At 66.1% G+C, this 114,738-nt stretch carries 103 protein-coding genes (2 of these 103 only partly in view); 61 read left to right on the top strand and 42 right to left on the bottom strand.

The genetic code is table 11. The features are described from left to right. The 3 genes in view from FHG09_RS08420 to FHG09_RS08410 are tightly spaced (each overlapping or abutting the next) and all read left to right on the top strand, a layout consistent with a single transcriptional unit that may run on beyond the window. On the top strand, positions 1-216 hold the final stretch of the coding sequence (locus FHG09_RS08420) for a CitMHS family transporter (RefSeq protein WP_152347178.1). Its footprint begins 1,245 nt before the window's first position; the window shows 216 of its 1,461 coding nt (coding positions 1,246-1,461); its start codon lies off the left edge, out of view; its stop codon occupies positions 214-216. Then, positions 141-1,637 carry an acyclic terpene utilization AtuA family protein gene (locus FHG09_RS08415; RefSeq protein ID WP_319803252.1) on the top strand — a complete coding sequence of 499 codons (1,497 nt, stop codon included), beginning with the start codon at positions 141-143 and terminating at the stop codon, positions 1,635-1,637. The genes FHG09_RS08420 and FHG09_RS08415 overlap by 76 nt, the downstream gene beginning before the upstream one ends. Beyond that, entirely contained in the window at positions 1,621-1,947 is a 327-nt protein-coding gene (locus tag FHG09_RS08410; RefSeq protein WP_152347177.1) for a hypothetical protein, read from the top strand. Before FHG09_RS08415 ends, FHG09_RS08410 begins: the two co-directional genes overlap by 17 nt. A gap of 58 nt (positions 1,948-2,005) precedes the next feature. On the opposite strand, the gene FHG09_RS08405 is transcribed toward FHG09_RS08410, so the two are convergent. Continuing rightward, positions 2,006-2,971, bottom strand: coding sequence for a protein kinase (locus FHG09_RS08405; RefSeq protein WP_152347176.1), 966 nt, complete (start codon positions 2,969-2,971; stop codon positions 2,006-2,008). A gap of 564 nt (positions 2,972-3,535) precedes the next feature. On the opposite strand from FHG09_RS08405, the gene rpmB reads away from it, so the two are divergent. From rpmB to FHG09_RS08370, 7 genes are all read left to right on the top strand, one after another. Continuing rightward, positions 3,536-3,772 (top strand): 50S ribosomal protein L28, encoded by a 237-nt coding sequence (gene rpmB / locus FHG09_RS08400; protein WP_039211930.1) that lies wholly within the window; start codon positions 3,536-3,538, stop codon positions 3,770-3,772. Further along, complete coding sequence (rpmG, locus tag FHG09_RS08395; RefSeq protein WP_092010042.1) at positions 3,772-3,939, top strand: 50S ribosomal protein L33; 168 nt, start codon at positions 3,772-3,774, stop codon at positions 3,937-3,939. The genes rpmB and rpmG overlap by 1 nt, the downstream gene beginning before the upstream one ends. A gap of 6 nt (positions 3,940-3,945) precedes the next feature. Continuing rightward, entirely contained in the window at positions 3,946-4,251 is a 306-nt protein-coding gene (rpsN, locus tag FHG09_RS08390; RefSeq protein ID WP_025779151.1) for a 30S ribosomal protein S14, read from the top strand. A 69-nt stretch (positions 4,252-4,320) separates the two neighbouring features. Beyond that, positions 4,321-4,608 (top strand): HU family DNA-binding protein, encoded by a 288-nt coding sequence (locus FHG09_RS08385; RefSeq protein WP_025779153.1) that lies wholly within the window; start codon positions 4,321-4,323, stop codon positions 4,606-4,608. A 217-nt stretch (positions 4,609-4,825) separates the two neighbouring features. Next, positions 4,826-6,883, top strand: coding sequence for a cytochrome c oxidase assembly protein (locus tag FHG09_RS08380; RefSeq protein ID WP_152347175.1), 2,058 nt, complete (start codon positions 4,826-4,828; stop codon positions 6,881-6,883). A gap of 361 nt (positions 6,884-7,244) precedes the next feature. Beyond that, the gene (locus FHG09_RS08375) at positions 7,245-8,603 is read left to right on the top strand and encodes an MFS transporter (protein ID WP_152347174.1); all 1,359 of its coding nucleotides are present in this window, start codon (positions 7,245-7,247) and stop codon (positions 8,601-8,603) included. A gap of 231 nt (positions 8,604-8,834) precedes the next feature. Further along, positions 8,835-9,581: a 3-hydroxybutyrate dehydrogenase gene (locus FHG09_RS08370; RefSeq protein WP_152347173.1), complete on the top strand. Its 747-nt coding sequence runs from the start codon at positions 8,835-8,837 to the stop codon at positions 9,579-9,581. Positions 9,582-9,670: 89 nt separating this feature from the next. Here the strand turns inward: FHG09_RS08370 and FHG09_RS08365 are convergent, their stop codons facing one another. Continuing rightward, positions 9,671-10,546 carry a LysR family transcriptional regulator gene (locus FHG09_RS08365; protein ID WP_152347172.1) on the bottom strand — a complete coding sequence of 292 codons (876 nt, stop codon included), beginning with the start codon at positions 10,544-10,546 and terminating at the stop codon, positions 9,671-9,673. 80 nt (positions 10,547-10,626) lie between these two features. On the opposite strand from FHG09_RS08365, the gene mmsB reads away from it, so the two are divergent. From mmsB to FHG09_RS08350, 3 genes are all read left to right on the top strand, one after another. Further along, positions 10,627-11,592, top strand: coding sequence for a 3-hydroxyisobutyrate dehydrogenase (mmsB, locus tag FHG09_RS08360; protein ID WP_413773147.1), 966 nt, complete (start codon positions 10,627-10,629; stop codon positions 11,590-11,592). A gap of 57 nt (positions 11,593-11,649) precedes the next feature. Next, on the top strand, positions 11,650-12,393 hold the full coding sequence (locus tag FHG09_RS08355; protein ID WP_152347170.1) for a YggS family pyridoxal phosphate-dependent enzyme: 744 nt from the start codon (positions 11,650-11,652) through the stop codon (positions 12,391-12,393). Positions 12,394-12,486: 93 nt separating this feature from the next. Beyond that, positions 12,487-14,454: an NHL domain-containing thioredoxin family protein gene (locus FHG09_RS08350; RefSeq protein ID WP_152347169.1), complete on the top strand. Its 1,968-nt coding sequence runs from the start codon at positions 12,487-12,489 to the stop codon at positions 14,452-14,454. A gap of 80 nt (positions 14,455-14,534) precedes the next feature. Here FHG09_RS08350 and FHG09_RS08345 read toward each other — a convergent pair whose 3' ends face one another. The 3 genes from FHG09_RS08345 to FHG09_RS08335 form a co-directional block, all read right to left on the bottom strand. Next, entirely contained in the window at positions 14,535-15,494 is a 960-nt protein-coding gene (locus FHG09_RS08345; protein WP_152347168.1) for a hypothetical protein, read from the bottom strand. A 62-nt stretch (positions 15,495-15,556) separates the two neighbouring features. Beyond that, positions 15,557-16,717, bottom strand: coding sequence for an ABC transporter (locus FHG09_RS08340; protein WP_152347167.1), 1,161 nt, complete (start codon positions 16,715-16,717; stop codon positions 15,557-15,559). A 7-nt stretch (positions 16,718-16,724) separates the two neighbouring features. After that, positions 16,725-18,212 (bottom strand): LPXTG cell wall anchor domain-containing protein, encoded by a 1,488-nt coding sequence (locus FHG09_RS08335; protein WP_152347166.1) that lies wholly within the window; start codon positions 18,210-18,212, stop codon positions 16,725-16,727. Positions 18,213-18,569: 357 nt separating this feature from the next. On the opposite strand from FHG09_RS08335, the gene dcd reads away from it, so the two are divergent. From dcd to FHG09_RS08270, 13 genes are all read left to right on the top strand, one after another. After that, on the top strand, positions 18,570-19,148 hold the full coding sequence (gene dcd / locus FHG09_RS08330) for a dCTP deaminase (RefSeq protein WP_152347165.1): 579 nt from the start codon (positions 18,570-18,572) through the stop codon (positions 19,146-19,148). Beyond that, the gene (locus FHG09_RS08325; RefSeq protein ID WP_227492635.1) at positions 19,145-20,428 is read left to right on the top strand and encodes a hypothetical protein; all 1,284 of its coding nucleotides are present in this window, start codon (positions 19,145-19,147) and stop codon (positions 20,426-20,428) included. Before dcd ends, FHG09_RS08325 begins: the two co-directional genes overlap by 4 nt. Before the next feature lie 136 nt (positions 20,429-20,564). Continuing rightward, complete coding sequence (locus tag FHG09_RS08320) at positions 20,565-23,612, top strand: Na+/H+ antiporter subunit A (RefSeq protein ID WP_152347271.1); 3,048 nt, start codon at positions 20,565-20,567, stop codon at positions 23,610-23,612. Then, entirely contained in the window at positions 23,609-24,244 is a 636-nt protein-coding gene (locus tag FHG09_RS08315; RefSeq protein WP_152347164.1) for a Na(+)/H(+) antiporter subunit C, read from the top strand. Before FHG09_RS08320 ends, FHG09_RS08315 begins: the two co-directional genes overlap by 4 nt. After that, entirely contained in the window at positions 24,241-25,824 is a 1,584-nt protein-coding gene (locus FHG09_RS08310) for a Na+/H+ antiporter subunit D (protein WP_152347163.1), read from the top strand. Before FHG09_RS08315 ends, FHG09_RS08310 begins: the two co-directional genes overlap by 4 nt. Beyond that, positions 25,821-26,447: a Na+/H+ antiporter subunit E gene (locus tag FHG09_RS08305; protein ID WP_152347162.1), complete on the top strand. Its 627-nt coding sequence runs from the start codon at positions 25,821-25,823 to the stop codon at positions 26,445-26,447. Before FHG09_RS08310 ends, FHG09_RS08305 begins: the two co-directional genes overlap by 4 nt. Further along, positions 26,444-27,040, top strand: a complete 597-nt coding sequence (locus tag FHG09_RS08300) for a monovalent cation/H+ antiporter complex subunit F (RefSeq protein ID WP_152347161.1) — start codon at positions 26,444-26,446, stop codon at positions 27,038-27,040. Before FHG09_RS08305 ends, FHG09_RS08300 begins: the two co-directional genes overlap by 4 nt. Beyond that, positions 27,030-27,425 carry a monovalent cation/H(+) antiporter subunit G gene (mnhG, locus tag FHG09_RS08295; protein WP_101546653.1) on the top strand — a complete coding sequence of 132 codons (396 nt, stop codon included), beginning with the start codon at positions 27,030-27,032 and terminating at the stop codon, positions 27,423-27,425. The genes FHG09_RS08300 and mnhG overlap by 11 nt, the downstream gene beginning before the upstream one ends. Beyond that, the gene (locus FHG09_RS08290; protein ID WP_152347160.1) at positions 27,415-28,167 is read left to right on the top strand and encodes a response regulator transcription factor; all 753 of its coding nucleotides are present in this window, start codon (positions 27,415-27,417) and stop codon (positions 28,165-28,167) included. The genes mnhG and FHG09_RS08290 overlap by 11 nt, the downstream gene beginning before the upstream one ends. Continuing rightward, complete coding sequence (locus tag FHG09_RS08285; protein WP_152347159.1) at positions 28,164-29,741, top strand: sensor histidine kinase; 1,578 nt, start codon at positions 28,164-28,166, stop codon at positions 29,739-29,741. The genes FHG09_RS08290 and FHG09_RS08285 overlap by 4 nt, the downstream gene beginning before the upstream one ends. A gap of 86 nt (positions 29,742-29,827) precedes the next feature. Next, positions 29,828-30,508, top strand: a complete 681-nt coding sequence (locus FHG09_RS08280; protein WP_152347158.1) for a hypothetical protein — start codon at positions 29,828-29,830, stop codon at positions 30,506-30,508. 187 nt (positions 30,509-30,695) lie between these two features. Next, entirely contained in the window at positions 30,696-32,711 is a 2,016-nt protein-coding gene (locus FHG09_RS08275) for a S9 family peptidase (RefSeq protein WP_152347157.1), read from the top strand. Positions 32,712-32,806: 95 nt separating this feature from the next. After that, positions 32,807-34,033, top strand: a complete 1,227-nt coding sequence (locus FHG09_RS08270) for an N-acetylglucosamine-6-phosphate deacetylase (protein ID WP_152347156.1) — start codon at positions 32,807-32,809, stop codon at positions 34,031-34,033. Between the two features lie 173 nt (positions 34,034-34,206). Here the strand turns inward: FHG09_RS08270 and FHG09_RS08265 are convergent, their stop codons facing one another. Further along, positions 34,207-35,919 (bottom strand): HNH endonuclease signature motif containing protein, encoded by a 1,713-nt coding sequence (locus FHG09_RS08265; RefSeq protein ID WP_152347155.1) that lies wholly within the window; start codon positions 35,917-35,919, stop codon positions 34,207-34,209. A 308-nt stretch (positions 35,920-36,227) separates the two neighbouring features. Between FHG09_RS08265 and FHG09_RS08260 the strand changes: the two genes are divergently transcribed. The 4 genes from FHG09_RS08260 (at position 36,228) to FHG09_RS08245 (ending at position 39,853) form a co-directional block, all read left to right on the top strand. Beyond that, positions 36,228-36,821, top strand: coding sequence for a hypothetical protein (locus FHG09_RS08260; protein WP_152347154.1), 594 nt, complete (start codon positions 36,228-36,230; stop codon positions 36,819-36,821). A gap of 67 nt (positions 36,822-36,888) precedes the next feature. Beyond that, complete coding sequence (locus FHG09_RS08255; protein ID WP_152347153.1) at positions 36,889-37,569, top strand: hypothetical protein; 681 nt, start codon at positions 36,889-36,891, stop codon at positions 37,567-37,569. A gap of 294 nt (positions 37,570-37,863) precedes the next feature. After that, positions 37,864-38,553 carry a copper chaperone PCu(A)C gene (locus tag FHG09_RS08250; protein ID WP_152347152.1) on the top strand — a complete coding sequence of 230 codons (690 nt, stop codon included), beginning with the start codon at positions 37,864-37,866 and terminating at the stop codon, positions 38,551-38,553. Further along, positions 38,489-39,853, top strand: a complete 1,365-nt coding sequence (locus FHG09_RS08245; RefSeq protein WP_152347270.1) for a Dyp-type peroxidase — start codon at positions 38,489-38,491, stop codon at positions 39,851-39,853. Before FHG09_RS08250 ends, FHG09_RS08245 begins: the two co-directional genes overlap by 65 nt. Before the next feature lie 111 nt (positions 39,854-39,964). Here the strand turns inward: FHG09_RS08245 and FHG09_RS08240 are convergent, their stop codons facing one another. The 6 genes from FHG09_RS08240 to FHG09_RS08215 form a co-directional block, all read right to left on the bottom strand. Then, a complete protein-coding gene (locus FHG09_RS08240; RefSeq protein ID WP_152347151.1) occupies positions 39,965-40,867 on the bottom strand; it encodes a glycine betaine ABC transporter substrate-binding protein in 903 nt (300 codons plus the stop codon). 314 nt (positions 40,868-41,181) lie between these two features. Then, positions 41,182-41,739 carry a methylated-DNA--[protein]-cysteine S-methyltransferase gene (locus FHG09_RS08235; RefSeq protein WP_152347150.1) on the bottom strand — a complete coding sequence of 186 codons (558 nt, stop codon included), beginning with the start codon at positions 41,737-41,739 and terminating at the stop codon, positions 41,182-41,184. A 188-nt stretch (positions 41,740-41,927) separates the two neighbouring features. After that, complete coding sequence (locus FHG09_RS08230) at positions 41,928-42,833, bottom strand: glycine betaine ABC transporter substrate-binding protein (protein ID WP_152347149.1); 906 nt, start codon at positions 42,831-42,833, stop codon at positions 41,928-41,930. A 53-nt stretch (positions 42,834-42,886) separates the two neighbouring features. Next, on the bottom strand, positions 42,887-43,789 hold the full coding sequence (locus FHG09_RS08225; protein ID WP_152347148.1) for an ABC transporter permease: 903 nt from the start codon (positions 43,787-43,789) through the stop codon (positions 42,887-42,889). Further along, complete coding sequence (locus FHG09_RS08220; RefSeq protein WP_152347147.1) at positions 43,789-45,099, bottom strand: quaternary amine ABC transporter ATP-binding protein; 1,311 nt, start codon at positions 45,097-45,099, stop codon at positions 43,789-43,791. Before FHG09_RS08220 ends, FHG09_RS08225 begins: the two co-directional genes overlap by 1 nt. 331 nt (positions 45,100-45,430) lie before the next feature. Beyond that, positions 45,431-46,249 carry an alpha/beta fold hydrolase gene (locus FHG09_RS08215; protein ID WP_152347269.1) on the bottom strand — a complete coding sequence of 273 codons (819 nt, stop codon included), beginning with the start codon at positions 46,247-46,249 and terminating at the stop codon, positions 45,431-45,433. Positions 46,250-46,306: 57 nt separating this feature from the next. Here FHG09_RS08215 and aroD point away from each other — a divergent pair, with 57 nt between their 5' ends. Further along, positions 46,307-47,098, top strand: coding sequence for a type I 3-dehydroquinate dehydratase (gene aroD, locus FHG09_RS08210; RefSeq protein ID WP_152347146.1), 792 nt, complete (start codon positions 46,307-46,309; stop codon positions 47,096-47,098). A 246-nt stretch (positions 47,099-47,344) separates the two neighbouring features. Here aroD and FHG09_RS08205 read toward each other — a convergent pair whose 3' ends face one another. Then, positions 47,345-47,644, bottom strand: a complete 300-nt coding sequence (locus tag FHG09_RS08205; protein ID WP_101546637.1) for a DUF4235 domain-containing protein — start codon at positions 47,642-47,644, stop codon at positions 47,345-47,347. Positions 47,645-47,890: 246 nt separating this feature from the next. Here FHG09_RS08205 and FHG09_RS08200 point away from each other — a divergent pair, with 246 nt between their 5' ends. Further along, entirely contained in the window at positions 47,891-48,091 is a 201-nt protein-coding gene (locus FHG09_RS08200; RefSeq protein WP_152347145.1) for a hypothetical protein, read from the top strand. Positions 48,092-48,163: 72 nt separating this feature from the next. Here the strand turns inward: FHG09_RS08200 and FHG09_RS08195 are convergent, their stop codons facing one another. After that, positions 48,164-49,051, bottom strand: a complete 888-nt coding sequence (locus tag FHG09_RS08195; protein WP_152347144.1) for an aminotransferase class IV — start codon at positions 49,049-49,051, stop codon at positions 48,164-48,166. After that, positions 49,048-50,151, bottom strand: a complete 1,104-nt coding sequence (locus FHG09_RS08190) for a VIT1/CCC1 transporter family protein (protein ID WP_152347143.1) — start codon at positions 50,149-50,151, stop codon at positions 49,048-49,050. Before FHG09_RS08190 ends, FHG09_RS08195 begins: the two co-directional genes overlap by 4 nt. A 435-nt stretch (positions 50,152-50,586) precedes the next feature. Between FHG09_RS08190 and FHG09_RS08185 the strand changes: the two genes are divergently transcribed. From FHG09_RS08185 to FHG09_RS08160, 6 genes are all read left to right on the top strand, one after another. Next, on the top strand, positions 50,587-52,677 hold the full coding sequence (locus FHG09_RS08185) for a M28 family peptidase (RefSeq protein ID WP_152347142.1): 2,091 nt from the start codon (positions 50,587-50,589) through the stop codon (positions 52,675-52,677). Positions 52,678-52,907: 230 nt separating this feature from the next. Then, positions 52,908-53,642 (top strand): SDR family NAD(P)-dependent oxidoreductase, encoded by a 735-nt coding sequence (locus FHG09_RS08180; RefSeq protein ID WP_152347141.1) that lies wholly within the window; start codon positions 52,908-52,910, stop codon positions 53,640-53,642. A 63-nt stretch (positions 53,643-53,705) separates the two neighbouring features. Continuing rightward, the gene (locus FHG09_RS08175; RefSeq protein WP_152347140.1) at positions 53,706-54,863 is read left to right on the top strand and encodes an alcohol dehydrogenase family protein; all 1,158 of its coding nucleotides are present in this window, start codon (positions 53,706-53,708) and stop codon (positions 54,861-54,863) included. A 4-nt stretch (positions 54,864-54,867) separates the two neighbouring features. Beyond that, entirely contained in the window at positions 54,868-55,329 is a 462-nt protein-coding gene (locus FHG09_RS08170; RefSeq protein ID WP_152347139.1) for a DUF3817 domain-containing protein, read from the top strand. Positions 55,330-55,457: 128 nt separating this feature from the next. Next, complete coding sequence (locus tag FHG09_RS08165) at positions 55,458-57,233, top strand: flotillin family protein (RefSeq protein WP_152347138.1); 1,776 nt, start codon at positions 55,458-55,460, stop codon at positions 57,231-57,233. A gap of 171 nt (positions 57,234-57,404) precedes the next feature. After that, complete coding sequence (locus FHG09_RS08160) at positions 57,405-58,313, top strand: cation diffusion facilitator family transporter (RefSeq protein ID WP_152347137.1); 909 nt, start codon at positions 57,405-57,407, stop codon at positions 58,311-58,313. 6 nt (positions 58,314-58,319) lie between these two features. On the opposite strand, the gene menC is transcribed toward FHG09_RS08160, so the two are convergent. Further along, the gene (gene menC / locus FHG09_RS08155; protein ID WP_152347136.1) at positions 58,320-59,444 is read right to left on the bottom strand and encodes an o-succinylbenzoate synthase; all 1,125 of its coding nucleotides are present in this window, start codon (positions 59,442-59,444) and stop codon (positions 58,320-58,322) included. A gap of 129 nt (positions 59,445-59,573) precedes the next feature. Between menC and FHG09_RS08150 the strand changes: the two genes are divergently transcribed. Beyond that, positions 59,574-60,584 (top strand): FkbM family methyltransferase, encoded by a 1,011-nt coding sequence (locus FHG09_RS08150; RefSeq protein ID WP_152347135.1) that lies wholly within the window; start codon positions 59,574-59,576, stop codon positions 60,582-60,584. 181 nt (positions 60,585-60,765) lie between these two features. On the opposite strand, the gene FHG09_RS08145 is transcribed toward FHG09_RS08150, so the two are convergent. Continuing rightward, complete coding sequence (locus FHG09_RS08145; protein ID WP_152347134.1) at positions 60,766-61,938, bottom strand: M20 family metallopeptidase; 1,173 nt, start codon at positions 61,936-61,938, stop codon at positions 60,766-60,768. Between the two features lie 103 nt (positions 61,939-62,041). Here FHG09_RS08145 and FHG09_RS08140 point away from each other — a divergent pair, with 103 nt between their 5' ends. Beyond that, positions 62,042-63,523, top strand: coding sequence for a glutamate-cysteine ligase family protein (locus tag FHG09_RS08140; protein WP_152347133.1), 1,482 nt, complete (start codon positions 62,042-62,044; stop codon positions 63,521-63,523). 29 nt (positions 63,524-63,552) lie between these two features. Here the strand turns inward: FHG09_RS08140 and FHG09_RS08135 are convergent, their stop codons facing one another. Next, positions 63,553-63,858 (bottom strand): cupin, encoded by a 306-nt coding sequence (locus tag FHG09_RS08135; protein ID WP_152347132.1) that lies wholly within the window; start codon positions 63,856-63,858, stop codon positions 63,553-63,555. Between the two features lie 219 nt (positions 63,859-64,077). Between FHG09_RS08135 and FHG09_RS08130 the strand changes: the two genes are divergently transcribed. From FHG09_RS08130 to FHG09_RS08120, 3 genes are read left to right on the top strand one after another with little or no spacing between them, the layout of a single operon-like run. Further along, positions 64,078-64,650 (top strand): peroxidase-related enzyme, encoded by a 573-nt coding sequence (locus FHG09_RS08130; protein WP_227492633.1) that lies wholly within the window; start codon positions 64,078-64,080, stop codon positions 64,648-64,650. 4 nt (positions 64,651-64,654) lie between these two features. Beyond that, the gene (locus tag FHG09_RS08125; RefSeq protein ID WP_152347130.1) at positions 64,655-65,878 is read left to right on the top strand and encodes a pyridoxal phosphate-dependent aminotransferase; all 1,224 of its coding nucleotides are present in this window, start codon (positions 64,655-64,657) and stop codon (positions 65,876-65,878) included. Next, the gene (locus tag FHG09_RS08120; RefSeq protein ID WP_152347129.1) at positions 65,875-66,810 is read left to right on the top strand and encodes a DMT family transporter; all 936 of its coding nucleotides are present in this window, start codon (positions 65,875-65,877) and stop codon (positions 66,808-66,810) included. Before FHG09_RS08125 ends, FHG09_RS08120 begins: the two co-directional genes overlap by 4 nt. 95 nt (positions 66,811-66,905) lie before the next feature. On the opposite strand, the gene FHG09_RS08115 is transcribed toward FHG09_RS08120, so the two are convergent. Next, positions 66,906-67,265, bottom strand: coding sequence for an ArsR/SmtB family transcription factor (locus tag FHG09_RS08115; RefSeq protein ID WP_025777104.1), 360 nt, complete (start codon positions 67,263-67,265; stop codon positions 66,906-66,908). Positions 67,266-67,369: 104 nt separating this feature from the next. Next, positions 67,370-67,957: a peptidoglycan-binding protein gene (locus FHG09_RS08110; RefSeq protein WP_227492632.1), complete on the bottom strand. Its 588-nt coding sequence runs from the start codon at positions 67,955-67,957 to the stop codon at positions 67,370-67,372. 110 nt (positions 67,958-68,067) lie between these two features. On the opposite strand from FHG09_RS08110, the gene FHG09_RS08105 reads away from it, so the two are divergent. The 5 genes from FHG09_RS08105 (at position 68,068) to FHG09_RS08085 (ending at position 72,577) form a co-directional block, all read left to right on the top strand. Further along, positions 68,068-68,325, top strand: a complete 258-nt coding sequence (locus FHG09_RS08105; RefSeq protein ID WP_152347128.1) for a hypothetical protein — start codon at positions 68,068-68,070, stop codon at positions 68,323-68,325. 126 nt (positions 68,326-68,451) lie between these two features. Next, positions 68,452-69,201: a HEAT repeat domain-containing protein gene (locus FHG09_RS08100; protein ID WP_227492631.1), complete on the top strand. Its 750-nt coding sequence runs from the start codon at positions 68,452-68,454 to the stop codon at positions 69,199-69,201. 187 nt (positions 69,202-69,388) lie between these two features. Continuing rightward, positions 69,389-70,483: a MerR family transcriptional regulator gene (locus FHG09_RS08095; protein WP_227492630.1), complete on the top strand. Its 1,095-nt coding sequence runs from the start codon at positions 69,389-69,391 to the stop codon at positions 70,481-70,483. An 84-nt stretch (positions 70,484-70,567) separates the two neighbouring features. Next, on the top strand, positions 70,568-72,001 hold the full coding sequence (locus FHG09_RS08090) for an LssY C-terminal domain-containing protein (protein ID WP_227492629.1): 1,434 nt from the start codon (positions 70,568-70,570) through the stop codon (positions 71,999-72,001). A 90-nt stretch (positions 72,002-72,091) separates the two neighbouring features. Continuing rightward, positions 72,092-72,577 (top strand): SRPBCC family protein, encoded by a 486-nt coding sequence (locus FHG09_RS08085; protein WP_152347126.1) that lies wholly within the window; start codon positions 72,092-72,094, stop codon positions 72,575-72,577. Positions 72,578-72,619: 42 nt separating this feature from the next. On the opposite strand, the gene FHG09_RS19800 is transcribed toward FHG09_RS08085, so the two are convergent. Beyond that, on the bottom strand, positions 72,620-73,189 hold the full coding sequence (locus tag FHG09_RS19800; RefSeq protein WP_193627318.1) for a MarR family winged helix-turn-helix transcriptional regulator: 570 nt from the start codon (positions 73,187-73,189) through the stop codon (positions 72,620-72,622). An 85-nt stretch (positions 73,190-73,274) separates the two neighbouring features. On the opposite strand from FHG09_RS19800, the gene FHG09_RS08075 reads away from it, so the two are divergent. After that, the gene (locus FHG09_RS08075; protein WP_152347125.1) at positions 73,275-74,204 is read left to right on the top strand and encodes a hypothetical protein; all 930 of its coding nucleotides are present in this window, start codon (positions 73,275-73,277) and stop codon (positions 74,202-74,204) included. Between the two features lie 243 nt (positions 74,205-74,447). Here the strand turns inward: FHG09_RS08075 and FHG09_RS08070 are convergent, their stop codons facing one another. Then, entirely contained in the window at positions 74,448-76,379 is a 1,932-nt protein-coding gene (locus tag FHG09_RS08070; protein WP_152347124.1) for an acetate--CoA ligase, read from the bottom strand. Between the two features lie 124 nt (positions 76,380-76,503). Here FHG09_RS08070 and FHG09_RS08065 point away from each other — a divergent pair, with 124 nt between their 5' ends. Further along, positions 76,504-77,811: a hypothetical protein gene (locus FHG09_RS08065; protein WP_152347123.1), complete on the top strand. Its 1,308-nt coding sequence runs from the start codon at positions 76,504-76,506 to the stop codon at positions 77,809-77,811. A gap of 31 nt (positions 77,812-77,842) precedes the next feature. Here the strand turns inward: FHG09_RS08065 and FHG09_RS08060 are convergent, their stop codons facing one another. The 4 genes from FHG09_RS08060 to FHG09_RS08045 all read right to left on the bottom strand — a co-directional run bounded on the left by FHG09_RS08060 (position 77,843) and on the right by FHG09_RS08045 (position 83,785). After that, positions 77,843-78,808 carry an NAD-dependent epimerase/dehydratase family protein gene (locus tag FHG09_RS08060; RefSeq protein WP_152347122.1) on the bottom strand — a complete coding sequence of 322 codons (966 nt, stop codon included), beginning with the start codon at positions 78,806-78,808 and terminating at the stop codon, positions 77,843-77,845. A gap of 9 nt (positions 78,809-78,817) precedes the next feature. Beyond that, on the bottom strand, positions 78,818-81,604 hold the full coding sequence (locus FHG09_RS08055; protein WP_152347121.1) for an alpha/beta fold hydrolase: 2,787 nt from the start codon (positions 81,602-81,604) through the stop codon (positions 78,818-78,820). 8 nt (positions 81,605-81,612) lie between these two features. Further along, complete coding sequence (locus FHG09_RS08050; protein WP_152347120.1) at positions 81,613-82,641, bottom strand: 3-oxoacyl-ACP synthase III; 1,029 nt, start codon at positions 82,639-82,641, stop codon at positions 81,613-81,615. A 124-nt stretch (positions 82,642-82,765) separates the two neighbouring features. Further along, the gene (locus FHG09_RS08045; protein ID WP_152347119.1) at positions 82,766-83,785 is read right to left on the bottom strand and encodes a hypothetical protein; all 1,020 of its coding nucleotides are present in this window, start codon (positions 83,783-83,785) and stop codon (positions 82,766-82,768) included. Positions 83,786-84,171: 386 nt separating this feature from the next. Between FHG09_RS08045 and FHG09_RS08040 the strand changes: the two genes are divergently transcribed. Next, on the top strand, positions 84,172-84,975 hold the full coding sequence (locus FHG09_RS08040) for a 3-oxoacyl-ACP reductase (RefSeq protein WP_152347118.1): 804 nt from the start codon (positions 84,172-84,174) through the stop codon (positions 84,973-84,975). Between the two features lie 50 nt (positions 84,976-85,025). Here the strand turns inward: FHG09_RS08040 and FHG09_RS08035 are convergent, their stop codons facing one another. The 3 genes from FHG09_RS08035 to FHG09_RS08025 all read right to left on the bottom strand — a co-directional run bounded on the left by FHG09_RS08035 (position 85,026) and on the right by FHG09_RS08025 (position 87,816). Beyond that, complete coding sequence (locus FHG09_RS08035; protein WP_152347117.1) at positions 85,026-85,595, bottom strand: dienelactone hydrolase family protein; 570 nt, start codon at positions 85,593-85,595, stop codon at positions 85,026-85,028. A 57-nt stretch (positions 85,596-85,652) separates the two neighbouring features. Continuing rightward, a complete protein-coding gene (locus tag FHG09_RS08030) occupies positions 85,653-87,236 on the bottom strand; it encodes an FMN-binding glutamate synthase family protein (protein WP_152347116.1) in 1,584 nt (527 codons plus the stop codon). 100 nt (positions 87,237-87,336) lie between these two features. Next, a complete protein-coding gene (locus FHG09_RS08025; protein WP_152347115.1) occupies positions 87,337-87,816 on the bottom strand; it encodes a TM2 domain-containing protein in 480 nt (159 codons plus the stop codon). A gap of 213 nt (positions 87,817-88,029) precedes the next feature. On the opposite strand from FHG09_RS08025, the gene FHG09_RS08020 reads away from it, so the two are divergent. Together FHG09_RS08020 and FHG09_RS08015 are read left to right on the top strand one after the other, a co-directional pair. Then, positions 88,030-89,385, top strand: coding sequence for an MFS transporter (locus FHG09_RS08020; RefSeq protein ID WP_152347114.1), 1,356 nt, complete (start codon positions 88,030-88,032; stop codon positions 89,383-89,385). Positions 89,386-89,492: 107 nt separating this feature from the next. Beyond that, entirely contained in the window at positions 89,493-90,392 is a 900-nt protein-coding gene (locus tag FHG09_RS08015; protein ID WP_152347113.1) for an enoyl-CoA hydratase-related protein, read from the top strand. Between the two features lie 91 nt (positions 90,393-90,483). Here FHG09_RS08015 and FHG09_RS08010 read toward each other — a convergent pair whose 3' ends face one another. Next, positions 90,484-91,185 carry an NUDIX hydrolase gene (locus tag FHG09_RS08010; RefSeq protein WP_152347112.1) on the bottom strand — a complete coding sequence of 234 codons (702 nt, stop codon included), beginning with the start codon at positions 91,183-91,185 and terminating at the stop codon, positions 90,484-90,486. 225 nt (positions 91,186-91,410) lie between these two features. Here FHG09_RS08010 and cls point away from each other — a divergent pair, with 225 nt between their 5' ends. Next, complete coding sequence (gene cls / locus FHG09_RS08005) at positions 91,411-92,907, top strand: cardiolipin synthase (protein WP_152347111.1); 1,497 nt, start codon at positions 91,411-91,413, stop codon at positions 92,905-92,907. A 39-nt stretch (positions 92,908-92,946) separates the two neighbouring features. On the opposite strand, the gene FHG09_RS08000 is transcribed toward cls, so the two are convergent. After that, positions 92,947-93,342, bottom strand: a complete 396-nt coding sequence (locus FHG09_RS08000; protein ID WP_152347110.1) for a YtxH domain-containing protein — start codon at positions 93,340-93,342, stop codon at positions 92,947-92,949. 152 nt (positions 93,343-93,494) lie between these two features. Next, positions 93,495-94,538: an agmatine/peptidylarginine deiminase gene (locus tag FHG09_RS07995; protein WP_152347109.1), complete on the bottom strand. Its 1,044-nt coding sequence runs from the start codon at positions 94,536-94,538 to the stop codon at positions 93,495-93,497. Positions 94,539-94,785: 247 nt separating this feature from the next. Between FHG09_RS07995 and FHG09_RS07990 the strand changes: the two genes are divergently transcribed. The 3 genes from FHG09_RS07990 to FHG09_RS07980 all read left to right on the top strand — a co-directional run bounded on the left by FHG09_RS07990 (position 94,786) and on the right by FHG09_RS07980 (position 98,326). Further along, entirely contained in the window at positions 94,786-96,018 is a 1,233-nt protein-coding gene (locus FHG09_RS07990) for a CaiB/BaiF CoA transferase family protein (RefSeq protein ID WP_227492628.1), read from the top strand. 144 nt (positions 96,019-96,162) lie between these two features. Continuing rightward, positions 96,163-96,951 (top strand): DUF5819 family protein, encoded by a 789-nt coding sequence (locus tag FHG09_RS07985; RefSeq protein WP_152347108.1) that lies wholly within the window; start codon positions 96,163-96,165, stop codon positions 96,949-96,951. Further along, positions 96,941-98,326 (top strand): HTTM domain-containing protein, encoded by a 1,386-nt coding sequence (locus FHG09_RS07980; RefSeq protein ID WP_227492627.1) that lies wholly within the window; start codon positions 96,941-96,943, stop codon positions 98,324-98,326. The genes FHG09_RS07985 and FHG09_RS07980 overlap by 11 nt, the downstream gene beginning before the upstream one ends. A 407-nt stretch (positions 98,327-98,733) precedes the next feature. On the opposite strand, the gene clpB is transcribed toward FHG09_RS07980, so the two are convergent. Together clpB and FHG09_RS07970 are read right to left on the bottom strand one after the other, a co-directional pair. Next, on the bottom strand, positions 98,734-101,340 hold the full coding sequence (gene clpB, locus FHG09_RS07975) for an ATP-dependent chaperone ClpB (RefSeq protein WP_152347107.1): 2,607 nt from the start codon (positions 101,338-101,340) through the stop codon (positions 98,734-98,736). 211 nt (positions 101,341-101,551) lie between these two features. Beyond that, a complete protein-coding gene (locus FHG09_RS07970) occupies positions 101,552-103,129 on the bottom strand; it encodes a Na+/H+ antiporter (RefSeq protein ID WP_152347106.1) in 1,578 nt (525 codons plus the stop codon). Between the two features lie 108 nt (positions 103,130-103,237). Here FHG09_RS07970 and FHG09_RS07965 point away from each other — a divergent pair, with 108 nt between their 5' ends. After that, positions 103,238-104,017: an enoyl-CoA hydratase gene (locus tag FHG09_RS07965; RefSeq protein ID WP_152347105.1), complete on the top strand. Its 780-nt coding sequence runs from the start codon at positions 103,238-103,240 to the stop codon at positions 104,015-104,017. A 33-nt stretch (positions 104,018-104,050) separates the two neighbouring features. After that, complete coding sequence (locus tag FHG09_RS07960) at positions 104,051-104,983, top strand: NAD-dependent epimerase/dehydratase family protein (RefSeq protein ID WP_152347104.1); 933 nt, start codon at positions 104,051-104,053, stop codon at positions 104,981-104,983. Positions 104,984-105,067: 84 nt separating this feature from the next. On the opposite strand, the gene FHG09_RS07955 is transcribed toward FHG09_RS07960, so the two are convergent. From FHG09_RS07955 to FHG09_RS07925, 7 genes are all read right to left on the bottom strand, one after another. Further along, positions 105,068-105,907, bottom strand: a complete 840-nt coding sequence (locus tag FHG09_RS07955; protein ID WP_152347103.1) for an SDR family NAD(P)-dependent oxidoreductase — start codon at positions 105,905-105,907, stop codon at positions 105,068-105,070. After that, positions 105,904-107,670 (bottom strand): FAD-binding dehydrogenase, encoded by a 1,767-nt coding sequence (locus FHG09_RS07950; protein WP_152347102.1) that lies wholly within the window; start codon positions 107,668-107,670, stop codon positions 105,904-105,906. The genes FHG09_RS07955 and FHG09_RS07950 overlap by 4 nt, the downstream gene beginning before the upstream one ends. A 69-nt stretch (positions 107,671-107,739) precedes the next feature. Next, the gene (pheA, locus tag FHG09_RS07945) at positions 107,740-108,678 is read right to left on the bottom strand and encodes a prephenate dehydratase (protein WP_152347101.1); all 939 of its coding nucleotides are present in this window, start codon (positions 108,676-108,678) and stop codon (positions 107,740-107,742) included. Beyond that, positions 108,675-109,493, bottom strand: coding sequence for a glycosyltransferase family 2 protein (locus FHG09_RS07940; RefSeq protein WP_152347100.1), 819 nt, complete (start codon positions 109,491-109,493; stop codon positions 108,675-108,677). Before FHG09_RS07940 ends, pheA begins: the two co-directional genes overlap by 4 nt. Before the next feature lie 81 nt (positions 109,494-109,574). Further along, on the bottom strand, positions 109,575-110,453 hold the full coding sequence (locus FHG09_RS07935; protein ID WP_152347099.1) for a DUF5926 family protein: 879 nt from the start codon (positions 110,451-110,453) through the stop codon (positions 109,575-109,577). A gap of 118 nt (positions 110,454-110,571) precedes the next feature. After that, a complete protein-coding gene (locus FHG09_RS07930; protein WP_152347098.1) occupies positions 110,572-111,486 on the bottom strand; it encodes a GTP pyrophosphokinase family protein in 915 nt (304 codons plus the stop codon). A 110-nt stretch (positions 111,487-111,596) separates the two neighbouring features. After that, the gene (locus FHG09_RS07925) at positions 111,597-112,391 is read right to left on the bottom strand and encodes an exodeoxyribonuclease III (RefSeq protein ID WP_152347097.1); all 795 of its coding nucleotides are present in this window, start codon (positions 112,389-112,391) and stop codon (positions 111,597-111,599) included. 154 nt (positions 112,392-112,545) lie between these two features. Between FHG09_RS07925 and FHG09_RS07920 the strand changes: the two genes are divergently transcribed. Together FHG09_RS07920 and FHG09_RS07915 are read left to right on the top strand one after the other, a co-directional pair. Continuing rightward, positions 112,546-113,370, top strand: a complete 825-nt coding sequence (locus FHG09_RS07920) for a thioesterase family protein (RefSeq protein ID WP_152347096.1) — start codon at positions 112,546-112,548, stop codon at positions 113,368-113,370. Then, positions 113,367-114,143, top strand: a complete 777-nt coding sequence (locus tag FHG09_RS07915) for an SDR family NAD(P)-dependent oxidoreductase (protein ID WP_152347095.1) — start codon at positions 113,367-113,369, stop codon at positions 114,141-114,143. The genes FHG09_RS07920 and FHG09_RS07915 overlap by 4 nt, the downstream gene beginning before the upstream one ends. A gap of 417 nt (positions 114,144-114,560) precedes the next feature. Here FHG09_RS07915 and FHG09_RS07910 read toward each other — a convergent pair whose 3' ends face one another. Beyond that, positions 114,561-114,738, bottom strand: the 3' portion of a protein-coding gene (locus FHG09_RS07910; protein ID WP_152347094.1) for an alkaline shock response membrane anchor protein AmaP. The gene runs 419 nt beyond the window's last position; 178 of the gene's 597 nt are visible here — the last part of the coding sequence; its start codon lies beyond the right edge, outside the window; the stop codon is at positions 114,561-114,563.

Raw genomic sequence — 114,738 nt, 5'->3', positions numbered from 1 at the left:
GACCCGGTGGTCCTCGGCCAGGCGTCGATCATCGGACAGGAGACGCTGGGCTTCCCCATCAGCCCATTGACCGGCTCTTTCTATCTGCTTGTCGGCTTGGCCGGAGTCCCCATCGGCAAGCACATCATCCGAGCCACCGGATGGCTGTGGCTGGTCAGCATCGTCGTCACCATCGTCGCCATCGCACTAGGAGTGATTCCACTGTGGGTATCGTGAAAGCACAGGACTTGGGCTCAACTGCCAGAGAGGCTGACCCGCCGGAACCCGGGATGGTGCGCATCGGGTCGGGGGCCGGGTTTGCCGGCGACCGTCTCGACCCGGCGCTCGAACTCGCGCAGCTCGGGCATCTTGACTTCCTCGTATTCGAGCTCCTCGGCGAGCGAACGGTCGCGAACGCTCAGAAAGCTCGGCTGAATGACCCTTCCGTCGGCTTTGATCCGACCCTGCTCGAGCGGATCCGACTCACCGCACCGCATTGCGCGGCCAATGGAACTCGCATCATCACCAACGGTGGAGCAGCCAATCCGATTGCGGCAGGGCGTGCCGTCGCTGGGGTTCTCGATGACCTGGGCATCGACATGCCGGTGGGAGTCGTCACTGGCGACGATGTGCTCGAGCAGGTGCATGCGACGAATCCCCTCACTTGGGAGGAATCGCTGCCGGTCGACAATGCGAGGGGCCGCCTCGTGTCTGCCAACGCTTACCTCGGCGCGACCGGAATCAGACGTGCTCTCGACGAAGGTGCACGCATCGTCATCACCGGCAGGGTCGCCGACCCCTCACTGTATGTCGGGGCGCTGAGCCACAGCTTCTCCTGGCCGGACGACGACACCGAACTTATCGGTCAGGCCACTGTCATCGGTCACCTCCTCGAATGCGGAGGACAGGTCACTGGCGGATATTTCGCAGACCCGACGACGAAGCCCGTGGCAGGGTTGGACCGTCTCGGCTTCCCCTACGCGGATGTCGCCGGCAACGGCGACGCCATCATCGGGAAGCTTTCGGGCACCGGCGGAGCCGTCACCGTCGGGACCTGTACGGAGCAGCTGCTCTACGAGGTGGCCGATCCCGGTGCCTACATCACCCCCGACGTGGTCGCAGATTTCACTGGAACAGTGCTCCGCGAGGTCGGGACCGATCGGATCGCCGTGAGCGGCGGAAAGGGGGCCGTCGCTCCTGCCGACCTCAAAGTGACACTGGGCTACCTCGGAGGATGGGAAGCAGAGGGACAGATCACCTATGCGGGCCCGCGGGCCTTGGGACGAGCACAGCTGGCGGCAGACATCGTCGTACGCCGGTTGGAGCGCATTCACGGATTCAGGGAATCCGAGCTCTCGGTCGAGTTCATCGGCGCCGGAGCCAGCTTCAGGGGCCTCAGCGATGTGGCGGACCCACCCGAAGTGCGGCTGCGAGTGGCAGGTGGTGCGCAGAGTCGCAGTCGCGCCTCCGCGATCGGCACGGAGGTCGAAGCGCTCTACACCAACGGGCCGGCCGGAGGGGGAGGCGCAAGGACGTCCGTTCGAGAGAGCCTGAGCATCAAATCGTGCTCGCTGCCGCGCACACTCACGGAGGTTTCGGTCATCCATGCCGACGAACTGATCGACCAGGAGGAGGTACCTGATGTCCGCGAAGTCTGAGCAGGCAGTCACCGTTGACGATCTGGCCACGGTCAGGACCGGGGATAAGGGGGACACGCTCATCCTCGGCGTCGTCGCCCGTGAAGGTGTCGAATTCTCCGAGCTGAGTCGGGCCATCACCGAGGAGGCAGTGGCGAATCATTTCGGCTTGCCGGTCTCACGAGTCAGTCGTTCACTGTTGTCGCGGCTCAATGCCATGAGCTTCGAACTCAAGGGGATGCTGGGCAGCGGAGTCACAGGAGTCAGCCACCTCGACGGGCACGGAAAGACGCTGAGCTATCACCTGCTGACAATGCAGCTGACGCATTAAGCAGAATGTTCGTTCGCGGGCCGATCCACGTCCTCAGCGGGCGGCCCGACTGTTCGTTCTATTCGTCGAGATAGGCGCTGTTGTCCTTGGGGCTGCCGTCCTTGACGAGCCGCTTGGCCAGGCAGTGGTTGCGGTCAAGGCCCCAAGAGCGGCACTGGTCGAGAGCCGGTTCCGGATCGCTGTAGCCGGTGTCGACAACCGTGACCCAGTAGCCGTCGTCCTTATATGAGGCCCAATCGCCGCTGTGGATGAGGATCGCGCCCGGATACTTGACCTTATTGGCCTCGTACTCGTTGAGAATGTCCTGCGCCGACCACGTCTTGCCGTCAGCCTTGAGGCCGACATTCTTCGCGCTCACCTGGCTCACCCACTGTCCCTCGAGGTCAGCGGCCGTTTTAGTGCCTTCCTCCGTATAGGCGCCGAGCTGCTGTTCCGGGCTCTTCGACGGTTGGACCAGATCTTCGGAAGGGGTGGGCGACGGACTCGCCGACTCACTGGACCCGACATCGACAGGAACGGTTCCCGACGACGGAGCGAGCCATCGGATGCCGAAGAATCCCACCAGCGCGAGAATCATGATGATGGCGATGATCACGACGGCGATCTTCAGTCCATTGCCCGAGGACGACTCGCTGTGAACGGTGGGAGGAAACTGCGGGGGAGGCGGGGTGTGCGGTCGGTTCCCTGCCGAACCACCGGCACCAGCGCCGCCGACACCACCACCGCCGGCAGATTCCCGAGTCTGCTGAGAATCCGCATACTGATGTGAACCGGCAGAGTGTGCGTCACCGAAAAGTGAGTGACCCGCAGGGGCGAAGACGTTAACGCTGCGAGCTTTCGAGATCGACTGTTCCCCCGTGTGCCGTTCGAGGTACTCGTAATAGGTCGAGTTGTCGAAATCGGCAGACGTACGGTCCGCCTCATTCCCGTACGACTGGGCCTGACCAGCGGATTCACCAGAACCCTTGTGCCAGTCGTCACTAGTCGCCGGACGAATGCGCGGCCTCTGTGGAACGTCGCTCATCAGTCCTCCTGAATGCCAGATGTGGTGGCACTCATCTACTTACCTTGGCACGAGTCGAGCAGGCGTTCAACAGGAACGCCGACAGGACGCGTTGCCGACGAAAGCCTACTGCGGAATTCCCCGAGTTGCCTTGACCCCAGCTGTGAAAGTTCCTCCGAACGTCCATGGGGGTGACAACGGGCCCACCAGACGGCCGATGTCAGTGACGAAGACCCCACCGCGGAAGCCGGGATGAATTTGCCCTCCGGCCCGCCGTCTCAGTAAGATTGATTCTTGTTGTGTCGTAGCAGTCAGGTCGCCGACCGATCTGCTGGGACACGCATGGTGCTCACCCACCGCTGCACTCCAGCTTCGGCCATCTCTCACAGGCTACGGCTTCAGCGCTGGTGAGACATCTCGCCCGAACGGGCAGACCTGTTTCGGCGTACACAATTTTCACGGTGACAGTCGAGAAAATTTGTTGATGTCTTCCGACATCGGCGCAAGCGAGCGGGGAGAACACTCACGTGTGATCCCGCAGGAGCTTGTTTCGAGAGTCGGTAACTTGTGAACTGGAGGAGAGACATGGCAGCAACCTGCCAGGTAACCGGGGCAGTCCCCGGTTTCGGACACAACGTGTCCCACTCGAAGCGCCGCACGAAGCGCCGCTTCAACCCGAACATTCAGAAAAAGCGCTACTACGTTCCGTCGTTGCGCCGCAGCGTCACGCTGACCCTGTCCGCTAAGGGCATCAAGGTCATCGACGCTCGCGGAATCGACGCTGTGGTCAACGAACTCATCGCCAAGGGAGTGAAGCTCTGATGGCTAAGGCACAGGATGTTCGTCCCATCATCAAGCTCAAGTCGACGGCCGGCACCGGGTACACCTACGTGACCCGCAAGAACCGCCGCAACACCCCGGACCGCATCGTGCTGAAGAAGTACGATCCCGTAGTCCGCAAGCACGTCGATTTCCGAGAGGAGCGCTGAGCGCACATGGCTAAGAAGTCAAAGATCGCAAAAGACAAGCAGCGTCGCGTCATCGTTGAACGCTATGCAGAGCGCCGCGCGACTCTCAAGCGTCAGCTGACCCACCCTGATTCCACCGATGAGCAGCGCGAAGAGGCACGCCTCGCACTGCAGAAGCTCCCCCGGGACGCTTCGCCGGTTCGCGTTCGCAACCGCGACCAGGTTGACGGCCGTCCGCGCGGCTACCTCCGGAAGTTCGGACTCTCGCGAGTTCGTTTCCGCGAAATGGCACACAACGGCGAGTTGCCCGGCGTTACCAAGTCGAGCTGGTAATCTCGAGGAAGTTCGTCATCGGAAAAACGGACCGATGACCTACCGACTTGTCCTAAGGAGGACACTTTTATGGCTAAGAACCGCAGTGAGCTCGTTGCAGAAGTTGCCGAGAAGTCCGGCCTGACCCAGAAGCAGGTCTCGGACGTGCTCGATGGTGTCTTCGATGTCTTCTCCGACGTCGTGGCCAAGGGCGAAAAGCTCACCATCCCCGGCTGGCTCTCCGTTGAGCGCACCGAGCGTGCCGCTCGCAAGGGTCGCAACCCGCAGACCGGTGAAGAGATCCAGATCAAGGCCGGCTACTCCGTGAAGCTGTCCGCTGGTTCGAAGCTGAAGGGTGCCGCTGGCAGCCCGAACTGATCTACGCAGCAGCGTCGAATGGCCCGGATCGACTGATCCGGGCCATTTGCTGTCCCAGAACGTCTTCGAACAGGTGGAATCATCGTCCCGGACGACATCACCCACCCTCGCCGAGGCGGCTCCCCGAGATCTCGGCCACGAAGGGACCTGCCGGCTGGCAGTGTGCCGTCGCCGAACGATATCCTTGGGTCATGTCAGAAGGGGCGGTCCGCGCGCAGTGAATTCTTCAGGTTTCGAACCGATCACACGGTTCGTCCAACGTGCCACTGTCCCCATCGTCGTCTTCCTCGGGCTGATCGTCGGATTGGCCGCACTCTTCTTCACCGGAGCAGCCAACCCCACTCTGCTCAACGACCCCGGCTCCGTCGTCCGATTCGGTCTGCCTGCCGCGAAGTTCGTCTTCAACATTGCGATGTCGCTGACCGTCGGCGCCCTCATGTTCGCCGTCCTCATCCTCCCGCGCACCGCCGGTGGTCGCTCTCGCCGACACAAGAAGACGGATGAGGACGTTCAGCTCGACCCGCTGTGGACGAGGTCCGTCCAGATCGCCGAATACTCCTCGGTGGTGTGGACGCTGTCTGCGGTCGCCGTGCTCGTCTTCTCCTTCATCGATACGGTCGGCGCCCAGGCTTACCTCGACTTCTCGAACCAGCTCGGAGTGTTCGTCACTCAGATCGCCTACGGACAGCTGTGGGTGCTCATCGTCGTCCTCATCGCCGTCGCCTCGACCCTGTGCTTCGGCACCCGCTCCCACGTGGGCATCGCCGCCGCCGGAGTGCTCAGCGTCGCCGTGATCTTCCCATTGGCCTCGATGGGTCACTCCGCCGATGCCTCCGGGCACACCCAGGCCGTCAACAGCCTCGGTCTGCACATCCTCGGAGCGGTCCTCTGGCTCGGTGGACTCTTCGCCGTCGCCCTGCTGGGCACACGCCTGGCCGCCTCGAAGAACCTCAAACCGATCATCGAACGCTATTCGACGATCGCACTCATCTCCTTCGGGCTCATCGTCTTCTCCGGAATCGTCAATGCGCTCCTGCGCGTGCAGGGCTTCGATGACCTCATGACGCCCTACGGGGAGGTCATCCTCGCGAAGGCGTTCGCGACGGTCCTGCTCGGGCTTATCGGTTTCTGGCACCGTCAGTTCGTCATTTCGCGATTGGGCACAGCCGCCTCGGCGACGGTTGAGTTCTGGCGTCTCATCACCGTCGAATTCATCCTCTTCGGGGTGACGATGGGGATGGCCGTGGCCTTGGCCCGGTCGCAGCCGCCGGTGCCGCAGGAGCCTGTGGGCGATCCCACGCCGGCTGAGATCCTCACCGGCGACCCGCTGCCGCCGAAGCCGAACCTGGACCGTTACTTCAGCGAATGGTCGATCGATCCGCTGTGGATCGCGATCGCGGTGGGCACCTCGATCGCCTACGTCGTGGCGTTCGTCAACCTCCGCCGCCGAGGCGACAGATGGCCGGTGCTGCGCCTCATCAGCTGGCTGGTGGGCATGGTATTCCTCGTCTACGTCACCTCGGGCGGCCCCCGCGTCTACGGTGAGGTGCAGTTCTCCGCGCACATGATCGAGCACATGCTTCTGGTCATGGTCGTGCCCCTGCCGCTGGTGCTCGGCGCACCGATCACCATGCTCATGCGCGGAACGAAGGCCCGCCGGGACGGGTCTGCCGGCCTGCGCGAATGGGTCCTCTGGCTCGTCCACACGCCGTATCTGCGCTTCTTCGCGCACCCGATCGTGGCGAGCGTGAACTTCGCGGGCTCGCTGGTGGTCTTCTACTACTCGGGAATCATGTTCTACGCGCTCGATACGCATCTCGGGCACGAACTGATGATCGCGCACTTCCTCGGCGCAGGGTACCTGTTCGCCCAGGCCCTCATCGGCATCGACCCGGGGGTCAAGCGCCCCGTCTTCCCGATGCGGCTCGTGATGCTGCTGGTGACGATGGCCTTCCATGCGTTCTTCGGCATCTCGATCATGAGCTCGAACGTCCTGATCGCCGGTGACTGGTTCGGCAACATCGGCGCCGGGTGGGGCTACACGGCGATCGAAGACCAGCAGCTCGGCGGTGCCATCGCGTGGGGCATCGGCGAATTCCCGACCCTGTTCATCGCCATCATGGTCTGCGTGCAGTGGGCGAAGTCCTCGGACCGGGAAGCCAAACGCATCGACCGCAGCGAGGACCGCACCGACGACGCCGAGCTGCGCGCCTACAACGCGATGCTCGCGTCGATGGCCGAACACGACGCGAAGGCTCCTCCGCGCCGTCGGTGAGACTCGGACTGCATGGGTCATTCCTCGCAGACGAGGAATGAGCTGTCGCGCATTTCCGCTCGCGTCACAACGACGCTTGCGAACTGAAAGCAGTCACAACTGACCGTTGCACATCGGCTGTGCACGAATGTGCACCGGAAATTCTCGGATTATGGCCAGGTCGCTACCAAAAACTCCGTAACGTGGCGCACACTGATGCTTGGATGAGAAATATCCGAGCGCCCGAAATGCTGCGCTGAGGCAGGTGTTCGCCAGCCGCATCGATGCGGCCCGCGTTCTCCGAGCCGTCAGCCGGTCGGCGCCAGTGCAAGTCGATTCGCGCATTCAACGGCGACGCGAATTGTGGAAACGAAGGAGCCCCATGAGTTCTCAGAACGATGCTGAGAGGAAGTCGATCCGCGCTCAGCTGCGCAAGGTCGTCGCTGCCTCGATGGCCGGAACGGTCGTCGAATGGTACGAGTTCTTCCTCTACGGTTCGGCCGCCACCCTGGTGTTCAACCACATTCTGTTCCCGCCTTCCGACAATCCGCTGACACCGATCCTGGCCGGATTCGCCACCTACGCGGTCGGCTTCATCGCCCGTCCCGTCGGCGGTATCGTCTTCGGTCACTTCGGTGACAAATACGGACGCAAGAAGCTGCTGCAGCTCTCGATCATCCTCGTCGGCGTCGCCACGTTCCTCATGGGCTGCCTGCCGACATTCGACCAGATCGGCTACCTCGCTCCGATCCTCCTCGTCCTGCTGCGCGTCGTCCAGGGCTTCGCCGTCGGCGGCGAATGGGGCGGAGCTGTCCTCCTCGTCGCCGAACATGCTCCGAACAAGGAACGTGGTTTCTGGGCGTCGTTCCCACAGTCCGGCGTCCCCCTGGGCAACCTGCTCGCCACCGCGGTTCTGTTCATCCTCACCGCGACGCTGACCGAAGAGCACTTCCTGTCGTGGGGCTGGCGTGTGTCGTTCTGGCTCTCGGCCGTCATCGTTCTCATCGGCTACTACATCCGCACCCGCGTGTCTGACGCACCGATCTTCGACGAGGTGCAGGCCGAAGAGATCGAAGAGGGCGTCGATTACGGCGTCAAGGCTGTGTTCAAGCGCTACCCGCGTGAGGTCTTCGCCGCGATGGGTCTGCGCTTCGTCGAGAACATCCACTACTACCTGGTGGTCACGTTCTCGATCACCTACCTCGCCACGCAGGTGAAGATCGAAGCGTCCGAGATCCTCGGCCTCCTCCTCGGTGCGCATGCGATCCACGCGGTCCTCGTTCCGATCGTCGGTGCCGCGACCGACCGCATCGGACGCAAGATGCCCTACGCTGTGGGTATCGTACTCACCGCATCTTGGGGCTTCTTCGCCTTCCCGATGTATGACACCGGCAATGCGGTCATGATCTTCCTGGCCCTCCTCATCGGTCTGGTCTTCCACGCACTCATGTACGCGGGCCAGCCGGCGATCATGTCCGAGATGTTCCCGACACGCATGCGCAACTCCGGTGTCTCGACCGGTTACCAGGTCACGGCCATCGTTGCTGGGTCGTTCGCGCCGATCATCGCCACCGCGCTGCTCGACGCATTCGGATCCTCGATTCCCATTGCGCTCTATCTCCTGGCCGCAGCGATCATCTCGTTCATCGCTCTCATGTTCACTCGTGAGACCAAGGGCATCGATCTGCGCTCGCTCGATCATGCAGACAAGGTGCGCCGCGGAGTCGCCACGGCCAGCTGAAGTCAGCCGGTCAATGTCTGTTGGGGGCGGTGTCGGTGAGGACCGGCATCGCCCCCATCGCTTGGCACCGAGCGCCCGCATCGCCTGGCACCGAGCGCGTCCGTCGGGCTGCGGCGCACGCTCGACGTCCACCTCGGCGCACGGTCGACGCCCACCTCGGCGCCACGCTCGGCACCTGCAAGGTGGAAGATGGATACGCACCACAGACCCGAACCACGAAAGGGGCATCTCATGGGAGATCTCACCAGCAAACGCGCCCTCGTCACCGGCGGAGCATCCGGTCTCGGCAAGGCGATCGCTCAGTCCTTCGCTCAGGCCGGTGCCTCCGTCGTCGTCGCCGACGTCGACGCTGACTCAGCACAGGCCGTTGCCGACGAAATCGGCGGCGAAGCGTGGGCGGTCAACTTAGCGGACACCTCGGCGCTGGACAACACCCGCCTCGACGTCGACATCCTCGTCAACAACGCCGGCATCCAGCGCATCCACCCGATCACGGAATTCCCGCTCGAGGACTGGCGGCTGATCAACACGCTCATGCTCGAGGCACCGTTCGTGCTCACGAAGGCGGTGCTGCCGAAGATGTACGAACGCGGCTGGGGACGCATCATCAACCTATCTTCCGTCCACGGTCTGCGCGCCTCGACGAACAAGTCCGCATACGTCGCGGCCAAGCACGGTCTCATGGGACTGACGAAGACGACCGCGCTCGAGGCCGGCCCGCGCGGAGTGACGTGCAATGCGATCAACCCCGGCTATGTGCTCACGCCCCTGGTCAAGGGGCAGATCGCCGACCAAGCGAAGACCCACGGCATCAGCGAGGACGAGGTGCTCGAACAGGTCTTCCTCGGTCATTCCGCGGTGCCCAAGCTTGCCGAACCCGAGGACGTCGCGGCAATCGCGCTCTTCCTCGCCGGGAAGCATGCCGCAGTCATCAACGGCAGCGCCCACAGCATCGACGGCGGCTGGGTCGCCGCCTGACCCGCCCCGGCGCACTTAGCCCTCCCAGAACTACCCGACGGCGGCCCAGCAACCTTGCGCCAGGTTGCTGGGCCGCCGTCGGGTAGCAATCAGAGGGATTCCAGGACTTTGCGGACTCCGGCGTTGCGCAGGGACTCATGACGGACCGAGGCCCAATAGGACACCCGCTTGGAGAACTGCTCCGGCAGCACCTGCACCAGACGGGAATTGCCGTGGGCCAGGAAGTCCGGCAGGATCCCGATCCCGGCTCCGTGCGAGGTCGCGAGCACATGCGCGTGCACCGAGGTGGACCTGAAGAACCCCGTCCCGCGCGGAAGGGCATCGGCCGCCTCGTCGAGGTCATCGACCCGCAGCGAATTTTCGATGTAGTAGACCATCCGGTGGTCGGCCAGATCATCCAGCGTCTGCGGCATCGGGTGCGAGGTGATGTAGTCCTGCGAAGCATAGAGCTGCAGCCGATAGTCGCGGATGTGCTTGGCGATCGAGCGCGGGGCATCGGGACGCCCGACGACGATCTCGATATCGACACCCGACCGGTACTGCCGGGCCCGCTGAGTGGCGGTGATCAGCTCGACCTGCAGGCCCGGATGCTGCGCCTGCAATTCGGTGAGCGCCGGAACGGCGAATTCGAGGGCGAAGGCCTGCGGGCACGCCAGTCGGATCGTCCCGGACAAGGCCGAGTTCGAATGCGCATCGATGCGGCCCAGCGCGGCTTCGATGTCCTCGGCGATCGGCAGCAGCTGACGTCCGGCGGCGCTGAGCTCCCACCCGTCGGGGGAGGCCACGAGCACCCGGTCGCCGTACGCCTTCTCGAGAGCGGCGATGCGCCGTGACACGGTCGTATGGTTGAGGCCGAGGCTGTGCGCCGCGGCCGTGAACTTCCCCAGGCGGGCGACGGCGAGCAGAGTCAGCAGATCCTCGGGGGCAATCTGCGGACCGGAGCTGCCGGGTGCATAAGAGGCCATAGTGTTCCCATTCTATCTGCGTGCGCGCACATAACCGGTGCGGAATAGGTGAGGCGTCCCGCCGGACTTCCACACGCCGACTGGCGTACTGTGAGAGGGAACACTGCAGAGAAGCTGAGCATGATGCGAGGAGGCATATTATGTCGACGATTGGATGGGTTGGCCTGGGGAATATGGGCCGCCCGATGACTGCGAACCTGGTCAAGGCCGGTCACACCGTCAACGGATTCGATCTTGTGGAGATCGCGGTCAAGGAAGCGGCCGAACACGGTGTCAATCCTGTGTCGTCCATCGCCGAGGCGGTTGCCGGTGCGGATATCGTCTTTACGATGCTGCCCAAAGGTGAGCATGCGCGCGCGGTCTATCTCGAAGCCGATGGCGTGCTGGCTCACGCGGATAAGACGACCCTTCTCGTCGATTCGTCGACGATCGACTTCGATTCCGCTCGTGTGCTGCACGCCGAGGCGGCAAAGGCCGGGTTCCGCTTCGTCGACGGTCCGGTGTCCGGTGGCATCAGCGGCGCCGAAGCCGGCACGCTGACCTTTATGCTCGGCGGCAGCGATGCCGACGTCGCCGAGGCGAAGACATTCATTGAGCCGATGGCCGGCAACATCTTCCATGCCGGCGGTGAAGCTGCAGGTCAGGCAGCCAAGATCGTCAACAACATGATGCTTTCGATCAGCCTTCAGGGTGTCGTCGAGGGCGCGGTCCTCGCTGAACGGCTTGGCCTCGAGGCGAAGACCATCTATGACATTGCGAAGGTCTCTTCCGGTGACTCCTGGCCGCTGCGCACCTGGTATCCGGTGCCCGGTGTGACCGAGACCTCGGCCTCGAACAATGCGTTCAAGCCCGGATTCGCCACCGCGCTCATGCACAAGGATGTCGGACTTGCCCTCGCCGGCGCCGAAACGGCAGGGCTTGACCTGCCGGCCGCGAAGCTCGTTCACGAGCAGCTGCAGAAGCTCGTCGATGCCGGCCTCGAAGGGCTTGACACCTCCGCGCTGATCAAGAACATCGACCCGAAGGCCGCCGGCCTGCCCGAGTAGCTCGCGGGGCTGCGGCAGGGACCTGAAACTTCCGCGGGGACGTGGAAGACTGGAGCCATGAGCACCACAGACCCTGCCGCACACTCAATCAGTCCCGCTGAGAACGCAGCCATCACCGGCAACCTCGACGAGGTGGCCGACCGTTCCCGTGCCGCCGCCGAGTCGAGCGGTCGCCACGGTGACGATGTGAGGGTGCTGCTGGCGACGAAGACGCAGCCGGCAGAGAAGATCCGCGTCGCCCTGGAGCACGGGTTCACCCTCATCGGCGAGAACAAGGTGCAGGAGATCGTCGGCAAGGCCGAGGCGCTCGCCGACCTCAACCCCGAGACGCATCTCATCGGACCCCTGCAGCGCAACAAGGTCAACCACACACTGCGTCATGCGCACTGCATCCAGTCCGTGGACACCCTCACGCTGGCCGAGAAGATCAACAACCGCCTCGACGTCGTCGACGAGACCGTCGACTACTTCATCCAGGTCAACACCTCCCGCGAGGACTCGAAGTTCGGTGTCGCCCCCGAAGACGCCGAGGAGCTCATCACCGCGACACGGGAACTCGGCAGGATGCGCCTGCGCGGGCTCATGACCATCGGCCTGCCCGGCAGCAGCCCCGAAGAGATCCGGCCCAGCTATGCCGAGCTGCGCGAACTCAGCGAGAAGCTGCGGGATTCCGGGGTCATGCCCGCCGAGGCGGTCGAGCTGTCGATGGGCATGAGCAACGATTTCGAACTCGCGATCGCCGAAGGGGCGACGATGGTCCGGGTCGGCTCGAGCGTCTTCGGTGCCCGCGACTACTCCTGACCGGTCGTCTTACCTGGTGTCGGACGCGAAGAGAACTGACGCTTGATGACACCGGGGAGGCCGCCTCGGTGGGGGATCTGCGATCATAGAACCATGAACAGCAGTCCAGAATTCTCCGCGTCAGCCACCTCCTCGGCACGGGACGTCAAGGTCCGTGCGCCCGAACTCGTCGGTCGCCGGTGGATGAACTCCGGCGGCAAGGATCTCACACTGGCCGACCTGCGCGGAAAGGTCGTCCTCCTCGACTTCTGGACATTCTGCTGCATCAACTGCCTCCACGTCCTCGACGAGCTGCGCCCGCTGGAGGAGAAGTACTCCAAGGAACTCGTCATCATCGGGGTCCACTCGCCGAAGTTCGAGTTCGAACGCACCGTCGAAGCCGTCGATCAGGCCGTGGAGCGCTACCAGGTCGAGCACCTCGTCCTCGACGATCCCGACCTCGTCACCTGGCAGGCCTACACTGCCCGCGCCTGGCCGACGCTGGCCGTCATCGACCCCGAGGGCTACCTCGTGGCGACCATGTCCGGTGAGGGCCACGCGGCCGGACTCACCGAGATCATCGAGGGCCTCATCGAAGAGCACTCGGCCAAGGGCACCCTCCACTCCGGCGACGGGCCCTACGTCCCGCCACCGGCCCCGGAGACGGACCTCTTCTATCCCGGAAAGGCCACGCGCCTGCCCTCGGGACATCTCATCGTCGCCGATTCCGGACACCACAGCCTCGTCGAATACGACGACGATTCGGCCACGATCATCCGCCGCATCGGCACAGGCGTTCGCGGATCCCACGACGGGGATTTCGCCTCGGCGAGCTTCAGCGAACCCGGCGGCATCACCGTGCTGCCCGCCGACCTGGCCGCCGAAGTCGGCTACCAGCTCATCGTCGCCGACACCGTCAACCACACCCTGCGCGGGATCGACCTCGTGAACGAGACGGTCACGACGATCGCCGGCACCGGGGAGCAGCACATGGTCGGCGCCATTGACAATGTCCGCGGCAAGCCCGGTGAGCTGGGACGATACGACGGACCCGCGCGTGGTGTGAAGCTGTCCTCGCCGTGGGATGTCCTCTTCGTCCCCTCCACCGCCGAGGTGGTCGTGGCGATGGCAGGCAACCACACCATCTGGTCATTCGATCCGAGGGACGGCACGATCCGCATTCTGTCTGGCACGATGAATGAAGGACTGGTTGACGGCGACGGGGAGTCTGCGTGGTTCGCTCAGTCCTCGGGCCTCGACCTCGGCTCCGAGGGTGAGGTGTTCGTCGCCGATTCCGAGACTTCGGCGATCCGCCGCCTCGACCCCGCCACCGGTGAGGTCTCCTCGCTGGTGGGCGTCGGACTCTTCGATTTCGGCTTCCGTGATGGACCGGCCGCCGAGGCGCGCCTGCAGCACCCGCTGGGTGTGCGCAGCCTGCCCGACGGATCGATCGCGATCGCCGACACCTACAACGGTGCGATCCGCCGTTTCGACCCGAGGACCGAGGAAGTCACGACCCTGGCACGCGGTCTGCGCGAACCCTCGGACATCCTCGTCGTCGACAGCGGCAGCGGTCCCGGTGACGTCGGTGCGGAAAACGGGGACTCCTCGGGCGAGGCCGAACTCCTCGTCGTCGAGTCCGCGGCGCATGCGCTCACCAGGGTGAAGCTGCCCAAGGATGCCCAGAAGGTCGACGAAGGCGCGCTGACGACGAAGCGCCCGTCGACCGAGATCGCCTCCGGTCCGGTGTCGCTGACCGTGAGCTTCACTGTTCCGGCTGGTCAGAAGCTCGACGACCGGTGGGGCGACCCGACGTTCCTGCAGGTGTCCGCGACCCCGCCGGAACTCATCGTCTCCGGAGAGGGCGGAGCCGAGGGACTCAGCCGCGATATCGTCATCAACCCCGAGTTCGCCGAGGGAGTGCTGCACGTCACCGCGCGGGCCGCAGCCTGCGACGGTGAGCCCGGGGGAGAGATCCCCCTGCACGCCGCCTGCCACCTCTACCAGCAGGACTGGGGAATCCCCGTCGAACTCGTGGACTCGGCGCCGAACGACCTCACCCTCGACCTCCGCGGCGCCTGAGCCCTCGGCCGCCAGAGCGCGGGCGGCTGCGGCACCTCCGCGTGGTCTGGGTCCAGGCTGACCAGTGTGCCCGCGCCCCCTCAGACGATGGTGACGTCGCCGAGGCGGCGCGGTTCGAAGCTCACCTGCGAGGACTTGACGACCACCGATCCACCCAGGACGAACGAGAGCTTCTCGTCGAAGTCGTGTTCGGCGGCGGTGACGATGTCCCTGTAGCGTCCCTTGACCCGCACCTCGACCGTCGACGGAGTGAGCTCGAGATCGTTGCCGGACGAGGTCAGCCCGATCTGCGGGCTGCGCTCGAGTGACCAGGAGACGTCGCCGATGATCTCGTTGTCCGTGTCGTAGCCGAAGACACAGCCGGCAGGCATGAGCGTCTTCGACTTCATACAGTCCTGCAGGTGGTCGGTGACCTGCTCCTCCACAGTCTGCTCGAGCTTAGGCGTGGGCTCGGGCGAGAGCTTCACGGTCGGGGAATCGCCGGGGGCGGCCACCTCGGCGCGTTGGGATTTGGACTTCAGGTACGTCGCATCGAACCCGACGAGGTAGCTTGCTGGAAACAGCACGGGCACACTTCCCGTGCTGACCCCGTAGCCGTTGACCGTCGCCGTCGACGAACCGGAGACGTCCAGGGTGAGGGTCGGCCACTCCTGCTGTTCGATGGCCCACCGGTTGAAGAGACCCGCGCTGGCAGGCAGCCGGACCATGTCGAGATCGACGGTCTGCTCCTGTGAGGAGAGGTTGAAGCTGAGGCGGACCTTCGCATGGTCGCCGTCGACGGAGACGGTCTCGGCCTCGGGTTCGCGCGGCAGATCGGGTGCCGCCGAGAGCACCTCGTCGCTGAGCGCCAAGGTCGACGTCGGAGTCGGCGTGGACAGGTAGGAGAAGGCTCGATGCGCATCGCCGTCTCCGATCGCCGAGATATAGGCCTCGGCGGCTCGGGCGGGAGTGTAGACGGTGAGGTTGAGGAGGGGGACCGCTGCAACCGTGAGGACGATGACCGTCAGCGCTGAGATCAGAAGTCTGCGCGACGTTCGCATGGCGCTCCTGATTCGGTTGGGGACTGAGGGGACTGGGCAGTTCTCAGTCTATCTGCCGCGCGTCACTCAGCCGGGTAGGCGTGCAGGGCAGAGGTGTCGACCTCGACGAAGACATGAGTGCCCACCTTGACGTTGGCACGCAGTTCGGTGATCGTCGCGCCGAGTCCCGGGTGCAGGACACCGAAGCCGATGGTCGGCTTCGCGCCCGCGTCGGATTCGGCGACTGTCGCTGCATCCTCAGCTGTTTCGGCCGCTGCCTCCGATTTCGTCGAGACCTCCGGGGCCGTCTTCCTGTTCGGCACTCCGGCGAGATCGGCGAGGTCGACGTCGAGGGCGAGGCCCATCTCCGTGTCGACCGGTGAGAGCTTCGCCTGCAGGCAGGAACCGCGATCGCGCAGTCCGGTGACGATGGCTTCGAACACCGTCGCCGAGGTGAACGCCGGGTCGTGTTCGTCCAGTGACAGGAGGGCGGCACGCCACCCGAGAGTCACGAACACCTTCCCGTCGAGTTCGGTGCGGGCGCGTACGGCCGAATGACCGATGGACAGCCATCCCTTCCGCGCCAACCCGGAGTAGACGTTGACCCCGCTGAGCTCGGCCGGCAGCGAACCGCGCGGTTCGGTGACGATCTGCTCCAGCGAGCCGAGGGCGACGAGCTGGTCCTTTTCGATATCGGCCACCCCCGCCTCGGCGATGGTGTGGTCGGTCAGCGAATTCGAGCTGAACACGACTCCGCGGTCTTCGTGGGCGACGAGTTCGGCGAAGCGGCTGCGCAGCCCGGTGCGCAGATGGCCGGGGACCGAACCGAAGGGGTCGATGAGGGTCAGCCACTTCGCGCCGCTCGCCCAAGCCGCGGCCAGGGCGAGGCGGGCACGATCGGTCGCATCGAGGTCCTCGAGGCGGCGGCGCAGGAGTTCGGGCCGCAGCCCGAACATTGTCAGTGCAGCTGGTGGATCCGCTGCCGATGCCGCCTCCCCAGATCCGGCATCGGCTTCGCGAAGATAGCTCTTCATCCAGCTGCGCACACGCGAACGACCCGACCGGCGTCCGGTCGGGAAGCGTGGTGGTGGTGCGACGTGAGGCAGGGCCGCCGCGGACAGCACCACCGAAGTGGTGCTGTCCGGGCTGCCCATGAGTCCGAGCATTGTCCCTGCTCGCAGACGTCCTAGGTCGATCTCGCGTCCGTCGAGCTGCAGCCCCGCGAGGGACAATTCATCGTTCACCGTGAGTTTAGAACTCCGCGGGATCGTCGGAGGCGTTCATCCGGCGACGGGTGATGATGACGGCGGCTGCACCGACTGCGAGCAGCCCGACACCGAGTGCCAGTCCGGTCATCTCGGCACCGGTGCGCGGCAGATCGCTGCCCGATTCGCCCTGGCCGCTGCCGTTTCCGTTTCCGCCTTCGTCGACGGCGGTGCCGTTGGTCAGCACGGTGAAGCTTCCGCCCTGGGGCTCATCGAAGCTCTCGGCCTGGGCACGCACGTTGTACGTGCCGAGCACGGCCTTGACCTTCGCCTGGACACCGAACGTGACCTTGCCGTCGGAATCGGCTTCCTTGGTCATTGTGTAGCGATCGACCTTGCCCTGGGCATGCTCGACCGTGATGGAGACCTTCTCGCCGGGCTGGGCCCCACTGACGCCGATCTTGATGCCGTCGTTCAGGAAGTCCTCGGAGCTGACCTCGGTCGGGTCGATGAACATGGAGGCCTGTGCTTCAGCGGCAGGTTTCTTGTCCTCGGTGCCGGGGCTGGCCGAACCGGTGGACTCAGCTGCGTCGTCCGCGGCCTTCTCGTCGCCTTCGTCGCCGTCTTCTGCAGGCTGGCTCTTGCCCGCCTGATCAGCGTCGTCGGAGTCGTTGGCGTCGTCTGCACCTTCGGTCTCGTCGACCTTCGGCTCTTCGTCCTTCGGAGCTTCGCTTTCGGTCTCCGTGGGCTTGGGAGCTTCGGTGGTGGGAGCCTCATCCGGGGCCTTGGCCGGTCCCGGCTTCACATCGTCGGCAGGAGCCTCATCGGTCTCCGACGGGCTCGGCTTCGGAGCCTTGGTGGTCGGCTCCTCGGTCTTCGTCTCGGTCGGCTCCGGGGCCTTGGTGGTCGGATCTTCAGTCTTCGTCTCCGAAGGCTCGGGGGCCTTGGTGGTGGGATCCTCGGTCTTCGTCTCCGAAGGCTTCGGGCTCTCCGACTCGTCAGGAGTCTCATCCGGGGTCTTGATCGGACCGGTGGCCGAGTCGCAGTCGTCGCCTCCGTTGCCGGAGTCGTCGACGTCGGAGGCCTTGGAGACGACTTCGAAGGAGACCTTGGAGGACTTCTTCTCGGACTTGAGATCGGTGAGGTAGAGGGAGTATTCACCGACAGGCACCTGAGCGCCGTCGGTGACGGTGAAGAAGTAGGTGCCGGAGACCTTTCCGTCCTCGTCGACAGTGAGCTTCTTATCCGGCGAGTATTCGGTGCCATCGGTGCCGACGACGGTCACCGTGGCTTTCTCGTCCTCGGTGAATCCGGTGCCGGAGAAGCCGATTCCCTTCTTGTCGTTCGCGATGTCGGCGCGGGTCACCTGCGCCTGCGCAAGGGTCGCCTGCGGGTCCGACTCGTCGGGAACCGAGGAATCCGATTCGGAGCTGCTCGATGACTGCTGATCACCCTGGGCGCACAGCGGTTGCTGAGGGACCGAAGCGGTGGACTCTGTCGCTGCGAACGCCGGGGCGCCAGCAAGACCTGTCAATGCAACGGCTACTGCGGGGGCAAGCACAAGACGCGAGGTCTTCACAGTAATGCCTTTCGATTGTTGTCTACCCACGAAAGACGATGGACTCCCGGCATTCCTTGGCTTAAGAAGGGGAAGGCACCATCGTGCGCGGGTCCGTACAGCTCATTACCCTAAAGCATTCACCCACCGCTATGGGGAGACACACGGGTAAAAACCAGGAGAATTCGGGAAAATCGTTATCGGTTTGTGACATAGTTTCGGCGTGTCGGTGGAAGTCGTTCGCTGATTCTCCCCGTGCGGCCCATGAGGTCTCGGGCGTGTGGGACATGAGATCTCGAGCGTGTGAGGCCCGGAACGACTACCATCGGAAGCGTGACTCTCCTTTCCGACCGCGACATCCGCGCCGAGCTCGACTCCGGGCGCATCGCCCTCGACCCCTACGACCCGTCGCTGATCCAGCCGGCCAGTGTCGACGTGTGTCTCGACCGCTATTTCCGGCTCTTCGACAACCACAAATACGCGGTCATCGATCCGAGTCTCGAACAGCCCGAGCTCACCCGCTTCGTCGAAGCCGCTCCGGGGGAGCCCTTCGTCCTCCACCCGGGCGAATTCGTCCTCGCCTCCACCCATGAGCTCGTGACTCTGCCCGTCGATGTCGCCGCTCGCCTCGAGGGCAAGTCCTCGCTCGGGCGTCTCGGCCTTCTCACCCACTCGACGGCCGGATTCATCGACCCCGGCTTCAGCGGCCACGTCACCCTGGAGCTGTCGAACGTCGCCACCCTGCCGATCACGCTGTGGCCGGGAATGAAGATCGGTCAGCTCTGCTTCTTCCGACTCAGCTCCGCGGCAGAGAACCCCTACGGTTCCCAGGCCACGGGCAACCGCTACCAGGGTCAACGCGGTCCGACCGCGTCCCGTTCGCATCTCAACTTCTACCGGAGGGGCATGTGATCACCCGCCGCGAACTGCGGCTGCAACGCGAAGCCGCCGAACGCGCCGCCCGTCAACAGGCCGACGCCGCGCGCTATCAGGTCCCGGATGACCAGGTGCCGGACGACGAGGCTCCGGACGACCGGGCTCCAGGCGCTCAGGCTCCGGGCGTGCCGAATGCGGCCGGAGACCCGGTCGCCAACACCGCCGACACTTCCGTATCGCCGGAGGTCGGCGCCCCCGGCGCGAGCGCCCCTGCCCGTGCTCCCGAAGCTTCCGCGGCGAGTCGGCGGCGGAGCGGGATGCCGTCGACGGGACGGCCCGGCTACGGCGGTGACGCCTCCGCGCCCGAGGACACGGCCACCTCGGCGGATCTGCGCGGTTTCCATCTCATCCTGCTCGATGACGCCGTCGAGGTCTCCGACGTCCTCGCGCTCATCCACAACAAACTGCCCGATCTCCACCCGGTGCTCGACGAGCACGGACAGATGCGACTGAGCCGGCACTCCCGGCTGAGCTCGGGGGCCGCCCTCGACCCCGCCGACGCCGCCGCGCTCGAAGTCCCCGACTGGGCTCGGCATGCGATCGTCATCGACTGCCCCCGCGACCGGCAGCCGACCCCGCCGCCGGACTGGTTCGCCGATGCCGACGGACTCCACGAGGCCTTTCCCGACGGAATGCCGGACCGGGAGGAGGAGCGGATGCTCAGCCTCGTGCTCTCCATCGCCTCCCGCCTCCACACGGGCGTGCGCCTGGCCGACGAGCCCGGACTGCCGACGCGAGTGATCATCCCCGACCCCGAGGCGAAGGTCGACCTCTACATCTACTCCTCGTACTGGATGGAACCGCCGGTGGCTCTCGACTTCGTGCACCGCCACGCCCCGCACGCCTTCCAGCAGGCCCTGCCCACCCCCGACGAGGATGTGCTGGCCCAGGCGAGCATCGACGATCCCCTCTTCGACCCCTCCGCCCCGGTCGTCCTCGACGGCTATGCCCTGCTCGTCCCGCTCGGTGAGATCGATGAATCCGCCGGCAGCCTCGAGATCCGTGTGATGGAGGCCGAGTGGGTGCCGCCGATCATCGCCGCCCACACCGATGCCCCGCAGATCGAATACCACGTGCACTGGATGGACACCGAGTCGAAGCGCTATCAGCCGAATCAGGGACGCCGATTCCGGCGGATGCGAGGCCAGGTGGCTCAGCTGACCGATGCGATCGGAGCCGAGCTGCTCGTCGGCTCCGCAGGCATCGGACTCGACGAGAACGGCTTCCTCGTGACCAGCCGACAGCTGCGCACGTGATCGGTGCCATGCCGGGGCAGAACCTGTCTCAGCTCACACCCGCTGATTGGGGGAACGACACCTGTCCATGCGAAAATGACCTGACGAACCTTTCTCACAAACAGGCATATGACGGAGGTGGCCGCCGGTGATAGTCATGACAGGCGCCTTCTTCGGGGCATCTGTCATCGCCTACCCTCTGGTCCGCCTGCTCGGCCGCAACGCCTTCGTCTTCCTCGCGCTCGTCCCCTTCGCGGGACTCCTGTGGAGCCTGTCGACGATCTCCGATCTCTTCGGCCCCGCGGCCCAGCCGCTCGTCGAGAACCTCGACTGGCTGCCCGAACTCGGACTCGGCGGAGTCTTCCGCCTCGACGTGCTCTCTTGGGTCATGACACTGCTGGTCACCGGGGTCGGAGCCCTCGTCTTCATCTACTGCGCACGCTACTTCCCGCCCGACGAGCCCGGCTTGGCCCGCTTCGCCGGGATCTTCATGGCCTTCGCCGGAATGATGTACGGACTCGTCGTCGCCGACGAGCTGCTCATGCTCTACCTGTTCTGGGAAGGCACCACCGTCTTCTCCTATCTGCTCATCGGGCACAGCCAGTCACGCCGCCGCTCGCGGCAGGCGGCCCTGCAGGCGCTCATCGTCACCACCGCCGGCGGCCTCGCCATGCTCGTGGGCATGATCCTGCTCATCACCGCCACCGGCACCGGGCAGATCTCGACCCTGGTCGACCGCGCCCAATCGGGAATGGACACCGGCGGAGTCATCGTCTCCGCGGTCATCCTCATCCTCGTCGGCGCGATCTCGAAGTCCGCGCTCATGCCGTTCCACTTCTGGCTGCCCGGCGCCATGGCCGCCCCCACCCCGGTGAGCGCCTATCTGCACGCCGCCGCCATGGTCAAGGCCGGAATCTACCTCGTCCTGCGCCTGGCGCCCGGCTACAACAACATTCCCGGCTGGTCCGAGGTGCTGCTCACCCTGGGTCTGCTGACGATGTTCATCGGCGGTTGGCAGGCGCTGAAGCAGACCGACCTCAAACTGCTCTTGGCCTTCGGCACGGTCTCCCAACTGGGATTCCTCACCACCATGGCTTCGTTCGGCACTCCGGACATCACAAAAGCGGCCCTGGGTCTGCTCATCGCTCACGCCCTGTTCAAGTCCTGCCTGTTCCTGTGCGTCGGCATCATCGACCATCGTGCAGGCACCCGTGACCTGACGAAGCTCTCCGGCGGTTGGAAGGCCTTCCCCGTCGTCGCCGTGTGCGCGACGATCGCGGCCGCCTCGATGGCGGGGCTGCCTCCGCTGCTCGGCTTCGCCGCGAAGGAAGCCGCGTACTCGACCCTCCTGTCCTCACCGGACAAGGCCTCGGTCATCGCCTTCATCGGCATCATGATCGGCTCGATCCTCACCGTCGCCTATTCGGCCCGCTTCGTCTGGGGCGCGTTCTCCTCGAAGCCGGGAGTCGACGACATCGCCCGCCGCGACGAGAAGCTCACCCTCGTCGTCTCTCCGCTCATCCTCACCGCGCTGACTCTGGCGCTCGGTCCGGGAGTCGGACTGCTCGACGGCTACTTCTCCGCCTGGACGACCGGCCTTCCGGCTGTCGCCGAGGGCGACGGGCACTACCACCTCGCGCTGTGGCACGGATTCGAACCGGCGCTCGCGTTCACCGCCGTGACCGTCGCCGCGGGCCTCGCCCTGTTCATCTTCCGCCGTCCCTTCGCGAGGGTCCAGCAGACTCTGCCGTCGGGACTGGACTTCCACGAGCTCTACCGGATGCTCATCGGCTGGATGGAAGCCCTGGCACTGTGGGTCACCGCCCGCACCCAGCGCGGTTCGCTGCCGTTCTACCAAGGCGTGGTCTACCTCGTCCTCGTCGCCGGACTGGGTCTGGCGATCATCGCCAACGACACGTGGAACATCACCTTCCGGCTCTGGGACACTCCACTGGACTTCATCGTCGCCGCGGTGCTCATCATCGTCGCGATCGGTGCCACCAGAGCGAAGAAGCGCTTCACCGCCGTGGTCGTCACCGGCATCTCCGGCTATGCCATGGTCGCCTACTTCGCCTTCGTCGGCGCTCCCGACCTGGCCCTGACCCAGGTGCTCGTCGAAACCATCACAATCGTCGTCTTCGTCCTCGTCCTCCGCCGCCTGCCGGCGCGCATCGGTGAGTCCACCGGCCGCCTCACCCCCGCCTGGCGGGCGATCATCGGCGGCGCCGTGGGCATCACCGTGATGCTCGTGGTCCTCATCGCCGCCGGAGTGCGCATGAGCGACCCGGTCTCCACCGACTTCGGGCAGCTCGCCTACGAACTCGGCCACGGCAGGAACATCGTCAACGTCACCCTCGTCGACATCCGCGCCTGGGACACGATGGGCGAGATCTCGGTGCTCGTGGCCGCGGGAACCGGCATCGCCGGCCTCATCTTCGTGCGCGGTCGTGAGGGCCACCTGCACCGGTTCGAACGGAAGAAGGACGGCACCGAGACGGCCGGCCGAATCCGCTTCCAACCCGTCTCCGAAGACGTCGTCGACCTCCACCACGCCGGCCGTGGCGAAGGCCTGTCGCAGAAGCGCGTGTCCTGGCTCATCGCCGGACGCACCCTGGCCCCACGCAACCGTTCGATCATCCTCGAGGTCACCGCGCGTCTGATCTTCCACGCCGTCCTCGTCTTCTCCGTCTATCTCCTCTTCGCCGGTCACAACGAGCCCGGCGGAGGATTCGCCGGCGGCCTCGTCGCCGGTCTCGCCCTCGTCGTGCGCTACCTCGCCGGAGGCAAGTACGAACTCGCCGAGGCGGCTCCGTTCACTCCCTCGGGAATGCTGGGCACCGGCATGATCACCGCGATCCTGACCGTCATCGGCGGTTGGGTCTGGGGAGGCACGGTCTTCGAATCCGTCTACCTCGAAGGCGATCTGCCGCTGTTGGGGCACCTGTCCTTCGGCACCTCGACGTTCTTCGACATCGGCGTCTACCTCATCGTCGTCGGCCTCATGCTCGACATCCTCCGCTCCCTCGGAGCCGAGGTCGACCTGCATCAGGAGCGCGACGAGACGATGCTGACCAGCCGCATCCACGACAATGTGAACTTCTCCGAGAACATGGGCGCCACCGCCGAGCACCGTGCCGTGTCCGAGATCATGGACCGGGTCAATGAACTCGACGTCGACAACGGTGCGGAAGGAGGCCGCCTGTGAGCGTATCCTTCGTCATGGTCCTGGCCATGGGCGTCCTCTTCGCCGCCGGCATCTACCTCATGCTCGAACGCTCGCTGACCCGAGTTCTGCTCGGCTTCATCCTGCTCGGCAACGGAGTGAACCTGCTCATCATCCTCACCGCCGGCCGCGGTTCCCCGCCCCTGACCGACGGAGAGAACCTGTCGACCGAGGGCATGTCCGATCCGCTGCCGCATGCTCTCATCCTCACGGCCATCGTCATCACCTTCTCCGTGACGGCGTTCCTGTTGGCGATGATCTACCGATCCTGGAGGCTCATGCGCGCCGATTCGCTGCAGGATGACGACACCGACCTCCAGGTGGCGATCACGAAGATCATCGACTCCGAGGCGGAGGCGAGCACCGACTACGACGACACCGAGTTCGGTGACGAGGCGGAGTCCCCGATCACCGGTGCCATCGACCTCGACGACGACGGGACCCCCACAGAGCGGGAGGATCTCGCCGAAGACATCGAGGATGCGTCGAGTCCGGCTGAAGCCGATGCCCTCGCCGAGGCGGCCGCGGACTCCCAGACGGAGGCCCACAGTGCCGGAGAGGCCGAGGCCGCCGACGATGCCCGGGACGCGAAGCAGCGGGGAGACGACGCATGATCGATCTTCTGCCCGTGCTCGTTCCCCTTCCCGTGCTGCTGCCGCTCATCGGTGCCGGAATCGCGCTGATCCTGTCCAAGCACACGCGGGCGCAGAACCTCGTGTCGATCGCGATCCTGCTCGCGGTCATGGTCATCGCCACGATGATCCTCTTCGGCGTCGATGCGCACGGCCCGCAGGTCGTGGCGATCGGCGGCTGGCAGCCCCCGGCGGGCATCGTGCTCGTCGCCGACCGGCTGTCGTCGCTCATGCTCATCGTGTCCTCGCTGGTCACCCTCTGCGTGCTCGTCTACGCGCTGAGTCAGGATGCCAACGACGACTCGAACGAAACTCCGATCTCCGTGTTCAATCCCAGCTATCTGGTGCTGTGCGCGGGCATTGCGAACTCGTTCCTCGCCGGGGACCTGTTCAACCTCTACGTCGGCTTCGAGATGTTCCTCGTCGCCTCCTATGTTCTGCTCACGCTCGGCGCCACGGCGGAGCGGATCCGGGCGGGAGTCACCTATGTGATCATCTCGCTGGTGTCCTCGGTGATCTTCCTCGCCGCCATCGGCGTCATCTACGCCGCGTGCGGGACCGTGAACATGGCGCAGCTCTCCGAGAGGATCTCGGATCTGCCCGCCGATGTGCAGATGATCCTCCACGTCCTGCTGCTGCTGGGCTTCGGCATCAAGGCCGCGATCTTCCCGCTGTCCTTCTGGCTGCCGGACTCCTATCCGACGGCCCCGGCGCCGGTGACCGCGGTCTTCGCAGGACTGCTGACGAAGGTCGGCATCTACGCGATCATCCGCACCGAAACGCTGCTGTTCACCGAATCCTCACTGCGGGTGCCGCTGCTCATCGCGGCGGGTCTGACGATGCTCGTGGGCATCTTCGGTGCCATCGCACAGTCGGAGATCAAGAGGATCGTGTCCTTCACCCTGGTCTCCCACATCGGCTACATGCTCTTCGGCGTGGCCTTGGGCACGAGCATCGGTCTGTCCGCGGCGATCTACTATACGGTCCACCACATCATCGTCCAGACCGCACTCTTCCTGGCCATCGGGCTCGTCGAAATGCGCGGCGGGTCCACCTCGACGAGGTCGCTGGGCGGTCTTATGGTGCTCTCGCCGGTGCTGACGATCATCTTCTTCATCCCGGCTCTCAACCTCTCCGGAATACCGCCGTTCTCGGGGTTCATCGGCAAGGTCGCGCTCTTCCTCGCCGGTTTCGACGATCACGCGTGGCTGCCCACGGTCCTCATCGTCGCCGGCACCGTGACGAGTCTGCTCACCCTCTATGTCATCGGTCGTACCTTCAATCTCGCGTTCTGGCGTGATCCCGCCGATGCGGAAGAGGCGAACGAGGATCTCGTCGAAGAGTTCACGGAGCGGAAGAAGACCCTGCTGGCGGGGAAGAAGTGGAAGTCTCAGATCGGCGTTCCCCCTGCCATGGTGGTGGCCACCTCGGTGGTGGTGATCGCCTCCATCGTTCTCACGGTCGCCGCCGAACCCCTGTGGGACATGTCGAACCGGGCGGCGGAGAACCTCTCGACCCCGGTCGACTACGTCAACAACGTGCTCGGAGGTGATGAGTCATGAGCCCCGACCGAGCGCAGGGACAGAACCGCGCCCCGGCACCCAACCGCGCGCGGATGAGCCGGGGCCGCGGAATCATCCAGCAGCTCGTGCTGCTGATCTCGCTGGTCCTGCTGTGGCTGATGCTGTGGGATTCGATCACGGTGGTCACCGTGGTCTCCGGAGTCGTGCTGGCCTTCATCGTCACACGCGTGTTCTACCTCCCGCCCATCGTGCTCTCCGGACGGTTCAACGTCTGGCATGCGACGGTGTTCGGACTGTGGTTCCTCTACTCGGTCCTCCACGCCTCCATCGAGGTCGCCTGGTACGCGTTCCGCCGCCGCGCGGTCGGAGCCGGGTCCGTCATCGCCTGCGATCTGCGCACGAGCTCGGACCTCGTGCTCACCCTCATCGCCGATACCGCCAGCCTCATCCCCGGGTCGATCATCATCGACAGCGACCGCGCCATGGGCATCCTCTACCTGCACTTCCTCGACTGCGATTCCGAGGAGAAGCTGCGCCGGGCCAAAGCCCAGGTCTACCACATCGAAGAGCTGCTCATCCGCACCCTCGGTTCGCACCGTGACCTCGCCGCCCTGCGGGCCAGGCCGAATCCTCTGAATGAGTCCGAAGGAGGCCGCTCATGAGTGAGACCGTCCTCCACACGCTCATCATCGCCGGTTCGGTGCTGCTGGCCACCTCGGTGGTCGTTGCGCTCTTCCGGATCGTCCGCGGTCCCTCGATCCTCGACCGCATGATCGGCACCGACGTGGTGCTCGCCTCGATCATGTGCGGCCTCGGCGGGTATATGGCCCTGTCCGACCGCACGGATCTGCTGCCCGTGCTCATCGTGCTCGCGATGCTCGGCTTCGTCGGTTCGGTGAGCGTGTCGAGGTATGTGTCGAAGTCCGATTCGATGACGCCCGGCGCCGAGGCGGGGGCACTGTCGGACTTCACCAGCACGGACTGGCACATGCCGCGTGACACGGAAGCCGAGGATTCCGCCGAGGCGGCCGACCGGACCCGGCCGCGCGCTGAGTCCGGATCGGGCTCGGCGCAACCGGTGCGTCCCAGCGATGAGGTCACCGAGATCGCGGATCCGACCTACGACGCTCACGCCGACAGCGGCGGAGAGGGCGAGGGCACCGGACCGGACCCGGGACCCGAGGATGCCGAGCGCATGTCGTCCGAGGAGCGCATGTCGTCCGGCGAGGGGGAGGGGAACACCCGTGGTTCTTGACATCATCTCGGCCGTGCTCATCTTCCTCGGCGCGGTTCTGTCCCTGGCCGCCGCGGTCGGCCTCGTCCGCTTCGGCGACCTCCTCTCACGGATGCACGCGAGTGCGAAACCCCAGGTGTTGGGCCTGGTGCTCGTCGCGGTGGCGATCGCCATCCAGTTCCCGACCTGGGCGACGGTGACGACGCTGGCGATCATCATCTCCTTCCAGCTCGTGACGATTCCCGTCGCCACCCATATGGTCGGTCGCGCCGGATATCGCACCAAACACCTGCGTCGATCTATGCTGTACCGAGATGAACTCGCCGAGGCGGTCGACCGTGCCGAGGCCAGAGAGATCGCCTGGGAACGCCAGAGAGGAACCGGAACAGACCACCATGACGGCTGACAATCACACCGAGCCCCAACCACTCGTCTTGGTCGCCGATGATGAGCCGGACGTACTCGGAGCGGTCGTGCCGTTCCTCGAGCGTTCCGGGTTCCGGGTGCTGCCCGCCAGCGACGGACTGCTCGCCCTCGACGAGATCCACCGCCACAGACCCGATGTGTGCGTCCTCGACGTGCTCATGCCCGGAGCCGATGGCCGGCAGGTGCTGCGCCGTCTGCGGCAGGAGGAGAACTGGGTTCCGGTGCTGCTGCTGACCCAGGTCGGCGAAGGCGTCGAGAGGGCGATGGCCCTCGAAGAGGGTGCCGACGACTACCTCAACAAGCCCTTCGATCCGCACGAGCTCGTCGCTCGCATCCGGGCCGTGCTGCGCCGCACCCGCAATGACGGGCCGCCCCTGGCCACGGCCCCGGTGCTCGTGTCCAGCTTCGGTCTGCGCGTCGACCGCGTCGGACGCCGCGCCTGGCTGGGCCAGCGGGAGCTCGTCATCACCCCGAAGGGCTTCACCCTGCTCGAATACCTCATGGTGCACAAGGACGAACTCATCGAACGCTCTCGCCTGCTCGAAGTGCTGTGGGGATTCGAAGAGGCCGTGGGCACGCGCGCCGTCGACTCGCGCGTCGCCGAACTGCGTCGTGTGCTCGGTGAAGACGCCGCCGAACCGCGGTGGATCGCGACCGTGCAGGGGCGCGGCTACCGTTTCGTCGGTGAGGTCCGCGGCGAGGACAGACAGAATCGTCTATGACGAACTTCCTTGTCTTCGAGATCCAGGTCTGGCTTTTCCTGCTGCTGCTCGTCATCGTGCTCGGCGGTCTGGCCGTCGGCGCCTGGTTCGGCTGGCGGCACCTGAAGAGACGCGAGGCCGCGCTGCGGGAATCGATCGAGACGGCCGCAGCCGAGGATTCGATGACGAAGCGCAATCGGATGCTCATCCGACTCGACCACGAGCTGAAGAACCCGCTGACCGCGCTGCGCACCTCGGCGGCGAGCATCCGCGAGGTCGTCCGTGACGGCGGCACCCTCAACGAGGTGGAACCTGCCGCCAAGCAGGTCGACGTGTCCTCGCGCCGGGTCGCCCGTCTGCTGGCTGATCTGCGCAAACTCGCCGATGTCGAGACCCGCATCATCGAATACGCACGCGTCGACCTCGATGCGCTCATCCACCAGGCCGTCGAGGACGCCTCGACGGCGCCGGGCGCCGAGGATCGGATGATCGTGGCCACGGTGGCTCGTGCTCCGTGGCGACTGCCCGATGTCGCCGGTGAAGAGGATCTGCTGCTCACCGCGATCCTCAACCTGCTGGGCAATGCCCTCAAATACTCGTCTCAGGCCGAAGTCGTCGAGCTGCGCGCCAATGAGCAGATCATCGACGGGCACCGCTGGGTCGTCGTCGAGGTCGCCGATACGGGCAGCGGGATCCCGCTGCCCGAGCAGGAGAACGTCTGGGACGAGCTGTCTCGCGGCTCCCGTGTGCGTGCTGTCGCCGGTTCCGGAATGGGGCTCTCACTCGTGCGTGCCATCGTCACCCGGCACGGTGGATCCGTGCAGCTCTTCAGCCAGGAGGGTGTGGGCACCTCGGTGCGCATGGTCCTTCCCGTCCTCGCCGATGCCGCCCCTGTGACCGTTCCGCAGATGTCGGATCATATGGATCGGGTCGCCGCCGGTTCGCATGCGGTCCAGCCCGTGCAGCAGTCGGATTCGCGGCGGGCGCCCGGTTTTCTGCCGCCGAGGCAGCCCAACGAGGCCGAACTGCAGGGGCGGATCCTCGGCACGCCGCGACGGACGTCGAAGCGTCGCCTCGAACGCGTCGACGGCAACCTCGTCAACCGGCGGACGGGCGAATCCGTCTCCGGTGGATTCCCGCCGGATTCCGGTCAGCATTCGCAGTTCAAACCGCCGCGGCAGGCGCCGAGCGTCGGCGGGCAGAACCCGGGTTACGGGCAGCCGCCGGTGGGCAGTCAGCCGAACACTGGATCACCGAGCCCAGGGCCACAGAATGCCGGGCCGCAGCCGCCCGTGGGAAGTCAGCCGCACCCGGGCCAGCCCATTCCCGGACAGCCGCCAGCGGGCAACCGACCCGATTCCGGTCCGCAGAACGTCGGGCAGCCACCCGTCGGGAGTCAGCCACCCGTCGGGAGTCAGCCGCCCGTCGGGAGTCAGCCGCACAGCGGTGCCCGGCACACCGGACAGCCCCCGATCGGCAGTCAGCCGAATCCCGGTCCGCAGCCGCCCCAGCACGGGTACGGCCAGGCTCAGCCGAACCAGAACGGTCTGGAAGCGGGGTACTCGAACCGTCGCCCGCAGGGTGACCAGCAGTGAGAGCAGCATCTGCGCGAACGACTTCATTGAGACCCGCCTCGACGAGACCCGCCTCGACGAGCCCCGCCTCGAGGAGACCCGCCTCGGTGCGGCGAGCCGCGGCTGCCGGCACACTCGCACTGACCGTCCTCCTCAGCGGGTGCTCGGTCTTCCAGATCCGCACCGAAGACAAGTCCGCAGGTCCCGTCCGGATCGGTGTGCAGGAGACTGCCGGCCCCGAGCCCACTGGCAAACCCACCGAAGCAGGCATCCCTGAGGGGATGGAGAAGACTTCGGTGACGTTCGGCGACAGCTGCCCGGTCGAGCTCAGTTTCGCGCTCGGCGATGATTGGACGGACAGCACCGGGAGCACCGATCAATTCCACGTCTTCAGCCGCGGGGACGACAGCGTCCGCTCCGATATCATCCTCGTCAACTGCACCGACGAGTACGGTGACAGTGCCCAGGAAGTCGTCGATCAGAAGCGGCGCTTCAACTTTACCAAGCAGGACTCGCAAGTGCTGGCCGAGCAGACGGGATCTCTGGCCGCAGGAGAGTTCTGGAGCTATCAGGGTGTCCTCGGTCCTACCGAGATCCTCGCTCTCGACAGCCAACCCACTTATGCGTTCGGAGTGCAGACCGGATACAAGATCAACGGTCGCCTGGTGAATCTCTCCATTGAGATGCGCACTCTCAAGGACAACGCTGCAACGGAGAAGGACTACGAGAAGATGCTGCCGACTGTGACGATCGATGGTGAGAAGGTTCCGGCGCCGAGCTTCCAGTGACCTTCGAATGACCTTCGAACGACGCGGTGTTCGACCGCCCGGATTTCGGTTCGACGATGTCGCGCGACCAGGATTCGATCGGCCGCTTCGGCGGTCCCGCCGGGACACGGCAGTAACCAGCCGCCTCGGTGATCTGGGGTTTTCGGGATTTCGCTCCGGATTCGACGTTGGGATCTAGGATGGGAAGATGACGACCCACGACGCAGTGACCCGACTCCTCGACGCCCGCCGCCTGCAAGGCCTCCTGACGAATCAGAGGGGGCGCGTCATCGCCCAGTACTCGTTCCTCAACTCCGAGGGCAGCTCCTCTCTCAGCCACCTCGCCGATATCAGCGGGGAGGAACCGCGGCGAATCACCCGCGGCGACCAGTCCGTGGGACCGGCCGCGCTGAGTGAGAGCGGCACGATCGTCTTCGCCTCGAAACGCAAGGGCGAAGACGGCAAGGATGCCGACTCTCCGAGCCTGTGGGCACTGCCAGACAACGGCGAGGCCCGCAAGCTCGCCGACCACGAGGGTGGTTTCTCCCGAATCGAGGTCAAGGGCGAGACCATCATCGTCGAATTCCCCGTCCATACATGGGCCGCTGACGAGAACGACCACCAGGAGTTCAGCTCCGAACGCAGCGATGCGAAGGTCAGCGGAATCCTCCACACCGGCTTCCCCGTCCGCCGCTGGGATCACGATCTGGGGCCGGGCCGGCAGACCCTGGCCGTGGCCACCCTCGACGAGGCGGGCGCCGACTTTCCCGAAGTCAGTGACGAGCTCAGTGCCCCGGCAGGACTGGACTTCCGTTACCTGTCTCTGCCCTCGGGGCGACTCGTCGATTGGGCCGTCGACGACGAGGCCCGCTTCGTCCTCGTCCAACTCGAGAAGCCGATCCCCGGTCAGCTCGAAGCCAGTGAGATCTGGCGCATCGACCTCGACGGGGAGCCCGAGCTGCGGCGTCTGACGAAACCGGCTGCCGATCACAGCTTCGACATCGAGGCCATCAGCCCGGACGGGACGAAAGCACTGGTGACCCGCGTACAGAACTGGACTCCCCAGACCAACCTCTCGGCCGAACTCATGGTCCTCGACCTCGAGACCGCGGAACTGACACCCGTGTGGCCGGACGCCGACTTCTGGTTCTCCCCGATCTGGGCCGACGATTCGACGATCGTGGCCACCGCCGATGACCACGGCCGCGGCAGCATCTTCATCGGTGACATCAAGGATGCGCAGCCCAGGCGGCTCGTCGGAGGAGTCGATCAGAAGTATTCGTTCTCGGGTCTGGCCCTGCGCGAGGACACGGTCGTGGCGGCCGCCTCGGCGATCGATGTCGCACCCCTGCCGATCTCCGTCGACCTCGCAACCGGGGTGATCAGCGAGCTCGCGAACCCGGCGACGGTGCTCGACGAAGACGGCACCCTCACCGAGGTGGAGGTCCGCGCCGAGGACGGCACCCCGATCCGTGCGTGGCTGGTCCTGCCGGACGGCGAAGGGCCGCATCCGCTCGTCGTCTTCGCCCACGGAGGGCCGTGGGGATCGTGGAATGCGTGGACCTTTAGGTGGAATCCGGGCCCCTTCGCGGCTGCCGGCTATGCGGTGCTGCTGCCGGATCCGGCGATCTCCACCGGGTACGGGCAGGCGATGATCGACCGCGGTCAGCAGCAGCTAGGCGGCACGCCTTTCACCGACATCATGACGCTGACCGAGGCGGCAGGGGCGCGGGCGGACATCGATTCCGAGCGCATCGCACTGGCCGGAGGATCCTATGGCGGGTACATGGCCAACTGGGTGGCCGGGCACACCGGCAGTGCCTTCAGATGCATCGTCACCCACGCCTCCCTGTGGAACACCACGTCGATGGGGCGGACGACGGACAATTCGTCCTGGGATGAGGCGATGCGGGAGCAGTCGGCGCAGTATTCGCCGCACCTCTCCGCCGGTGACATCGAGGTGCCGATGCTCGTCATCCACGGGGACAAGGACTACCGGGTGCCGATCGGGCAGGGTCAGGAACTGTGGCTGGATCTGCTCACTCAGGCGAAGACTCCGCTCGACGCCGACGGTGATACTCAGCATCGATTCCTCTATTACCCGGACGAGGGGCATTGGATCCTCGGGCGCGGCAATGCCGAGGTCTGGTACCGCACCGTGCTCGCGTTCCTCGACACACATGTGCTCGGCATCGACGCGAACCGGGCCCGCACACTGGGGTGAACCGGCACCCTGCTCGCCGGCACCGTGCAGTGAGGAGTTCACCCACCGATTCCGTACCCTGAATGAGGCGAACGCACAGCGATGGAAGGACCCCGATGACACAGACCGAACAGATCCCCGCCGAGGCGGTCATCCACAATGCGTGCATCCTCGACGGTGAGCCGGCGACGTTCGCCGAAGAGACCGCCGACACCTGGATCGCTATCGCCCAGGGAACGGTCACCGCACGGGGCCGCGGGGACGGCTGGAGGGACAGGGCCGCATCGGCGAGGGGCGACGTCGTCGACGCGGCAGGCGGATTCGTGGCTCCGGCGTTCGTCGATATCCACTGCCACGGTGCCGGCGGAGCGAGCGCCGAGGACGGAGCCGAGGCGATCGATGCGATCCTCGACGTGCATCGTGCTCACGGAACCGGCAGGCTCGCTCTGTCGTTCGTCTCGGACACGGTCGACGGGCTGTGCCGGTCCCTGCGCGCCGGGGCCGGGCTCGTCCGCGAGCGCGCCATGGTCATGGGTCTGCATGCCGAGGGCCCGTTCCTGTCCCCGGATTTCAAGGGTGCGCATGCGCCTGAGGTGCTCACGTCGCCGACTCCTGGGGCAGCCGAGGCGATCCTTGAGGCGGCCGATGGAACGCTCGCGCAGATCACCATCGCCCCCGAACTGCCCGGTGCCCTCGACGCGATCGGGCGGTTCACCGCGGCCGGAGTGCGGGTGGCTGTCGGTCACACGGCCGCCGACTTCGAGCTGACCGCTGCGGCGTTCGACGCCGGGGCGAGCATCCTCACCCACGCGTTCAATGCGATGCCGGGCATCCACCACCGTGCTCCGGGGCCGGTTCTTGCCGCGGTCGAGGCCGAGCATGTCACCGTCGAACTCATCAATGACGGCGTCCACGTCGCTGGCCCGGTCGCACGAATGCTCCACGAACTCGTGCCCGGTCGCCTCGCGCTCATCACCGATGCCATGGCGGCAACCGGGCTGCACGACGGAAGCTATCACCTCGGTTCGCTCCCGGTCGAGGTCAAGGATTCGGTGGCTCGCCTGGTCACCCCGGACGGCTCTCCCGGTGCCATCGCCGGGTCCACGTTGACGATGGACGAGGCCGTGAAGAGGGCCGTCGCCGAGGTGGGTCTCAGTCCGTTCGACGCCGTGCAGGCCGCGAGCCTCACTCCACTGCGCGCGGTGGGCGGAGTGCTGGAGGCGGGTGATTCTCTGCATGCGGCAGGCGGTACTGTCGATGCCGGCAGCCTGTTGGCTCCCGGAATGCCGGCTGACCTCCTGCTCTTCAATGAGGACATGAGTATCCGGTCAATGAGGACATGAACATCTGAGGTTCGCGGGCGGGTGATCCCGGCCTCGACCGCACCCGGCCGGAAAATAGTCGGATCGGACCCGACCGAACTGGGGCGGCCGTCGGGCAGGACTTCACCGTGAAAGAGGCCGTACTCGGCTCTGCTCGGAAGATGGGCACAGCTGTCCCCTGAAAGCTTGGTCGGCTATTTGTCGAACAGAGAGTCGACGATGTCGTCTGCGATGAAGCGGGCGTGGAGGATCGGCTTACGAGCGGGGTCCTTTGCGGCGGGTGGGATGTAGGCCGGTCGGCCGTCGAAGAGCATCACCGTGTCCCAATCGGTGCGGTCGAGCAGGTGGTGGTGATAGCTGCAGAGCAGCGCGAGGTTGTTGATCTCCGTCTTGCCTCCGCGCGCCCACGGCCACACGTGGTTGGCGTCGCACCAACCGGGAGGGGCGTCACAGCCGGGGAAGGTGCAACCTCGGTCACGGGCGGTGATCACTGCCAGCTGCTTTCGATTGGCGAAGCGCTGTTCTGTGGCCACCTGCATCGTCTTGGCCTTGTCGCTCATGAGGTGGAAGAACAGTGAGCCGTGGAGGCCGTTTCTCATCAATTCCTTGATAGGAATGGGATTATCGGCGCCCGTGGTGCCGTGTCCCGTGCCGTTGGCCAGATCTTCGGCGGTGGCGTTGATGACGAGAGCATAAGGCGCTCCTGCCGCCGTCCGCTGCTTATCGATCGTGGTGACGAGGCCGGCGAATCGTTCGTAGATCCATTCGCGTGCTGAGGGCTGTTCGGCGCTGACGTCGACGAGACCGCCGTCCTCACGAATACCGACGCCGGGGACGGCCGCCGGACTCCCGGTCGTGCGAGCTGCGTCGAGATCGGGTTCCGGAACTCGCTTCGCGTCATACCGGTCGCCGGAGAGCACCGCATCGACGATCTCGAGCAGCTCTTTGTCGGGAAGCGGTGAGCTCGTTCCCTCAGGAGCAACGGTCGCGGTAGCGGTGGGATTCCCCGCGGCTGCGGAACCAAACGAGCCGGTCGCTGCAACGTCCCCGTCGGCTGCTGTTGATTCGGCACCAGCATTGTTGGAACCGGCCTTGTCGTCTTCCCCTGCCGCCTGGATCCGTGAGGTCAGCAGTCCGTTGAGAGTGCCCCCGGTGACAGGGTCGAGCAGTCCACGCAGCTCCCAGTCGCCGTTGGCCTTGGCTCGCATGGACATGTTGTAAGCCGAGCGGTCGGCCGAGTCCTTCGGCTCTGCACCGTCGGGGTCGATATAGCCCATGAGCTTGCCGAAGATCTCACGCAGATCCTTGAGACGGACCTTGGGTGCGTTGCGGACCAGTCGCGACTCGACGTCGGTGCGGACCGCCTGACTGACCCAGGTGGGCAGCTTGCGCATGCAGTCTTCGATGACGGAGGCCTGCGCGGCGGAGATGGTACCGGCATGGAGCGCGTCCGCGACGACCGGGTAGAGAGGCGGCAGCGCCTGTCCGGCCATGTCGACGCGTCCGCCGAGGTTCTTGGCCATATCGGTCCGGCGGTTCGCCTCCGCGCCGGTGAGGTTGAATCGGTTCTCGATGAGCGACTTCGTCGACTTGGCGCCGAAGTCACTGGGCGTCCCGACGCGTTCGCAGACGGAGAGTGCCAGCGTCGACAGGGCATCGTTGATGCGTGTGATCGCCTCGACCCCATCGGCGAGCATGATGGCCTGGTCCGGTCCCATTGGGCGATCGAACGCGCGCAGCTCATCTTTGAGGCTCATCAGCTGAGTGATCGAAGAGGTGACCTCGGGCGCGAAGCGGCTGAGATCTGCCCACTCCTCGTCTGCCAGCAGCGGGTGACCGCTGGTCTGAGGTGAGCCGTCGGCATCCCGATCTGAATGATCGGAGCTGCGTTCGGGAGTGAGGGTCATGGGGATGGTTTCCGTTCACCAACATCGTTGTTGTTGATGTCTAGTGTACTCAACAGCGCAGCAAAAAGCCATGACAATCGAAAAATATTTAGAACATGGATTATAAGTTCGTAGATGTTCGATGATGCAAGCAAGCTCGCTTGTGCCAAAATTGCCGGAGTGCCTGCCGGCGACCGGCGGGTCGGTGTTGTCGCATGGCTGCCGGAGAGCCTGCCGCCGGCCCGTGCCGCCGCCGGCCCGAGTCGCAGCGAACTCTGCCGCCGCTTCCCGGCTTCGAATGTGTCACCGGGTCGTGGCACGATTGGAGTATGGATGCCCTGCTCCTCATTGACACCGACGATGCCAGCTACCCCAGCGATGACGCCATGGAGACCCTCGGCGATATCGTCACCCGCACCCGCGCCGTGGGCGGCGTGCTCATCTTCGCTTCGACAAAGGCCGACCTCGCTGACACTCCCGACGAGGAGCTGAGCATCTTCGTTCCCGATGAGGAGGACCTCGTGCTCCGCTCCGAGAGCTCGGATGTGTTCGAAGGTGTCGACGATCTGGCCGCGGGCCTGCATGACCTGTCTGTCGACCGGATCATCATCGCCGGCGCCGACGCCACCACAGGGGTGCCCGGCGCCGACGCCAGCACAGGGGCGCGCGGGGTCGGAAGTGCCGACTCCGACTCCGGGCCCGCCGCTCAGGCGGGAGGCGATGCCGACGCCAGCACCTCCTCGGCGAGCACCCCCGGAGCCGTCTACGCCTCGGCGATGGCGGGTCTTGTGTGCAACTTCGACGTCGTCGTTCTCTCCGACTCCACCACTGACCCTGATGGCAACCTCGTCACCTGGGGCGATGCCGCAGCGAAAGCCGGTGCCATGGTCAAAAAGACCGCCGACACCTGGCTGCGGATGTAGATTCGCCCGCCTTCCCGAAATTCTTCTACATTGAGTAGAATGTGGGAGTGAGCTGAGAGGAGGGCACATGACCGGATGGACGAAGTCCGTACGTGCACTCTTCGCTGCCCTCTTCACGACTCTTCTCGCCCTGATCATGCACCTCGGTGCCGGTGGCGACGTCTCGATTCCGGGCACCACAGTCGTCTTCGTCCTCGTCCTGTGGGCGGCGATGATCTTCGCCGGCAGGCGCCTGGGCTATCTCACTCTGGCAGGACTGCTCGGTCTCGGGCAGGTGCTCATGCACCTGACGATGAGCTGGTCCGCACACACCCTCGCCCATGCAGGCGCCCACACCGGAGCCTCAAGTACCGGGACCCCGGGTACCGGATCCACGTCCGCCGAGGCGGCCCTCAACGCCCACGCCGGACACCTCGTCCCGGCCCCGGGCTCCCTTGATCTCGGTCCGGCCGCATCCGCGCTCGGACATGCGAACCACGGAGCCGCCTCGGTGGGGATGATCATCGCCCACCTCGTCGCCGTCCTCGTCACCGCCGTGATCCTCAAACGAGGTGAGGACATCGTCCTCAGCATTATGCAGCTGGCCCTGGGCCCGGTGATCGGTGCGCTGCGTGCCCTCGCCGAGGCGGCCGGCGTCCTGGCCGACCAACCGTTCCGCAAGCTCCGCGCTCAGTTCCGGCTGCCGCAGCCGGTCACCTCGGCGGTGGTCGGCCCGAACTATCGTCGCGGACCACCCGCGCTCGTCTGACACCTCGTTCGGCGGTTGTGCCGCCGACTCACCCGGCCCCCGGGTGACCATCCACCCTCGGGCGACCGCCCCAAAAGCGGCGGCGACCCGCCCATCGGTGACAGTCGAACACGTCCGTGCAGACCGCTGTGCGCAGGCGACACGTGCCCCGCACACAGGTCAGCGTGCGTCCCTCACATGCACATCAAAGAGCTGCGCGCAGGAAGCTTGCGCCCTGCGCAAAGGACCACGAGTGCGCTGCGGCGCCCCTCGGCACGTGCTCGACTGCACCTGGACAACGAAAGTGCAGACACCATGCGAAAGAACATCACTCTGACCCTCGCCCTGCCCATCGCCGTCGCCATCGGACTGGCAGGCTGCGGCCAAGACGAAAGCAGGGCCGCCGGATCAGCCCAGACCGAAGGCGGCAGCTCCGCCTCGACGAACCCCTCGGACAGCCGAGTCGACGCCGAGGCGCTCAGCTTCGACGGCGCCTGGGTCAAGGCCGCCGATGACGGAATGACCGCAGTCTTCGGGGAACTGCATAACAACACCGACCACGACATCGACCTCGTCGAAGCGAAGTACGCGGACGCGAAGACGGTCGAACTCCACGAAACCGAAGGCGACGGTTCGGGCGGAATGTCGATGCAGGAGAAAGAGGGCGGCTTCACCATCCCGGTCGGGGAGAGCCTCCGCTTCGAACCCGGAGGCGATCACATCATGATCATGGGGCTGAAGACGGCCATCAAGCCGGGCGAGCAGATCAGCCTCGACCTCGTCACCGTCGACGGTGAGACCGTCGAGGTCACGGCCGTGGCGAAAGAGTACTCCGGAGCGCAGGAAGACTACGCGCCCGGTGAAGCCGAAGGCTCCAGCGACGACGAGCATGCCGACGACAGCGAGCACGCCGACCAAGGTGAGCAAGACGACGATGAGCATGCCGACCACGGCGACAACGACGGCCACGAGGACTCCGAGCACGGAGACCACGGTGACCACTGAGCCCGGTCGCACCGGCTTCAGCCGTCGAGGTCTCCTGACCTCGGCGGCCGCTGCCGGCGGTGCAGGCATCGTCGGCGCCACGGCTGGGTTCGCACTCGGCCGCGGTCCCGGTTCTCAGGGCGCGGGCGCCGGTGACGGCGGGCAGCCTCGGCGAGATCTGGACGGGGCGAACGGGCCGCAGACCGAGCCGTTCTACGGCACTCATCAATCCGGGGTCGAGACCCCGGCGCAGGCCTATGCGCATTTCGTCGCGTTCACGCTCAAACCCGGGATCAAGGTCGCCGAGGCGGTGCGCTGGCTGCGGCTGCTCACCGCGGATGCGGCCGCGCTGACGCAGGGGCAGGCGCCGTTGGCCGATTCCGAATCCGAGCTCGCCGTCGATCCCGCCCGGCTGACCGTGACCTTCGGATTCGGGTCCAAGCTGGTGGCGCTGGCCGGCAAGAAGCACGTCCCGGACTGGCTGAAGCCCTTGGAGGCGTTCTCGATCGATCGTCTCGACGCGGACCGATGCACGGGTGACCTGCTCCTGCAGATCTGCGGCGATGACCCGCTGACCTCGGCACACGCCCGGCGCATGCTGTTCAAGGACTCGCGCTCGTTCGCCGAGGTGGCCTGGCAGCGGGACGGATTCCGACGCGCCTACGGCAGCACGGGGGAGGGGAGGACCCAACGGAACCTCTTCGGTCAGCTCGACGGCACGGCGAATCCGGGGCCCGGTTCCGAGGACTTCGCGCGGATCATCTGGGGGCAGGGCACCGAGACCGCCGACCCGGTGTTCTCCGCGCGCGGGGAGCCGCCTGCCGACCTCGGTGCGCATCTGCCGAAGTGGATGCGCGGGGGCACGACGCTGGTTCTGCGCGATATCGCCATGAACCTCGACACCTGGGATCAGGCCGACCGTCCGGCCCGGGAGTTCTCGGTCGGGCGGACCATGGATTCAGGCGCACCACTGTCGGGTGAGGACGAGTTCGACGTTCCGGACTTCACTGCCGTCGATGAGCGCGGGCTGACGAAGATCTCGAAGGCCGCGCATATCGCTCGAGCCCGCGATGGACTGGGTCCGGACGCGCAGATCCACCGGCGCACATTCAACTACGAGACCGGCGCGGGTGGGGATTCGGGTCTGCTGTTCGCGTCCTTCCAGGCCGATATCGAGCGGCAGTTCCTGCCGATCCAGCGCCGCCTCGCCGAGGTGGACCTGCTCAACGAATGGACGACCCCGATCGGGTCGACCGTGTGGGCAATCCCGCCCGGAGCCTCGGAAGGGGGATACGTCGGGCAGGAGCTGTTCGACGGGTGAGAGACCAGCGCGGCCGCCGGACCCGCAGAGGCGGGTGCGGCGGCCGCACTGTTCCGGTGAGGTGCTTCAGTGCACCGACCGAGACAGGGACTCAGTCGGTGATCTCAATGCTCAGTCGGTGATCTCGGAGTCGAAGGCCTTCGGGTTGTCCTTGATCCACTGGTCGACGGCGTCGCCTTCCTGGCCCTCTTCGTACTCGTTGACGATGAGGTCTTCGAGTTCTCCATACGTCTTGTCATCGAGTTTGATCCCCTTGATGAGGTCCGACGCCTCGGGGAACTCATCGCTGAAGCCATCGGTACCCAGGAAGTGCATCTTCTCAGGATCGCCCATCGCGTTCTTCGGATCCTCGAGGTCTTTGACGTCGAAGGCGTTGTTCGCCCAGAACGGCCGCCACAGCGTGACGACGATGTCTTCCTTCGCATCGATGGCATTGCCCAGCTCGGTGAGCATCGCGGGAGTCGAGGAGGTGACGAGCTCGAAGTCCTTTTCCAGGTCGTACGCCGACATCATCGAATCCTTCGTCACGCCGGTCAGGCCGGCTCCGGGTTCGATGCCGATGATCTTGCTGTCGAACTTCTCAGCGTTGTCTTTGAGCTCGTCCATCGAATCGATGTCGGAGTAGGAGGGCACGACGATGGTGTTCTGCGCCTTGTCGTAGTAGGTGCTGATGTCCTCGATCTTGTCGCCGTACTCATCCATGTACTGCTTGTGGGTTCTTTCCGGCCATGCGGAAGGATAGACGTCGATATCGCCGTTCGCGACGCCCGCATAGAGGATCGCGGCCTCGGAAATCGTCTCCAACTCGGTGTCGTAGCCGAGCTTCTCGAGCTGGTCCTCCAGCAGGAACGCGGTGCTGCGGCTGTCGGACCACGACGAGATGTAGCCGATTGTGATGGTTCCTTTATCGCCGTCGGAACCGGAGCCCTTGCTCGCTTCCTGGGAGCACCCGCTCAAAGCGAGTCCAAGGACCGCGCCTGCGGCGACGACGGCGGTGAGTGTGCGTGATTTCATCGGTTTCCTCTTCGTGGTGGCCGCCCGAACGCAGGGAAACCGCCGACTCTGGCAGTGTCCGACGTCCGAGCAGGAACATGTGAACGCAGGATTGATTGTGATCACAAAATCCGGTACGGCTATGTAATCACAGTATTCGCGCGACTTCCAGTGGTACGCGTCCGCCGTTCAGTGCTGTTCGGCCGCCGTTCAGTGGTATCCGGCCCACGCTCAGTGGTTGTCGTCCGACGTCCAGTCCTCTTCGCCCGGTCGCCGGTCCGAGGTGAGTCTGAGCCCGAAATGGGATCGGAGGCAGGGGAGGCGGCTCGCGGGTGTCAGAACAGCGGCTGCGGCAGGGCGCCTTCGAACTCGAGCAATCGCCTCTTGGTCTCGAGTTCGTGGCCGGGCGGCCCGCCCGAATACCCGCCGAGTCCGTCACCGGCGATAACACGATGGCAGGGGACGATGATCGGGATCGGATTGAGCCCCATGATCCCGCCGACGGCACGCGCGGGGATCCCGGTCCCGCTGGCTTCGGCGAGCTGTCCGTAGGTGACCGTGGTCCCGGCCGGGACCCCTTCGGCCAAGGTCGTCAGCACGGTCCTGGCGATGTCCGAGACCTGACCGAAGTCCACGGGCAGATCGAAATCGCCGAGGCGGCCGTCGAAGTACCCACGCAGCTGGGCGAGCGCCTCGGCGAGGATCGGGCCCGAGGGGCCGTCCGCCTCAGTGGGGACCGGATCGGCACGGTCGCCCGCCTCGGTGGGGGCCGGAGCGGCAGGACCGGTCGCCTCGGCGGGGGCGCGCCATTCGAGTCGTACGACCGACCGGCCGTCGCTGGTCACGGTCAGGGGGCCGACGAAGGTGTCGACGGCTGCCGAACTGTACGTCATCTCGTGTCCTCCGTTCGGAGCTCGCGCGCCGAACACATCGTCAGCGGCGATGCTCAGTCGAGTCTGCTCATACAGCTGTGCCCTCCCGACTCGTCTGAGTCGAGAGGGCACAGCATGTTCATGACTGTTCGCCGCAGAGTTGGGAGGACGGTTCCTCCCTCAGCGCAGTGGCTGCCGCGGCGAATCGATCACTCCTCGCCGGTCAGTTCGCCTTCGTAGGCGTCGGGATTGGCCTTCAGCCATTCCGTGATGGCCTTCTCTCCATCGTCCTTGTACTCGTTGACGACCAGATCCTCGAGATCTCCGTACTGCTTGTCATCGAGCTTGATGTTGCCGACGTAATCGGCAGCTTCGGAGAACTCATCGCTGAAGCCCTTGGTCGCGGTGAAGTGGAGCTTCTCGGGGTCGCCCATCGCGCCCTTCGGATCTTCCAGGTCCTTGACCGGGTAGGCGTTGTTGGCCCAGAACGGACGCCACAGGGTGACGACGATGTCCTTCTCCGCATCTGTCGCATTGCCGAGCTCGGTGAGCATGGCAGCTGTCGACGAGGTGACGAGCTCGTACTCGTCGTCGAGACCGTATTCGGGAATCATCGCCTTGGTGGTCTTCGTCAGACCGGCACCGGGCTCGATGCCGATGATCTCGCCGCCGAAGTCCTTGCCCTTGCCCTTGAGGTCCTCGATCGAGTTGATGTCCTTCATGTACTTCGGGACGGCGATCGTGAGGACGGCGTTGTCGTAGTAGGCGCCGAGGTCCTCGAGGTCATCACCGTATTCATCGATGTACTGCTTGTGTGTGACCTCGGGCCACGAGGACGGATACATGTCGATATCGCCGTTAGCGACACCGGCATACAGGACAGCGGCGTCGTTGAAGGTCTGGGTCTCGACGTTGTAGCCCATCTCGCCCAGCTGGTTCTCGAGCAGGAGCGAGATGCTCTGTCCGTCGGTCCAGCCGGTGACGTAGCCGAGCTTGATGTCGCCCTTGTCGCCGCCTCCGCCGTCGTCCTTCGCCGCTTCCTGCGAGCAACCGGTCAGAGCAAGGCCGAGAGCTGCGGCTGCAGCGACGATCGGGGTGAGGAATCTTCTCTTCATTGTGTGTTCCTTTTCTCTAGTGGTCGACTATTCAGACTGTGTGGTCCAGCGATTCAGGCCGCTGCCGAAGCCGCCGCCTTGTTCTTCGCGCTGCGACGGCGCATTCCCGCTACGAGCGAGCGCGGGTAGTCCTTCGCATTGCCCAGGGCCGCGGTGACGCGATCGAGGTAGACCGCGATGATCACCACGCCGAGTCCGGCTTCGACACCGAGCGGCAGGTTCTGGGTGGCGATCGCTTCGACGACGTTCTTTCCGAGTCCGTCGGCGCCGACCATGCCGGCGATGACGGCCATGGCCAGTGCGAGCATGATGACCTGGTTGATGCCGGCCATGATCGTCGGGGTGGCCAATGGCAGCTGGACTCCGCGCAGGATCTGGCCGGGAGTCGCACCGAAGGACTGTCCGGCTTCGACCGTCTCCGAGTCGACCCCGCGGATGCCGAGCTCCGTGAATCGCACGCCCGGGGGCAGGGCGAAGATCACGGTTGCCACGAGGCCGGGGACGACGCCGATTCCGAAGAAGGTGACAGCGGGGATGAGGTAGACGAATGCCGGCATCGTCTGCATGAAGTCGAGGATCGGTTTGATGACCGCTGAGGCTTTGTCATTGCGTGCGGCCAGAATGCCGACCGGGACGGCGATGATGATGGCGATGACGGCAGCGATGATGATCAGCGCCAGAGTCTGCATCGAGGCCACCCACTGGTCCATCGTCATGATGAAGAACAGGGTGATCAGGGTGCCCACGGCCATCTGCCACGATCGGAAGATCCAGCCGATGAGCGCAAGCAGAATGATGATGACGAGCGGGTGGAGGTCGACGAGCACGTCGGTGAGGATCTCGATGAGGAAGTTGAACAGCCAGGTGACTGCGTCGAAGAACCACGCGACGTTCTCTTTGAGCCAGTCGAATGCCGTGTCGACCCAGGCTCCGATCGGAATTCTGATGTTCTCCATCAGAGGCCACCCCTTTCGTTCGCAGCATCGGCTTGGGTCGTATCACCGGTTTCGGCGAGGACCTGATCGATGAGACCGGAATCGACGGGTTCCGGCCACTCCGGAGAAGCCTGTTCCTGGGGCGCTTCGTCGTTGCCGTTCTGATTGCCGAGGGCGGCCAGCAGAGTTGCGCGGGGGACCACGCCCACCAGCTGACCGTCTTCGTTGGTCACCGGCACTGGCAGGGGGGACTCCGAGGACGGCAGGAAGAGGTCGATGAGCAGATCGTCGGGAGAGGCCGTCTGGGCGGCAGGTTTGATGATCTCGTCCAGCGTCGTCCCACCCTTGCGGAGGTGGTCGATGCAGTCGCGGTCGTAGACCACGCCGAGGAACTTCCTGTGCCGGTCCATGACATAGATTGCTGAAGCATTGCTCTCGCGCATGCTGCGCAGGGCTACACGCGGACCGTTCTGGTTCGAGACGGTCTGACGAGCCTTCTCCATGACGTTGTTGGCAGTCAGGACCCGCGCCCGATCGACGTCGTGGACGAACTGGGCGACGTAGTCATTGGCCGGGTCGGTGAGGATGTCCTCCGGGGTGCCGACCTGGACGATGCGTCCGTTGCGCATCACCGCGATCCGGTCGCCGAGGAACATCGCCTCATTGAGGTCGTGGGTGATGAAGATGATGGTCTTCTTCAGTTCCCGCTGCAGCTCGACGAGCTGTTCCTGCATCTCGCGGCGGATCAGCGGGTCGAGTGCGGAGAAGGCTTCGTCCATGAGCAGGATGTCGGTCTCGGCCGCAAGCGCGCGGGCCAGGCCGACGCGCTGCTGCATGCCGCCGGAGAGCTGTTCGGGGAACTTGTCGCCCCAGCCTTCGAGACCGACGGCCTTGAGCCAGCGATCGGCAGACTTGTCCCGCTCCGACTTCGCGACTCCGCGGATCTCCAGCGCATAGGCGGCATTGTCCCGGACCGTGCGGTGCGGGAGCAGTGCGAAGTGCTGGAACACCATCGAGATGTGTTCGCTGCGGACCTTGCGCAGGTCGGCCGAATCGATCTTCGCGATGTCGGTGCCCAGCACCTCGACGGACCCGGCAGTGGGCGCCCAAAGACCGTTGAGAGTGCGGATCAGGGTCGATTTGCCCGAACCCGACAGGCCCATGACGACGAAGATCTCGCCCTCTTGGACATCGAAGCTCGCGTCGATGACGGCGGCCGTTCCGAGTTTCGTCAGATCATCACGGTCAGCGCCCTCTTCAAGTCGTTTGACGACTTCGTTCTCACGCTTTCCGAAAACTTTGTAGACGTGTGACGCTTTGACAACGCTCACGTGCTTCCTCCTTGCATTCTTGGCAGTCCGCAAGAACGAGAGGCTTCACCCCCGTTTGCACGGTTCGGTGCTCGCAGATCCGAATAGCTCACTTGCGCACGCGCCTCACCGCACACGGATATCTGATCCACCATTGTAGTTTTGTTCAGGGTTTTCGGTAGAGATCTTATCCGGATTATGCGGCGCGTCACCCTTGACTGGTGCTCTGACCTGGGCAAACAGATACTGGTGCGTTACTTGATTGTTATAATCATCGGTTGGGGCAGGTAGATATGCCCTTAATGGATTTGTTACCGGATATGGGATTTTGATGCAGGAGGCGGCCTTGCCTTCAGGATTTCTGCAGAGATTCGGCGAGGAAGCGGATCACGGCAGGAGTGACCACCTCGGCGAATTCTTCGAAGAATCCGTGCCGGCCCTCGGGCAGGATGAGCAGCTGGGATCCGGGGATGCGGTCGCGGAGGATGCGGGCGTTTCCGACCGGGTTCATCCGGTCCGCATCGCCGTGCATGATCAACGTCGGAGCGGTGATCTCCGGCAGCCGGTCCCACGCGTCGTGGTTGGCGCTGACGCGCAGATGGGCGGATGACTCGACGGCCGTCATCGTGTCATCGCCGAGCATCTTGCTGTACTTCGCCGACACCGTCCACGCCGGGGTGTAGAAGAGGTCGAAGAGGTGCTGGGTGTGCTCCTCGCCGCGCAGCCTCGCCAGTGCCTGGCCGACCTCGCGTGAACGCTTCACCGCATGCGGTCCGCCCGGAGACGTGCACCCGAGAGCGATCGCGCTCACCCGCTCCGAGTGATTGAGCGCCAGCATCTGCGTGATGCGCCCGCCCATGGACGTACCGTAGACAGCCGCCCGCTCCACGCCGAGGTGGTCGAGCACGTCCGCGGCATCGGCAGCGAAGCTCGCAGTCGACAATTCGCCGAGCTCACCGCGGCTGCCGCCCGTTCCGCGGCTGCCGCCCGTTCCGCGATAGTCGAAAGTGATCGTGCGGAAGTCCGATTCGAAATCTCCGCGCAGATCGTCCCACCACTCGTGAGAATTCGCCTGGCCCTGCAGCAGGAGCAGTGCGGGAGCGTCGTCCGGCCCGCTGACCTGGACTTCGAGGGGGAAGCCATCGCGTGCGCCGATCTTTCGCACCTGCATCGTCTCCACCCGTGTCCTCCTGCCCGCGCGCGCCGCGTCACCGCCTACGCTTGACCCATGAAACCATTGCCGTTCCTCAATCCTGCCGCAGGATCGCCCGCTGTGCGCAATCCCGGCCGACCGGCGGTCGTCGTCCCGACGCAGGCCGTCGCTGCCGAGGAGCTCACCGCCGAATGCGCCGCAGCCGCCGCGACCGAGATCGTCGATGCCGTCGAATGGCGCATCGATCCGCTGCTCGCCGCCGTCCCCGGTTCCGTGATCACCCGCACCGAGGCGGCCCTGCGTCTGCTGCCCCGTGCGCTCACAGCGGGCTTGCCGATCCTCCTGACCGTGCGCACCGGATTCGAAGGCGGACACGTGGAGATCACGGAAGGCGACTACGCCGAGGCGGTGCGAGCGCTGATCGGCGGAGCCGGCGCATCGGGCGTTCCTATCGCCGTCGACGTCGAGATCGACCGGGCAGAATCGCGCTCCCTCATCGCCTCGGCGCAGGAAGCCGGCGTTCCCGTCGTCGCCTCACACCACAATTTCGAAGCCACGGACTCCGCCGAACGCCTGCTCGCGACGTTCGCTGCGATGATTGAGGCCGGCGCGGATGTGGCCAAGGTGGCGATGATGCCGCAGACGCCGGCCGACGTTCTGCGTCTCCTGGAGGCGACTGCCACGGCGGATGCCTCGTCGCCGGTTTCCGTGCTCGGGATCTCGATGGGGCCATTGGGCCGGACGAGCCGGATCATGGGCGCCGACTTCGGCAGCTGCGCCACCTTCGCTCAGGTCGGTCAGGGGTCGGCACCGGGGCAGATCGACGCCGTCGTCCTCGCCGAGATCCTCGATCGCGTCACCGGCTGAACCGCAGCCCGGGTGTTGGTGTGCATGAGCGGCTTCAAAGTTCATAGGCGGTGATCTTGATCAGGGGCGTATGAATTTCGAACCCGCGGGTACTGACAGGCCGGGACCATACACGCTTTTTGGCCTATAGCCCGACCCGGATCCTCACCTCACGGGCCTGGCCGCGCAGAGGGAGGAGACAGAAGAATCGGCACGCCAAGCCAGTGCTTCGCGTGCCGATTCTTCTGCTGCAAGGTCAGCAGAGGATCAGTCGGTGGTCTCTTCGATCTGCTTGCGGAACTTCTTCGGCAGGGCTTCCTCGCCGAAGTTGTTGCGCACGGTGTTCGCGGCGATGCGCTGCACGACGAGCTGAGCCACGGCCACGCCGACACCGGAGACGATCGTCCAGGCCAGGGCTTCGGACATCGAGATCTCGTCATCGACGGGGTTCGACGGCGCCGGGCGCTTCGTCGATTTCTCCCACGCGAAGGTCAGGGTCTTGCGAGCGACGAACGCGGCTGCGATGGGCGCTCCCACGCCGATGATCTGCCAAGCGAGCTTTCCCATGCTCGTATCCTTTCCTCGAACCTCGGGTCCCACGACCCTCAAGCGCCGCGGGAACGTACTCCGTCGAAGACAACACTAACGCAGGAAGATGCGCGCAAGGTCACCCGCGGTTGAACGAGTCGAAGAAAGTTCGCGCATTTCATACTTTTGGGGGATGTGCCGGGCAGATCGACGGGGATAGCGTGAGAGCACGCTTCGGTCGGGCAAGGGAAGGTCCGAGTCGAAACGTGAAGAGAAAGGCACACGATGCTGAGGAAGTGGAAGACGCGGGTCGTCACCGGACTGTTCGTCTGTGGCGCCCTCGGATTCCTGCTTGCGCTGCTGCCGGGACTCTCCGGCGTCTTCTGGCCGTTGTGGCTGATCAGCTGCGCCGCCTGCATCCTCGGACTCGTTCTCGCCTTCACTCTCCCCTCGGCGAGACCCGCCGACGCCCTGCCCCGAGCCTGAGCGCTCGGGGCAGAGCATCCCCGCAGATCGGCTGCGTGCACATAGGCCGATACGGACAGAGCCGCCGGGAGGTCACCGACCGCGTACGATCTCCTGGAACCGCTCGGTCAGCTTCTCGTCAACAGGGATCGCATTCCCGTCGAGTTCTCGCACAGCGACTGCGGTGCGCATCGACGAGACGAACCAGGCCCCATCCGCATCCTTGACGTCTTGGAGGCGAAGATCGGCATATTCGGCCTGCAGCCCCAAAACCTCGGCATGATCGAAGATCAGGCGCTGCGTCGTTCCCGACAGCAGACCCGCGTCCGGATTCGGGGTGAGGAGGCGGTCGCCTCGGCGGATGAGGAGATTCGCGGTCGGGCCCTCGAGGACGATGCCGTCGTGGGAGACGAACAGCGCCTCATCGGCGTCGTTCGCCGCGGCATAGCGGCCGGCTGCCTGATTGACCGCATACGACAGAGTCTTCGCACCGATGAGCAGCCATGGCGCCTTGCTGCCGATATAGGCTTCGAAGCCGCGGTCGAGGCTGACGGCGGTGACCCCCTGCTCGCGGGCGCTGCGGATGTGATCATCCACGGTCACGGGGAAGGCCCACCCCCGGGGACGGAACTCACCGTCGGCACCCTGCTCCCCGCGGGAGAGGGCGTAGCGGATCCCGAACTCGACGATTCCGGGATCGGCGGCGGCCACCTCGGCGATGAGGGAATCGATGACCCGATCCCACAGCCCCTGGTCGGGGTCGGGCAGATCCAGCGCCGAGGCGGAGGCCTGGAACCGGGTGAAGTGCCGTTCCCTCGACACCACGGTGGCGCCGTGGGCACCCATGCTCACCAGCACGGTTTCGAAGATCCCGTCACCACGATGAGCGGAGAGATCGGTGACCGGCAGCTGCGCGGCGGTCAGATCGGTGAGTGCGAACGTGCCTGCCGCAGGATCGACGAGGATGAGCAGATCGGTCATGCGGTGCCTCCGAAGAGCAGGCCGAGGGCGTAGGTCACGGCGGCGGCGCCGAAGCCGATGCCGAGCTGACGCAGGGCTCGGGGGCCGGGCGATTTCCCTGAGAGCAGGCCGACGACTCCGCCGGTGAACAGCAGTGCAGTGCCGACCAGACCGGCAGACAGGAACACGGCGGGAAGTCCGGACATGCCGAAGATATAGGGCAGGATCGGGATGAGCGCGCCGGAGGAGAAGAAGCAGAAGCTCGACAGGGCGGCGCCGATGCCGGTGCCCAGTTCGTCACGGTCGACTTCGGAGTCGATGGCGGGAAGCCTCGGAGCCTGTCGGTTCTTCGCCGCCGCGATCGTGCGGTTGGCGCGGGCCTCGGCTTCGCGGGCCTCCATTCCGCGGGCACGGAAGACCAGGGCGAGCTCATTGGCGTCGATGTTGAGATCGGCCAGAGCGTGCCGGGACTCGGGGTCCGGGGTGGAGGCGTCGAGCAGTTCGCGCTGGGAACGCACCGAGATGTACTCACCGGCTCCCATGGACAGTGCGCCGGCCAGCAGCCCGGAGACGCCGGTGAGCAGGATGACCGTGTTCGAGACTCCTGCCGCACCGACGCCGAGGACGAGGGCGAGGTTCGAGACCAGGCCGTCGTTCGCGCCGAATACCGCGGCACGGAAGTTCCCCGACAGACGGGCGCGGGAACGGGCGGCCAGAGCGCGGACCACCTCGGCGTGGATGCGTTCGTCGGCGGCCATCTCCGCGGAGGCGGCTTCGTCTTCGTCGTAGGGCGAGCTCGTCTCGGACTGCTGAGCGAGAGCGAGGACGAACACGGAGCCGAACATGCCCCCGAGGAAGGCCAGGCAGCGGGTGAGGAGATCGGCGGAACGGCGCTTGTGCGCATGTTCGCCGAGGAGGGCAATCCAATGCTCCTGATGACGGGATTCCGCGGCGGCGAGGCTGAGCAGGATCTCGCGGTCCTCGCCTCTGCGGCGTTCGGCGAGGTTGCGATACACCCGTTCCTCGAGCCGTTCGTTGGCGAGGTAGCGCTGCCAGCGGCGGATGGTTCGTCTGTCGGGGGAGGCGGGTGGGGCTCCTCCGGCGGAGTCGTTGGTCGTCACTGGTCCAAGTCTAATCCGGCGGTGCGGTTTCGGCACGGGACGGGCTTCGCGGGTGGCGTCGGGATGCCGGTCGGATGCCGCTGGCCACGGGCGAATCAGCCGCAGGGGAGGCGCATGAGGACCGCACACGGACCGCAGGTGCCACGCAGGTACGAAACCGATCAGTGACCGGTTGTTATCAATTCGTAACATTAAAGCCGACTGGGGTGCGTTAGATTAATGACCAATGTGAGTTGTGTCACCGTTTCGTTATAGAAGCATGTGATTCGTTACCTATGGCGGATCATAGCGAAACGTCAGAATCGAGCTTCCCCGCAAGTGCAGCCGTCAAGAGGCCGACACCGGTATAGGCAAGCAGTCATACCGTGGCGGTCACTTCCGGTGCGCCGTCATGTGCGATTCCTCAGACACAGACGAAGGAGCGAAAGGAACTCCATGAAGTTGCGCACGAAGAGCTGGCTGGCGGTCACCGCCACGGCCGGCCTGGTCCTCGGCGGGATGAGCCCGGCATTGGCGACGGGAACCGCAGGACCGACAGAACACACGGATATGGGCGTCAACGGTGACGCCGTGATGGAGCATCTGCAGAAGATCTCCGACATCTCCACCTCGCACGCGGATGAAGGGTTCCGCGCGCTGGGCACGCCGGGCTACGAAGAATCCGTGGAATACGTCGAATCCACCCTCGAGGCGACCGGCGCCTTCGATGTGAAGCGGCAGGCGTTCGACGTCGAGAGCCAGGACTTCGGCACCGTCGAGGTCGTCGTTGACGGTGAGAAGGTCGACGTCACGACCGCCGAATACACCGAGGGTACGACGGAGCCGCTGACCGATCTGCCTGTGGCACTGCCGGTCGATGACGACAACAGTGACTTCGCCGGCGGACAGCTCGGCTGCCAGGCCGGTGACTTCGATGACAGCGCCGAAGGGGCGCTCGTGCTCGTGTCCCGCGGCGAATGCGCCTTCGGCGACAAGACCAAGGCTGCCACCGACGCCGGTGCTGCGGCGGTCATCATCTACAACAACGACAAGGACAACCCCGACGAGGAACTCAACGCCACTCTCGGCGGGCGCATGGAGGGAACCGCGCCGACGGTGACGGTCACCTACAACGTCGGCACCGACCTTCTTGAGAAGGTCGAGGCTGCAGGCTCGCAAGCGGGCAGCCAGGCAGGACTCGGTCAGGGAACCGAAGAGGCCGACGAAGCCGCCGAAGAGGACGCGGCGGCCGAAGCCGCGGCCCTGACCGCCGACTTCACGCTCGAGACCGAGTTCGTCACCGAGAAGACCTGGAACGTCATCGCCGAAACCAAGGCCGGCGACCACGACAACGTCCAGATGTTCGGTGCCCACCTCGACGGTGTCGAAGAGGGTCCCGGCGTCAACGACAACGGCTCCGGATCTGCCGCGCTCCTCGCCTCGGCGGAGGCGCTCGCCGAGCAGCCGACCGAGGTCGACAACGCCATCCGCTTCGGCTGGTGGGGTGCCGAAGAGGTCGGGCTCGTCGGTTCGACGGAGTACGTCGCGAGCCTCGACGATGCCGAGCTGGGCAAGATCAAGTCGTACATGAACTTCGACATGATCGGCTCCGACAACTTCATCGTCGGCACGCTCGACTCCGACGGCTCCGATGTGCCGATCCCGGACGGCGTCAACGTGCCCGAAGGGTCGGCAGAACTCGAGAAGGTCTTCACCGACTACTTCGCCGATATCGACCAGCCCAACGTCGGCACCGACTTCTCCGGACGGTCGGACTACCAGGCGTTCATCGACAACGGCATCCCCGCCAGCGGCCTGTTCTCCGGAGCAGACGGCACGAAGACCGCCGAGGAAGCCGAGATGTTCGGCGGCACCGTCGGCGAGAAGCACGACACGAACTACCACCAGTCCACGGACACGATCGAGAACGTGAGCAGGGAGTCCGTCGACATCTTCGCTCCCGCCATCGGCTTCGCCGTCCACACGCTGGCCTATGAGCTCGCTGACGCGCCGACGGATCCGCCGACCGATCCGACGACTCCGCCCACGGATCCCACCGATCCGCCCACGGAGACGCCGACCGAGACTCCTGCCGAACGAGCACTGAGCATCGATCCGAAGACGATCGAAGCTCCGGACTTCGTCAGTGAGAAGGGAGTCCAGGTCGCGGCCACCGGCTGCACCGCCGACACCACGGCGACGATGACCGTCGACCCGCAGAACGGCGATATCGAGAAGTTCGAGCAGACCGCCGAGGTCGGCGAGGACACCGTCGCCCGGTTCGGCGTCCGCGGACTCGACGCGTCGATGGTCGACAGCTACATCGGCACCTATGAGGTCTCTGTCGACTGCGAAGGCGGAGACCCGCTGACCGGATCCTTCGAGGTCGTCGCCGAGGGTGACGGGCCGGGAGCCGGTGACGGCGGCAACGGAGGCGGCGGAGATCTGCCGCGCACCGGCAATGAAGCTCTTCCGCTGGTCCTCTCGGCCGGTGCGCTCATCGTGCTCGGCATCGCGATGACGGTCGGCACGCGCCGTCGCGGCTGAACGGAATGATCCCTCCACCGTCAGTCGGGGCTGCGTCGAGATTCGATCGGCGTTGACGCGCCGCCTCGGTGAGGGTTACGGGCCGACGCGGGGCGGAGACCGGAGAGGTCTCCGCCCCGCGTCGGTCTGTCGTTTGGAGGCCCGCGCGAGATCTGAGAAACTCTGCCAGACTGAGGCCGATCGTGACAGCGAGGTGTCCCGGGGCAGGCCTCGGAGAATTGGCGGAGTCTATGAATCGGTTCGACGGCAGGACAGCTCTCGTGACCGGCGGCAGGAGCGGGATCGGGCGCGCAGTGGCTCGTCGTCTGCGGGACGAGGGAGCCCAGATCTGCACCGCGCAGCGGGGTGCAGATGAGGAGTTCCCCTCGGTCGCGGTCGATCTGTCCGATCCCGACAGCGCCGAGGCGGCGGTCGCCGAGGTGGTCGAGCGATTCGGAGCCCTCGACGTCCTCGTCAACTGTGCCGGGATGATGCAGGAGGCGAGAGTCGAGGACATGTCCGTCGAGGACTGGCAGCGCAACCTCGCAGTCAACCTCACGGGCCCCTTCCTCATGATCAGGGCAGCTCTTCCCCGCCTGCGCGAGACGCGGGGCTCCATCGTCAACGTCGGATCGATCGAGGGGCTCGGCTCCAACCCCGGGCATGCGGCCTACTCCGCTTCGAAGGCAGGGCTGCATGGGCTGACCCGTGCGGTGGCCGTCGACCACGGTGGCGAGGGAATCCGGTGCAACGCGGTCGCCCCCGGGTGGATCGACACCGACCTCAACCTCGATTTCATCGACTCCCTGTCCGACCCCGAGACCTTCAGGCGTGAGATCGGCGGGATCCACCCTGTCGGTCGGTCCGGCCGGCCCGAGGAGGTGGCCGCCGTGGTCGCCTTCCTCGCCGCAGAGGAAGCCGGCTTCATCACCGGCCAGGTCTACGCCGTGGACGGAGGACGGATGACGCAGCTCAGCCTTCCTTGAGCTCACTGTCTTCGGCCGGCCTGGCCGACCCCATCAGAAAACGCTCCGACGAAAGGATCTTCGATGACTCTGCCTTCGACGATGGCCGCTGTGCTGCTCACCGGCCATGGCGGACTCGACAAGCTCGAGTACCGCACCGACGTGCCCGTGCCCGAACCGCGTCCCGATGAGGTGCTCATCAACGTCGCAGCCGCGGGTGTCAACAACACGGACATCAATACGCGCATCGGCTGGTATTCGAAGTCCGTCAGCGGCGACACGAATACGACTGCTGCGGACGATGCGACACAGGCCGATGAGGGTGACGCGTCCTGGTCGGGTGTGCCGCTCACCTTTCCCCGCATCCAGGGTGGTGACGTCTACGGCGAGATCGTCGCAGCGGGCAGTGCCGTGGACCCGGCGCGAATCGGCGACAAGGTGATCGTGCGCAATCTCATGCGTCACTATGTCGACCGCCGTCCCTTTGAGTGCTGGACCTACGGAAGCGACTGCGACGGGGGTTTCGCGCAGTTCGCGATCGCACCGTCGAGCGAGTCCTACACCGTCCATTCCGACCTCTCGCCGGTTGAGCTCGGCTCTTTCTCGATCGCCTATTCGACGGCCGAGGGGATGCTGCATCGAGCCGGGGTCGGTGAGGAGAAGGTCGTCGTCACCGGGGCTTCCGGCGGAGTCGGCCTCGCCGCGGTCAAGCTCGCGAAGCTGCGAGGCGCCGAGGTCACGGCCGTCTGCTCCGAATCGAAGGCCGATGTGGTGCTCGCGGCGGGAGCGGACCGCGTGGTTTCACGCCATGCGGATCCGACCGCGGAGATCGGTGCGCAATCGGTCGATGTCGTCGTCGACGTCGTCGGAGGAGACGGGGTGGCGCAGCTGCTGGGTCTGCTTCGCCGTGGGGGCCGCTTTGCGATCGCGGGCGCGATCGGAGGGCCCCTGACCGAACTCGATCTGCGCACGATCTACCTCAACGACCTGTCGTTGTTCGGGTGCACATTCCAGGAGGACGAGGTCTTCGAGAATCTCATCGGATACATCAACCAGGGGAGAATCCGTCCATTGGTGTCGAAGTCCTACCCGCTGAGCGAGATCCATCGGGCACAGGAGGACTTCATCGCGAAGAAGTTCCCGGGCAAACTCGTGCTCGTACCGCCGCCGGTGGACGATTCCGCGCCCGCGAGCGCCGCCGGCATCACTCAGCACTCGTCCACCTTGAGCAGGCACAATTGAGACCGTGACTCCCAAACGCTTCTTCACATTCTTCGCCATCGCTGAGACCATCACGTGGACTCTGCTGCTGATCGGCATGTTCCTCAAGTACGTCACCCACACCACCGAGGTGGGCGTGCGCATCGGCGGAGGCATCCACGGATTCATCTTCATCTGCTTCGTCATCGCCGTCGTCGGCGTCGGCACTTCGCAGCAGTGGAGCAAGCGCCGCATCGCCACCGGGCTGGGATCGGCGATCATCCCCTACGCCACCATCCCCTTCGAGCGCTCGGTCGAGAAGACCGGATCCCTCGAGGGCGACTGGGGGCTGGGCCGCAACGGCCGCACCCCGCAGGGCTGGTTCGAGAAGCTCACCTCCTGGTGCATCCGCTCACCCTGGCTGGCCATCGGTCTGGGGATCATCTTCGTCATCCTCGTCTTCTCGGGGCTGCTGCTGGCAGGTCCTCCCGGCGACTGGGGCAAGTGAACCTGGGGGCAGCCTCGGCGGGGCCGATCTCTATGCCGGTTCGGTGAGCTCGCATAGGATGAACACGACAGGGCCGGTGCTGCGCGCCGGTCGACCGTGCACCAGCTCAAACGATGAAAGGCCCACTGATGGACCTGCTCTTCGGCGTCGGAGGAATCGGCGTCCTCGTTGTCATCATCCTGATCGCGCTGCTCGTGATCCTGCGCTCCTACAAGATCGCCTCGCCGTCGGAGGCGCTCATCATCACAGGCCGGAATGCCTCCGGGGCGTCGGGGACGGGGCGCATCGTCATCGGCGGGCGCTCGGTCGTCTACCCGATCGTGCAGAAGGCCTTCATCCTCTCGCTGTCCTCGCGGCAGATCTCCGTCGAGATCGACGGCATCTCCATCAACGGCATCGCGCTGCGTCTGCGCGGAGTCGCCCAGGTCAAGGTCGGCGGCACCGAGGATGACGTGCGCAAGGCCGCGCAGCGCTTCCTCGACCAGCAGGATCAGATCGACCACTACTCGAAGGAGATCCTCTCCGGCACCCTGCGCGCCGTGGTCGGCACGCTCACCGTCGAGCAGATCATCCAGGACCGCGCTTCCTTCGCCGCTCAGGTGCAGGAGGAATCCGCGCACTCGATGAACAACCAGGGCCTCATCATCGACACGTTCCAGATCTCGGCCGTCGAGGACGAAGGCAGCTACCTGCGCGACTGGGGCCGCCCGCAGGCCGCCGAGGTGGCCAAGAACGCCGCCATCGCCGAGGCGAACGCCGGCCGTGCATCGGCCGTCGAGGAAGCCCAGCAGAACGAGGAGACCCAGAAGCAGCAGGCGCTGACCGATCAGGCCATCGCCGAACAGCAGCAGCAGCTGGCTCTGCGACGGGCCGCCCTGAAGGAAGAGGCCGATCAGCGGCAGGCTTCCGCGGACAACGCCGGCCCTCTGGCCGCTGCGGCCGAGAAGCAGAAGCTGCTCGAGAAGGACCGCGTCGTGGCCAAGGAAGCCGCGGAGCTGCGTGCCGAGCAGCTCGATGCCGAGGTCAGGCGTCCTGCCGACGCCGAACGCTACCGGCAGCAGGCCTCCGCCGATGCGCGGGCGTATGAGATCGAGGCGCAGGGCCGGGCCGAGGCGGCCGCCGACCTGCACCGTCGGTCGAAAGACGCCGAAGCGATCCGGCTCGAGGGTGAAGCCGAAGCCGATGCGATCAGGGCGCGCGGCGAGGCCGAAGCCGAAGCGCTGCGCGCACAGGCCGAGGCCTACAAGCAGTTCAACGATGCGGCCGTGCTGTCGAAGGTGCTTGAGGTGCTGCCGACCGTGGCCGGAGAGCTGGTGGCGCCGTACGCGAACATCAAGGACCTCTCGATCGTGTCCACCGATGGTGAGTCGAAGCTCGCGAACTCCGTGTCGAACAACCTCTCCCAGGTCCTCGAAGTGGTGCGCGGAACGACCGGAGTCGACCTCACCGACCTCGTGGCCAAGGCGAAGGGCGCCGGGGGAGCCGATTCGGCCGGGCCGAGCGGGTCCGGAGGGTCGGACGGACCTGGAGGGTCCGGTGGATCCGACAGTGGGGGACCGACCGGTTCGTCTTCTGCGGGGGAGAAGCCGGACGACGTCGTCGACGGGATCGTCGCAGACGGCATGTCTGCCGGACCGGGTGCGAACCGCGCCGGCTTCGACCCGAAGGCCTTCCTCGATGACAGCGGTGTCGACCTCGATCGGATCGGCGATGAGGTGAAGAAGGCCACCGGCTTCGATGTGCAGGCCTATATCGACGAGGCGAAGCGCCGACTCGACGAGCGTGGTGCCGGCACGGCCGGGACGGACGCGGATCCGGGCTCAGGCGAAGACGGGCGCTCGGCCGCCGGCGATGAACCGGGCGACGATCAGGACGGCGACGGCAGTAAGGGCTCCCAGGGCTGACCTTGACGCGCAGGCTCGGAGGCAACGGCCACACACAGCGGGCATCGATCGGAGACATCGGTCGGTGTCCGCTGGCGTCGGAGGCCTCTCTCTGCTGGTGAGCAGAGTCACTTCAGGGGCTATATATAAAAAAATGTGCATATGTTAATATTTTGAGTCGAGGAGGCAGATATGGCTCATGATCATGCGCATGGTTCAGGCTCGCGGCGGCAACTGAGGATCGTCTTCGGCATCGTTGCGGCGATCTTCGTCTTCCAGCTCATCGGCTCCGTCGTCACGGGCAGTCTTGCGCTGCTCATCGACACCGGCCACAATGCCGTCGACCTCATCGGCATCGGCATCGCGCTCTTCGCCGCGACACTGGTCAACAAGCCGACGGGTGGGCAGAAGACTTGGGGATTCCGCCGGGCAGAAGTGCTCGCGGCCGGAGCCCAGGCGACTCTGCTGCTGGGTCTCGGCGTCTACAGCCTCATCGAAGGCATTCGTCGATTCTTCGTCCCGCCGGAGGTGCCCGGTCCGGGGCTGCTGATCTTCGGGGCCATCGGCCTCGTGGGCAATCTCGTCTCCATCGTCATCCTCAGCTCGTCGAAGGAAGACTCACTCAACCTCAAGGCGGCGTTCCTCGAGGTCATCGCCGATGCTCTCGGCTCTGTGGCCGTGATCCTCGCAGCTTTGGCGATCTGGCTCTTCGGTTGGGACCGTGCCGACGCGGTGGCCGCCCTGGTCATCGCGGCGCTCATCGTTCCCAGGGCGTTCGCGATTCTGCGCGAGACCGGGTCGATCCTGCTCGAAGCGGCACCGAAGGAGCTCGACCTGGACAAGGTCCGCGAGCATCTCGAGGCGGTCGAGCATGTGCAGGAGGTCCACGATCTCCACGTCACCCGCATCGACTCGAACCTGCCGGTTCTCACCGCACACGTGGTCCTCGCCGATGAGTGCTTCTACGACGGACACGCCCCGCGGATCCTCAAGGCTCTGCAGGAATGCCTGACCGAGCACCACAAGATCGCGATCGAGCACTCGACCTTCCAATTCGACCGAGCAGAGGACGCCGCCGAGGAGATTCACACCCACGACTGACGCGGGTCACTGCCCGGGCAGGATCTCCACTGAATCGGTGCGGAAGCGTTCGAGCTTCCCCGGGTCGATCGAGACGCCGAAACCGACGCCGGTGGGCACATCGACCTTGCCGTCGTACATGACGATCTCCTCGGTGATGTCCTCGTGGAAGAACCGGTTCGATCCGGAGATGTCGCCGGGCAGGGTGAAGCCCGGCAGTGATGCCAGCGCCGCGTTCGCCGCCCGTCCCAGGCCGGTTTCGACCATTCCGCCGTGCCAGACGGCGACGCCGTGGGCAGCGGCCAGATCATGGATCTTCTTCGCCTCGATGAAACCGCCGACACGTCCGGGCTTGATGTTGATCACCGAGGTGGCTCCCAGCATGATCGCATCGGCTGCCGCCTCGGCGGAGACGATCGACTCGTCCAGACACATCGGGGTGTCCATGAGCTTGGCGAGCTCGGCGTGCTGGCGGATATCGGCCTCGCCGAGAGGCTGTTCGATGAGCAGGAGACCATAGTCGTCGAGGCGGCGCAGGTGTGCGGCATCGACGAGGGTGTAGGCGGCGTTCGCGTCGACCTGGAAGCCGAAATCGTCGCCGAAGGCCTTGCGCACGGCGGCCACCGGGGCGATGTCCTTGCCCGGCTTGATCTTCAGCTTGATCCGGGCGTACCCCTCGTCGAGGTAGCCGCCGATGACCTTCACTGTCTCCTCGACGGAATCCTGGATGCCCACCGACACGCCTGAGGGCACGGAGTCGACGACTCCGCCCAAATAGTCCTTGAACGACTGGTTGTGCATCTTCAGCTGAGCCTCGATGACGGCCATCTCCAGCGCCGACTTCGCCATCGGGTGGCCGATGACGTGACGCAGGTGCCACGAGACCGTCTCCGCGCTGAGGTCGTCGACCTCGAAGAGCAGCGGAGCCAGCCAACGGCGAGTGACATCGATCCCGGCAGCCACGTACTCGGCCGAGTACAGTGGAGAGATCATCGCTACGGACTCACCCCACCCGGTGATCTCGCCCTGCGGGGTGTCGAACACGGCCTCGACGAGGTAGCAGTCCTTCTCGGTCTCCTTCATGAACGATGTCTCGAAAGGAGTGACCAGCGGGATCGAAACCTGATGGAGAGTGACTGATTTCAGCTTCATGAGTCTGGCTCCTTCTGCGCAGTGCGGCGGATGCTTCCTTCTCCTCAGCTTAGGCCAGAACCCTGGAGCGGCGGCTCGACTGTTGATAGTGTGAACAAAAGTCTTCCTGTCAGCAAGGGGGCCACCGTCGTGAACGATCAGCTGCGCACATTCGCCGCGCGCAGACAGTCCTGGTTCGGTCTCAAGCTGCCGGTCAAAACCGCTCTCGCACAACCGGCGCTCCACCTTCTGCTGCGAACGATCGCGCCCCGGATCAGAGGACTGAGGATCGGCCGCCTGCCCGCACCGATCGAACTCACCGAAATCCGCGGAAGGGCGGGCGGAGCGGAGTTCGTCCTCGTCGAACCCTTCCGCTGCGAAATCGCCAAGGAGTTCTACTGGGGGAAAGGCCGACGCACCGAACCCGAAGACGCGTTCGCCCTCGACCTCATGGTCGCGCTCAGCGCCGACGCCGACGTCTTCCTCGACATCGGCGCCTACACCGGGGTCTTCACCATGGCCGTCCTGGCCGCGAATGAGGAGGCGCACGCCCACGTCTTCGAGATCATCCCCGCGGTGGTCGCGGGCGTGGAGAAGAACATCGATCGCAACGGCTTCAACAGACGCGTCACCGTCCACCCGACCGGAGTGGGCAGCCCCGACACCTGGATGAAAGTGCCTATCGGGGACGGGGGATCCGCGCTGCCCTCGTTCTACTCCTCAGATATGCAGTTCGACTCCGACGCCGAGGTGCGCTTCACCTCCCTCGACGCCCTCCTGCCCGAGGTGCTGGCCGAGGTGTCGGGGCGTGACACGCAGCCGCAGCCAGGGGAGGGCCTCCCCGCTGCCTCAGGTCGAGGCGAGGCGCCGCGTGTGACGGTGAAGATCGACGTCGAAGGCGGGGAGAACGTCGTCTTCGCCCACGGGCAGGAATTCCTCGCCGCAGTCCACCCGGACATTCTGTGCGAAGTGCTCGAGGACCGCGCGAATCCACGAGAACTCATGGGCCACCTCGGCGAGCACGGCTACCACTTCTACCTCGTCGGCGAAGATCGGCTGTATGCGCGGACGACGATCCGGCCCGATGCGCACCTGCGTGACTGGCTGTTCACGCTCAGATCACCCGACGAGATGCGGGCAGCCGGCTATCCGGTCGGCTAGCTGCCGAGCGCGACCGCGGCTGCCGCCGATCAAGTGGGTTCAGAATGCACAGATTCGGCTCGAATCTGGCAATCTGAACCCACTTAACTGGTGAAGTCCCTGGCCCCGGCGACGTGGGCGCACAGACCGGCGCTGGAACCGCCACCGGCTGCCCCGTCGACTGAGCAGCCGGCGCGGGCCCTCAGCTCTGCAGCTGGTCGGCGATGAGGGCGGCCAGCAGAGCGGTGCGCGGAGCGATCTCGTCGATGACGGCGTGCTCGTGTTCGGCATGCGCCCCATCGCCGACGGCGCCCAGGCCGTCGAGAGTGGCGATGCCGTCGCCGGCGGTGAAGTTCCCGTCAGAGGCACCGCCTACGGACACTCCCTGCGGTGCGGGCAGCCCGAGCTCACCCGCAAGAGCGGTCGCCCGGTCGAAGAGCCCAGCCGACTGCTCCCGTTCGAACGGGGGCCGGTTGATCCCGCCGAGGACCTCCATCGTCGAGCCCGCCACCTGCGGGTTCACGGTCAGCTCACGGATCTGCGCATCCACGCGTTCGAGTTCGGCCGCAGTGCGGGCGCGCACATCGATGTCCACCCGGGCTTCGGCCGGAACGGTGTTCGACGTCGTGCCCGCGCTGATCACGGTCGGCACCACCGTCGTCCCGGCCTCCGCGTCGGCGAGGTCGGCCACCAGCGGCAGGGTGAGGGCCAGGGCCATGCCCGCGTTGATCCCCTTCTCCGGTTCGAGCCCGGCGTGCGAGGCCTTGCCGGTGAACCTGAGGACGTAGTTGCTCGTGCCCTTGCGCTCGAGTTTGAGCGCGCCGCCGGCGCTCGCCTCCATGACGAACACGGCTTTGGCAGCGGCGGCCTCGGCGCGGATGAGATCCGACGAGGACAGCGAGCCGATCTCCTCATCGCCGGTGACGAGGATCGACAGGCCGTCCAGTCCGCCCTCGCCGAGGTGGTCGGCCACCATCGCGGTCGCGTGCACGCTCATGATCGCCCCGGTGAGCATGTCGAAGCTGCCGGGACCGCGGAGGATGCCGTCCTCGGTGGAGAAGGGGAGACGCTCGAGTGTGCCGTGCGGCCACACGGTGTCCTGATGGTTGAGCAGGACGACGCGGGCGGGACCGGTGCCGAAGCGCAGGCGCAGGTGGGCGGTGCTGTCGATGTCGAGCAGCTCCGCCTCTGCGCCGAGGCGGTCCCTCAGGAGCGCGGCGAAGTCCCGTGCCCCGGCGGCCACGGCCGTCGTGTCGTGTGAGGGGGTCTCGATGGAGATGACCCGTTCGATGTCGGCGAGCATGTCGGGCAGGCGTCTCCTCGCCTGTTCGACGAAGTCAGCGGGCTGGGACGCAGGTGATGTGGTCGAAGTCATAGGGTGAGTCTACGGAAGGCCGATTGTCGGCGTCGGGGGTGTCCGGATGGCGCAGCGGACGGCGGTCGCGCACAGACCCGGCCGTCTGTGGTTTGCTAGTCCTATGGGTGAGGCAGTCAGCTCGAAGCGGTACACGCCGGAGGAACGCACACTGTATCGGGAGAAGCTCGCGGAGAATCTCGAGCTCTTCGATACCTACCTTCGTCATGCGGATTTCAAATCGGCGGGCACGATCGGCCTCGAACTCGAGCTCAACCTCGTCGGCGAGGGCAATCAGCCGAGCCTGCGCAACAAGGAGGTGCTCGCCCGACTCGACGACGACTATCAGTCCGAGATCGGCGCCTTCAACCTCGAACTCAACCATCCGGTGCTCCAGGTGGCCGGACGCGGGCTGAAGACCCTCGAAGCCGGTGTCGCCGACCGCTTGGAGAAAGCGCAGAAGGCCGCCGAGGAGGAGGGCCTCAAGGTGGTGTCGATCGGCACGCTGCCGACCCTGACCACCGAGTTCCTCACCGACGAGAAGTGGATGACCGAGGAGAACCGCTATGAGGCGCTGAGCAACTCGGTCATCGATGCCCGCGGCGAGTATGTCCGCATCGAGCTCGGCCGTGAAGAGCGGTACAAGGCGGAGTTCGCCGATATCGCCCCGGAGTCCTCCTGCACGTCGATGCAGCTGCACCTGCAGGTGGCGCCGAACCGGTTCGCCGATGCGTGGAACGCCTCGCAGGCGATCGCCGGGGCGCAGGTGGCGATGGCGGCGAACTCGCCGCTGTTCGTCGGCCGCAAGCTGTGGCACGAATCCCGGATCCCGATCTTCGCGCAGTCCATCGACACGCGTACACCCGAACTGGTCAACCAGGGTGTGCGGCCCCGCGTGTGGTTCGGCGAACGGTGGATCACCAGCGTCTTCGACCTCTTCGAGGAGAACGTCCGCTACTTCCCGCCGCTGCTGCCTGAGATCAAGGACTTCGTCGAATTCCGCGCCGCCGACGCCCCGAAGCTCTTCGAACTCAACCTGCACAACGGCACCGTCTGGCGCTGGAACCGGCCCATCTACAACTCCGGGGACGGCGGCGCGCACATCCGTGTCGAGAACCGGCTGCTGCCGGCCGGGCCGACTCCGGTCGACATGGTCGCCGACGCCGCCTTCTACTACGGGCTGGCCGAGTTCCTCGTCGGAGAGAACCGCCCCGTGTGGTCGCGGATGTCATTCGCCGAGGCGGAGGAGAACTTCAATGCCTGCGCCAAGGACGGGATCGAGGCGCGAGTGACGTGGCCGAAGATCGGACGCATCGGCGTGGCCGACCTCGTCACCGATGTGCTCGCGCCTCAGGCCAGGCGGGGGCTCTCACGACTGAACATCGACAAGGACGTCATCGACGAATTCATGTCGATCATCGAAGGCCGGGCGGAGAGCCGCGTCAACGGCGCGACCTGGCAGCTGCGGGCACTCGAGAGCCTCGCTCCCGGCAGCCGACAGGACTCCCCCGAACGCGCCGAGGGCATCGAGGCGATGCTGGACGCCTACCTTGCGAACCAGGCGACCGGGAAACCCGTCCACACGTGGGAGATCCCCACCCGCTGACCTATTCTCTGAGATCGACGGCAGCAGTCTCAGAGGCGTTCGATCTCGACGAAGACTACGTCGGCGCTGCCTCCGGGGTTCGAGACCTCGTGCTCGGACCCTGCCGGACGTGTGTAGGAGACCCCGGCTTCGAGTTCGGCACGGATCTCGGTGCCGTCGGAATTGCGCACGAGCATCGTGTCGGTGACCATCGGCACGACGACGTACTCGTAGTCATGCTTGTGCATCGGGATTACGCCGTCGGAGCGGATCGTCCACTTCGTCACTCGGAAGACTCCGTTGTCGAGCTGGACCTCGCCGGTCGAACCGGTGTCTGCTGCATTGTCTGCGGTCATGGTGATCTCCTTCGATGCATGTGCGGATGCCTTAGCGGACCTGACGCCCTCACTGTATCGCCCTCGAAGCGCTGCGCACACCGCGCGCATCGCCCCGCACCAGCCACTCAGGCACGAACCGTCCTGGCGCGCACCGCTCAGGCGCTGCCCGCAACCGACCCCAGCCCCACCGTGAACGGGCTCGACCCGAACCGATCCACCCGGGCTAGCATGAGGGGTATGCGATACCCACTTGCTGACATCGACGACGTCGACGATGACATCCGCACCCAGATCCTCGAGGTGGCTGAGAAGTCGGGCTTCGTGCCCAACGTCTTCCTCGCCCTGGCCCGCCGCCCTGCCGAATTCCGCGCCTTCTTCGCCTACTATGACGCGCTGATGGAGAAGGAGACCGGGAACCTGACCAAGGCCGATCGGGAGATGATCGTCGTGGCCACCTCGGCGATCAATCACTGTCTCTACTGCGTCGTCGCCCACGGGGCGATGCTGCGGATCTTCCAGAAGGACGCCCTCATCGCCGACGTCGTCGCCACGAACTACCGACAGGCCGATATCAGCCCACATCAGATGGCCATGCTCGACTTCGCCGTCAAGGTCTGCGAGGAACCGTGGGCAGTCGACGACGCCGACCACACCACGCTCGCCGAACACGGATTCGACGACGAGGACGCCTGGGACATCGCCGCGATCACGGGCTTCTTCGGTCTGTCCAACCGCATGGCCCACATCTCCGGCATGCTCCCGAACCCGGAGTTCTACACCCTCGGCCGCCTCCCGCGTGAAAAGAAGTGAACCGATGACCTCATCCATCCCCGCCGAGGCGGCCCCCACCGCGACTGCCCCCGCCGCCTCCGCCCGTTCGAGACTCGTCAAGCCGTTCGCGGCGATGGGCATCGTCGCCACGGTCGGGCAGATGCAGCGCGCCGGCCGCGACACCATCGCCATGTGCCTGGGCGAACCGACTCAGGGCGCGCCCAGCCCCGTACTGTCCCGCGCCGCCGAGGTCGCTCGCGACGGCACGGGACTCGGATACTCGCCGATCTTCGGCATTCCCGAACTGCGCGAGGCCATCGCCTCCCACTACCGCGACTGGTACGGTCTCGACATCGCACCCGAACGCATCGCCGTGACCACCGGATCCTCGGGCGCCTTCCAGACGACCTTCCTCACCTGCTTCGACGTCGGCGATCGGGTGGCCCTGGCTCGGCCCGGCTACGGTGCGTACAAGAACATCCTCGCCGCATTGGGCTGCGACGTCGTCGAACTCGACTGCGGCGCCGACGAAGGGTTCCAACCCAGCGTCGACCTGCTGGCCGCAGCCCACGCGGAGGCTCCGCTCAAGGGACTCATGCTGGCCTCCCCGGCGAACCCGACGGGCACGATGATCGGCCCCGAAGCCCTCGGCGAACTCGTCGACTGGTGTCGAGACAACGGGGTGCAGGTGATCTCCGACGAGATCTACCACGGCATCAGCTATATCGGCACCCGCGGCGAGTGCGCGCTCGCCCACGACGACTCAGCGATCGTCATCTCCTCGTTCTCCAAATACTGGGGCATGACCGGATGGCGACTCGGCTGGGCGATCCTGCCCGAAGCGCTCGTCGCCCCTGCGCAGAACGTCACGGGCAACCTGTCGCTGTGCGCCCCGGTGCCGGCACAGTACGCGGCGGTCGCGGCTTTCACGGATCAGTCCTATGCCGAATGCGAGGCAGCTGTGGCCTCCTTCGCCGGCGCCCGCGACCATGTGCTGGGCGCTCGCGCCGACCTGGACTTCGGCGAGATGGCCCCACCCGACGGCGCCTTCTACATGTACGCCCGCGTCGACGACATCCTCGACCGCGCGAGGCTCGACACCGCCGGCCAGTGGTGTGAGCAGGTGCTCGAGGCCACCGGCGTCGCGCTCGCTCCCGGTGATGACTTCGATTCCGTCGACGGCCCCCGCTCGGTGCGCCTGTCGCTGGCTGTCGGAGCCGACCGGACGGCCGAGGCCATCGACCGCATCCTCGACTTCATGGGATGAGCTCTCAGGAGACGCGGGCGGGAGGGCCGCCTCCTGCGCCGAAGGCCCTGCCGGTGCTCGGCGTCATCCTGGCCGCGGTCCTGCTCGGATCGGCCGGTCTGTTCGTCATCCTCGCCGAGGCGACCGCCCCCACCGCCGCCTTCCTGCGGTGTTGGATCGCCGTCGTCGTGCTCGCGCCGCTGGCCGTGCTCGAGCTGCGCCGGCACGGACGGTTCCCGCCGAAGGCGATCCTCATCGCCGCGGTCTCCGGCGGGGCGCTGGGGATCGACTATGTGCTGTGGGCCCAGAGCGTCCTCGACGCCGGTCTGGGTGTGTCCACGGTGCTCATCAGCGTTCAGGTGATCGTCTTCCCGGCACTGGTCTGGGCATTCGGCGGTTCCCGGCCCGGGTGGCTGTTCATCGGCTGCGTGCCGATCATGATCATCGGCATGCTGCTGACCGGGGGAGTGCTCGGCGCCGACGACACGGCGTCGAACCCGACGCGGGGAGCGATCTTCGGAGTGCTGTCCGGTGTGCTCTACGGCGTGTACATCTTCGGCATCCACCACAGCCGGAAGGTCGCCGGAGACTTCGTCGTCGCCCCGGTCCAGGTGGGCACGATCGCGGCCGGGGTGATGACCGCGGTGGCCGGGCTGACCCTCGGCGGGCTCGACTTCGACCTCGGCTGGGACGGGTGGGGATGGATGATCGCCCTGGCCGTCTGCGGCCAAGCGCTGTCATGGGTGCTGCTGAGCATCTCGAGCCCGCTGGTTCCCGTGCCGATGACCGCGGCGCTCATGCTGCTGCAGCCGCTCTCGGCGGTGGTGCTCGGATCCCTCATCGCCGGGGAGCAGCTGCAGACCGGGCAGTGGATCGGTGCCGTGCTCGTGGCTCTGATCGTGTGGGTCGTCGGCGGGGGCCCGGAGGCGCTGACGCGTCGTCGAAGACAGTAGCGCTGGACCAGCCCCGGCACCGCGGGCCACCGCGGTGAATCGGGCAGCGGTGGGCCGCCTCGGCGAGGAAATCGGGGCCAGCGCCCGGGATGGGCTCAGTGTTCGTGGGCCTCGATCGTGTGGGCGATGGCGTCGACGATGATGTGGGCGACGTGATCGTCCTTGAGCGAATAGTAGGCTTCGCGGCCGATCCGATTGACACCGACGAGGTGGAGTCCGCGGAGGAACTTCAAGTGCTGGGACACCAGGGGCTGGGACAGTCCGGTCGCCTCGACGATGTGCGTGACCGTGGCCTCACCGTGGGTGAGGACGAGCAGCATCTTCAGCCGGGAGGGGGTGGCGAGTGCCTTGAAGAGGTCGGCGGTCTCGGTGATGGCTTCGAGATGGTCCTCGGGGTTGAGCAGGAGCTGCTCGACCTCGTCATTGACGGGAACGGAATCGGGAATGGAAGCCATGAGTGCAGATTACCGGACAACCGGCGTGGTCATGCGATATCAGACACCGTGAGGCGGCCGCGTCTGCCGTTGCGTCTGTCGGGGGAGTCCGGTGGCTCAGCGCCTCAGTCGAGGGCTTCGACGTCGGCCTGCGAGCCGAGGAGGTCATCGGCCAAGGTCTCCCACTGCCCGTAGGCGTCGGGAAGCGCCGACCGCTGCACGGACTGTGCGGCTTCGGTCGGGGACATCGCATCCCAGCCCTCGATCTGGTCGAGGCCCGGGTTCTCGACCTCGGGGTTGATTCCGTAGAAGGCCTTGGCCGCGTAGACGGGGTCGGTGAGCTGATGCGGTTCGCCCCATCCCTGCGAAGGGCGCTGCTGGAACAGGCCGACCGAATCGCGGTCGCCGGAATCCAGATTGCGCAGCGAGGACTCCTGCAGAGCCGTCATGAGGGCGATGCGGATCGCATGGTCGCCGAAGTCGCCTCCGCGGCCGACGCCGATGATGAGTCGAGCATTGTCGATCTGCTGTTCGCTGAGCTGATTGACCGAAGCCATCTGCATCTGCCTGATCTTCGTGGAGCCGAATGAGACGGGTGAATTGATGATGATGACGGCGCCCACGATCAGCGCCATCACTGCTGCCCCGAGCCCGATCAGGGCACCAGTGAGCACGGACCGGCGGCCCTTGCGTGATGATGTCAGACGAGGCATGAATATAACGATAATGCAACAAACTTAAGAGCGCATGGGACCATGCCGAGGTTTTTGTCACAGCAAGGTCACGGTGGAGTGGGATGAGCGCCGCACATTAGGCTTGGTCCATGGTGAGAATCGTTCGGCGCAATAACCGCCCGCCCCTGATGACCTGCCTCATCGTGGTCTTCGCATTCGCTGCCGTCGGCATCATGATCATCGCCGGCATCGTCATCGCCCTCGTCTTCGTCTCCGCGGACTCGTCAGGCTCATCGCCGACCGGGGGCTCCTCGTCGGTCGGGTCGTCCTCATCGAGCGCCGACGCCGACGGCGGATCTGGAGTCACCACCTCCCCGGCCGGCGGAGGCTGGTCGAGCGGAGGCTGAAGCTCGTCCGTGACATCGATCGTGTCCATACGCGGCTCCGCTCTCGAGGTGGGATGGATCGAGTCTCTTCCGCTTGACCTTGACACGATGTCAAGGTCTTCACTGGGTGACAAGGAGGTGGAGATCATGACGAATCCACTCAACAGCCACCAGGCTCGCGAACCGGAACTCCTGCGCGAGACAGACAGCAGGAACGACACCAGCGACCGCATGCTTGACGCGCTGAGCGCGTCGAATCCGCAGCGGCGCCTGCAGGCGGCGATGGCGATCGGCACACGTGCCGAGCCCAGGGACCTCGACGTGCTCATCGCCCGGTGCCGAGTCGAACCGGACTTCTTCGTCCGCGACATGCTCACCTGGGCGCTGACCCGTCTGCCCGCCGATGTCACCGTCGACCCTCTCATCGCCGAACTCGACTCGACCCTGCCGCAGGCGATCGGCCAATCCCTGCACACCCTGTCGAAGATCGGCGACGTCCGCGCCTGGCCGCCCATGGACCCGGCCCGGATCGGCACGGCCCTCATCGCTCATTCCGACGCCGAGGCGGCCCGCAGTGCGTGGAGAGCCGCCGTTGCCCTGGTGCCCGGTGAGAGTCGTGAAGAATTGGCATCGGCCCTGGTGACACAGTTGGGTCGCGGAGAAGTGGAGATGCAGAAGAGCCTCAGCCGGGCGATCGTGGCCCTCGGTGAGGATCTCGTGTCAGTGGTCGATGAGAGGCTTCACGCAGAGGACGACACAGTGCGGGCTCACGCCATGGCGACCCGGGGCATGTTCGATGACCCGGATGCCGGCTTCGCCCACGCCTTGGACGCAGCCAAGCGTGTGGTCGCACTGGGGTCCGAGACCACGGTCCAGATCGGCACAGGGAAGGTCTGATCGTGCGTGCGCCGGCGGGCGGGGCAAGCCCGCCGACACACGGCCGCGGTTTCGGACCCCTTCCTCCGGCGCATGGGTCCAGTACCTGTGCGAAGTCCGCCTGCGACCCCTAAGCGAAGTCCGAAAGGGCCCAGACCCCGAAGAGTTTCTGGCCGGCTCTCCCGGCGGGAGGTGACTGCGGCATAGAGTGGCTGACAGCAGAGAAGAGGTGGCAATGCTCATCGGCGAAGTGGCTCGGCGCTCCGGCGTGAGCGCACGCATGCTGCGCCACTACGAATCACTTGGGCTAGTGGCACCCAGCCAGCGGACGCATGGCGGCTACCGCGAGTATTCCGATGCCGATATCGGCCGCATCTTCCATATCGAGGGGCTGCGGAGACTCGGCATGTCCCTGACCGAAGTCGGTTCGGTACTGTCCGATGCGGACTTCGACCCGGGCCGCGTGCTCGGAGACCTCATCGACCAGGTTCGAGCTCGGATCGCGGCAGAACAACGTCTGCTCGACCACCTCCAGTCCGTCGCCCGACTCGGCCGAGCCGATGGTGAATCGCTCCTGTACACCATCGACCTCATGCGCTCCCTCGAATCCGAGGACGTCATCCAACGGCACAAAGCCGCACTCGGCAGCGGAGTCGACGGAGGAATGCCGATCGAGACTCTGGTGCAAGCGGTTCTGCACGAATCTGTGCTCAACGCGGCAGGAGCAATGCGATGGGCGCTCGCCCAGGCCGGCGCGAAGGCCGTGCCTCATGTGGTGAAGGGCATGGAGGACGAATCTGCCCTGGTGCGCCGCAACGCTCTGCTCGCCCTCGATGAGATCCGCCGAACCACCCCGGATGAGAAGGTCGGCTCTCACGTACGGTCGATGATCCGGCAGGCGCTGCGTCGCGGCCTCGACGATGCCGATCCCGACATCCGCAGCAGCGCCGCGCTCACCCTCGGCCACTCCGGCGATGCGAAGGCCGTGCCCATGCTGCTCGACATGGCCATGAACGGGCCGAAGGACATCGAAGCGGCAGAGACTCTCGCCGCCTTCGTCGCGACTGGATCGCCCGCCGACATCGGCGACCAGATCGTCACCGAGCTGCGCCGGAACGCAGACTCCGGCGATACGACGATACGGTTCCGGGTGCTCCAGGTCCTCGTCGAAACCCCCGGGGAGTGCAGCGATGACTTCATCGCCGAACTCAGCGGAGACGACAGTCCGGAACTCGCGGCCACCGCGCTCGCCGCCCTCGACCGCCGCCGTCGGGAACAGCCGCCGCACAGGGGGCGAACCTGACCGCCTCCGGTCGGGCCGCCTCGGTGAGGGGAGGCAGGGAATCCTCATTCCAAGCGCTGGATGCGTTTGGCTAAACTGGCGCCCATGACTGTGAGCGGTGGGCAGAAACGGCGGCTGAGGCAGCCGTTCGTCTATCGGCGACACCACTTCACACCCACCGGGGTGCTCGACTACCTGTTCTTCCTCTTCGCCGGTGCGGCCTCGACCTGGCTGGCGCTGCTGATTCTGCTCAAAGGGTTCAGCCTCGGCTGGTGGCAGGTGCTGACGCTGCTCGTCTTCTGGGGAGTCGTGTCCTATCTCGCCCTGCCCAGACTGCATCGCATCCTGACCCAGATCTATGTGCCGAACTACTTCATCGGTCGCACCCGCACCTCCGACGGTCTGCTCGGTGATCCGGTCAACCTCGCCTGGCGCGGCGAGGAAGCGCAGATCCACCACGCGATGCGGGAGGCCGGGTGGATCCTCGCCGACAGCATCACACCCGCATCGACGTGGGAGATCATCCGGTCGACGGTGACGAAGCGCAGCTACCCGCAGGCTCCGGTGTCCCCGCTGCTGCTGTTCGGCAGACGCCAGGACTTCGCCTACCAGCAGGAGATCGACGGCGATCCGGGGCAGCGTCACCACGTGCGGTTCTGGAAATGCCCGCACGGATGGCTGCTGCCCGGCGGACACCAAGCCGATTGGCTGGCCGCGGGAACCTACGACAAAGCCGTCGGCATCTCCCTGTTCACTCTCCAGTTCACCCACAAGATCGAAGAGAACACCGACGTCGAACGCGACCACATCGTCGCCACCGTCACCGGCGTCGACGAAGCGATCTCGGTCGATCGGATCACGGACTTCTCCACCGGATACCACTCCCGCAACGGCGGCGGCGATTCGATCATCACCGATGGGCACCTGCCGATCGTCGACGTCGCCGAGGTGGTCGCGGACGACGCCGACCGCCCCGAACGCCTGGAGCTGGCCCTCGACGCCACTCGCATCTACTCCGAATCGCGAACCGTGTCCGAGGTGACGAAGACACTGTGGCGGCGGCGTCCGCTGCAGACCGTCGTCGGGGCGGCGCTCGTGCTCGTCCTCCTGATCTTCCAGGCATGGGATGTGATCAGTATGCTCCTCGACTGGAACGGACTGCGGACCGAAGTCGTCGGTTACAGCTCGGATATCGCCTCCCTCAGCGACGACACGGCCACGCGCATCGTCGCGGGTGTGCTCATCGGGGTCAGCCTCATCATCGGGTGTCTGCAGGTCATCGCCTCGGCGTCGGTGTTCCGCGGCAGCAACCGGGCCAGGCTGTGGATCCTCACTCTCTCGACGATCTCCGTGATCGTGTCGATGACGAACTACTTCACGGGGGACCGCGGCCTGGCGACGAACATGTATGCGCTGATGACGATCGCCATGCAGGTGGCGGTGCTGCTGGCGCTGTCGAGCGACTCATCTCGGATGTTCACCCGCTTCAGTACCGCCGCACTCCGCGCAGAACGGCAGGACCGAGCGCTCGAGGACTGATGCGGCGGACCCGTGTATTCTGACCGTGTCCGATCCACTCCGCACTCCAGCTCGGCGCCGAGGCTGGAACACTCACGAAGGCAGGACTCCATGACCGACCAGACCCCCGATGCTTCCGCTTTCGATGCGATCGACCCGGTTCTCAAAGTCGTCACCGCCGAGATCGAAATCTCAGCTCCCGCCGAGGCGGTGTTCGAACTCATCGCCGATCCGCAGCGGCAACCGGAGTGGGACGGCAATGACAACCTCGGCTCGGCCGTCGAGGGACAGCGAATGCATGGGACCGGCGGGTCGTTCATCACGACCCTGACCAAGGGCGTCGACCGGGAGAACCACATCGTCGACTTCGAAGAGGGGCGGCGCATCGCGTGGAAGCCCTCCGAGGTCGGAGGAGAGCCGTTCGGGCAGAAGTGGGTGTGGGAGATCGAACCGGTCGGGGACGATTCGGTCCTGGTTCGTCATATCTATGACTGGACCGAGCTGCGCGACCCGCAGCGCCTGTCTCGGGCGCAGTCGACGACGGCGGCGAATCTGCTCGCCTCACTCAAAAGGCTCAAACAGCTCGCCGAGAGCTGAGCCGCAGCCGGGGCCCCACCGTCGAAGAGCCGATCGGCCGGGTCACTTCGGCCAGGCGTCGGCCAGGCGCGTGAGCAGTGAGGCCAGCTGCGCCCGCTCGTCCTCTGTGAATGTGCTCAGCGCCTCATCGACGTTCTCACGCTGAGCGCCGCGGAACCTGTTGGTGATCGCACGCCCCTTGTCCGTCAAGGCGATGAGGGTCCGCCGGGCATCATCCGGGTCGGCCTCGCGACGCAGAAAACCGAGCTCGACGCCTTGGGACACAAGTCGGGACGCGCGCGGCTGGTCGACGCCGATGGCATCGCCGAGCGCGCTGACCCCCAGCGCCGTGCCTGCCTGGACGAGGGAGATGAGCAGGCGGATGAGAGCACGCCCGCGACCGTGAGCGGCGAACGGTCCGCCGGGATGACGCTTGCCGCCGAAGGGGAAGCCCTCCGGGTGCCGACCGCCTCCGAAGCCTCCGCGTTCGCCGAAGCCCCCGCGCTCACCGGGGCCGCCGTGCTCACCGAAACCCCCGAAAGGTCCGAAACTCCGGGGGCCGCCGGGCCCGCGCCGCCACTGCAGGCGGGTGAGCGCCTCGGCGATCGCCTGAATGTCATCGTTCGTGCTCATGATTCGATTTTACATGTTACTTGACATGCAAACGAATTGCATGTCATTCTGCATGTACATGTCAGATGACAACTAAGGAGATGACATGACTGCCAACAATGACTTCAACGATGACCATGACGACTTCACTGCCCCATCCGCCGGCGCGGCAGGTGCGGACAACCAGGAGGACTCACTGAACACTGACGACAACACCGGCACAGGCGATGCCTCGCGCCTCGACGCCGATCGCGATCACGGCGCGGGAGCGGATCAGGCCGATGCGACGGAGAACGACACAGCTGCAGGCGGAGAGCCCACGAGCGACGCCGACGCCCGCGGCGGCAAGGACGATGACTCCGATGCCGATCTGCCGCAGCTGCTGCGCGAGTTCAGCCACGTGCTGCGCCGCGAATTCCGCTCAGCCGCCGCCGACTCCGGCTTCGACCCTCGCGATTTCGGACGCATGCGGCGAGGACGTCGCCGCTGGGACGCCGATGACGTGGTCGCCGACGGCGCCGCCTACCCGGACGAACCGGTGACCTACGGCCCGCCGCGCGGCCGGGGCGGATGGGGGCCGTCGAAGAACATCGACCCCGAGGAGCTGCGCCGGCGCTTCCGCGATATGCGCGACGGAGTCGGCGACCGCATCGAAGAGGTGCTCACCTCCGAGGAGTTCGAGAACCTCAAGGCCTCGCTGTCGAAGATCGTCGAGAACTTCGGCCCCGAACGCTGCGGAGACGACTCGGACCGGCACGACGGGCCGCACGAGCACTCTCACGATCATGACCATGCGGGCCCTGACCGCCACGAGGCTCACGGGCCACACGGAGGGCGCGGCGACCGTGACGGACGCCGCGGGGGAGGCCGCGGACGACGCGGCTTCGGCCCGAACTTCGGTCCCGGCTTCGGTCCTGGCCGACGAGGATTCGACCCCTTCGGCTGGGCCGATGAGCGCCGCAGCCGCGAACAGGAGGTCCAAGAGGCCTTCGAGCGCGGATTCGCCGCAGGCTTCGACCAGGGACGCAGCTCATAGCCGAATCGGCCGGGCCGACTGCTGTCCTCGCAGGGCGCGGCTCCGACCATCGGTGAACGCGATGCCGACCCGCACATCCGCGCTGTCCATCAACAGAACGGCACCGTGAAACATCGACGCGATCCGGCCGAACCTCCAGTTTCGACCGGATCGCGTCTGCGCGCGGAGACCTCCCGCAGGGTGGCGGTTCCGCGGCTGTCGCGGCTGCTGAGACAACGGCTGGGTGCCGGAGCCTCGGTGCGCTCAGCTGCGGGAGAGCACCGCCCCGAGGTCATCGAGCACAGCGCGATCTTCGATCGTCGACGGCACAGCCGGGTCGTCGACGCCATCGGCTATCTGCCGCATCGTCTTGCGCAGGATCTTGCCCGACCGCGTCTTCGGCAGACCCGCGACGATGTCGACGCGTCTGAACGCGGCGACCGGCCCGATCTCCTTGCGCACGAGCGCCACGAGTTCGTCGATGACGGTGTCCGGGTCGGTCCCCTCAGCGGAGTCCCCGAGCACGACGAGGGCACGCGGGATCTGTCCTTTCATGTCATCGTGGACGCCGATGACGGCGGCCTCGGCCACGGCCGGGTGGGAGGCGACGACCGCCTCGATGATGCCGGTGGACAGGCGGTGACCGGCGACGTTGATGACATCGTCGGTGCGACCCATGACGAAGACGTAGCCGTCCTCATCGAGGTACCCGGAGTCGCCGGTGAGGTAATAGCCGTCGAAGGCGGCGAGGTAGGAGGAGATGAACCGTTCGTCATCGCCCCACACCGTGGCCATCGTGCCCGGTGGCAGCGGCAGCCTGATGACGATGAGTCCTTCCTCTCCGGCAGGAACGGGCCGACCGCTGGGGTCGACGACCTCGACGTGGAAGCCGGGAGTCGGTTTCGTCGAGGATCCCGCCTTGAGGGGGAACCGGGTCAGACCCAAGGGATTGGCAGTGATCGGCCAGCCGGTCTCCGTCTGCCACCAATTGTCGACGACGGGGATGTCGCGCCCGGTCGCTTCGGCGAGGATCTTCGTCGTCCAGTCGTAGGTGTCGGGGTCGAGCCGTTCTCCGGCGAGGAATTCCGCACGCAGGCTCGAGAGATCGTACTTCTTCATCAACTCGCCGTTCGGGTCCTCCTTGCGCACGACGCGCATGGCCGTCGGGGCGGTGAAGTGGACGTTGACCTTGTGCTCTTCGATGGCGCGGAAGAACGCACCCGCGTCCGGGGTGCCCACGGGCTTGCCCTCATAGAGCACCGAGGTGACGCCGGCCAGCAGCGGCGCGTAGATGATGTACGTGTGCCCGACGACCCACCCGACGTCGGAGGCGGTGAACATCGTGTCTCCCGGGTTGAGGCCGAAGACCGTCGGCATCGAGAAGGCCCCGGCCACCGCATATCCGCCGGAATCGCGGACGATCCCCTTCGGCTTGCCGGTGGTGCCCGAGGTGTAGAGGACGTAGAGCTCGTCGGTGGCCTTCACGGTCACCGGGTCGATGCCTTCGGGGGTCTGGCCGAGCAGTTCGGCGTAGTCGAAGTCGTTCTCGCCGAGTTCGCAGCGATGTTCGTCGCGTTGGACGATGACGGTGAAGTCCGGTCTGTTCTCCGCGATGTCGATGGCCTCATCGAGCATCGGCTTGTATTCGAGGACTCGGCTCTTCTCGACCCCGCAGGAGGTCGAGATGACGGCCTTCGGGGCGGTGTCGTCGATGCGCACGGCCAGCTCGTTCGGGGCGAAGCCGCCGAAGACGACGGAGTGGATCGCGCCGAGGCGGGCGCAGGCGAGCATGGCCACTGCCGCCTCGGGGATCATCGGCATGTAGATGACGACGCGGTCGCCCTTGGCCACTCCCTTGTCCGACAGGGCGCGGGCGAAGCGGGAGACCTCGTCGAGCAGTTCGGAGTACGTGATCGAGCGGACGGTGTCGGTCACCGGCGAATCGTAGATGAGCGCGGCCTGATCGCCGCGGCCGTTCGCAACATGCCGGTCGATCGCGTTGTAGCAGACGTTGAGCTCGCCGTCGGGGAACCAACGGTAGATCGGCGCATTCGAATCGTCGACTGCTTTCGTCGGTTCGGTGACCCAGTCGATGTGTTTCCGGGCCTGCTCGAGCCAGAACCCTTCGGGGTCCTCGGCGATGCGGGTCACGACGTCTTCGTAGTCGGCTGCGTGGTTTTCGGTGGTGGTGTCCATGATCCCATTGTGACTCATGGCACAGTCTCGTGCCGAGGTGGGGGCACATCCTCGGTGGAGTGGGGCCGGCACGAAAGTGGACCCGTTTCCCTGCACTCGGACCAGGAGAAGGCACAATGGGGATATGAGATTCCTGGTTGCACTGATCCTCGGCCTGGCCGTCATGTTCGGCCTCAACGCCGTCTTCGACTTCTTCGCGATGGCGCGACCGTGGGGTTCGATCCTCATGGGTGTCATCGTCGGACTGACCATGCTCATCGTTCTGCTCATCTGGGAGGTCGTGCGCCCGACCCACCCGAAGGGCGAATCGGCGAAGGCCAAGCAGAAGGCGCAGAAGAGCGAAGACGAGCGGGCCCGTGCCCGTGCCGAACGGCGTGCCCGACTGGCCGCCGAGGCGGGAGTGAGCCTCGAAGGCATCGACGGCGCCCTGCCGGGATCGACCGCTCAGTCCGCTGAGGGCGAGCCCTCCTCCGCTGAGACGACCGCCGAGGCCGAGCCCCCTGAGGCGGCTTCCTCCGAGGGGGAGCCCGCTGAGGCGGTTGCCTCTGAGGGTGGGCTTTCCGAAGGTGAACCCGCCAAGGGCGAGCCTTCCGGGGGCCAGTCTTCCGACAGGAAGGACTCGGCTGAGACCGCGGCGACGACGGATTCTGAAGCCGTTGGGCAAGCCTCGGGGCTGGAAGAATCTGCCGAGTCGGAAGCGACCGAGGATGCGGAATCCGCTCAGGGGAAAGCTCCTGAGACAGACGCGACCGAGGATGCGGCCGAGGATGCGACCGAGGATGCGGCCGAGCAGAACGGGGACACGGAATCATCCCTGGAAGCGGACGGAACCGAAGGCGACGACACATCGCAGGGCCCGGGGCAGACCGCCGAGGCAGTGCAGCCCAACGCAGCGCAGCCCGACCCGGCGAAGTCCGCCCAGTCGGCGGAGCCCGAAAGTGCTGGAGCTGTCGAAGGCGAAACCTCCACGACCGATGAGAAGCCGGCCGCGCCGACATCGGAATCGTCCGAACTGCCACCGCCTCCGCCAATGCCGCCGTCGTTGCCTGCCCGGCCCACCTCCGCCCCGCAGGCCGGTGCCGCTGAGGCGAGGACCGACGACGTCACAGCGGTGCCGTCGCCGAACAAGGGCGAGGCCCGAGACTCCGGGTCCGCTTCGGCGTCCGACCAGGGACTCGAAGAAGCGGCAGACGATCCGGCGACGCTCGACCCGGAGGAATTCGACGAATCCGCCAGCGGCTCCTCGCTCGAGGCGCCGCCGACCGGGGAACCCGGAATGTCGGCAGACGCGCTCGCCGGCAAGCTGCCGGAAGAGGGCGACGAGTCCGCAGACTCGGCAGAAGAAGCGCCTGTTGATGACGAAGCCGAGGACGCTCAGGCCCCTGAACGCAAGGGTCCCTCAGCGGAGGAGAACAACCAGTACCGGCTCTGAGTCAGCGCCGATTCGGCGTCTGCGAGCCGGCTCAGGCGTAGTGGTCGGCGAGGATCTTCATGCCCTCTTCGATGCTGACGCGGGGAGTCCAGTCGAGGACTTCCTGTGTCCGCCGCTGATCGAACCAATGCGCGGTCGACAGCTGTTCGGCGAGGAACCTGGTCAGCGGGGGCTCGTCATCATGCTCGCCGAGCTCCCACACTTTCTCGACCACGGTTCCCGCGGCCAGCGCCGGAGCCACCGGAATGCGCAGCTTCGGCTCCGCGGCGCCGCCGGCGATCGCGATGCGTGACATCAGCTCACCGATGGGGCGCGGCTGACCGTTCGTCACCACCAGCGCCTCACCATGAGTGGAATCGACCGCGGTCACCGCCGCAGCGATCGCCTCAACGGCATTGTCGACGAACAGGGTGTCGACGAGGGCGGCTCCCGATCCGAGCACCGGCATCCGACCCGCACGGGCGCGGTCGATGACCCGTTCCGTGAGCTGAGTGTCGCCCGGACCCCACATGAGATGGGGGCGCAGGACCAGCACCCGGAAGTCGGGCGAATCCGCACCCAGGGCAATCCGCTCACCGGCCCCCTTCGTCCGCGCATACTCACCGCGCGCGAACTCCGGAGACGCCGGTTCGGCACCGTCGCCGATGATCGAATCACCGGTATGTGCCACCGACGGCGATGAGATATGGACCAGACGCTGCACGCCGGCGGCACGAGCCGCATCGACGAGAGTGCGAGTGCCGCCGATGTTCACGGCCTCGAAATCCTTGGGATCCCCCATCATGGAGACCTTCGCGGCCAAGTGCACGACCGCCTCGGCGTCGGTGACCGCCTGCTCGACGGCAGCCGCATCGGTCACCGAACCCAACACATCGGTGGCCCCGTCGACCCCGGAGGGACGACGCTGCAGGGTCGTGACCTCGTGACCGGCGGTGACGAGCGCGCGCGCGACGGACGAACCGAGCAGCCCGGAGGCTCCGGTGACGCTGATTCTCACTTAAGCTCCTCAGACGCTTCCCCGCACCGGCCCACCAGCCAGGACACTGTCGGCCCAGGCGGCGAGTCGGGAACGGTCGATCTTCGAATTGTGGCGGATGTCGGTGGGGAACTCGGGTGCCACGAGCACCGCTGTCAGGTCATGACCGCCGACCTCGGCGACCTTCTCCCGCAGACGTGCCGTCAGACCCAAGGGTGCCAGACCGGGCGCGAGCGAAGTGCCCTCGGCATCGAGCACCGCGACGAGAGCCTGGGTGCCTGCGGGCCCGATTCCGACCACGGAGCTGCGGCTGACTTGCGCGTCGGCGTCGATGAGCGCCTCGAGCCCGCCGGGCCCGACCGGTCCGCGCGCAGTCGTGACGACATGCTGCAGTCGTCCCTCGAGCCACACCCGACCGTCCTCGTCGATATGGCCGATGTCGTTCGTCCGGTGCCAGTGCAGACCGTGCAGGCCATCGCGGGCCGATTCCACGGTGGTCCGCCACAGGTTGTCATAGCCGGACTTGATGTGGGCGGCACTGACGACGAATTCGCCGAGGCGGCCCTGCGCGGCCTCACCCTGCAGCAGCTCATCGGCCGATCGGCCGGACTCGTCGATGGGGGCCAGAGCGAGTTCGACGCCGTCGATCGGCTGCCCCACGCACACCCCGAGACCACCGGTGGCATCGGCGGCGGCCACACCGCCACGGTCGATGTCGGTGAGCAGCAGCCCTTCGGTCATTCCGTAGGGGGAGTGGATGGACGCGTTCGGGAAGACCTCGGCGATGGCGTCCATGAGCTCCAGCGGCACGGGCGCACCCGCCGAGAGCACGAGCTCGACCCCGGCGCACGCGGCCCGCTGCTGGCCATCGAGCTCCGAGGCGGTCGCGGCGACATTCGCGTACGCCGCCGGTGAGGCGAAGACCATGGTCGCCCGCCCGGCGATGATCGCATCGGCGATCGCACTCGCCGTGAGCGTCTTCGGTTTCGTCACCGACATGTCCGGTGTCACCGAGGTGGCCCCGATGGCCGGCCCCAACAGGGCGAACGGTGGGAAGCCGGCCACCAGGCCCGTGCCCTCCGTGACGTCGAAGGTCGTGGTGAGCACGGCCGCCAGTGCGGAGATGTCCGCATGCGTATAGCGCACGCCCTTCGCCGGTCCGGTCGAACCGGAGGTGAAGAGGATCGCCGCATCGGCATCCGGTGCCGGGGCCGGCAGCTCGTGCCGGTGCGGTGTGCGGGAGAGTTCGGTCAGGCTCGTCTCGGCCTTGAACAGGCGGGAGCGCACGGGCCCGAGCGGGCTGACGGAGATCCGTCTCCCCGGCCACCCGAAGGCACGTGCCAGGGTGAGTCCGGGCAGTTCGCCGATGATCCACTGCGGATCCGCCGAGGTGATCGCCCGGGTCATCCCCTTCGGGCCGAGTCCGGCATCGGCGACGACGGCGACCGCACCGATCTTCAGGCACGCGTAGAGTGCGGCGGTGAGATTGTTGCCCGGCGGGACGAGCATCGACACCCGGTCCCCGGGCTTCACGCCGAGGTCGAGCAGCCCGTTCGCGATCGACGTGGTGACGTGCCACAGGTGGCGCCACGTGATCTGCTGCGCCGGATTCTGCGCGAAGTCGACCGACGCGATCGTCTCGTCGTCACGGCGGGCATCGAGGATCGCCGTCACCGCGCGGATGTCCGCGGCGTCGGAATCCCGCACCGAGGCAGGGTCGGCGCCGAAGGTCGATCCCTTCGCCGAGGCGGCCGTGCCCGACCGCTCGGACGATCCCTTCGCGAGGGCCGCCTCGGTGGGGGAGCTCGCGGTGTCAGGGGCATCGAACCGGGCGCTCAGCCAGTCGAGGACGAGACCGGGAACATCATGGTCTTCGCTGACGAGGTGGGAGGCCGTTTCGAAGCGGTGCACGTCGGCCTGTGGCAGACGCCCACGCAGGTCCCGCAGATAGCGTTCGAGGAACACCGGATCCTTCGGGCCCCACACGAGCAGGGCCGGCTTGTCGAAGGCAGCGATGTCATCGCCGATGCGCTGGAGCTCGGGGTCCGAGGGATGATCGGCATCGACGGGGATATCGGCGACGAAGTTGCCGATCGCCCACCGGTCCGCAGGCGTACGATACGGGGCGTGGAATGCGTCCTTGGTCTCGGCATCGAGGTCGCCGAGTCCCATGGTCACGCGCAGGAACCAGTCGGTGAGCACGGTGGCCGTCGGCAGCATGGGCCCGGCCAGAGTGGCGCGCAGCGGTGCGGGCAGCGGGGCGTCCTCGGGCTGGTGGACGGCGGTGTTGAGGCTGATGGCCGCGGCGACGAGGTCCGTGTTGCGGGCGGCCCAGCCGAGCGAGAGGACTCCGCCCCAGTCGTGGCCGATCGTCACGATCGGGTGGGCGGCAGATCCGGTGTCGGCCACCTCGGCGATCAGGGTCGTGACGACGGCGTCGAAATCGTTGATGCGATCGGTGATCCGGCGCACCTCGGCGGACTTCGGGGTCGGCATCGCCGAATGGGGCAGCCGTTCGGAGAAGCCCATCTCGAGCTGGTCGGGGGCGATGAGCCGCCAGGCGCGGCCGCCGGACCGGGCGGCCTCGACGGTGGCGCGGGCCAGCCGACGCCACAGATACGACCACGTCGGGTTGCCGTGCAGGGCGACGATCGTGCCCGCCGGCTCCACCCCGGCCGCGGTCAGGGCGGGCAGGGTGTCGAGCACGTGGAACGCATGCGTCCCGTCGGCGGTGCTCGCCTCGACGATTCGGGACCAGGCGGGGTCCCACTCGGGCAGCTGCGGGGGAATCGTGGCCGGCCGTGCAGGAAATCTCATGAAGGTCTCTACCACTCGATCTCGGTCATGGCGGTGTTGAGGCCGGAGCCGACGCCCATGCACAGGATGCGGTCGCCGGGCCTGAGGTTCTCGGCCTCACGGGACAGGGTGATGGGCAGGGACGCGGGGCCGACGTTGCCCAGTTCCGGGTAGCTCACGGGGATCCGGTCGGGGTCGAGGTTCGCGGCCTTCGTGATCGAATTCGTGTGCACATCGGAGACCTGATGCATGACGTAGCGGTCCATCTCCCGCCAGTCCCAGCCGGTTTCGTGGGCTTCCTCCCATGCGGCGACGACGAGTTCCATGCCGCCGGAGAGCAGTCCCTTCGTGTCGGTGAACATTCCGTTGTGGTCGCCGACGCACAGTTCGTGATGCTGGGTGGCCGCACGGGTGATGCCGCCGAGGATGCGGTGGCCGTCCGGATGTCTGTCGGCCGGTCCGAGGACGGCGGCGGCAGCGCCGGAGCCCAGGGTCAGAGACGCGAATTCGTTGAGGTATTCCTCGCGCGTGATGTCCGGACGGTTGAGGCGGCGCAGCGTCGCCTCCTGAACGCGGGAGGCGTCTTCGCCGGCGACGATGAGGGCGTATTCGATCTGCCCGGCGTCGATCATGTTCGCGGCCAAGGTCATGCCGTTGACGAAGCCGAGGCAGGCGTTGGCGATGTCGAAGTTCATCGCCTGCGGGCCGAGTCCGATGCCGGCGTGGACACCGACGGCCACGGACGGTTCCAGGTGTTCACGGGTCACGGAGGTGTTGACCATCAGTCCGATGGCGTCGGGAGGGATCCCTGCCTCGGCGAGGGCCTTCTTCCCGGCTGCGATCGCACCGTCGGCGAACTGGTGGGGCTCATCCCAGTTGCGGCGGGCGTACACGCCGGCGACGCGCTGGAGCAGACCCTGCGGCAGGTTGAGGGATGACAGCGTATCGGCGAGGCGCTCGTCGAATTCCTGGGAGGTCACTTCGTTCGGGGCCAGGGTCTCGGTCAGGCCGAGCAGGGCCACGTTCGAGTGCCGAAATGTTGCGTTGCCATTCGCCAATTGAGGTACTCATCCCTTTTCGGGTCGTTCGTCGGTGTCGATATCGGCCGCAGAGGCGCGCGCGTGACGCGTCACGACGGGGGAATTCCGGAACTATCTTACCGCCCGGTTTCTGAGATGTTCATCAGCGCGTGAACCAGGTGAAGCCGTCGTAGAGCAATCCTGTGGCGGCGAGCACGGCGATGACCGCAAGAACGAGCGAGGTCACGGTGTGTGAGACCTTCGACGTCTGGAAGCGCACGGCACGCGAATACGAGATGGGGCGATCGGTGACGTTGTGGCCGAACTGGGCGAAGATCCGCCAGTCCATGACGTCGATGAGCGACTTCGCGGCGAGGGTGAATACGATGATGCAGCCGATGCCCATGAACAGCAGGAACACGAAGCCGAAGAAGCCGAAGTCCTCGAAGAATGTCACAACCCGGTCGCCGATGGCCACGGCGAACGCGGAGAAGCCGTCGCTGAAGGGCAGGGCATCGAACGAGTCGGTGATCGTGGACAGGCTGATGTTGTCGCGAACCGTCTGCACGGATCCGATGTACATGAAGATCGAGGCGGCCAGGGCGACGAGGAGGTTGATGATCGAGATCGTCGCATTGTCCGGCCAGAAGTCCAGGTGCTTGAGCGTGTAGGTCGCCGAGAGAGCGACGCAGATGATCGCGCCCGTCAGCGCACCGATGGTGGCCGGCAGCAGCAGATTGTTGAAGAACACGAAGGCGACGACGGCGATGAGCGCGGCACCGAGGATGTAGGTGAACACTGCGACGGTGTCGCCGTTGGCCGCGGTGGCGGCCCGCCGGTTCGCTTCGATCATCTGGCCGGAATGCTGGATGTTGGCGGCGAGGTCGTTCTTCGTAGCCCGCGGCAGATCGCCGTCCCCGTCGTCATAGCCCTGGGCGTTGCCGGGGAGCACACGGGTCTCATCCTCGCTGCTCCACGGGCGGCCGGACTGGGTGTAGCCCGACTGGCCGTAGGGGTTGTGGCCGTAGCCGCCCGGAGCCTGCGGGTAGCCGCCCTGAGCACCCGACCCGCCTGCCGGGTTCCGGGGCTGCCATCGTCCGAGCTTCGCTCCGATGAAGTAGATGGCGAAGACGACGAGAGCCGCGAGGACTCCGATGGAGATGCCGGCGCCGAGCTCGTTCATAAGGATGACTTCCTGGGGATGGACAACGGTGGTCGTCTTTTCAGTCTATGGACTCATGCCCCTCAGAGCACGCTCTGTCCCGCATGTGCGCGCGTTTCGGCGCGATCTGCTGGTCGATCCAAGGCGCTCAGGACGTCGAAAACGACCTGGATCGACCAGGAAATCGCTCCGGCGGTTCACTCCTGCCTGAGAGGGGTGCGGACGCGGCTGTCGCACGAATGTTGGGTCGATCCACGGTGTTCTGAGCCGCGATATCACCGTGGATCGACCCAACAACCGCCGCGCTGCAGACCGTCTCGCGTCACTCGGCCTCGGTGCTGGCGGTTCCTGAGTATGGTGGGGTCAGGTCTGCGCGATCCGCCACCGACGTCCGAAGGAGACACGCGATGAGCAACCCACAGGCATTCACCTCCGAGGCTCTGCCTCTCGATGAGCAGGTTGTGCTCGTCACCGGAGCCGGACGCGGCCTGGGCGCTGCGATCGCGAAGGCGTTCGCCCCGGAGGGTTCGGCGCTGGTCATCAATTACCGGTACTCGGCCGAGGCCGCCGAAGAGCTCGCCGAGGCGGTCCGCGCTCGCGGTGGACGTGCCATGGCCATCGAGGCCGATGTCACCGATTCCCGCGCCGTCGACGCCATGGTCGAAGCGGCGGCCGCCGAGTTCGGGGCACCCGTGTCCACAGTGGTCAACAATGCGCTCGCGGACTTCTCGTTCAACGGTGATGAGCGCCAGCCGGCCGATGAGATCGACTACTCGGATTTCGCCGATCAGTTCCGCGGCTCGGTCGAGGGCGCGGTCAACACGATCCAGGCCGCCATGCACGGTTTCCGTGAGCTCGGTTCCGGTCGCGTCATCAACATCGGCACCAACCTGTTCCAGGACCCGGTCGTCCCCTATCACGACTACACCGCCGCCAAGGCGGCGCTGCTGTCGCTGACCAGGACCTTTGCGAAGGATCTCGGGCCCGCCGGGGTGCGGGTGAACATGGTCTCCGGCGGGCTGCTGCGAACCACGGATGCGTCGTCGGCGACACCGGAAGCGGTCTTCGACCAGATCGCCGCCGCCAGTGCCCTGCGACGGGTGACCACTCCGGAGGACTTCGCCTCGGCGGTGGTGTTCTTCGCCTCGCCGGCTTCGCGTGCGGTGACCGGCCAGAACCTCATCGTCGACAACGGCCTCGTCATGGGGTGAGGACGCCTGTCAGCAGGCGGTGGAATCCCAGGCCTTGAATCGCCGACCGATCAGAAGCGATCGAGGAAGGCCAAGGCCCTCTCGTAGAGCAGTTCGGCGCTGGCCTCGCGGTAGTCCGGGGTCGTCGGGTCGCTGAACAAGTGGGAATCGCCGGGGTAGAGGAAGTACTCGGCCTGCGCACCCGCCTTCGCCGCGGATTCCATCAGAGTCTCGATCGTGCCCGGGCTGCGCCAGGAGTCATCGACGGCGAAATGCGCCTGCACCGGCACCCCTGCCTGCCAGCGGGTCGGCTCCGGGAAGCCGCCGCCGTGGAAGAGCAGGACGCCGTCGGCGCGCGGATCGTTCTTGCCCATCTGCTGTGCCAGCGCGGCTCCCAGCGAGAATCCGCCGAAGACGAGATCGTCACCGAGGTCCTCGCACGCTTCCTTCGTCCGGTCCACGAGCGTCGAGAACCCGACCTCCTGGGAGTGGGCGACTCCCGTTTCGGCGGTGTCGAACGTCTTGCCCGCGTAGACGTCGGGGGTGTGGACGGCGTGTCCGGCCAGGGCGAAGCGTTCGGCGATGGCGTCCATTCCGGACGTCCGCCCCAGTGCTGAGTGGAGGAGAACGAGAGTGGTCATGAACAATCCTTTCGAAAGGGACATCGGGGCCGGCACCTGAGTGGTCGGCTCGGCGAGTCAGCGGCTGTGACCGCGAGGAATGGTGAAGGTGTCGGCGCGGGCGGTGGCCCAGTCGTCGGCCCACTCTTCGGGGGCGTCATCGAGGAGTTCGCCGGGCTTGAGCCAGTCGTAGAGACGGGCATAGGACCAGGACTCGGAGGCCGAGACATTGCGTCGCAGCATCGTCGGTTCGAGCTCGTCCGGTGCGGCCGCACCCATCGACGCCATGAGGCGGACCGCCTCGGCGACGACTCCGTCGTGGTAGTTGCGCACCCGATCGGCCTTGGTGGGCACATCGATGGCCCGCGTTCGCCGCGGATCCTGAGTGGCGACGCCGACGGGGCACTTGCCCGTGTGGCAGACCTGGGCCTGGATGCAGCCGACGGCCATCATCATCGCCCGGGCCGAGTTCGTGAAGTCCGCACCCTGGATGAGGCGTTTGACGATGTCGGTGCCGGTGGCGATCTTGCCCGATGCGCCGACCTTGATCTTCTTGCGCAGCCCTGCGCCGACGAGCGCATTGTGCACGATCATCAGTCCCTGGGTCAGCGGCAGCCCCACATTGTCTTCGAACTCCAGCGGCGCCGCACCCGTGCCGCCTTCTGAACCGTCGACGATGATGAAGTCCGGCAGGATGTTCGTCTCGACCATGGCCTTGACCATTCCGAGGAACTCCGTGCGCGAACCCACGCACAGCTTGAAGCCGGCAGGCTTGCCGCCGGAGAGTTCACGCATCGTCCGGATGAACTCGAGCAGCTCGATCGGAGTCGAGAATACATTGTGTCCGGGAGGACTGATGCAGGTCTGTCCGACGGGGATGCCGCGGATCTGTGAGATCTCCTCGGTGACCTTCGGCCCCGGCAGCACACCGCCGATGCCGGGCTTCGCGCCCTGGGAGAGTTTGAGTGAGGTCATCTTCACCTGCGGATCCTGCGCCTTCTCGGCGAAGGTGTCGGGATCGAATTCACCGTCGGAGGTGCGGGCACCGAAGTAGCCGGTGCCGAGTTCCCAGATGAGGTCTCCGCCGTGTTCACGGTGATACGGCGAAATGGATCCTTCGCCGGTGTCGTGGGCGAATCCGCCCATCGCGGCACCCTTGTTCAGGGCCCGGACGGCGTTGTCGCTCAGGGAGCCGAAGCTCATCGCCGAGACGTTGAGCAGCGAGATGTCGTATGGCTGCGTGCATTCGTCACCGCCGATGCGCACGCGCGGCGGACGCGGCGGATTGGGGATCGGCATATTCGAGTGCATGAGCGCCTCGTAGCCGGTGCGGTCGACATCGCGTTCGGTGCCGAACGCGTGCTCGGAGTGGGTGCCCTTGGCGCGTTCGTAGATGGTGGTGCGGGTGTCGCGGCTGAAGGGGCGCCCGTCCCAGTTGCGTTCGATGAAGTACTGCTGGATCTCCGGCCGGATCGACTCCAGCAGGAACCGTGCGTGTCCGGCGATCGGATAGTTGCGCAGGATCGAGTGCTTCTTCTGCGTGAGATCCCATGCGGCGAGTGCGCCGAGCCCGATCGCCGAGGCGGCCGCCGCCACTCCGGCGAACTGCTTGCCTGCCGAGTCGCCGGTGACCATCCGGACAATGGGGAATTGCCGTTTCATTGTGCCTCCTTGAACTGTCCTGAACTCGAGCCTAGACCGGGAAGGCGCGGATTTCAGGAAAGGCAGACCTGAGAAGGCGGCGGACTGCTGGGAAGCAGACTCAGAACAGCCCGCTGAGCAGCGCCCTGACCAGCTCGTCGACCTGCAGCGAGTAGGCGACGATGAGGCTGAGCCCGGTGGCGATCCACGCGATCTCCTTGTCCTGGGCGAAACCGCGCAGCGGGCGCCGCCCGCAACGCAGACCGCCCGCCAGGACGATGCCGAGATCGATGATCCACCAGATCCCCAATCCGCCGAGGCTGACCAGCTTGAGCACGCCCGTGCGGTATCGGCGGGTGTAGAACCGATCCAGACCGAGGAAGCCGAAGAGCAGGGACGCCAGCCACGTGATGACGAAGGAGCGGTTGCCGGGGACGTCCGGGTCCGGGTCGTCGAGCGGGGCGAGGGATTCGAGGGACGCGGCGGAGACACCGGGGGAGGGCACCGCCGGATTGTGCTCCGCAGGAGGCGAGGCGGAGGGCGCGGCAACACTGTTCGCGGCAGCTTCGCCGGGTGCGGGGATCTCGTCGGTCGCCGTCATCGCTGTGGTCGTCCATTCACTGCTCGTCGAACTTATGGTCTCACCCTATGAAGCGGCGGGCCGCCTCGGCGATGGGGTTATCCTCCGCATCCGCGGAAACGCGCGTTCGCGCATCCCCTCCGCATCGGCTAGACCCCGCGGTGTCCGGTCTCACACGGTCCGGGACTCGGAATCGTTTGAGCCGGTGCTCCTGGCGGGCATAGCGTGGGGACCATGAGCACAGGTGAGCCGAGCCCGACGAGCACTCGGCGCACCGTCGCGGCGGTGTTCCTCGCGGGGGTCTCCGTCTTCCTCGTCCTCTACGAGACCCAGGGCCTGCTGCCGGCGATCCGGGACGCCTACGGAATCGACGGGCCGACCGCGAGCCTGACCGTCTCCGCGACGAACGTGGCCATGGCCTGCTTCCTCATCCCTTTCTCCATGCTCGCCCCGCGCATCGGCCACGCCCGGCAGATCGGTGCGGGAGTGATCGTCGCGGCGATCCTCGCGCTCGTCCTGCCCTTCACACCGACCCCGGAGCTGCTCATCGCCGTCCGGTTCCTCCAGGGCCTGGCGATCGCCTCGGTGCCGGCCACGGCCATGGCCTACCTGTCCCTGCGGCTGCCGCCCGCCGCCTTGCCCGGAGCGATCGGGGTCTACATCGCCGGCAACACGATCGGCGGACTGTGCTCGAGGCTGCTCACCGGGCTGGCCTCCGAATTCCTCGGCTGGCACGGCGGACTCGCGTTCACCGCGGCCGTGGCACTGATCTTCGGCCTCATCGTCGTCTGGCTGCTGCGCCACGACCTCTTCCCGAGCGCCCGCAGCCGCGCCGTCCTCGACACGGATCCCGGCGACCCCGATCCGACCGAGGCCGATTCCACCATCACCGAGGCGGCCGACCGTGACGCGGTCACCGCAGGTGACGACGCCGCCGATGCTTCCGCCGACGGCGATGCCGCCCCGGCCGGCGACACTGTCGACGACAGTGGGGCCGGGAGCGCACCACCGCCTCGGCGGGCGATTCCGCTGAGCGGGGGACTGTGGCGGATCTACCTCACCGGGTTCCTGTGCATGATCGTCTTCGGCGGATCATTCACGATGCTGGGCACCCGCCTGCAGCAGGACCCGTGGCATCTGAGCGAGGGCGCGGTCGCCCTGTTCTTCCTCATCTATCTCGTCGGCACCGTCGTCACCACGTACTACGGGCGCCTGGCCACGAAGTACCCGCGCACCCGGATCACCCTGGCCGGAATGGTCATCGCACTCGTCGGCGCGGGACTGACGCTCGTCGATTCGCTCGTGGTGATCATCCTCGGCATGTCGCTGCTCACCGCGGGATTCTTCCTCGGACACACGGGTGCCTCCGCGGCTGCCAGCGCCGCCCGCCCCGGAGTCGACTCGACCCGATCGTCGGCCATCTACCTCACCGTGTACTACCTCGGCACGAGCCTCGGCGCCTGGCTCTCGGCGGTCCTCTTCGCCGACTTCGCCTGGCCCGGCGTCGTCGGCATGTGCGCGGCGTCCCTGATCGCCGTGTTGGTCTTGACGCTGACGGGAGCTCCGATAGGGTTCAGGAAACGCAACTGATCGCTCGTTCAGGGTCACCGGTGCCTGCGCCGGCGCCCCTGCGGTCGGAACGTGTCCCGCCTTCGCCGGCTGCTGCTGCACCGGCTCCGCCTTCGAAAGGTCAGCTCATGCCCGAGACCACCGACTCGACCATCGTCTACTCGATCACCGACGGCGTCGCCCACGTCGAGATCGACCGTGCCGAGAAGCTCAATTCGCTCACCCGAGAGGTCTTCGAGGACCTCGTCGAGGCGGGGCTCGCGCTCAAGGACTCGACCGAGGTCAAGGCCGTGGTCCTGTCCGGTCGCGGTCGTGCCTTCAGCGCGGGCCTCGACTTCACCGAACTCGCGCGGATCGCCGAGGCGGGGGCCGCGACCCGTTCGTCGGCTGAGGAAGCGGCCGCTGAGAAGGCCGCCGAGGACACCCCCGGTGCCGGTGAGTCGGGTGCTGCGGACTCCGTGGCCGCCGCCGTCGATGTCGGAGAGCGACTCGGTTCGGCCCGGGCCCTGGCACAGAAGGCCGTGCACGTGTGGTCCCTCGTCGAGGTTCCGGTCATCGCGGCCGTGCGCGGGGCGGCGCTCGGCGGCGGACTGCAGATCGCCCTGGGTGCGGACATGCGCGTGGCCGGCCCCGATGCGAAGCTCTCGCTCATGGAGCTCAACTGGGGAATCATCCCCGATATGTGCGGCACCCAGCTGCTGCCGCGCCTCGTGGGACCGGCGCAGGCGAAGAAGCTCATCGTCACCGCCGATACGATCGGTGCCGAAGAAGCGCTGCGCATCGGCCTCGTCGACGAGATCGCCGAGGATCCGCTCGCCCGGGCGCTCGAACTGGCCGGGCAGATCGCCGGACAGTCAAGGCCGGCGCTGGTGTGGGCGAAGCGCCTCGTCGACCTCTCGTACGACTCAGATCTGACCACTGGACTCGACGCCGAGCAGGAAGCGCTGGCCGAGCTGCTGGGCACCGACGAGCAGAAGCAGGTCGTGGCCGCACGCCTGGCCGCGATGAAGGCCCGCGCAAAGGGCTGAGGCCGTTCTCGCCCGCGGAAACGGCTGACATCGGCCTCGCCCGCGTCCTGCTGCGAACAGCCGGGCGGGCGGCTCGAACGACGGGCCGGACTCAGGAACCGCGCTTGGAGGGGAACTCCGGGCGGACGGGATCGATGATCCGGTCGGCAGCGACCGCCTCGGCGACGGTGGAGAATTCGGAGAGCTCACGCAGCAGGACGAATGTCGGACGCATGAGCTTCAGTCGCCCGGCCCCTTCATCGGCGAGGATGCCGGTCACCGAGCGCCACTCGCTCGTGTGCGCCTCCGTCGTCTGATGGTGAGCGCCGACGAGCTCGGTGGCCGCGATCGTATAGAAATACGTGTCGAAGCGTTTGGGCCGGCCCAGGGGAGTCACCCAATTCGCCCACGGCAGGAGCCCGGACGGGTCGAGGATCGCGCCCGTCTCCTCCTCGACCTCACGCACGGCGGTGGCGAGCAGGACGCGCCACCCCTCGGCATCCTCGGCGATGGTCGATCGGGACCATGCGGAGGTGTGCACCTGCGGATCGGGGACGGTGATGGTCGGAGCAGTCGTCGCGTCGATCGGATCGACGCGACCGCCGGGGAAGACGACGACACCGGCGGCGAAATCCATCGTCGACACACGGTGCTGGACGAAGACCTCGAGCCCCTCGCCCCCATCGCGGAGCATGAGCACGCTGACGGCGGGCCTGATCGGCACCGCCTCGGGGTCGGTGATATCGGGACCGCGGCTCGCGCTGTCGGCCGTATCCGAACGGTCGGAGCCCTCGGGGTTGATATCTCGAATCACGGTCAGCACCTTCGCTCTCAGCAATTGATGTCGCCTTCCAGTATGCCCGCGCACCCTCGCCGAGGCGGAGCCGGGGTGCCCGAACGGGTGATGCCCGTGGTCAGAGGGGATGCACCGGTCCGTGCGCGAACCCGGTCAGGATACGATGGTGGGCGATGCAGAACCTCGAACTGAGGTGCAAGACCCAACCGGTGACGAGCAAGGGCGGGACTGAACGGGCAAGTTATGAGCAGCTTCGGGATCTATCCGTTCATCGACATCGATTCGGCATGGCCGAATTGGGTGATCATCACCCTCCTGCTGATCGACCTCATCATCCGCATCGTCGCGCTCGGCTGGATTCCGCACAACCGCAAGCCGTCGGTCGCACTCGGGTGGCTGCTCGCGATCTTCCTCATCCCCTATGTGGGCATCGCGGCGTTCCTGCTGCTCGGTTCGGCGAAGCTCCCGAAGCGGCGGAGGGACAAACAGTCGCAGATCAACGACCTCATCCGTGATCAGATCCGGAATCGGCCGATCATCGGGCAGAAGGACCATATGCCCGAACCGCTGAGCACCGCCGCACAGCTCAACTTCGACCTCGGCGCCCTGCCGATGACCCACGGCAACGACTTCGAGCTCCACGTCGACAACCACGCCTGCATGGACGCGATGGCCGACGCCGTCGACGAGGCGAAGCGGTTCGTGCACTTCGAGTTCTACATCGTCGCCATCGATGACACGACGAGGCGGCTGCTCGGTTCGCTCCTGGCCGCGCACGAGCGCGGGGTGAGCGTGCGCATCCTCATCGACCATGTCGGGTCACTCGGCTATCCGGGGTATTCGGAACTCGTCAAGAGGCTCGACTCCTCGGGCGTGAGCTGGCGTCGGGCGCTGCCGATCCGGCCGTGGCGGGGCGAGTATCAGCGTCCGGATCTGCGCAATCACCGCAAGATCCTCGTCGTCGACGGTGACGTCGCGTTCACCGGTTCCCAGAACATCATCGACCGTTCCTACAACAAGGCGCGCAATCGGCGGAAGGGCTTCCAGTGGAAGGACCTCTCGCTCGAATGTCGTGGACCGGTCGTCGAAGAGCTCGATGCGGTGTTCATCACCGACTGGTATTCGGAGACCGACGAAATCGTCGACGAACCCGACAGCTTCGAACTCGATGCCCCCGAATCCGGCGGGATCCAAGCCCAGGTCGTGCCCTCGGGGCCGGGGTTCGAAGACGAGAACAATCTGCGGCTGTTCAACCACCTCATCTACAACGCGAACCGCAGCATCGTCGTGTGCTCACCGTACTTCGTGCCCGACGAGTCGCTGCTGCACGCGCTGACGACCGAAGCGCGCTCGGGTGTCGATGTGCGCCTCTACGTCGGGGAGACGAGCGACCATTCGCTGACTCACAAAGCACAGCAGTCCTACTACGATGACCTCGTGCGGGCCGGCGTTCGGATCTTCATGTACCACGCGCCCACGGTGCTGCATTCGAAGTTCCTCATCATCGACGACGACGTCTCGATCATCGGTTCCTCGAACATGGACGAACGGTCGTTTGCCATGAACCTCGAAGTCACGATGTTCATCGTCAACGAGGAGTTCGCCCAGCGCATGTACGACCTCGAAGCCGAACACTACGCCCCGAACTCCGTCGAACTCGACGCCGAGGAATGGGCGAGCCGGCCGCTGCTGAAGAAGTATCTGGAGAACGTCGCCCGACTGACGAGCTCGCTGCTGTAGACCCCGACCAGGTCGCTGCGTCAGTCTGACAGTCGACGTTCAGTCGTCGTCGGCGACTCCGGCGGGTCCCTCATCGTCGAGGTGACGTTCGGGATCGGCGATCGAGTCGCGGGCCTTCGGCGACGACGCGTGCTTGTCAGCACCGCCCGCTGCCTTCGCAGCAGCCGAATCCTCGTCGCCGTCGAATTCGGAGACGGGAGCGTTCGTGGCAGCTGCGGCATTGACCTTGTCGGCCGCGGTCTGGACGGCATCGGCGACAGCAGGCGACTTCTCGCGGATCGACTGGTTGGCCTTCTCGACGGTGTCCTGGACGCGCGGGTCGGTCCACAGATCCTGAGCCTGAGCCTTCAGCCGCTCGTAGCTCTGACGCCCGGTGCGTGATCCCAGAATGAATCCGACTCCGAGACCGGCTAGGAGAATCAATCTCTTCTTCATGGTCTTGCTCCTCTTCGCAACTAGACGTCACCGTATTCGGCTCTGCTGTGCGACACAGGTCCGGGCAACGATGTGGCAGCGCACGGGCACTGTGCCCTCGGCATCCAGCTTATACCGAGTCGGGCCCGTAGGGGTATGGATTCGCGCAGTCCTCAGCGGGGCTCGCCGACGCTCGGCTGCTGCTGGGTGATGCAGTGGATTCCACCGCCGCGAGCATAGAGTGTGCGCGCATCGACGCCGACGACCTTCCGGCCCGGATAGACGCGCTCGAGCACGGCGACCGCCTCGGCGTCCATCGGATCGTCGAAGGTGCACGCGATGACCCCGCCGTTGGTGACGAGATGATTGACATACGAGTAGTCGACCCACCCCTCCTCGTCGCGCAGCACCTCGGGGGCGGGGATCGGCACCACCTCGAAAGGAGTGCCGTCGGCAGTGGTCTCAGCCGCGAACTGGTCCTTGAGCGCGCGACTGAATTCGAAGTCCGGGTGTTCGGGATTGCGCTGATCGTGGACGATGACGACCCCGGGGCTGGGCATCGTGGCGACGATGTCGACGTGTCCCCGAGTGCCGAAGGTCTGATTGTCCCGGTGCAGTCCGCGGTCGAGCCAGATGACCTTCTTCGCCCCGATTGTCCGCGCGAATTCCGCCTCGACCTCGGCCTCGGTCAGCCCCGGATTGCGGCCCGGGTCGAGCTGGACGCTGCGGGTGGCGAGCACCGTGCCCTCGCCGTCGACGTGGAATCCGCCGCCTTCGTTGCGCAGGTCCGAGGACACCACGGGAATTCCGGCGAGATCCGCGACGAACTGCCCGATGTGCTCATCGTGGTCCCACCTCGCCCACTCCTGCGCACCCCATCCGTTGAACACCCAGTCCACCGCGTGCAGCGCCCCCGCCTCGTCGACGACGAAGCTCGGCCCGATATCGCGCATCCACGCATCATCGAGTTCGGCATTGACCACGGTGATCTCATGGTTGATCCCCTCGCCGAGGTGGGCCCGAGCATGCTCGGTCTGTGCACTGGTCACCACGACCGTGACAGGGGTGAATTCGCTTGTGGCGCGGGCAACGGCGGCCCAGGTGGCGCGTGCTGCCTCGGCCTCGGTCTCCGTGTCGCCGAGGGCGTAGCCCGACGACGGGAACGCCATCCAGACTCGGTCCTGGGCGGCGGTCTCCGCCGGCATGTGCAACGTCATCGTTCGTCCCTTCGCTTGGCCGGTCACTGAGCCCGAGTGTAGCCAGAATGTCGCCGCGGTGATCGACGGATTTCGCAGCTGCCTCGCCGCATCTGCGCTCCGTCCGGCGTGGGGAGTCCACGTAGTCATCTGGGACAGTGGGCGGTCGCGGGAGTCCGTATAGTCTGGCAGGGAGTCAGAGAGTTGGCCGGGACACCGGAGCCCGGATACGGAGCCAGCGTTCGAACGTGTGCGAAGGAGGCAGGAAGTGGAAGACCAGGATCTGCAGGAGATGTTCGGCAGGCGGGGGACAGGGCCTCTGGCCGGAACCATCGTGGCCGACTTCTCCCGAGTCCTCGCCGGTCCCTACGCGACGATGATGCTGGCGGATCTCGGTGCCACGGTCATCAAGGTGGAGGGGAAGACCGGGGACGACACACGTCACTGGGCGCCGCCTCGGCGAGGGGACGATGCGACGTACTTCCTCACGGCGAACCGGAACAAGCACTCCGTCGTCCTCGATTTCAAGGACTCCGACGACCTCGCCTTCGCCCAGCAGCTGGCCGCGCGTGCCGACGTGCTCGTGGAGAACTTCAAGGCCGGGGGACTGGCGAAGTACGGTCTCGACTATGAGACGGTCAGCGCGGTCAATCCCGGAATCGTCTACGCCTCGGTGACCGGTTTCGGTCGGGGCAACCCGCAGCCGGGCTACGATCTGCTCATCCAGGGCCTGTCCGGATTCATGTCGGTGACCGGCTCCGAGGATTCGGGCCCGGTCAAGGCCGGTGTGGCCGTCGTCGACGTGATCACGGGACTGCACACGGCGGTGGGCATCCTCGGTGCGCTCACCCACCGCAAGGACACCGGAGTCGGGCAGCTCGTCGAGACGAACCTGCTGTCCTCGGCCCTGTCCGGGCTGGCGAACCAGACCTCGGCCTATGTGGCCGGCGGGATCGTGCCGCAGGCGATGGGCAACAAGCACCCGAGCCTCTACCCGTACCAGCCGATGCCCACCGCCGAGGGCCAGATCATCATCGCGTGCGGCAACGACAAGCAGTTCGCCCGGCTCGCCGAGGTGCTCGGCCATCCCGAATGGGCTCTTGATACGAGGTTCGCGAACTTCGCCGATCGCAATGTCCACCGGGATGAGCTCGAACCCGAACTCATCGCCGCACTGAGCGAGAAGACGAACCAGGAATGGTTCGACATCCTCACCGAGGCGGGCCTGCCCTGTGCCCCGATCAACTCGATCGCCCAAGGCGTGGACCTGGCTTCGTCGCTGGGACTCGAGCCCGTCGCCGAGGCGGGGGCGGGCGACCGTGTCATCCCCACCGTCCGCAACCCGATCCGACTGTCCGAGACCCCGCCCAGCTATGAATTGGCTCCGCCGACCCTCGGCGATTCCACCGAAGCGGTCAAGGCCTGGCTGCGGGCGGTGGAGCAGACCGCGTCCGTGCGCAGCGTATCGGCGAGTCATCGTCCGTCCTGTGACCGCGAATGATTCTGCCGTTACCCGGGCGGTCAGCGCCACAGCTGAAGTACCCTAGTCACTGTGCGTTGTCACCGAGGGATCTGCTAAGCGGCCGACGAGTCGCGGGACCCGTGGTGACAGCAGTCGTATTCCCAAGAGAATTCCGGAACCGAGATGGACAATGAGCCGACCGAGGTCACACCTCGGCGACGATCGGCGGTGAAACGGACCCTGATGGTCATCGCAATGGCGATCACGGGATTCCATATCTTCGCCAGCTTCCTGTGGATCGCCCCTGCTTCGACGATGCGGGAGGTGATTCCCGGCGACCTGCTCTCCAAATACATGATCCCGCTGTGGGGGCAGTCGTGGAGCGTGTTCGCCCCCGAGCCGATCAACGGCGACTACTACTTCGACGTGCGTGCGGTGATCAAGACCGACAGCGGCGAGGAGATCACCCAATGGGTGCGGGCCACCGATGTCGAACTCGACCACTCCACCTACAAGCTGTTCCCACCGCGATCGGCGGGACTGGGCATCGGCGTGGCCTCGGACATCAAGGGCTCCTGGGAGGATCTGCCCGACGATCAGAAGGCCATCGTCAAACTCGACTACTTCAAGGGAGACGATTCCGTCGACCGTCTGGAGACGAAGCTGGAGGAGTACGACGACCCGGAGAACGCGATTCCGGCATATCTGGAGAGCGAACACCTGGCCACGGCGTATGCGACGCAGGTGGCGAAGGCTATCTGGGGCGACGATGTCCAGCGCGTCCAGTACCAAGCCGCCCGTCAGAACGTCGTGCCCTTCGCCGAACGCAACGACAAGAGCGCGAAACGTCCGAACATCCAGCCCGTCCCCGTGGGATGGCGCGCACTCGTGGTGGAGGACCACCAGTCCCAGGAGGAGTTCACGAAGTACTTCTGCGCCTCCGATGAAGTGAGGTGCGTCGGTGAACAGTGACGACACGACCCGCCAGGACGGGGACGATCGCGAGGTCACGGACCAGCGGTCCGGCACGACCGCCTCGGCGAAGGACCGGGCGAAGGACTCCGCTGGCCGCGAGAACGACGGGGCCGCCTCGGCGAAGGATTCCGCTCCCGAATTCGGGCTCGTCCCGGTGACGACCCTGGTGCGGACGAAGCTCGCACAGGGATGGAACTGGCTCGAGGAGATGCTCACCGGTCGGTACCACGCGACCTACGGGCTGGCGGTGACGCGGATCCTCATCGGCTTCACAGGGCTCGGCCTCATCCTCACGAACTTCAGCGCTCGCCACTACGCCTTCGGTGTGGGGTCGGCCTGGAACGGGGAGATCGCCGAACCCAAGAGCGACTTCCCGAACATCTGGCTCTTCTCCCTCTTCCACCAGGCGGTGACGACCCCGCCGCTGTTCACGGCGATGATGATCGGACTGGCGCTGCTGGCGATCGTCATCATCCTCGGCTGGCGCACGCGGATCGTCCTGCCGGTCTACCTCGTGCTGTGGGTGAGCTTCATCGAGCTCAACGACGGTGCCGGCGACCAGGGCGACAACGCGTACCGGATGTTCATGATCGCGATGCTCTTCGCCGATACGACGCGCAGATGGTCCCTCGACGCCCGACGTCGGGCTCGGAATCCGGAGTTCCCGGACAACGACGGCGGGCAGTGGCGCTGGGCGCTCATCATGGCCAACAACCTCGCGATCGTCGTGCTCGCCTTCCAGGTGTGCGCGATCTACATGTCCGGCGGACTGTACAAGGCCGGCGGCTCGGCCTGGCAGCACGGCTTCGCCGTCTACAACCCGCTGCACACTCAGCAGTTCGGCACCTGGCCGGTGCTGTCCGACCTGATGACGGCGTGGGGGCCGATGGTCGTGGCGATCTCGTGGGGATCGATCCTCTTCCAGTGCGCCTTCCCGTTCATGCTCTTCAACCGCTACACCCGCATCATCGCGCTGCTGGGCATCCTGTCATTCCACTTGGGCATCGCGCTGCTCATGGGTCTGCCGTGGTTCTCGCTGACCATGATCGCCGTCGACGCGATCTTCATCCGCGACCGGTCGTTCGCGAAGCTCAGCGCCTACCTGCGGCACTGGTGGACGTCGTCGGTGCCGCGGGCCGCCGGCGGGACCGCGAGGGGTGTCGGCGCTGGTGGTGCGGCGCGAGGTGCTTCCGCTGGCGGTGCCGGGGCAAAGACTGGTTCGAGGTCTGTCGGCGGCGGGTCCAAGCGCGACGCTGCGAAGTCCGGCTCGAACGCCGGTGCGAAGTCCGGTTCGAAGGCTGATGCGAAGCCCGGTGCGAAGTCCGGTTCGAAGTCAGGTTCGAAGGCCACCGCCGGCTCCCGCAAGAAGTAGCCCGCGCACAACTGTCTGAGGCGCATCACATTTCGGGCAGACCGGAACGTGACAACGTCTTCGTGCGCCGACAGATGCCGAATGGGACACGTTTCTCTGAAATGCTCACCGAAGGACGTGAGCGAATCAGAAGAACGTGTCCCATTCGGCTCTGGGCCACTTGAGTGGACTGCCGCCGAAGGTGCCCGTGGGCCGTAAGGACTGCCGCCGCACCCGGCGGAACAGCCCAGTCTGAGGTGAACAGCACGGGTTCAAACATGAGCTATCCACCTCAAGCTGGGCTGAATCCGCGAGGCGTGCCCGCGAGTCGTGCACTCGCCGCCCCGTGCCCGCGCGGAGCCGCAGCGCACGCTTCACAACGCGCGCTCGCCGCTCCGCGCCCCGGGAGGCTTACTGCCCCGGGAGCGTTACCGCTTCGGGCGCAGCTCCAGGCCGGTGGCCTCGGGGTCCTCGGGCAGGTCGACGACCACGGTGTCCCCGTCGACGATGTCGCCGGCCAGCAGGGCGCGGGCCAGCTTGTCGCCGATCTCGCGCTGGACCAGCCTGCGCAGCGGTCGGGCGCCGAACGCAGGGTCGTAGCCTTCGAGGGCCAACCAGTCCTCGGCACCCTGAGTGACCTCGAGTGAGACCCGCCGATCCGAGAGCCTGCGCGACATGTGCGCGATCTGCAGGTCGACGATCGACGCGAGCTCGGTCTGGCTCAGCGCGTCGAAGAGCACGATGTCATCGAGACGGTTGAGGAATTCGGGTTTGAACGTCGAATGCACGACATCGAGCACCTTGGACCTCTGCTCCTCGGTCGAGAGGCTGTTGTCCACGAGGAACTGCGAACCGAGGTTCGAAGTCAGGATCAGGATGGTGTTCCTGAAGTCGACCGTGCGCCCCTGACCATCGGTGAGCCGACCGTCGTCGAGTACCTGCAGCAGGATGTCGAACACGGACGGGTGCGCCTTCTCCACTTCGTCGAGCAGAACCACGGAGTACGGGCGACGGCGGACCGCCTCGGTGAGTTGGCCGCCCTCGTCGTATCCGACGTAGCCGGGAGGAGCACCGACGAGGCGGGACACGGTGTGCTTCTCACCGTACTCGCTCATGTCGATCCTGATCAGGGCCTTCTCGTCGTCGAAGAGGAAGTCCGCAAGCGACTTCGCGAGCTCCGTCTTGCCGACACCCGTGGGGCCGAGGAACAGGAACGAACCGGTCGGACGATCCGGATCGGCGACACCGGCACGCGACCGGCGGATGGCGTCGGAGACCGCGGCGACGGCGTTCTTCTGCCCGATGAGTCGCTGACCGAGGATGTTCTCCGCCCCGAGCAGCTTCTCGACCTCACCCTGGACGAGGCGTCCGGCGGGGATGCCCGTCCACGAGGAGACCACCTCAGCGATGTCGTTGCTCGAGACCTTGTCCGAGACCATCTGATCCGAATTCGGTCCCGCTTCGGCCTGGGCTTCGGCGGCCTCGGCCTCGGCGATCTCCTTCTGCACGGCCGGGATCTCGCCGTAGAGCAGACGGGACGCGGTCTCGAGGTCTGTATCGCGCTGGGCCTTGTCCGCGGCCGAACGCAGCTCGTCGAGCTTCGTCTTCAGCTCACCGACCCGGTTGAGGCCGGCACGCTGGGACTCCCATGTCGCCTCGAGGCCGCGCAGCTCCTCCTCCTTGTCGGCGAGATCGGCTCGCAGGGCGCTCAGACGTTCGATCGACGCGGAGTCGGTCTCCTTCGCCAGGGCCATGTCCTCCATCTTCAGGCGGTCCACGGCACGGCGGAGCTCATCGATCTCGACCGGGGCCGAGTCGATCTCCATCCGCAGACGAGAAGCCGCCTCGTCGACGAGGTCGATGGCCTTGTCCGGCAGCTGCCGGCCGGTGATGTACCGGTTCGACATCGTGGCCGCCGCGACCAGGGCGCCGTCGTTGATGGTGACCTTGTGGTGGGCTTCGTAGCGTTCCCTGAGCCCGCGCAGGATCGCGATCGTGTCCTCGACGCTGGGCTCACCGACGAACACCTGCTGGAACCGGCGCTCCAGGGCAGGATCCTTCTCGATGTTCTCGCGGTACTCGTCCAGGGTCGTGGCACCGATCATGCGCAGCTCACCGCGGGCGAGCATGGGCTTGAGCATATTGCCCGCGTCCATCGAGGAGTCCCCGCCGGAGCCGGCGCCGACGATCGTGTGGAGCTCGTCGATGAAGGTGATGATCCGGCCGTCGGCGTTCTTGATCTCCTCGAGCACGGCCTTGAGCCGCTCCTCGAATTCGCCGCGGTACTTCGCACCGGCGACCATCGCGGAGAGGTCGAGGTTGATGAGGGTCTTGTCGCGCAGTGATTCGGGCACGTCTCCGGCCACGATCCGCTGGGCCAGGCCCTCGACGACGGAGGTCTTGCCGACGCCGGGCTCACCGATGAGGACGGGGTTGTTCTTCGTCCTGCGGGAGAGTACCTGCACGACGCGGCGCACCTCCTTGTCGCGGCCGATCACCGGGTCGAGCTTGCCCTCACGGGCGACGGCGGTGAGGTCGATGCCGTACTTCTCCAGCGACTGCATCGTCTCCTCGGGGTTCTCCGAGGTGACCTTCTTCCCGGCACGCAGTTCGGGCAGCGCCGCGAGCAGCGCGTCCCGGTTCGCCCCGTTCGAGCGCAGCGCCTCACCGGTGCCGTCCTTGCCGGCCGCGGCGGCCAGCAGCAGGTGCTCGGTCGAGACGAACTGATCGCCGAGGGCGGTCATCTCCTCCTGAGCGAGGTTCATCATCTCCAGCCCGGCCCGGGACAGTCCCGGCTGGCTGACGGTCGAACCGCTGACGGTCGGGAATCCGCCGATCACGGATTCGATGGACCGCAGCACGGTCTGCGGATCGGCGCCGACCTTCGTCAGCAGGGTCGCGGCCAGCGAATCGGGCTGGCCGAGCAGAGCGGCGACGAGGTGGGCCGGTTCGATCTGGTTGTTCTTCCGGGCGACGACGTCGTTGACCGCAGTCTGCAGCGCCTCCCGGGATTTCGTTGTCATCTGTGCGTCCATGCGCATCTCCTTCATGAAAATCTGTGCTGATCTCAGCTCTCGAAAGGATCAACACCGACAAAGTTGAGTCTATTCCGCTCAACCTTGGATTTCGAGGAAGAGTATCGCCGAGGCGGCCCACCCAGAACCGTGTCATCGTCCGGCCGACCCGGCCCGCCCGGAACCGCGCCCGGCCGACCCGGGCCTGTGGTGCCGGAGCCGCGCTCCACCCTTACCGGGCGATGACCGACTGGAGGTCGAAGCGGTGGAGCACCCGGTCGGCGATCTCGGGGTCGGTGCCGCGCTCACGACGAGCCTTGAGCACCTCGGCGCGGGCGGACTGCATGGCCTTCTTCTGCACCTGCAGCATCTGCTCGCGGTGCTCCTTGAACGCCATCACCTGCTCCGAGCTCGCCTGCTCGTCGGTGGTGCCGCTGAGCTGGTCGTGGAGGACTTTGAATCGAGCCCGCAGCGGTTCGATGACGTCGTCGGGCAGGCTGTCATCGTTCTTGATCTCGCGCATCGCCGCTTTGTAGGCGCGCAGAGCGATGTCCCTCGTCGCCTGGTGCTCCTTCTCCGCTTCGTCGTCGATGCCGAGGACGCCGACGATTGTCGGAAAGCTCAGACCGGCCAGCACAAGAGTGACCAGCAGGACCACTGCGGCCGCGACGACGATATAGGACCGGCCGGGGAACGGGGCTCCGGAGCTCGTGGTGGCCGGGATCGACAGCGCCAGGGCGACGGTGGCCAGGCCGCGCATCCCGCCCCAGGTCATCAGGGTCGCATCGCGGATGCTCAGAGGTGCCGCATCGGGATCCTCCTCGCGTCTCTTGCGTTCGATGACAGTGCCCAGCAGCAGCCAGACGAAACGCACGGCGACGACGACTATGGCGATGAGCCCGCCGACGAGCAGCGCCCGCCCGAGGTCGGCATGTTCGGATTCGACGATGAGGCGCAGATCGAGTCCGATGAGCCCGAAGGCGATTCCGGTGATGAGCATCTCGAGGACCTGCCACGTCGAATTCTGCGTCACCCGCTCCGCCGAGTTGCCCTCGACATCGCGGCGACGGACTTCGAGGGCGGCGACGACGACGGCGATGACTCCGCTGGCGTGGAAGTGCTCGGCCACGAGGTATACGCCGAAGGGCAGAACGAGCATGAGCGAGGACCGAGCGATCGTATGGTCGATCTTCTCCATCACCCACCATGCGGCGAAGGACAGGACCAGGCCGACGATGATCGCCACGACGGCGGAGACGATGAATGACAAGGCCAGATCTGCGTAGTCCACCTCGGTGCCGGCGAGGACCGCGGCCATCGCGGTCTGGAAGATGACGAGGGAGGCGGCATCGTTGAACAGACCCTCGCTCTGCAGGGTCGACATGATGCGGCGCGGGATCGACACGGTGCTGGCCACGGCCTCGACGGCGACCGGGTCGGGCGGGGCGAGCATGGCACCGAGCGCAATGGCAGCGGCGATCGTGATTCCGGGGATGAGGAAGACCGCGGACCCGGCGACGGCGGCCACGGTCACCCCGACCAGGGCCACGGACATGCCGAGGATCGTGCGCCACCGGATCGCGAACAGTGCCCACGACGTCTTCTGCGCGGCGGCGAAGAGCAGGGGCGGCAGGAAGAGGGGGAGGACGAGCTCGGGGTCGATGGCCACCTCGGCGAAGGTGGGAATGAACGCGCCGGCGACGCCGATGAGGACCATGAGCGCCGGCCACGGAAGCTTGAGCCTCTGCCCCAATCCGACCACCACCGAGGTGGCGGCACCGAATCCGATGATCATCAGCAGCGTGGTCATGGCAGTCCCTCCGAACCGCTCCCACCGGGGCGGATGTGTCCGGAGGCGGGCGGAAAATAGTGGCGCAGATTCCGCGCCGGGCCCGGCGACCTTTGGCAGAATGAGGCTATGTCGGAATCAATTGTATTCGCGTCGCTCGACGACGGAGTCGCGTCCGTGACGATCGATCGGCCCTCCACCCGCAACGCGCTGTCGCTCGAGGTGATGGAATCCCTCATCGACACCCTCGCCGAGGTGGCCGACCGCACCGATGTGCGCGCAGTCATCCTCATCACCGCCGGCCACGTGTTCAGTTCCGGTCATGACCTCACCGAGATCCGCGGGGCGGATCATGAGGCACAGCAGGCCACCTTCGATGCCTGTGCACGGCTGATGCAGCTCATCCAGCGCATTCCGCAGCCGGTCATCGCACAGGTGCAGGGCGTGGCCACGGCGGCCGGCTGCCAGCTGGTGGCGACCTGCGATCTGGCCGTCGCCGCCGAGTCTGCACGGTTCGCGACTCCCGGGGTGAAGATCGGTCTGTTCTGCTCGACTCCGATGGTGGCGCTGTCGCGTGCGGTGCCGGCGAAGCAGGCGATGCGGATGCTGCTGACCGGCGATTTCGTGACCGCTGCGGATGCGCTGAAGTACGGTCTCGTCTCCGATGTCGTCGCCGACGCCGAGCTGGAGTCCGCCACCTTGGAATTGGCTCTCAAGGTCGCGTCCGCCTCGTCGGCTACAGTTGCCCTAGGAAAGGCCGCGTTCTACGAACAGCGAGAACTGCCTGTGGCCGACGCCTACGCGCGGATGTCTCAGGTGATGGCGGACAACGCCGTCGCGGCCGATGCGCAGGAGGGGATCGACGCCTTCCTGACGAAGAGGGAACCGCAGTGGCAGCACCGCCGCTGAGGCGGTGGGTGTGACGATGAGAAGGGGACCGTCGTGGCGGTGATAGTGACCGGAGCCAGCGGCTTCATCGGCGGTGCCATTGCACGGGCGCTCGCCGAACGGGATGAGACGGTCTATGCCCTGTGCCGGAGAGACCCGGAGATTCCCGGGGTGAACTTCCAGCACTGGGACATCACGGAATCCGCACCTTCGTCGGTGACCTCGTTGGCCAAGAACGCGACAGCGGTCTTCCACTGTGCCGGGATCTCGACGGTCAGCGCCGATGACGACACTCTCTACGACGTGAAGGTCACGGGCACTCGCAATGTCCTCGATGCCTTCCCGCAGGCGCGCGCCGTCCACCTGTCGTCGACGACGGTGTATTCGGAGACCGGACCCCATGTCGAGCTGTGGGAGGAGGCCGGGCCGAAGGATCCCAGCGAATTCTCCGACGCGTACTCTCGCACTCATGCGCTCGCCGAACAGCTCGTGACCAGGATCCGCCCCGATGCTGCGATCCTGCGGCCCGCGGCGGTCTATGGCCCGGGGGAGACGATGCTCATGCCGTTGCTCGCGCGACTGTCGAAGAAGGGTGTGCTGCGGCTGCCCGGCGGCGGTCGGCAGAAGCTCACCCTGACCCATGTCGACAACGTGGTGCGGGCCGCGCTCGCCTGCCTCGACGTGCCGTCGGCGGCGGGACCATTCAATATCGGGGACCCGATTCCCTATCGCCTCAAGGACGCCGTGGTCACTCACTTTGCGCGGATGGGCTATGACCAGGTCGTCATCGAGGGTGTGGCGAAGGACAAGGCGCTGGTGTCGGCGAAGCTCGGCCTCAAGATCAAGAGCATGTTCAAACGCGGGGACCAGACGAAGTTCTTTCTCGTCAAGTACCTGCAGTCTGACCGGACCTACAACCTGTCTCGACAGCAGCGGGTGCTCGGCATCTCGACCACCCAGCATCTCATCCCGTCGCGCCTGCAGTGAGTCGGCGGCGGCGAAGCGACCGAGGCTCAGCGCTTGAGCCTGACGTCAGTCGCGCAGACGGCCGCCGAGATCCGGCAAATGCTGTCACCGCTTCAGCCCGTGCTGAGCCGCAACGATCTTCGACACCAGCGACCGCGGAAGCGCGCGCTTGAGGATGAACGGCAGCGGCGCCCTGCTGCCGACGGCGTAGAACTCCCGCGGCCTCGGCGCGATGATGGCATCGACGATCGTGGAAGCGACCTTCTCTGCCGGAATGCCGCCGCGCTCATTGGCGTCGAGATGCTCGAGCATCGTCGTGACGTCCGTCGAATAGGGCGAATCCTCGTCGAGGTACTTCGTCCGGCGCTGTCCGATGCCTGTGGCGATCGATCCCGGTTCGACCGTGCTCACCCACACGCCGAACGGTGAGAGCTCCTGTCGGGCGGCCGTGGCGAAAGCGCGCAGAGCCGCCTTCGCCGCCGAATACGAGCTGCGATGGGCCAGGGGGAAGCTGGCGAGCATGGACCCGACCATGATGATGCGTCCCCGGTTGCGCGCACGCATTCCGGGCAGAACGAGCTGGCTCAACCGAACGGGTCCGAACACGTTCGTGCGGAAGAGTCGTTCGATCGCATCGGTCGGCAGCTCTTCGAACGGACCCGACTGACTCTCACCGGCGTTGTTGATGAGCACATCGATGTCGTCGAGCAGGCCGATGTCGTCGAGTTCTCCGGCCAACCGGTCCGGACCATCGGGGTCGGCCAGGTCGAGTCGCAGATAGCGGACACCCGGGGTTCGATCGGCAGGTGAGAGGCGGTCGGGATTCCGACTGGTCGCCAGCACCGTGCAGTCCTTCGCGGCCAGTGCCTTCGCGACGGCTCTGCCGATTCCGGAGGTGCCCCCGGTGACGAGGACGATGAGATCTCCCTGCGCGGCGCCGGTCATTCCTGCTCTCCTCCGCCGATCGGGGCCCTGTTGCCGGGCTGACCGGATGCGCCGCGGGCGGACTGCTCCGCGACCGCACGCCCGGCGCGCAGACCCGAGAAGATGCACCCGCCGAGGAACGTTCCCTCGAGCGCGTTGTACCCGTGCATTCCACCGCCTCCGAATCCGGTGACCTCGCCGGCTGCGTACAGCCCCGGAATCGGTGTGCCGCGGTCGTCGGCGCCGGACAGGGCCAGGACCTGTCCGTCGAGGTTCGTCTCCAGCCCTCCGAGAGTCTTGCGCGACAGCAGGCTGAGGCGCACCGCGATGAGCGGGCCGTGCGCCGGGTCGAGGATCTTGTGCGGCTTGACCGCGCGCACGATCTTATCGCCCAGGTAGGACCGCGCATTGTGGATGGCCTGGACCTGCGCATCCTTCGAAAACGCATGCTCGGTCTGCCGATCCCGCTGCCGGATCTGCTCAACGAGGTGGTCGTGATCGATGACCGGTCCGCGAGAGCGTTCGTTCATCCCCGCCACGAGCTCCTCGGTCGTGTCTGCAACGACGAAGTCCGAGCCGTACTTCTTGAACGCCTCGATCGGTCCCGGAGCATCCGAGGACCGGACCCGGTCGAGAGTGATCCGGATGTCCTTCTCCGTGAGGTCCGGGTTCTGTTCCGAACCGGACAGGGCGAACTCCTTGCGGATGATCGACTCGTTGAGCACGAACCATGAATAGTCGTGCCCGGTGTCCAGAATCGTGCGCATCGTCCGATTCGTATCGAATCCGGGATAGTTCGGTGCCGGGAATCGATTGCCCTCGGCGTCGAACCACAGCGACGACGGTCCCGGAATGATGCGGATCCCGTGCCCCGGCCAGATCGGGTTCCAGTTCTCGATGCCCTCCGTGTACGCCCAGATCCGGTCCCGGTTGATCAGGCTCGCTCCGGCATCCTCGGCGATCTGGAGCATCCGCCCGTCCACGTGCGCGGGCACGCCCGCAAGCATCGTGTCCGGGAACTCGCCGAGGCGGTCGGTCGGCCAGTACTTCTTCATGAGCTCGAAATTGTGCCCGATTCCGCCGGTGGTGACGATGACGGCGGGAGCGCGGAGCTCGAAGTCGGCGACCTCGTCGCGGTTCGACTCGACTCCGCGGGCTGTATGGCTGGGGGACAGTGTGCGTCCGCGGACGCCGACGACGGCACCGTCTGAGGTGATGAGTTCGTCGACGCGGTGCCGGAAGGCGAGCTCGACGGCTCCGGTGGCCTCCGCGGATTCGACGGGTTCGCGGAAGACCCGGACCACCTCGGGGCCGGTGCCCCAGGTGAGGTGGAAGCGGGGCACGGAATTGCCGTGCTCGCCCGCCCCGGACCCTCCGCGTTCGGCCCAGCCGACGATCGGTGTCAGGCGCAGGCCCAGGTCACGCAGGTACCGGCGCTTCTCCCCGGCCGCGAACTCGAGGTACGCCTCCGCCCACTGCCGCGGCCAGTGATCGTCGTCGCGGTCGAAGCCCGCCGAGGTGGCCCAGTCATCCTTGGCGAGCTCGAGCGAATCGTGGATGCGCAGTCGCCGCTGTTCGGGGGAGTCGATGAGGAAGAGCCCGCCGAGGGACCAGAATGCCTGTCCGCCGAGGTTGGCCCGGTTCTCCTGGTCGAGGATGAGCACGCGCTTGCCGGCCCGGGTGAGTTCATGGGCGGCGACGAGTCCGGCGAGTCCGGCACCGACGATGATCGCATCGCGCGAGCGGTCTCTGCTGTCTGGGTCTGTGCTGCCGAAAGAACTCATCATCGACTCCTCTGTCGCTTACCTGCCAGTAGGAATCAGTATCGCAGACTCTCCCGGTGAGGGAGATAGTCAGCCGCGCAGCGTGGACTCCAGCCAGTCGGCGGCTGCGGCGAAGGACTCATCGGACGTCGTCGGGTCGATCGGCACCACGGCTCCGTCCGAGCTCGGGTAGCTGCCGAGGAAGTGCAGCTTGAGCGCCGCCCGATGCACGCCCTGCAGAGCTTCGGCCATCCGGGCCTCGTGGATGTGTCCGAGCAGGTCGATCGAGAACTGGTAGAGGCCCAGTCCGTCTCCGGTCGGCCGCGATTCGATGCGGGACATATTGACTCCGCGGCTGGAGAACTGTTCGAGCAGTTCGAGCAGCGAACCCGCGCGGTCCGAACGCAGGGCCGCGACGATGGTCGTCTTGTCCGCACCGGTCGGTGTGGGCAGGGGGCCAGGGCGGGTGACGACGACGAATCGGGTGACGGCATCCAGGCGGTCGCCGATGTCCTCGGCGACGATCTCGAGCCCGTAGCGCTGTGCGGCCAGGGCCGGGCAGACCGCGGCCATATGGTCACCGGCGTCGTTGGCCAGATCTCGGGCGGCCGCAGCGGTCGAGGAGGTCGGCAGATAGACGGCTTCGGGAAAGTTCTCGTTCATGAATGTCCGCACCTGCGCCTCACCGTGCGGGTGCGAACCGAAGGAGGAGATCTCTTCCCTGGTGGTGCCCGGCTTCACGGCGAGGACGAAGCGGACGGGCACGACCACCTCGGCGATGATCTGCAGGCGTCCGTTTTCGGTCAGCGCATCGATCGTGGCGGGCACTCCGCCTTCGAGGGAGTTCTCGATCGGCACGACCGCGGCATCGCAGTCGCCCTCGAGCACCGCATCGAGTGCCGAGGGCGCATTGCGCATCGGGTGCGTCGAGGCGTCGGCGCGCAGGTTGCGGGAGTCGAGGAAGCTCAGCAGCGCCGCCTCGGTGAAGGTGGCCTCGGGGCCGAGGTATGCGAAACGGTTCAGGCTCACTGGCCGGTCTCCTTGTGGTCATCGGAGGGGTTCTGCGCAGAATCGGCGGGCCCGGCGTGTGCCCCGTCGCTTCGCTTCGCGCGCAGGCGGCGGACGAGGATCGCACGGGCGACGTCGCGGTACTGGGCGGCACGGTGCAGCTGCGCTTTCAGGTCACGACCGGTGACCCGGTGGTGGAGGTCGCATTCGACCTCTTCCACGCGCAGCCCGGCGTTGACGACGTCGATGGTCATGGCTGCTTCGACACCCCAGCCGGCGGCGAAGGGCAGGGCCGCGTCGAAGGCTTCACGGGACAGACAGCGCATGCCCGACAGGGGCTGGGTGGCTTCGAAGCCGGAGAGCTCGGCGATGCCCTTCTTCGCCAGTCCCACGACGAAGCCGAAGCCCCCGCCCTTGCGCTTCTGCGCGGGCAGGATAGCGATCGTCATATCGGCTTTCCCGGCGAGCACGGGTGCGGCCAGGGGAGCGGTGCCCGCTGCGGAGTCCTCGAGGTCGCCGTCGATGAACAGCAGCGCTCGGTGGTGCGGGTCGACGCCCGGGTCGGCGTCGGAGATCTCCCGATTGCGCAGAGCGAATGCCCCGGTCATCATGGCCGCTGCCTTGCCCTTGTTCTTCGGGTGGGTGATCACCTCGGCGCCGGCCCGGCGAGCCAGGGTCCCCGTGTCATCAGCAGATCCGTCGTCGACGACGAGGACCATGTCGACCCCGGGGATCTGCTTGGCCGCCGTGACGGTGGCAGCGATCCGCTGGGATTCGTTCATCGCGGGGACGATGGCGGCGACCGCCTCGGGGGCGGGGTGCGGCTGTGCGCTCATGGGGGTTCTCCTGTCCGTCACCGGCACCGAGGCGGGGCACCGTTTCCGGGTCCCGCCTCGGCGATGGGGTGGTGACGGATATCAGTGGATGGTCAGCTGGCGGGACACGATGCCGGAGCGGACGCGGCGGGCCTCGGTGCTCATCGGCTCGGTCGTGTTCAGCGCCTCGTCCAGTCGTCTTCCGAACGCGGCGATGGGCTCTTCGACGTCGTCGACCTGGGTGCCGAACTCGAGTTCCCAGACGGGGACGATGATGCCGTGGGCGCGGAAGTAGCCGAGGAAGGTGCCGATTCCGCCGAGGTCGTTGGCACTCTCGGCCTGCAGGCGGGCCATCGCATCGACGACGCGGTCTTCACCTTCGGGTCGGGCCCAGCGGACGTAGGTGCGGCCGGACATTTCGGTCCAGTAGGCGGAGTCGACGGAGGCGAGCTTCTCGGTCGGGGCCACGGAGTCGTTGGCCTGCTGAAGGGCGGCGGCGACGTCGGCATCGGACTCGGCTTCGGGCAGGGCCCAGTAGTCGAAGTTCTCGAGCACGCGGACGTCGAACGGGTGAGAGGTGTCGAGGATGTCCTGCAGGCGCGGGCCTTCACCGGGCTCGGTCGTCGCCTCGATGGAGGTGCCGGGTTCGGCGTCGACGGCGGCCAGCAGGCCGCGGGCGACGTCGCGGGAGGCGTCGGTCGAGGATACGGGCACCTGCATTCCGGCCAGGATCTCACCGTCGTCGCGGCGCCAGGCCTGCCATGCGGCAGGCAGCAGGGAGGTGATGGTCACCTCGTGGCCGCCGTATTCGTCGGTCAGCTTCGCGGTCGCGGTGGCCGCGGGCACGAGTTCGCGCAGGCAGATGAGGTCGGATTCGAACGGCAGGTCCGCGAACGGACGGGCGACGAATGCCGTGGCCTGTGCCCTGGCGAGGCGTTTGGCGATGAGTTCTTCCTTGGAGCGCTTCGACTTCTTTCCCATGGGACGCAAGTCTAGTCGGTGGAGCGGAGACCGGGCTGACGGGTCCGCAGGCGTGTGCGACTGTGGGGTTCGGTGTTGCGCGTGAGCCGAGCTCGGGGCCCGACGAACCCACATACGTCTAACTCTCCCTGCCGACGGGAATGAAGTAGCGAGTGGTGTTCGACTCGTCCATCCGCACCTGCAGCTTGTCGCCCGGATGGGGGAAAGCCGAGCGTTCCGGATTGTCGGGGGTCAGCCCGAGCGTCTCCAGACGGATGATGCCGTGGCGTCCCACCTCGTCGGCGGCGAGTACATAGGAGTGGTTGAGTTCGCGGATCGTGACCTCGATGGCCGGATCGGTCGGTTCGTCCGCCTCGGCGAAGGCACGGGGCTGAGCGGAATTGCCCAGACCCAAATAGGCGCCCACGTCATCGGCGATATAGCCGGCCACGGAATCGGCCTGCGCCATGAGCCCGGCGAGGATGACCGACAGCCGTTCCTGCTGCGAGTCGGACTTCAGTGCCTGGCCGGGTTTGAACAGGTGCTCCTCGGCCAGGACGCACCACGCGTCCTGCATGATCGTGCGCAGCTGGAGTTCGACGAGGACGGAGGGCTCGGAGTCGAAGGGAACCTCGACGACGAGGTGGCGGCCGCGGTATCCCGACGGTTTCGGGGTCGCGGAATAGTCGCGCACCTCGGCGATGGAGAGGTTCGTATCGTCACTCACCTCGGTGAGCAGGTCCCACAGGGCCGACTGTTCGCGTTCGGTGCGGCAGATGACGCGGGCGCCGACGACATCGATGACCTGGTTCTCGACCTCGACGGATTCGTGAATCTCGTCGTTGGCATCGGCGAGCTTGCGGCGCAGCTTCTCGCCCGTGCGCAGCCGGTCCTTGATCCGACCGTCGACGACGCGCACTCGATCCCCGGAGAGCAGTGCGGATGGAGCGCGGACGGACTCGACCCAGTCATTGACCGTCTCGAGGGCGGCTCTCCAGGTGGACTCACGCCGGTCGTAGGCTTCGTCGACCAATTCGCGGACAGTTGCTGACATCCTCGTCACCTTCCTAGCTCCTGATTCAACTTCACCAGAAGAGAGGGGAGATGTCTATGGCTTCGACGCTGAAGTTGCGCCGGGGTGCCGAAAGGTGAGACGAAAGTGCCTCAGAGGTCGTAATCGACGATGACGGGAGCGTGATCGGACGCGCCTTTGCCCTTGCGCTCCTCACGGTCGATCTCGCCGGCGGTCGCGGTCTGCGCCAGCGCCTGCGAGGCGAGCTGGAAGTCGATGCGCATGCCCTGCTTCTTCGGGAACCGCAGCTTCTGGTAGTCCCAGAAGGTGAAGACGCCGGGTCCGGGAGTGAACTGGCGGGTGACTTCGCTCAGGCCCGCGCCGAGGAGATCATCGAAAGCGGCGCGTTCGGCATCGGAGACGTGGGTGGCGCCGTCGAATTCGGCCATGTCCCAGACGTCCTCGTCGAGCGGGGCGACGTTGAAGTCACCGCAGAGGACGAGCTTCTTCTCCGGTTCGGCGCTCAGCTGGGCGGCGATATCGGCCGTCAGCGCCTTGAACCAGTCCAGCTTGTAGCCGTAGTGCGGGTGGTCGAGTTCGCGGCCGTTGGGCACGTAGAGCGAATAGACGCGCACGTCGTTGCAGGTCGCCGACAGCGACCGGGCTTCGACGACGGGTTCTTCCGAACCGAAGGCAGGGATGTCCTTGAACCCGATCTCGGTATCGGCCAGTCCGACGCGCGAGGCGATGGCCACGCCGTTCCACTGGTTGAGGCCGTGATAGCTGACCTCGTAGCCGCGCTTGGTGAACAGCTCCTCGGGAAACTGCGAGTCCTTGCACTTGAGTTCCTGGATGGCCAGGACATCGACATCCGAACGATCCAGCCAGGCCCCGATGCGGTCGTGGCGGGCGCGGATCGAGTTCACATTCCACGTAGCGATTCTCACCCTCCCACCCTAAGCCGTCCGCGCCGGAGGTGAAAGCGGGGTGTCGACGGCTCGGGTGGGCCGCCTCGGCGGGAATATGCCGAAGGCACTCAGGGAGGGTGCGCGCACGGCCCCTGCGCCGAACTGATCGGTGAGGGCTCGATAGGCTGGGATCATGCCTCAAGCTCCCAATGAACACCTCGGCCACGACGGTGCCGCCTACCCGGACTCCTACTATGTGCGTCTGTCCGAGGATCGCCTCCACTCGACTCTGCACAGCCAGGGTGCCTGGCAGCCCGGCGAGCAGCACCTGGCTCCTGCCGCGGGGATGGTGCTCGCCGAGATCGAACGTCGCCTGCCCAGCGACAAGCTCATCTCCCGGGTGACCTTCGACGTCCTCGGCGTCATCCACTCCGGTGAGTTCACCATCGACGTCGACGTCGTCCGTCCCGGTCGCACCATCGAACTCGTCGAAGCGCATATGCGCCACGGCGAGCGCACGAGCGTGACCGCGCGGGTGTGGCGGCTGCAGGCCTCGGACACCGAAGAGGTCGCCGGCGACGAATGGACCGCGCTGCCGCCCCTGTCCGAGATGCCCGAGATCCCGTTCACCAATCGTTGGGGCGGCGGCTACATCGCCTCGCTCGAGGGCCGTCAGGGGGCGGACGCCCATCCCGGTTACGCGCAGTCCTGGCTGCGCAGCCCCTACCCGCTCGTCGACGGCGAGACCGACCCGCCGACCGCCGCCTTCGTCAAATACGTCGACACCGCCAACGGCCTGGCCGTCCGCGAGGACCCGAAGACGACCTTCTTCCCGAACGTCGACCTCTCCATCCACCTCAACCGCGTTCCCATCACCGGGTGGATCGGCTTCGACACCCGAGTCGCCTTCGGGCCGACCGGCCTGGGACAGACGACGAGCGTGCTCAGCGACGCCGGCGGCCCCGTCGGCACCGCGGTGCAGTCCCTGACCGTGCGCAGAGGCCGCGGAGCGGTATGAGCCGGCGGCCGCGTGCCCTCATCACCGGGGCGAGCTCCGGCCTGGGGAGCGGCTATGCCCGCACCCTGGCCGCCGAGGGCTACGACCTCGTCCTGGTCGCCCGCCGGGAAGCCCGGTTGGAGGAGCTGGCCGAGCAGCTGAGGGCCACGCAGCACATCCTCGCCGAGGTGGCCGTGGCCGATCTGTCGACCCGTGGCGGCATCGACGCCGTCGTCGAGATCATCGCGGCGCAGCCGATCGATGTGCTCATCAACAATGCCGGCTATGGTCTGCGCGGCACCCTGTTGGGCACCAGTGCCGCCGAACTCAACGATCAGGATCGGGTGCTCACCGCGGCGGTGAGGGAGCTGTCGCTGGCTGCCGCTCGAGGCATGCATGCCCGCGGCCGCGGCGGAATCGTCAATGTCTCCTCGCTGGCGGCGGTGACGACGATGGGACAGTACGCAGCGTCGAAGGCCTCGACGCTGGTGTTCACCGAGGCCCTCGCCGGCGAGCTCAGGAACGGGCCGGTGACGGTCACGGCCGTTCTGCCCGGTTTCATCCGAACGGAATTCCACAGCCGCCTCGGCATGGAGCGTCCCGGACCCGGTCTGATCTGGCTCGACGTCGATCAGGTGGTGCGGGAGTCGCTGCGTGATGCGCGTGCGGGAAAGGTCGTCTCGGTGCCGGGGTGGGGGTACCGCTTGGCCGCACTCGTAGCTCCCGTGGTGCCGCGTCCGCTCATGCGTTGGGGGTCGCGCGGGTTCTCCTTCGCCCGCACCCGCGGACAGTGACCTGCGGGTCAGACGCCGGCTGCAGAATGTGACCTATATGCAGTTTCTCGCATGCTCGGCAAAACTGAGTTGAGGTTTGAACTACCTGGGTTTGAGGCTGTGACCAGGGGTTTTATTCTGATCACTTCTGTGCTATAGAGCCTGACGGGATTCAAGACGGTGCGTGAGATTCTTTACAAGCGACACGAAAGTGTGGTCAAATTATGATGTTCGCCCGGTGGGGATCGGGTGGACATAACGGACGTATGGGGATGCGTCCGGGTACTCGAGGGGAGTGCTGCGAGGACCCCGGGATGTCGCGATTACGCGCCCCGGGGTTCTTGTCATTCACAGCCGGTATTCGCATCCGCGGGTCAGAAGTGTGTGCGCAGTGATCTGATTCAGCACGTATGAACTTTCGACCCGCTGATGTGCGGGCTATTGGACGTTGACGGTGCGCTGGCGGCGCGAGCGGGCGCGGGCGATGCCGATCTCGAGTGCCACCGCTCTCAGCGGGGCGCCGAGTGCCAGGGACGCATTGCCCACGGCACGCTGTGCGGCATCGGCGATGATCGCATCGATGTCAGCCCTCTCATCGGCATCGACGTGGATGAGC

Source organism: Brevibacterium sp. CFH 10365, assembly GCF_009299785.1.
GTDB lineage: Bacteria > Actinomycetota > Actinomycetes > Actinomycetales > Brevibacteriaceae > Brevibacterium > Brevibacterium limosum.
Note: the sequence above shows the minus strand (reverse complement) of the source record. Positions and strands in the feature narration are given on the sequence as shown.

Bases quoted from the DNA above. Each gene is read 5' to 3' on its own strand.
- FHG09_RS08415 (WP_319803252.1), top strand. From the start codon at position 141: ATGGCTGTGGCTGGTCAGCATCGTCGTCACCATCGTCGCCATCGCACT.
- FHG09_RS08410 (WP_152347177.1), top strand. From the start codon at position 1,621: ATGTCCGCGAAGTCTGAGCAGGCAGTCACCGTTGACGATCTGGCCACG.
- FHG09_RS08405 (WP_152347176.1), bottom strand. From the start codon at position 2,971: ATGAGCGACGTTCCACAGAGGCCGCGCATTCGTCCGGCGACTAGTGAC.
- rpmB (WP_039211930.1), top strand. From the start codon at position 3,536: ATGGCAGCAACCTGCCAGGTAACCGGGGCAGTCCCCGGTTTCGGACAC.
- rpmG (WP_092010042.1), top strand. From the start codon at position 3,772: ATGGCTAAGGCACAGGATGTTCGTCCCATCATCAAGCTCAAGTCGACG.
- rpsN (WP_025779151.1), top strand. From the start codon at position 3,946: ATGGCTAAGAAGTCAAAGATCGCAAAAGACAAGCAGCGTCGCGTCATC.
- FHG09_RS08385 (WP_025779153.1), top strand. From the start codon at position 4,321: ATGGCTAAGAACCGCAGTGAGCTCGTTGCAGAAGTTGCCGAGAAGTCC.
- FHG09_RS08375 (WP_152347174.1), top strand. From the start codon at position 7,245: ATGAGTTCTCAGAACGATGCTGAGAGGAAGTCGATCCGCGCTCAGCTG.
- FHG09_RS08370 (WP_152347173.1), top strand. From the start codon at position 8,835: ATGGGAGATCTCACCAGCAAACGCGCCCTCGTCACCGGCGGAGCATCC.
- FHG09_RS08365 (WP_152347172.1), bottom strand. From the start codon at position 10,546: ATGGCCTCTTATGCACCCGGCAGCTCCGGTCCGCAGATTGCCCCCGAG.
- FHG09_RS08355 (WP_152347170.1), top strand. From the start codon at position 11,650: ATGAGCACCACAGACCCTGCCGCACACTCAATCAGTCCCGCTGAGAAC.
- FHG09_RS08350 (WP_152347169.1), top strand. From the start codon at position 12,487: ATGAACAGCAGTCCAGAATTCTCCGCGTCAGCCACCTCCTCGGCACGG.
- FHG09_RS08345 (WP_152347168.1), bottom strand. From the start codon at position 15,494: ATGCGAACGTCGCGCAGACTTCTGATCTCAGCGCTGACGGTCATCGTC.
- FHG09_RS08320 (WP_152347271.1), top strand. From the start codon at position 20,565: ATGACAGGCGCCTTCTTCGGGGCATCTGTCATCGCCTACCCTCTGGTC.
- FHG09_RS08310 (WP_152347163.1), top strand. From the start codon at position 24,241: ATGATCGATCTTCTGCCCGTGCTCGTTCCCCTTCCCGTGCTGCTGCCG.
- FHG09_RS08305 (WP_152347162.1), top strand. From the start codon at position 25,821: ATGAGCCCCGACCGAGCGCAGGGACAGAACCGCGCCCCGGCACCCAAC.
- FHG09_RS08300 (WP_152347161.1), top strand. From the start codon at position 26,444: ATGAGTGAGACCGTCCTCCACACGCTCATCATCGCCGGTTCGGTGCTG.
- FHG09_RS08290 (WP_152347160.1), top strand. From the start codon at position 27,415: ATGACGGCTGACAATCACACCGAGCCCCAACCACTCGTCTTGGTCGCC.
- FHG09_RS08285 (WP_152347159.1), top strand. From the start codon at position 28,164: ATGACGAACTTCCTTGTCTTCGAGATCCAGGTCTGGCTTTTCCTGCTG.
- FHG09_RS08275 (WP_152347157.1), top strand. From the start codon at position 30,696: ATGACGACCCACGACGCAGTGACCCGACTCCTCGACGCCCGCCGCCTG.
- FHG09_RS08270 (WP_152347156.1), top strand. From the start codon at position 32,807: ATGACACAGACCGAACAGATCCCCGCCGAGGCGGTCATCCACAATGCG.
- FHG09_RS08265 (WP_152347155.1), bottom strand. From the start codon at position 35,919: ATGACCCTCACTCCCGAACGCAGCTCCGATCATTCAGATCGGGATGCC.
- FHG09_RS08260 (WP_152347154.1), top strand. From the start codon at position 36,228: ATGGATGCCCTGCTCCTCATTGACACCGACGATGCCAGCTACCCCAGC.
- FHG09_RS08255 (WP_152347153.1), top strand. From the start codon at position 36,889: ATGACCGGATGGACGAAGTCCGTACGTGCACTCTTCGCTGCCCTCTTC.
- FHG09_RS08250 (WP_152347152.1), top strand. From the start codon at position 37,864: ATGCGAAAGAACATCACTCTGACCCTCGCCCTGCCCATCGCCGTCGCC.
- FHG09_RS08245 (WP_152347270.1), top strand. From the start codon at position 38,489: ATGCCGACCACGGCGACAACGACGGCCACGAGGACTCCGAGCACGGAG.
- FHG09_RS08240 (WP_152347151.1), bottom strand. From the start codon at position 40,867: ATGAAATCACGCACACTCACCGCCGTCGTCGCCGCAGGCGCGGTCCTT.
- FHG09_RS08235 (WP_152347150.1), bottom strand. From the start codon at position 41,739: ATGACGTACAGTTCGGCAGCCGTCGACACCTTCGTCGGCCCCCTGACC.
- FHG09_RS08230 (WP_152347149.1), bottom strand. From the start codon at position 42,833: ATGAAGAGAAGATTCCTCACCCCGATCGTCGCTGCAGCCGCAGCTCTC.
- FHG09_RS08225 (WP_152347148.1), bottom strand. From the start codon at position 43,789: ATGGAGAACATCAGAATTCCGATCGGAGCCTGGGTCGACACGGCATTC.
- FHG09_RS08215 (WP_152347269.1), bottom strand. From the start codon at position 46,249: ATGCAGGTGCGAAAGATCGGCGCACGCGATGGCTTCCCCCTCGAAGTC.
- aroD (WP_152347146.1), top strand. From the start codon at position 46,307: ATGAAACCATTGCCGTTCCTCAATCCTGCCGCAGGATCGCCCGCTGTG.
- FHG09_RS08205 (WP_101546637.1), bottom strand. From the start codon at position 47,644: ATGGGAAAGCTCGCTTGGCAGATCATCGGCGTGGGAGCGCCCATCGCA.
- FHG09_RS08200 (WP_152347145.1), top strand. From the start codon at position 47,891: ATGCTGAGGAAGTGGAAGACGCGGGTCGTCACCGGACTGTTCGTCTGT.
- FHG09_RS08195 (WP_152347144.1), bottom strand. From the start codon at position 49,051: ATGACCGATCTGCTCATCCTCGTCGATCCTGCGGCAGGCACGTTCGCA.
- FHG09_RS08185 (WP_152347142.1), top strand. From the start codon at position 50,587: ATGAAGTTGCGCACGAAGAGCTGGCTGGCGGTCACCGCCACGGCCGGC.
- FHG09_RS08180 (WP_152347141.1), top strand. From the start codon at position 52,908: ATGAATCGGTTCGACGGCAGGACAGCTCTCGTGACCGGCGGCAGGAGC.
- FHG09_RS08175 (WP_152347140.1), top strand. From the start codon at position 53,706: ATGACTCTGCCTTCGACGATGGCCGCTGTGCTGCTCACCGGCCATGGC.
- FHG09_RS08165 (WP_152347138.1), top strand. From the start codon at position 55,458: ATGGACCTGCTCTTCGGCGTCGGAGGAATCGGCGTCCTCGTTGTCATC.
- FHG09_RS08160 (WP_152347137.1), top strand. From the start codon at position 57,405: ATGGCTCATGATCATGCGCATGGTTCAGGCTCGCGGCGGCAACTGAGG.
- menC (WP_152347136.1), bottom strand. From the start codon at position 59,444: ATGAAGCTGAAATCAGTCACTCTCCATCAGGTTTCGATCCCGCTGGTC.
- FHG09_RS08145 (WP_152347134.1), bottom strand. From the start codon at position 61,938: ATGACTTCGACCACATCACCTGCGTCCCAGCCCGCTGACTTCGTCGAA.
- FHG09_RS08140 (WP_152347133.1), top strand. From the start codon at position 62,042: ATGGGTGAGGCAGTCAGCTCGAAGCGGTACACGCCGGAGGAACGCACA.
- FHG09_RS08135 (WP_152347132.1), bottom strand. From the start codon at position 63,858: ATGACCGCAGACAATGCAGCAGACACCGGTTCGACCGGCGAGGTCCAG.
- FHG09_RS08130 (WP_227492633.1), top strand. From the start codon at position 64,078: ATGCGATACCCACTTGCTGACATCGACGACGTCGACGATGACATCCGC.
- FHG09_RS08125 (WP_152347130.1), top strand. From the start codon at position 64,655: ATGACCTCATCCATCCCCGCCGAGGCGGCCCCCACCGCGACTGCCCCC.
- FHG09_RS08120 (WP_152347129.1), top strand. From the start codon at position 65,875: ATGAGCTCTCAGGAGACGCGGGCGGGAGGGCCGCCTCCTGCGCCGAAG.
- FHG09_RS08115 (WP_025777104.1), bottom strand. From the start codon at position 67,265: ATGGCTTCCATTCCCGATTCCGTTCCCGTCAATGACGAGGTCGAGCAG.
- FHG09_RS08110 (WP_227492632.1), bottom strand. From the start codon at position 67,957: ATGCCTCGTCTGACATCATCACGCAAGGGCCGCCGGTCCGTGCTCACT.
- FHG09_RS08105 (WP_152347128.1), top strand. From the start codon at position 68,068: ATGGTGAGAATCGTTCGGCGCAATAACCGCCCGCCCCTGATGACCTGC.
- FHG09_RS08100 (WP_227492631.1), top strand. From the start codon at position 68,452: ATGACGAATCCACTCAACAGCCACCAGGCTCGCGAACCGGAACTCCTG.
- FHG09_RS08090 (WP_227492629.1), top strand. From the start codon at position 70,568: ATGACTGTGAGCGGTGGGCAGAAACGGCGGCTGAGGCAGCCGTTCGTC.
- FHG09_RS08085 (WP_152347126.1), top strand. From the start codon at position 72,092: ATGACCGACCAGACCCCCGATGCTTCCGCTTTCGATGCGATCGACCCG.
- FHG09_RS19800 (WP_193627318.1), bottom strand. From the start codon at position 73,189: ATGAGCACGAACGATGACATTCAGGCGATCGCCGAGGCGCTCACCCGC.
- FHG09_RS08075 (WP_152347125.1), top strand. From the start codon at position 73,275: ATGACTGCCAACAATGACTTCAACGATGACCATGACGACTTCACTGCC.
- FHG09_RS08070 (WP_152347124.1), bottom strand. From the start codon at position 76,379: ATGGACACCACCACCGAAAACCACGCAGCCGACTACGAAGACGTCGTG.
- FHG09_RS08065 (WP_152347123.1), top strand. From the start codon at position 76,504: ATGAGATTCCTGGTTGCACTGATCCTCGGCCTGGCCGTCATGTTCGGC.
- FHG09_RS08055 (WP_152347121.1), bottom strand. From the start codon at position 81,604: ATGAGATTTCCTGCACGGCCGGCCACGATTCCCCCGCAGCTGCCCGAG.
- FHG09_RS08045 (WP_152347119.1), bottom strand. From the start codon at position 83,785: ATGAACGAGCTCGGCGCCGGCATCTCCATCGGAGTCCTCGCGGCTCTC.
- FHG09_RS08040 (WP_152347118.1), top strand. From the start codon at position 84,172: ATGAGCAACCCACAGGCATTCACCTCCGAGGCTCTGCCTCTCGATGAG.
- FHG09_RS08035 (WP_152347117.1), bottom strand. From the start codon at position 85,595: ATGACCACTCTCGTTCTCCTCCACTCAGCACTGGGGCGGACGTCCGGA.
- FHG09_RS08030 (WP_152347116.1), bottom strand. From the start codon at position 87,236: ATGAAACGGCAATTCCCCATTGTCCGGATGGTCACCGGCGACTCGGCA.
- FHG09_RS08025 (WP_152347115.1), bottom strand. From the start codon at position 87,816: ATGACGGCGACCGACGAGATCCCCGCACCCGGCGAAGCTGCCGCGAAC.
- FHG09_RS08020 (WP_152347114.1), top strand. From the start codon at position 88,030: ATGAGCACAGGTGAGCCGAGCCCGACGAGCACTCGGCGCACCGTCGCG.
- FHG09_RS08015 (WP_152347113.1), top strand. From the start codon at position 89,493: ATGCCCGAGACCACCGACTCGACCATCGTCTACTCGATCACCGACGGC.
- cls (WP_152347111.1), top strand. From the start codon at position 91,411: ATGAGCAGCTTCGGGATCTATCCGTTCATCGACATCGATTCGGCATGG.
- FHG09_RS08000 (WP_152347110.1), bottom strand. From the start codon at position 93,342: ATGAAGAAGAGATTGATTCTCCTAGCCGGTCTCGGAGTCGGATTCATT.
- FHG09_RS07995 (WP_152347109.1), bottom strand. From the start codon at position 94,538: ATGACGTTGCACATGCCGGCGGAGACCGCCGCCCAGGACCGAGTCTGG.
- FHG09_RS07985 (WP_152347108.1), top strand. From the start codon at position 96,163: ATGGACAATGAGCCGACCGAGGTCACACCTCGGCGACGATCGGCGGTG.
- clpB (WP_152347107.1), bottom strand. From the start codon at position 101,340: ATGGACGCACAGATGACAACGAAATCCCGGGAGGCGCTGCAGACTGCG.
- FHG09_RS07970 (WP_152347106.1), bottom strand. From the start codon at position 103,129: ATGACCACGCTGCTGATGATCATCGGATTCGGTGCCGCCACCTCGGTG.
- FHG09_RS07965 (WP_152347105.1), top strand. From the start codon at position 103,238: ATGTCGGAATCAATTGTATTCGCGTCGCTCGACGACGGAGTCGCGTCC.
- FHG09_RS07955 (WP_152347103.1), bottom strand. From the start codon at position 105,907: ATGACCGGCGCCGCGCAGGGAGATCTCATCGTCCTCGTCACCGGGGGC.
- FHG09_RS07950 (WP_152347102.1), bottom strand. From the start codon at position 107,670: ATGAGTTCTTTCGGCAGCACAGACCCAGACAGCAGAGACCGCTCGCGC.
- FHG09_RS07940 (WP_152347100.1), bottom strand. From the start codon at position 109,493: ATGAGCGCACAGCCGCACCCCGCCCCCGAGGCGGTCGCCGCCATCGTC.
- FHG09_RS07935 (WP_152347099.1), bottom strand. From the start codon at position 110,453: ATGGGAAAGAAGTCGAAGCGCTCCAAGGAAGAACTCATCGCCAAACGC.
- FHG09_RS07930 (WP_152347098.1), bottom strand. From the start codon at position 111,486: ATGTCAGCAACTGTCCGCGAATTGGTCGACGAAGCCTACGACCGGCGT.
- FHG09_RS07920 (WP_152347096.1), top strand. From the start codon at position 112,546: ATGCCTCAAGCTCCCAATGAACACCTCGGCCACGACGGTGCCGCCTAC.
- FHG09_RS07915 (WP_152347095.1), top strand. From the start codon at position 113,367: ATGAGCCGGCGGCCGCGTGCCCTCATCACCGGGGCGAGCTCCGGCCTG.